Below are 111,162 nucleotides of genomic sequence, written 5' to 3' on the forward strand. Positions count from 1 at the left end.
TCCTTCGTCCTCTACGCCGTCTCCAAAGCCGTCCGATGCTGACCCCACCGTCCACACACGACCCAGGGAGGTGAATCCTCTTGTCTGCCAACGAATCCGACCAGCCCGCCCGGCGCTGGTGGCGGCGCGACGGCCCGGCCGGACAGACCCGGCGGGTCCGGCGGCTCCATGCCCAGCTCACCGAATCCCATGAGCTGCACGGGCTGAGCAGCGATCCGCAACTCAACGCGGTCAAGATCGAACGGCTACGGGTCTCCATCACCCGCTGCATGTGGTTCTTCCTCGCCCTCGGCCTGGGATTCACCACCACCGGCGTGCACGCCTTCCTGGCCGGAAACCTCACCCCGGCCGACCCGCTGTGGTGGGGCGCGTGGCTGGCCGAACCCGGGCTAGCCGGAATTCTGGTCACTGTGCTGCGCTGGGAAGCCGAAATGCTCTCCCGCGGCGTGAAGGTGGCCGCCAAGGCGGTCTCGCGGCTGAAACGGCTGCTGCTGGGCGCGACGCTGGTCATGAACGTCTGGTCAGCACTGTTTCCCGCCAACGGCAAGCTCAGCCACGGCATGCTGGTGCTGCACATCGTCATCCCGGCCGTGGTCTACCTGGTGGCCGAAGTCATGCCGGTCATCCAGCAGACCTGCGCCACCGCCCGTGCCCTCGCCGCACCGGCACCGGCGGCACCAGCAGTCACCCCGGCCACCGCTGTGTCACTGGCCCCGGCGTCCCCCGGGTGGAGACAGGCCAGAACGAGCCTGCGTCTGCCGGATCCGATGCTCGCCGCGCTGGCAGCCAAGGAAGCCGAGGTGGCCTCCGCCCAACGGGCACTGACCGCCGACGACATCCAGGACGCGCTGAGAGTGTCCCCCGAGTACGCCGTGCGCATCCTTAGCCTGATCACCCCGGCCGGAGTCCCGGCTACCGCCTGAACCCCATCCACCGCAGGGCGCGACACCAGCAGTCGCGCCCTCTTCGTCGTGTGGCCACTGGTGCCGCGTTCTGCCTTCACACCACTGAAGGGATCCGCCGTGCACCTGGCACCTGATCTTGACGAACGCATGGCCGCCCGCGTCCAGGCCACCGACTGGGAACAGTGGCGTACCAAAGTCATCTCCACCGGCGGCTGTGCCCACCCGATCCACCTGGCGGGCCGCTGGAACGTCACCCACAACACCACCGGCGCCACCCTCGCCGAACGCGCCGGGCACATCCTCATCCCCTGCGGCACCCGCCGCGCCGCCCTGTGTGCCTCCTGCGCCGACCGCTACGCCGCCGACGCCTTCCACCTCATCCGCGCCGGACTGGCCGGAGACGCGGGCAAGGACATCCCCGCTGCGGTCGCCGACCGGCCCCGGGTGTTCACCACCCTGACCGCCCCCTCCTTCGGCCCGGTCCACACCTCCCGCACCACCCGCTCGGGCAAGACGATTCCCTGTCCCTGCGGCGGGTTCCACCACCCCGATGACCCCCGCCTCGGCACCGCGGTGGACCGGGACGCCTATGACTATGAGGCGGCGGTGCTGTGGAACAACCACGCGGGCAAGCTGTGGCACCGCTTCACCATCGCCTTGCGCCGCAAGCTCGCCATGGCCGCGGGCATCCCGGTGTCCCGCTTCGGCGAGCACGCCCGCCTGTCCTACGCCAAAGTCGCCGAATACCAGCGGCGCGGCCTGGTCCACTTCCACGCCGTGATCCGCCTGGACGGCCCCGGCGGTCCCGTTGACCCGGCCCCGGCCTGGGCCAGCGCCGAACTGCTCACGGACGCCATCACCGCCGCGGTGACCTCGGCCCGGGTGGAGACCTGCCGCCCGTGCGGGCGCGTGCTGCCGCTGGTCTGGGGCGCACAGCTGGACACCCGCACGATCCGGGCGAGCCAGGCCGGCGGTTTTGAGGACGGCGACGGCGAGATCAGCGAAGCCCGGCTTGCCGGGTATATCGCCAAGTACGCCACCAAGTCCACCGGCAGCACCGACACCGTGGACCGGCCGATCCACAGCGAACGCGCCATCGAACACCTGTCCGGGATCTCCCCGCACCACCGGCGGATGATCGAAACCGCCTGGGAGCTGGGCGGCAGCCCGATCTATGACGGGCTCAACCTGCGCCGCTGGGCGCACATGCTCGGCTTCCGCGGCCACTTCCTGACTAAGTCCCGCCGCTACTCCACCACCTTCAAGGACATCCGCGGCACCCAACGCCGCTACCGCACAACCGAGGCACTCTCCCAGCTCGGCGTCACCGAGGACGAAGTCACGGTGGTCAACCACTGGAACTTCCTCGCCGTGGGGCACCAGACCGAGGCCGAACGCGAACTAGCCGCAGGCATCGCCGAGCGCATCAAAGCCAACCGACAAAAGGAAGGGGCGCGCCATGGATCACAGCCCGGTTGACCCTAGTGAATTGATGGATGTCCCTACCCTCTGCAAGCGGTTGGGAATCTCAAAAGACACGTTCTACAAGTGGCGTCAGATCCCGGGCGCAGCTCCAGAAGTTTGCAAGCTACCTAACGGCAAGCTCCGAATCATCGGGGCCGATTACCTGACCTGGCTCAACGGCCTTCGGAGTGATGTGGCATGAACGGAACCTACAAAGTCAACATCTGGGCCATTAAGGAGATCAAGGCCCAGCCTGGCCAGAAGAGACGCCCGAAGCCGTACGGGGTTCGCTGGATCACGGCGGGAGAGGAACACTCCGAGTGGTACAAGACAAAAAAGCTTGCGGACAATCGCCGATCAAAGCTTCTCGCGGCCGCCGAACGCGGCGAAGCGTTCGATACCGTGACCGGCCTACCTCAGTCTGAGCACCAGCAGCGAACAGCCCGGTCGCTACTGCAACTGACTCAGGAGTTCGTCGACTCAGAGTGGGACAACATTGCACCAAACACCCGTAAACGTAATGTCGATGCCTTGGCTATCCCGGTTGCCAATTTTGTCAGGTCCGCCAAGAATGCACCTGAACCGCGACTGCTCCGACGGACGCTGACGACGCTCCTTCTACCAAAGAACCAGCGAGAACGCCTCCGATCACCAGAAGAAGATGTGATCGCAAACTGGCTGGAGAAGAATTCCCGACCTGTCCGAGAACTGGCAGAGAAAGTGGAAGTCAGCAAGCTATTGCTTACCCTTGGGCGGAACTTGAACGGAAATCCCGCAACCGCTGGAACTAAGGCAACCCGACGCGCAATACTTTACCAACTGTTGAACTATGGGGTAGACGCCAAGGAACTTACAGTTAACCCAGTCAAGGGAAACAAGACCACTCTGGAGCAAGGGAGCAGGGAGGTTGACCCGCGGGTGGTTGTCAACCCTCGTCAGGCGGCGCAATTACTCTCAGCGGTGACCTACGTTGGCCAAGCGGGAAAGAATGACTACCTGTACGCCTTCTTCGCCGCTATGTACTACGGCGCATTTCGACCGTGTGAGGTGAATCGGATTCGGGACGATGACCTGACGTTACCATCACTGGTGTGGGATGAGGCGCGGGCCGAGTGGGTCGAACCCGGCCTGTGGGGCAAAGTCACTCTGGAAAAGTCGGCGTCCCGGGCGGTCGGCCGCTACACCGACTCGGGCGAACTCTGGGAGGAACGCAACTTGAAGAGGCGGGCCGAAGGTGAGGTGCGCGTGGTGCCGATCCCGCCACAGCTAGTACGGGTCCTTCGGGCACATCTGGCACGGTTTGGCACCACGCCGGACGGGCGACTGTTCCGGGGCAAGAAAAGCAGTGGGCCAGTCAACGCGTCCGTGTATACCAAGATCTGGAAACGAGCACGGAGCATCGCGCTACCTCCCGCACAGTACAAGTCGATGCTGGCGAAGGACCCCTACGATCTCCGCCATGCCGCCGTGTCGACACAGCTAGCCGCGGGGGTTCCGGTGGCCGACGTGGCCAACCGCGCGGGGCACTCGATCGAAGTCCTGATGCAGGTCTACTGGAAGATGCTGGACGGCCAGCAGTCGTCATCCAACGACAAGATCAGCGACTTCTACGGAGACTCCATGTGACCCGTTTAGGCAGGTAGACTGGAGGAAAGGCCCCCAGCGAGTGATCTTGCTGGGGGCCTTCGCTGTTCCGCGTATGTTCCGGAGACACCGGCAGAGAGCCGCAGTCAGTGGCAGTACCTGACAGCCCTGGACCGACCTACAGCGCTCTGTTTTCGCAGTTCAGAACGGGTTTGCGCCGTTTACCTGGGGCTTCACGAACTGGCCTCGCGGGCGCGCAGGTCCTTGCGCAGGATCTTTCCGCTGGCGGACTTGGGGATCGCGGTCAGGAACTCGACCACCCGGACCTTCTTGTGCGGGGCCACCTGCGCGGCCACGAAGGTCATCACCGCGGTCTCGTCCAGCTCCTCGGCGCCCGGCTGGCGCACCACGAACGCCTTGGGCACCTCCTCGCCCTCGGCGTCCCGCACGCCGATCACCGCGGCGTCGGCGATCCGCGGGTGGGTCAGCAGCAACGCCTCCAGCTCGGCAGGCGGCACCTGGTAGCCCTTGTACTTGATCAGCTCCTTCACTCTGTCCACAATGGACACCACGCCGTGCTCGTCGATCACCGCGACATCACCGGTGTGCAGGAAACCCTCATCGTCCACTGTGGACTTGGTGGCCTCCTCGTTGTTCAGGTAGCCCTTCATCACGTTGGGGCCCTGGCACCACAGTTCGCCGGGCTGACCGGGCAGCGACTCCTCCTCGGTGGCCGGGTCGACCAGCTTGCACACCATGTTCGGCAGGATCAGCCCGACCGTGCCCACGTTGATGTCCGGGCGGTCGCTCGGGATGGCGTGGCTGACCGGGCTCATCTCGGTCATGCCGTAGCCCTGCCGCACCGCCACCCCCAGCCGCTTGGCCACCGCGTTCGCCAGTTCGGCGTCCAGCGGCGCGGCGCCGGAGAAGAGCATCTTCATCGCGGACAGGTCGTACTCGTCGACCATGGGGTGCTTGGCCAGCGCGACCGCCACCGGCGGAGCGATGTAGACATAACTGGTCCGGTGCTCGGCGATGATCCGCAGGAACTCGGCCAGGTCGAACTTGGGCATGGTGACCACGGCCGCGCCCACCGCGAGCGCGTGGTTCATGGTCACCTGCATGCCGTAGATGTGGAAGAACGGCAGCACCGCCAGCACCCGGTCGTTCGAGTCGATGTGCACGACCTGCTTGAACTGCTCGATGTTGGCCACCAGGTTGCGGTGGGTCAGCATCACGCCCTTGGCCCGGCCGGTGGTGCCCGAGGAGTAGGGCAGCACGGCGAGGTCCTCCGCCGGGTCGAACTCGATCACCGGCGGCGCGGCCTCGGTGGCCAGCAGCCCGGCCAGCGCGGGATGGCCGTCCAGGCCGTCCAGGAAGATCACCTCGGCGATGCCCGCCGTCTTGGCCGCGGCCAGTGCCCGCTCGGCGAAGGCGGAGACGGTGAACAGCAGCTTCGCCCCGGCGTCGATGAGCTGATGGGCCAGCTCGTCGGCGGTGTAGAGCGCGTTCACCGTGGTGGCCACCGCGCCCGCGCGCAGCACCCCGTGGAATACCACCGCGTAGTAGGGCGTGTTCGGACTGAAGATGCCGACCACATCACCCTTGTTGATACCGCGGGCGGCGAGTCCGGCGGCGGCCTTGTCCACCAGCGCGGCCAGTTCGCCATAGCCCAGCGTTCGCCCGCTTGGCCCATCGATCAGCGCAGGTGCAGCAGCCTGTGCCGGGCTCAGCGCCCCGAACAGCAGCTCCGGCAGCGAGACGTCCGGAATCGCGACATCGGGGTACGGACTGCGAAATGCCATGGGTGTTCCCTCCAACGGCGGACGCCAATCGGGCGATCAATCGTGACTACGCTCACAGGCCCCAGTCAAGTTGCTGTCAACAGCGGCCGACCAGACATCATCCCGTTATCCCACCGAGCTAAGTACACTCGAATGGAGCAGTGGGCCAGGCTTGTGATTGCCACATCGAATCTGCCAAGTTGACATCACTCTTTCAGATCGGCTCCCACGCACTCCCCGATCTCGAGAGGGTGTCCATCGCGGTTCGTATCCCCCGTCGAACCGCGGCCCGCCCGGACCCAGGGCTCCCCCCGCCCGCAGTGGTCCGACGTAGCGGGAGCTTGTGGACGCGGGGCGGCTCGAGCTCGCGACTCCCCCTCTCTCCCGGGCCGCCCCGCGCGACACCCTTCAGCCCACCGGGTTCTCGGTGGCCACCGGCGCGGCCGGGGCGGCGGCATTCCGGCGGCGGCGCAGCAGCACGATCACCAGCGCGCCCGCGAGGCCCAGCACCACCAGGAACGGCAGCGAGGCGCCCAGCGCGATCAGCAGTCCGTTGACCGTGCCCAGGAAGGCCCGCCAGCCGGCGGCCAGCGCGTCCAGGAACCCGTCCCCGCTGGGTGCGGCGGCCTGGTCGGTGCGCACCAGGGACACCGACACGGTGGCCATGGCGACCTGCTTGGACATCGACTCCAGCCTGCGCTGCAAGGACTCCAGCTCGGCCTGCCGCTTGGTCAGCTCACCCTCGACCTGCACGATCTCGCTGACCGTGTTGGCCCGCTCCAGCAGCGCGCGCACCCGGTTCACGCTGGCCCGCTGCGATTCCAGCCTGCTCTTGGTGTCCACCAGCGCGTCGGTGACGTCCTGGGAGCGCTGCTCGCGCACGATGACCTTGCCGAGGTCGTCGAGCCGGTTGAGCACCTCGTCCAGCTTGTCCGCGGGCACCCGCACGGTCAGCGTGGCCCGCTGCTCGCGCGCGTTCTCCTCGCTGGCGAACCCGCCGGCCGCCTTGGCCTCTTCCTGGGCCTTGCGCACGGCCTCCTCGACCTTGGCCACGCTCAGCTCGATCCGCGCGGTCCTGATCAGCTGCCGGGCCTCCAGCGCGGCCGGTTCCGGGGCGCTGGCGCCCTTCTCGGTCGCCGCGCCCTTCTCCATCGGCGCCTTGGCGTCGCCGGGGCCGCCGCTGAAGCCCTGCTGGGCGGAGCCGCCTGCCGCGGGTTCGGCGACCCCGACCGCGGTGTTGGCCCGTTCACCCGCCCCCGAGCATCCGGCCACCAGCACCAGGCCCAGTGCGCCGAGGGCGAGCAATGATCGTCCTGCCATGTCGTCCGACCCCCATCGTCGTCTGCGATACAACGATCGGACGGAGTGCGGGGTGACGGCCGTTGCCCGGCCCCGGTCACGATCAGGACTCGGCGTGCACCGGACCCTCATGCGGGGAGGTCACCAGGTGCTTGAACGCCTGCAGGTTGGCCAGTGACTCGCCGCGGGAGACCCGCCAGTCCCACTCCCGCCGGATGGCCCCGGCGAAACCCAGTTCCAGCAACGTGTTGAAGTCCCCGTCGGCGGCTTCTAGGACCTGGCCGAGCACCCGGTCCAGCTCGTCCGCGGTGACCGCGTGCAGGCCGATCCGGCCGATCAGGTAGATGTCGCCTGCCGGGTCCACGGTGTAGTGCACGCCGTAGAGCCGGGCGTTGCGGCGCAACAGGAACCGGTACACCTGCTCGTGGCCCTCGTCCGGGCGGCGGCAGACGAACGCCTCCACCAGCAGCGACTGGCGGCCCAGGATCAGCCACAGGTTGGTCTGGAGTTTCTGCACCCCGGGCAGGCTGACGAACCACCGGCCCTGCTCCCGCTTGGTGTACTTGAGTTCCTGACCGTCCAAAGTGGACTCGATCAACTGGTCCAGGCTCATACCGCGATCTCCAGGGTGGTGCGCAGCGCGGCGGCCGCCTGGCCGTACACCGCGAGCAGCCGCTCGGCGGTGTGGTCCCAGGAGAACGCCGCGGCGTGCGCGGGGGCGGCGGCGGCGAACTCCCGCCACCGGGTGGGCTCCAGTGCCAGGTACCCCAGCGCGTCCGCCCAGGAACCCGCGCGGTGGTCCGGGACCAGCAGTCCGGAGACCCCGTCGGCCACCGCGACCGGCAGCCCGCCGACCGCGGCGGCGACCACCGGGGTGCCACAGGCCTGCGCCTCCAGCGCGACCAGGCCGAAGGACTCGGAGTGACTGGGCACCGCGACCACGTCGGCGGCCCGGTACACCGTGGCCAGCGCGGCGCCCGGCCGCGGCGGCAGGAAGCGGACCAGTTCGGCGATGCCCAGCCGGGCGGCCAGCTCGTGCAGCACGGTCGGCTGCTCCAGTCCGGTGCCGGAGGGCCCGCCGACGATCAGCACCACCAGCCGGGCCCGCAGCCCGGGATCGCGGTCGATCATTTCGGCGGCGGCGTGCAGCAGCACGTCCGGCGCCTTGAGCGGCTGGATCCGGCCGACGAAGGCGAGCACCACGGCATCGGGGGCCAGGCCCAGCTCGGCCCGCGCGGCGGCCCGGCCGTCGGGGGTGAAGCGCTCCAGGTCGACCCCTGGCGGCACCACGGCCACCTGGTCCGGCCTGGCCTGATACAGCCCGGTCAGCTCCTGTGCCTCGACCTCGGTGTTGACCACCAGCTTGTCCGCCTCGGCCACCACCTGCTCTTCGCCGATCACCCGGACCTGCGGTTCCGGGGTGTCCCCCGCGGCCAGCGCGAGGTTCTTGACCTTGGCCAGGGTGTGCGCGGTGTGCACCAGCGGCACCCCCCAGCGGTCCCTGGCCAGCCAGCCGACGTGCCCGGAGAGCCAGTAGTGCGAGTGCACCACGTCGTAGTAGCCGGGCGCGTGGCTGGCCTCGGTGCGCAGCACGCCCGCGCTGAACGCGCAGAGCTGGGCGGGCAGGTCGTTCTTGGCCAGCCCCTCGTACGGCCCGGCGGGCACGTGCCGCACGGTCACCCCTGGCGCGAGTTCGACCGTGGGCGGCAGCTCGGAGGAGGTGGCCCTGGTGAAGACCTCGACGGCGGTGCCGCGCTGGGCCAGCCGGACCGCGGTCTGGGCGATGTAGACGTTCATCCCACCGGCGTCGCCGGTGCCTGGCTGCTCAAGTGGGGAAGTGTGCAGGGACAGCACGGCGACTCTGCCCGCGCGACCGATGCCTCTACGTCTCACAACCCCATTTTGCCGTGCTCCACGTGGCAGCGCGTCAGGAAGTGGGCCAGCTCAACGTCGAAGTCGGCCGGACGCTCCAGGAACGGGGCGTGCCCGCAGCCCGGGTACCAGCTGGCCGCCGCGCCGGGCACGGTGTCCGCGGCGTAGCGACCGGCCACCGGCAGCACCACCTCATCGGAGTCCCCGTGCAGCACCAGGGTGGGCACGGTCACCGCGGTCAGCGCCTCGGCACTGCCGATGTCCCGCTTGAACACGGCCTTGCGCACCGCGGCCGGGGTGGCCAGCGCGGTGCCGAGCTGCCGGTCCTGCTCGTCCTGACTCATCGGCACGGCGGTGCCGCTCGCGATGAACTCGCGCAGCGCGGGCCGGGCCACCTCGTCATCCGGGGAGAGCATCTCGCGCAGCCCGGTGGTCATGACCGGGCCGGTGGCGCCGCCCGGCCGGTCCGGGCCGATCTCGGTGACCGCGCCGACCAGCACGATCCCGGCCAGCGCGGCGTCGCCGCACACCCGCAGGTAGTCCGCGATCACCAGCCCGCCGTAGGACCAGCCGAGCACCACCGCCGGTCCGCTGGCGTGTTCGAGCACCGCGGCCAGGTCCCCTGCCCAGGCCGCCGGGTCGTCGTAGCCGCCATCGGGCACCGCGGAGTCGCCGTGGCCGCGCAGGTCCGGCGCGAGCAGCCGGTACCGCTCGGTCAGGCCGGGGTCGGCCAGCAGCCGCCGCCACACCGCCGAACTCTGCGCCCAGCCATGCAGCAGCACCAGCGCCGGCGCGCCCACCGGCCCGGCGGTGCGCAGCGCGAGCCGCGTGCCGCCGTGGCCGGTGATCGTGGTGGTCACCTCAGCGCCGACTTCGACAGCCAGGTCGGCCAGTCGATCCGCCAGTCGTAGGTGTCCGACACCGCGCCCTTGGTGCCTGCCGAGCCGGAGATGATCACCGGGTCGCCGATCAGCGCGCTGTCGAAGTACCGCTTCGCGTCCGCCTCGCTCAGGTTGATGCAGCCGTGCGAGGTGTTGCGCTTGCCCAGGTTGCCCGCGTTGTCCTGGTTCTCGTGGATGAACTCACCGCTGTTGGCGATGCGCACCGCCCACTTCTTGGTGACGTCGTACTTGTACTTCTCGTTGACCATGCGCTCGGTGGCGTTGCGCTCGGAGACCATGTAGATCCCGTTCGCGGTGCGCAGGTCCGGCTTGCTCTCATCGCCGAGGCTGGCGGGCAGGTTCATCAGCTCCCGGCCGTCCCGCTTCACGATCATGCGCTTGGTGGCCACGCTGGCCTCGACGATCTGCGCCCGGCCGATGGTGAACTTGGTGCTCAGGCTGGCCCGGCCGAAGACGTTCTTGCCATAGGGCACCGCGAACAGGTCCGCGGTCACCTTGACCTGGGTGTTGGCCGGCCAGAACTCCTTGGGCCGGTAGTGCACTTCCTTGGGGTTGAGCCAGGCCCAGGCCCCCTCCACCGGCACCGAGGTCTCCACCTTGAGCGCCTTCTCCACCGCGGCCCGGTCCTGCGGGGCCTCGTCGAACTCGACCTTGACCGGCATCGCGATGCCCACGGTGGCGTTGTCCACCGGGTTGATCGTGGCCCGCATCAGCTTGCCCGCGGCCTGGGTGGCGAAGCCGCCCTTGATCTCGACCTTCTTGCCGTCGGTGCCGGTGGCCGAGCCGCCGAGGGTGTAGCTCTTGCCGAATTCGAGCGCCTTGTCCGGCGCCCAGGTCTTCTTGTCCGCGGCGATCTTGCCAGCGACCGCCTTGCCGTCCGCGGTCAGCGTCACCTCATCCAGCGAGCCCTCGGCGACCGAGACCTTGACCGGCGCGCGCGGGCTGAGGTCCTTGGCGCCGTCCCCCGGCTCCACGCTGACCTTGGCGACCGGTGGCGCGTCGGCCTTGCTGGTGCCGCCGCCATCCCCGCCCGCACCGCCGGTACAGGCGGAAAGCAGCAGCGCACCAGCGGTGAACAACCCCATCAAGCCGAGCAGGGACCGTCCCCGTCCCCGTCGTTGAGCAACCACAGTCGACCTCCACGCATCCGGCACCCCGTCAAGGGTGCCCTCATCTCCAGGACGCCCCATGCCCGTAAGGGGGTGCCCCAAAGCGATGTGTCACTTCTCACATTGGGGTTGCGGCTGAACCGGATGATCAGGATGGGCCGTTCTAGGCCAGCACCACGTCGAGTTCGTCGAGCACCCGGGTGATCGGGTTGGCGAAGCCGCTGCCGCCGCCCAGGGTGCCCGCGCAGTGCAGGCCCACCACCTGGTTGTCCGGGTCCACCAGCACCGCGCCGGAGTCGCCGCGGTCGCCGAAGATCCCCTCGGCCGCGGTGACCCTGATCTGGTCCCGCAGCCGCCGTCTGCCCAGGCTGTCGCCGTAGTCCAGGCAGAGCGTGACGTCGGTGGAGACCACCACGCCCTGGGTCAGCCCGGTGGTCCGGCCGCGTTTGCGCACCAGGCTGCCCAGCAGCGCGGGCGCGCAGCCGCCCGGCCTGCCCAGCTGGGCGATCTCCCGCCGCCACGGGCGGTCCGGGGTCAGCGCGATCAGCGCCGCGTCCACGCAACCGGACAGCGCCGAACTGGCCAGGCTGCCCACGATGTCGGCCGGGCAGCGGCCGCCGTCGACCCGGGACGGGTGGGTCATCGCATCGCCCACCGCCCAGGCGTCGTCCACGCAGGCGATGTGGAAGTTGGTCAGGCCGAACACCCGCCGCCGGTCCGCGCGGGCGGCCACCAGCAGGCCCAGGGTGCCCACGGTGACGTACTCGCCTGCCTCGGGGGCCTGCGGCGGGACCATCTGGATGGACCGGCACGGGCCGACGCTGATCCCGCCGACCAGCGCCGGGTAGGACTCGCCGGAGCGCTCCGGGGCGGCGTCGGCGCGCAGCAGCGCGGGGTGCAGCAGGACGTCCTCCTCGATGACGTCCACCGGCACCCCGTCGATCTCGGCAGGCAGCAACTGGCCGTGCGCCACCGTGCGCGCGGGCCTTTTCACCCGCACCGACACCACGATGGCCGGCCGGCCGGTGCGCAGGCCACCCGTGGTCTGCGCGCCGATGTCCACCGCGACGACTCCGGGCAGGTCGAGCAGGGTGTCCTCGTGTCGCCGCTTCACCGGCCGGATCGCCGCCCTGCGCCTGTTGTCCTCCGCGCTGGTCATGCGAACTCCTCGATCCGGTACTTCACCGTCCATGAAACACTCGGGGTGAGGAGCCCGTCACTTGGCGTCACTCGTTTGGCCGGTTGCCCAGCTCACACGAGTTTTGTTCCCGCAGGTCACGGAGACCTGCTTGCCAGGTCGACCTGTCAGAGCGCGCAGCCGACGAAGACCGGTTCCGGGTGCAGATCGACCTCGAACGCGCCGCGCACGCCGTCGCGCACCTCGCGGGCCAGCGTCAGCAGGTCCTCGGTGTCGGCCTTGCCGCGGTTGGTCAGCGCCAGGGTGTGCTTGTGCGAGAGCGAGACCCGGCCGTCGGCGGCCTCGTGCCCGCGCAGGAACCCGGCCCGCTCGATCAGCCAGGCCGCGGACAGCTTCACCCGGCCCGCGCCGCCCGGGTAGCGCGGCACCTTGATCTCCGGGCCGAGCCGGGCGTGGATCAGCGAGAGCACCCTGGGCAGGTCGGCCTCGGCCACGATCGGATTGGTGAAGAAGGAGCCGGCGCTCCAGGTGTCGTGGTCGTCAGGGTCCAGCACCATGCCCTTGCCGGTGCGCAGCGCGAGCACCGCGTCCCGCACCTGGGCGGCGGGCACCCTGGCGCCCAGTTCCACGCCCAGGGTGTTGGCCAGTTCGGCGTAGCGGACCGGGGCGGACTGGCCGCCGGTGCGCAGTGCGAAGGAGACCCGCAGCACCACCGCGTTGTCGGTGCCCTTGAGCACGCTGGTGCGGTAGCCCAGGCCCAGTTCGGCGGTGCTGACCTGGCGCACCTGGCCGCTGCGCCGGTCCAGCAGGTCCACCGAGAGCAGCAGGTCGGCCACCTCGACGCCGTAGGCGCCCACGTTCTGCACCGGGGTCGCGCCGACCAGGCCGGGGATGCCGGAGAGCGCCTCCAGGCCGCCGAGGTCGTTGGCCACCGCGTCGGCGACCACGTCGTCCCAGTTCTCGCCGGCCTCCACGGTCAGCCGGACCAGGCCGTCACCGAGCGGGTCGTGCCCTCGGCCGCGGGTGGCGACGCGCACCACGGTGCCCTCGAAGCCCGCGTCGCCGATGACCAGGTTGGACCCCCCGCCCAGCACGAGCAGGGGTTCACCCGCCTGGTCGGCGGTCCGGACGGCCTCGATGACCTCGGTGGATTTCGTCGCTTCCAGGAACACCGAGGCCGGGCCGCCAAGGCGCAGGGTGGTGTAGCCAGCCAACGGCACGGGTGTGGTCACGACGTTCAACGGTAGCGTGACACCCCGTGGCAACCAGCACCGAGACCTCGCACGGCTACTCCTTCCCCGCCGCACGGGTGGCCGCGACCATGGTCGACGAGACCTATCTGCGCGACCGGCTGGCCGCGGTGGGCGGCCCGAAGGGCGAGTTGATCTCGCTCGCCGCCACTGGCGCCGAGACCGTGCTCAAGCTGCGCCAGGGCATCCCGGCGGACAAGCTGCCCTCCTTCGTGCGCACCCTGATCCCCGGCGACCTGGTGATCGAGCGGGTGGAGACCTGGCGGCCCAGCGGCGAGGGCGCCACCGCCTCGGTGCACGCCACCGTGCCCGGCGCGCCGGCGACCATCGAGTGCTCGATCGCGATCAGCGCCGCGGGTCAGGGCTGCCGGGTGGCCGGGCGGTTGCAGGTGTCGGTCTCGCTGCCCTTCGTCGGCGGCAAGGTGGAGCGGGCGGTCATCGAGCAGGTGGCCAGGCTGCTGGACACCGAGCACGAGTTCACCCAGCGCTGGCTGTCCGAACGCTCGTGAACCAGGTCCGCAAACGGGCGCCGCGCTACGCCGCGGGCCGGGCGCGCACGCTCGGCCTGCCCACCAGGGGCACCACCAACCCGAACCGGCTGCGCAAGGTGGACCGGTGGATCGCGAGCACCCCGCTCACCGCGGACGCCCTGCGCGCCGCGGCGGATCCGCTGGTCATCGACCTGGGCTACGGGTCATCGCCGATCACCGCGGTGGAGCTGGCCGACCGGCTGGGCGGGCTGCGGCCGGATCTGCGGGTGCTCGGCCTGGAGATCGACCAGGAGCGGGTGGACGCGGCCAAACCGGCCGAGCGGCCGGGGCTGGAGTTCCGCCGCGGCGGGTTCGAGCTGGCCGGGCGGCGGCCGGCGCTGGTGCGCGCGTTCAACGTGCTGCGCCAGTACGAGGAGGCCGCGGCCGCGGAGGCGTGGGCCACCATGCAGTCCCGGCTGGCCCCCGGCGGGCTGCTGGTGGAGGGCACCTGCGATGAGATCGGCCGCCGCTGCTGCTGGGTCACCCTGGACGCCGACCGCCCGCTGACCTTCACCCTGGCCTGCCTGCCCTCGGACCTGGAGCAGCCCTCCGACCTGGCCGAACGGCTGCCCAAATCGCTGATCCACCACAACGTGCCCGGTGAGCGGGTGCACGCGCTGCTGGCCGAGCTGGACGCCTGCTGGGCCAGCGCGGCCCCGTTCGCGCCCTACGGCCCGAGAGCCCGCTGGGTGGAGGCGGTGCGGTTGCTCGCCGAACGGGACTGGCCGGTGCTCGATCGCCGGAACCGGTGGCGGCTGGGCGAGGTCACGCTCAATGCGGACGCGGTCTACGGCCCGCGTCCGTAGGCTCTGTGTGGTGGAGCACACCGACTTCCTCGAGCAGATCCGAGTTCATTCCGAGGCCATGCGGGCAGCCGCGCTCAAGGCAGGTCCGGCGGCGCAGGTCCCGACCTGTCCGGAGTGGACCGTGCACAAGCTGGTCGCGCACCAGGCCCGCGCGCAGGCCTGGGCGGCGGACAACCTGACCGCGGGGATCGTGGACGTGCGGCCGGAGTTCCCGCCCGCGCCACAGGACTGGGCCGAACTGCACGCCTGGTGGTTGGCCGAGCAGGAACGGCTGATCGGCCTGCTCGCCGACAAGGGCCGCACGGCGCCCGCCTGGGCCTTCGGCATGTCCCTGCCCGAGCCCGGCGCGATGTGGGCCAGGCGGATGGCGCACGAGGTGGCCATCCACCGGCTGGACGCCGAGCACGCGCTGCACGAGGTGGCCGGTGGCGTGGACCCGGCCAGGGAGCTGCGGTTCGAGCCCCGCTTCGCCGCGGACGGCATCGAGGAGGCGCTGGTCATGGCGCTGCTGTTCCGCAAGCACGAGGAGCGCACCGAGCAGGGCACCATCCTCTTCCACGCCGCCGACGCCGGTCTGGCCATGGTGCTCACCCTGATCCCCGGTCAGCGCGCCGAGGTGGGACCGGTGCAGGGCAGTGGCATCGACACCGACACGGTGGTCGCGGGCACCGCGGACGCGATCTACCGGCGGCTGTGGAACCGGCCGAACACCGCCGTGGTGACCGGGAACTCTGAGTTGCTCGACCAGCTGGGCACCCCCTGACCAGGTGAACGCGGCCGCGAAGGGCAGACTGACCAGCCATGTCCGCCCGTGAACGACGCTATGTGATCACCCTGGGCTGCCCGGACCGCACCGGCATCGTGGCCCGGATCTCCACCTTCCTCGCCGAGCAGGGCGGCTGGATCGTGGAAGCGGCCTACCACACCGACACCGACACCAACTGGTTCTTCACCCGCCAGGAAGTGCGTGCGGACTCGCTGCCCTTCGACGTGGCCGAGCTGCGGCACCGCTTCGCCGCGGTGGCCAGGGAACTGGGTGTGCAGAGCGACTGGCGGGTCACCGACACCGGCCAGAAGCGCCGGGTGGTGATCCTGGTGTCCAAGGCCGGGCACTGCCTCTACGACATCCTGGGCCGGGTGGCCTCCGGCGAGCTGAACGTGGACGTGCGCGCGGTGATCGGCAACCACGCCGACCTGGCCGGGATCACCCGGGCGCACGGCATCCCGTTCCACCACGTGCCGTTCCCGGTGGCGGGCAAGGATCCCGAGGGCAAGCAGGCGGCCTTCGCCCAGATCCGCCAGCTGGTGGACTCCCAGCGCCCGGACGCGGTGGTGCTGGCCCGGTTCATGCAGGTGCTGCCGCACGAGCTGTGCGCGGCCTGGTCCGGCAAGGCGCTCAACATCCACCACAGCTTCCTGCCCTCGTTCATGGGCGCCCGCCCGTACCACCAGGCCTATGCCCGCGGCGTGAAACTGGTCGGCGCGACGTGTCATTACGTCACCGCGGACCTGGACGCCGGGCCGATCATCGAGCAGGAGGTGGGCCGGGTGGACCACACCGACTCGGTGGCCGACATGGTGCGCAAGGGCACCGACATCGAGAAGGTGGTGCTGGCCAGGGGACTGCGCTGGCATGTGGAGGACCGGGTGCTGGTGCACGGCAACAGAACTGTGGTTTTCCACTAGCCGGAGCCGCGCGGGCCTACCCTGGTCCGGGTGCGGATCGAGATCGGTGAGCTGGAAGCGCTGCGGGAGCACCGGGCAGCCGGGCGGGACCTGCGGCACACGGTGCTGGTCGGGCTGGACCTGACCGGCGCGGCGGAGAACGAGTTGCTGCGCACCAGCCTGGACGGCGCCCTGCTGCTGGGCTGCCGGCTCGCCCCCGCGGCCCGCGACCGCGCCGAGGCCAGCGGCGCCCTGGTGTTCCCGGACATCCCGGAACTGCCCTACCGCGCCTACCGCTCCACGCTGTACACCGTCGCCGAGCTGTTCACCGGCCTGGACCCACGCCACCCGGAGACCTACCGGGACACCCCCGACGCCCGCGTCTACCGGCACAGCAGGTCGATCGGCGGCACTACCGGCCACCACCCGGATCCCCTGCACGCCCTGGCCGAACGCCTGCACGACCACGCCATCACCGAGGCCCTGGAAGACCTGCTGGCCGCCTGCGCGGTGGCCGGCCGGGCCAACCCGGTCGCGGTGATGGGCGGCCACGCCTTCCGCCGGGACAGCCCCGAGTACCGCCAGGCCGCCGAACTGGGCCGCGCCATCGGCCGCAGCCCCGCCAGGTTCACCGTGCTCACCGGCGGCGGCCCCGGCGCCATGGAAGCCATCCCACTGGGCGTACGACTGTCCACAATGGACGACGACCAACTCACCAAAGCCCTGTCAGAACTGGCCGCCGCCCCCGCCTTCCACGCCACCGACTCGTCCACAGTGGACGACGCCACCATCGGTCGCTGGGTGCACGCCGGCCTGTCCCTCGACCTGCCGGAACCGGAATCCCTGCCCCGCACCATCGGCATCCCGACCTGGTTCTACGGCCACGAACCGCCCAACCCCCTGTGCGAACTGCACGCCAAGTACTTCGCCAACTCCGTCCGCGAGGACGGCCTGCTCACCGTGGCCACCGGCGGCGTCCTGTACACCCCAGGCCGCGCGGGCACCGTCCAGGAGATCTTCCAGGACCTGACCCAGAACTACTACGAGAGCGTCGGCCCCGCCGCGCCGATGGTGTTCCTGGGCAAGCGATTCTGGACCGAGGAGATGCCGGTGGCCGACCTGCTGCACCGGTTGGCCAAGGGGCGGGCGGCGGAGCGGTGGATCCTGATCACGGACGATCCAGCGGAGGCGGTCGCGCTGCTGGAGGACTACGCGGGCAACTGACCGTTTCGGTCGCGTCACGATACGGCCAACCGGACTAACCAATCCGCACTCTTTCGCGACGGACGGGACACCCCCAGCCGAAGCGAGGGATCGCATGAAGCTTGCCGTCGCCTGCCTGTCCGTCCTGCTGCTGTCCGCCTGCGCGAGCGCCCCGCCGCCCGTTGCCGCCCCGCCGACGACCAGCACCACGACCGCCGCTCCAACCTCATCGCCCGCCCCCAGCCCTACCACCAGCCGCAAGAGGTCCCCGCGAGGCAACCTGATGAAGAGCGTGGGGGAACTGGCCGCTTGGGGCGAGAACGACGAGCTGGCCGCCGAGTTCACCCTGACCGCCATCGAGGTCGACCCGCCGTGCAAGGCGAAGTGGAGCAAGACTGACGGCAAGCACATGCTGCTGTTGAGCTTCACCGTGCGGACCACTGAGAAGCTGCCTACCGACGACTCCTGGTCAATCGTGCCCAACGACTTCGAGGTTGTCGGCCCGGACGGGCTGACCGAGTCAGAGTTGTTCCCCGAGGGGTACGGCAACTGCCCCAAGGACCAGCTGCCATTTCGGCCGTACTCGCCAGCCTCGAAGCTCGCCGGGACAGTCGTGCTGTTCAGCAAACACGCTCACGGCACACTCGTCTACCGCCCGTCGAGCAACACCGGATGGGAGTGGACCTACTGAGCCAACCCCGGCAGAACCTCCGCGTTGGGCAGCTTGGCCAGCAGCGCCCCCGGCACCAGCAGCTTGCTGTGCCGGACCCCGCTGCCGATCACCAGTTCCGGCGCCTCGGCGACCTCCGGCGACAGCAGGATCGGCCAGTCCGCGGGCAGCCCGATCGGCGTGATCCCGCCATAAGCCATGCCCGTGCGGCTGACCGCCTCCTCCATCGGCGCGAAACTCGCCTTGCGCGCGTCCAGCCGCTTGCGCACCACGCCGTTCACATCCGCCCGGGTGGTCGCCAGGACCAGGCAGGCCGCGTAGCGCACCGCGTCACCGCGGCGGCCGGCGACGAGCACGCAGTTGGCCGAGGCGGACAGCGGGGAGCCGTATTCGGCGCAGAAGGCCGCGGTGTCGGCCAGGTCGGGGTTGATCTCGGCGACGCCGCAGTGCTCGGCGTCCAGCGTGCGGAGCTGCCTGGTCACCGGGTCGGCGAGCAGGTCGAGGCGGTCCAGGGCGGGGTGCACGGTGAGGGTGCCTGCGATGGTCCAGCCGGTCATGGTCGCAGGCTAGTCCAGCCCGAACTCCCTGAGCGCGGCCAGGTTGAAGGCTGGCAGATCCTTCGGGGCGCGGCTGGTCACCAGGTGCCAGCCGTTGCCGTCGCAGACCTTCACCTCCTGGTCCACCCAGTCGCCGCCGGCGTTGCGGATGTCGGTGGCCAGGCTGGGGTAGGAGGTCAGGGTCTTGCCGCGGAGCAGGTCGGCCTCCACCAGCAGCCAGGGGGCGTGGCAGATCGCGGCGATCGGTTTGCCCGCGGCGGCCATGGCCTGGACGAACCGGACCGCGTGGTCGTCGGTGCGCAGGTCGTCGGAGTTGGCCACGCCGCCGGGCAGCACGGCGCCCGCGTAGTCGGCCGGGTCGGCGTCGCCGAGCGCCACGTCCACGGTGAACTCATCCGCCGGGGTCAGGTGGTGGTAGCCGCGGACCACACCCAGCCTGCCGGACAGCAGTCTCGGCACGCCGCCCGCCTTTTCCACCGCGGCCCAGGGTTCGGTCAGTTCGGCCTGTTCGATGCCCTCGCCCGCGACGAGGAACGCGATGCGCTTGTCCATGACCAGGGCCTACCCGGTGCGGCCGGGCTTACACCGCCCAGTCGGCGAGCAGCGCGCGCAGTTCACGGCGGTGGGTGACCAGGGGGATCAGCGAGGGCAACACTTCCAGCCGGGACAGCGGCAGCGCGGCGGCCACCGACTTGGCCACGTGCTCCGGGTGCAGTGGGTCGCCGGTGGCCGAGACCACCAGCACCCGGGCGGTCACCTCGGCCAGCGCGGACACGTCGGGGACCGGCACCTGGGCGGGCAGGCTGGTCAGCGCCTCGCGCAGGCGCAGCAACGCGGCCACCCGCTTGTCCACGTAGTCGGCGAAGTCCTGGCCTGGCGGCAGCTCGCCCGCGACCACGGCCTGCAGGCGGCTGCTGTCACCGGTGCTCAGCGCGTGCTCGGTGGCCGCGGACATCCGGGCCAGCGGATCAGCGCCCTGTGCCGTGCGCGGCTGGTCGAGCACGGCGGGGATCAGCAGGGCCAGGCGCTCGAACCGGGCAGGGTGATTCGCGGCGATGGCGAGCAGGGCGCTGGCGCCGAGGGAGGTGCCGATGGCGGCGGTCGCGCCGACCTCGTCGGCCACCGCGAGCACATCGGCGGCGATCGTCTGGTAGCGGAAGTAGCCGGGTGGCGCGGCCGGGGACTCGCCGTGGCTGGGCAGGGTCAGCACCACCCTGGTGCCTGCCAGGCCGACCGCGGGCAGCCGGGCCTCGCCGGGGGTGGCGCCAAGGCCGGGGATGAGCAGGGTGACCGGGCCGCCGGTGCCGTGCGCGCTCCAGCGCACGCCGTTGGCCTCGGCCAGGGACGGACTCACCAGCGCGGACCGCGCTGAGCGTCGGACACCCTGGGCCGGACGTCGACCAGGTAGACCAGCACCGCCACCATGCCCGCCATCCAGAACAGCGAGCCAGGACCGCCGAAGGCGAACAGCGCCAGCGCGGCGGTGCCGCCACCGGTGATGCCGAGCCAGGCCGGCTTGCTGAGCTTCTCCGCCGCGGTGAAGGCGTCCGCGCGTTGCAGCAGGGCGTGCACGAACGCGAACAGGCCGACCGGGATGGCGGCGAAATGGATGATCGTCATGATCCACATTGCTGGCGCGAGCACACCACCAGGGTACGGCGAAGCGCGGGCGGCGCGGAGCGGGTCGGCGACGAAAGCCACCGCCGACCAGTTCGGGGCAGGTCGGCGGTGGCAGGTTATGCGGTCGAGCCAGGTCAGCTCGTGGTCTTGCGCGAGCCGGTGGTGCTGGGCCCGGTGGTCTTGCGGGCGCCGGTGGCGGGCTTGGCGGCCGGCTTGCGGGTGGCGGTCTTGGTGGCGGCGGCCACGTTCGCGCCTGCCTCCTCGACCTTCACCGCGACGTCCTCGATCTTCTCGGCGGCCTTCTCCGCGGCGGCGGCGGTCTTCTCACCGGCCACGCGGGTCCGGCGGGTGACCTTGCCGAGCACGTCGTCGGCCAGCTCGCGAACCTCGGCCGCGGCCTCCTCGACCCGGTGCTGGGCGGTCTGCACCTGCGGGTTGCTGCGCAGCTTGTCCAGGGTGGCCTCGCCGCGCTCGGCCAGGTAGCCGTAGAGCTGCTGGGCGGCCTGGGTGTAGGCGTCCACGATCTTGCGGAACTCGGCCGGGTCCAGCTTGTTGCGCAGCTCGCCCAGCTCGGCGGGCAGGTCGTTCACCGCGGTGGTGGCCTTCTCGGCGCGCTCGCCGACGGTCTCGCGGGCCTTGGTCAGCGCGTCCACGACGGCCTTGGCGGCCAGGTCACCGGCGCCGAGGGCGGCCAGCAGCGGGGTGCGGGCCTGCTCGATGGCGGTGTTGAACACGATCGCGGCCTGCTCGGTGGCCTTGCGGACGTCTTCGGCGGTGGGCAGTGCGGGCATTACTGGATCACTCCTCGGTGGGTGAATCGGCTGGCGGGGTCGCGGCGGCGTTCTCCCGCCGGAATGACTCGTAGACGTCGAGCAGCACCTGCTTCTGCCGCTCGTTGAGGTCAAGGTCGGCGAGCACGGCGTCGATGACGGGCCCACCTGGGCGCTCCTCCAGGATTCCGGCCTGGACGTAGAGCGCTTCGGCGGAGATCCGCAGCCCCTTGGCGATCTGCTGCAGGATCTCGGCGCTCGGTTTGCGCAACCCGCGCTCGATCTGACTGAGGTACGGGTTGGACACACCGGCGAGCTTGGCCAGCTGGCGCAACGAGATCTGCGCGTTCGCCCGCTGGGTGCGGATGTAGTCACCGATATCACGGCCGAGATCAGCGACCACCTGGTTGACCGACTTGTTGTTGTCCTCGCCCATGGGGGTCACCTCCGCTCGCCTGTCTTCGACCGTACGCAAGAGTGCTAGCTGTTGCAAGCGGCCTGCTACCAGTTCCCCGGTGGCCTCGCACACACCCGATCGGGCCAGCGCCTACCGTGGTCGGATGCCGGTCCTGCTGCTCATCTCCGCCGGTGGCGCCCTCGGCGCCCTGGCCCGCCACACCATCGGACTTGCCCTGCCGGGCCCCTGGCCGACGGTCGGCGTGAACGTCCTGGGCTGCTTGCTGATCGGCCTGCTGATGAGCCTGACCGCCGCGGATTCCGCGCTGCGCCCGTTCCTGGGCACCGGGGTGCTCGGCGGCTTCACCACCTTCTCCGCCTACACCGTGGACGCCGTCCGCCTGGTGCAGGAGGGCCGCGCCGCCGAGGCCGCCGCCTACCTGGCGAGCACCCTGCTCGCCGCGCTGGCCGCGGTCTGGGCCGGGCACCTGCTCGGCGAGCGGATCTCCCGGTGACCGCGCTGCTGGTGGTGCTGGGCGCGGCCGTCGGCGCCCCGCTGCGCCACCTGGTCACCCAGTGGGCCACCCGGCGCTTCCCTGGCCTGCCCTGGGGCACCTTCGCGGTGAACATCGCGGGTTCGCTGCTGCTCGGCTGGCTGGCCGGCGCGATGGTGGCCGCACCGGCGATGGCATTGCTGGGCACCGGTTTCTGCGGCGCGCTGACCACCTACTCGACCTTCGCGCACGAAACCCGGCTGCTGCCAAGGAGCAAGGCGGCGCTCACCGTGGCGGGCAGCGTGGCTGCCGGAGTTCTGGCCGCCGCCACCGGCTTCCTGCTGGGTACCCTGGTCTGGTGATCTGCCCGAAGTGCCAGGACATCATGCAGACCGTGGACCGCACCGGTGTGCACATCGACGTGTGCCAGGACTGCAAGGGCATCTTCCTGGACCGCGGCGAGCTGGAACGCCTCGTGGACGCGGCGCTGATCTACCGCCAGGCCGCCGAGGCCCGCGAGCGCGAGGAGGCCGCCGCCGCGAGCACCGCCACCAGCGGCGCGAACCCGGTGCCGGTGGACCAGCCGGTCGCCGCCCAGCCCCCGCCGTACCAGCCGGAGCCGGGCTACCCGCCGCCGCCTGCCTACGGGCAGCCGCCGGGTTACGCCCCGCCGCCGGTGCCGCCGGGCTACGGCCAGCCCGCGCCGTACGGCCACGACCCGTACGCGCACGACCCGTACTACCGGCGGCGCAAGAAGAAGAAAGACATCCTCTCCGAGCTGTTCGACCTGTAGCTCAGACGAGTTCGTCGGCGATCTTGGCGATCAGCGCGACCGAGTCCTTCTGACTCATCGCGGCCATCGTCAGGTGGTCCATGGCCAGCTTGTACCGGCGCACCTCGGCCGCCTTCTTCATGCCCTGCCAGCCAGCCGAGTTCTCCAGGAACACCACCGGCGGGTCCACCGGGTCGGGGAACTCCAGCAGCGCCACGTTGTCCCCGATCAGCGGGTGCGCGCCCGCGGAGTTGGGCAGCACCTGCACGGTCACGTTGGCCCGGTAGGCCAGGTGCAGCAGGTGCCGGAGCTGCTGGCGCATCGCGTCGGCAGGCACCACCAGCCTGCGCAGCGCGGCCTCCTCCACCACCGCCCACAGGCTGAGCGGGTTGACCCCGGTCAGCCGCTCCTGCCTGGCCAGTCGCAGCGCCAGGCTGCTCTCCACGTCGGTGCGCTCCACCGGGGACCAGGCGTTGAGCAGCTCGTAGGCGTACTCCTTGGTCTGCAGCAGGCCGGGGATCAGGCCGCTGCTGAAGGTGCGCAGCGAGCTGGCCGCGGCCTCCAGGCCAAGGAAGGTGTCGAAGCCGGGCGGCACCGCGCCGGTGCCGTAGGACTGCCACCAGCCCTTCTGCTTGGAGTCCTTGGCCAGGCCCAGCAGGATCTCGACCCGGTCCTCGGCCGCGCCGTACAACTCGGCCATGGCCCGGACCTCCAGGGTCCGCACCGGGACCCGGCCGGTCTCGATCTTGGAGATCTTGCCCTGGGAGCAGTCCAGCGCCTCGGCGACCTGGACGTGGGTCAGCCCCGCGGCCTCGCGGAGCTGACGTAGTTCGGTGCCGAGTCGGCGGCGCCCCACGGTCGGGCTTTGCACCTGGGCCACGCGTCAGCTCCCCTGTTCGGCTCTACTGCTGGCCGCAGTGTCGCGCGATCGGGGACCAACCCTCAACAGGGCTCACCGTAGGTCACGAAAACGACCCGCATTCGGCGCATCGCCGCGCTGAATATTCTCATCTAGCGTCGAGGTGGCCGGGCGGTGCGCGCGCCCGCACCGCCCGGCCACCTGGAATATGTGCGGCTCAGAAGCCCCAGTCCACGCTCCCGAGCAGGCTGCCGCCGCTGGCCAGCACGCAGAACCGGGCCACCCGGCCGATCAGCGCGGCGGGCAGCAGCACCTTCAGCGGCAGCCGCCCGGCCCCGGCCACCACGACCAGGATCGTGTACGGCGGGATGCCCACCGAGGCGCTGAGCAGCACCACGAAGAAGCTCCACCACGGCCGGTGCGCGCAGGTGTCCTGGAAGTGCCGGAACCAGGTGGCGAAGCGCCCGTTGGAGGCGTTGATCCGCCGGGTGATCCAGGGCAGGTTGAGCACTCCGCGCGCGGCGTAGTAGTGCACCATCTTGCCCAGCACGTGCCCGGCGCCGGTGACCAGACCGGCGGCGAACCAGTGCAGATCCGGGCGGACCGCGGACAGTCCGACCAGGTACAGCTCGACGCTGAAGATCGGCAGGATGCCACTGCCGACGGCCACGCCGAACAGGGTGAGCAGCGGCCAGCTCACGTCCGGGTCACTCGAAGCGAAGGCCGCTGGGCCGGACCGCGGAACGCAGGGCCGGCAAGGTTGACAGGGTCACCAGGAAGATCAGCGCGGCGCCCGCGCCCAGAATCATGGCCACGTCTCCCCAGTTCACCACAATCTGGCGGACCCGGGAGCCGCTGCCGCTTATGACCCGCAACACCAGCGCGGCCAGTCCCACCCCGGCGGGCGCGGCCAGCGCCAGTCCGATCGCGGTCGGCACCGCGTTCTGCCAGAGCGTGGCCCAGCCCAGGGTGCGCCGCGGCACGCCGCTGGCGGCCAGCACCGAGTACTGCCTGCGCCGCTCCTGCAGCTGGTCCACCGCGGCCACCACCAGGCTCAGCACCGCGAGCAGCACCACCACCACGGTCCCGGCCAGCACGCCGCCGCGCACGCTCTGGAAGGTGACCGCGGTCGAGTTCCGGGACAGCGGCAGGTCCAGGGCCCGGATGGCCAGATCCACCTTGGCCACCGCGGTCAGCACCCGCTCAGCCAGCTGCGGATCGTCGGCGGGCCCGCGGACCCAGATGTAGCTCACCGGCATCGTGTCCAGCCGCGGGTCGGCCCCGGATGCCACCAGGGTCGAGGACAGGTTGCGGCCCAGCCAGCCGTTGCCGCTCTCGGCCCGTTCCACCGCGGGCACCCGCCAGTCGAAGGCGGCCCCGCTGCCGGTGGGGCGCAGCCGGACCACGGTGCCGGGCCGGAACTGCTCCCGCGAGTTGCTCGCCTGGTAGACCCCGCCGGGCCGGCAGTCGGTCACCCCGAAGAGCTGCCGGATGGTGGCGCAGTCGGTGACCTGGAGCGCGCGGTTGTCCTCGGTGTAGGCCGGGCGCAGCTCGCCGATCTGGGCCACTCCCGGCACCTTGCCGACCTCGGCGCGCACCCGGACCGGATCGGGCTTGCCCTCGGACCCGTAGAGCATGACCTCGCCCGGCGTGGTGCTCGGGTAGTAGCCGGACGGGAACTCGGTGCGGGCGATGGTGGTCACCAGCACCTGCAGCGCGATCGCGCCGATCAGCACGGTGACCACGCCCGCGGCCACCCTGGTGGTGGCGTACTCGAAGCGCAGCCGGCGCACCGCGAGCAGCGCGGCCACCCACGGCGGCCGCCAGCGCTCGGCCACCCGCTCCACCAGCCAGGGCAGCAGCGCGGCGGCCCCGGCCAGCACCAGCGCGATGCCGATGGCGAGCAGGGTGCCGCGCCAGTCCTCGGCTACCCGGCCCAACGTCCGCAGCGGGATGTTGGCGGCCAGCACCGCCACGCCCAGCCCGGCCAGGGCAAGCCGCCAGTTCAGCCTGCGCGAGGGCGGATCGGCCCGGCGGACCACACCGAGCGGGCCGATCTCCAGTCGCCGCAACGCGAACAGCGCCGCGGCCACCGCGGTGGCCGGCACCCCGAAGACCAGCAGCGTGGTGATCGGCGCGCTGGGCACCACATCGGCGGGGTGGAAGCCGATCTGGTCGATCTCCACCACCGCGGCCAGCGAGCGGGCCAGCAGGAACAGCGCCGCGCCAACGCCCAGGCCGAGCAGCGCGGCGGCCAGCGACTCCCCGGCCGCGATCCGCCGCGCCTGGCCCGGATCGGCGCCGACCAGCCGGATCGAGGCCAGCCGCTGCTCCCTGGCGCCCGCGCCGATCTGGGTGGCGACCAGCACGAAGACCCCGATCGGCACCAGCAGCGCGGCGGCGGCCGCGGTGAGCAGCAGCTGGAACAGCTCGTCCATCGGCTGGGTGTCCACGGTGTCGCCGATCCGCAGCACCGGGGATGCCTGCGCGCGCAGCTGCTCGGGCAGTCCGGTGTAGAAGTACAGCTCGCCGGGCCGGTCCAGCCCGGCGTCGCCGATCCGGCCGATCTCCTTGCTGGGCAGGCGGTCCCGCAGCAGCTCGTTGCCGGGTTCGGTGAGCAGCCGGGACAGCGCGGGCGAGGGCACGATCTCCCCCGGCCCTGGCAACCGGTCCAGCCCTGGTGGCAGCCTCGGCACCTCGCCGTCGGCGCCCAGCTCGACCCCGGCGATGTACTGGCCACGCCAGTACTGCCCGACGTCCCTGGACAGCAGGTGGGTCGGGTTCCCGGCGCCTGCCTTGCCCGGCTCGCCCTTGGCCAGTTCACGGGCGGCGATCCGGTCGGCCTTGCCCTGCTGGGCATTGCCCACCGAGGCGGCCAGCAGCAGCACCATCACGCCCAGCCCGATGCCGACCGCGGAGAGCATCAGCCGGGCCCAGGCCGCGCGACCGCCGGTGAGCGCGAGCCGGGCGCCGAGCAGCAGCTCACCCAGCCACTGCCCGATCCGGACCTCATCCGCAGCCGACCGCTGCCTCATGCCAGTGCTCATTCCGCTCATAGGCCCTCCGGCCGCATGGCTCGCAGCACCGACGGTAGCGTCAGCAGGCTGACCACGAGCGCCGCCAGCACCGCCGCGCCCGCGGACACCCCGACCGAGGTCCAGTCCAGCAGCAGCGGCCTGCGCACGGTGCGCAGCAGCAGCGCGCCCAGCCCGATCCCGGCCCCCGCCGAGACCACCGCGGCCAGCAGCACCGGCACTGCGTTCTGCCACAGCACCGAACCGGCCAGGGTGCGCCGCGGCACCCCGTTGGCCGAGAGCACCGCCAGCGGCCTGCGTCGTTCCCGCACCTGCTCGAAGCCGATCACCAGCAGGCTGGCCGCGGCCAGCAGCAGCGCGACCAGCACGCCGATGAGCACCCCGCGCCGCACGGTGGCATAGCTCTGCGCGCGTTCCCGGTTGTCGGCGTGGTCGTAGTACTGCGGGTGCACCGAGGCCCGCCAGCTGAACGGGCCCAGCACGTTGCGCACGTGCTCGGCGGCATCTGGCTGGGCCGGGTCGACCCGCAGGTAGGCGGAGAGGTAGAGCTGCCTGGTCAGCTCCGGCGACAGGCTGCCGGTCGGCAGCAGGATGCCGGGGCCGAGCGAGTAGTCGCCGCCCGGACGGGCCTTGGCCGGGATGAGCTTGGCTGGCACGGTCCAGTTGGGTTGCCAGGCCGGGCCCCTGCCTGCCCCTTCGACATCGATCATCAGCTGCTGGCCGGGGGCAGGCGGCGGGGTCGGGGTCGGGTCGGTGCTGCCGGGAGTCGGCGCCACCAGCCAGGCCTTGCCCGGACGGCAGTCGGTGATGTCGGTCTGCCTGCTCAGCTCCGCGCAATCGGCCAGCACGACCGAGTAGAAGTCGTTGTTGCCCGGCCCACGGGCCAGCGTGCTCGCGATGCCGGTGGCCGAGATCAGGCCGGGGGTGCGGCGCAGCTGCCCGAGCACCGCCTGCGGATCCACAGCGCCCGAACGCACGCTCACCATCAGCCTGGTCGCGTCCGCTGGCCGTTCGGCAGGCGGGAAGTCCCGCTCGGCGGTCATCAGCACGGTCTGCAGCGCGATGCCACCGGCCAGCACCACCGCGAGCCCGCCGATCACCCTGGCCGAGGTGCCGCTGTCCAGCTGCATCCGCCGCACCGCGAGCTGCCAGGCCGGGCGGCCGCCGCGGAAGAGGCCGACCGTCTTCTCGATCGCCCACGGCAGCAACAGCGGAATGCTCAGCAGCAGCAACATCACCCCGACCGCGATCAGCGCGATGTCCCGGCTGGAGCCGGTGCTCGCGTTGCCGTCCGGGCTGATCAGACCGCCGGCCTGCACGGCCAGCAGCCCACCGCCGAACACCAGCGGGACCAGCCGCCAGGCGAGCTTGCGGGTGATCGGTCTGGCCTGCCGCACCGAGCCGAGCGGGTCGACCAGGGTGTTGCGCAGCGCGGCCATGGACACCACCACCGCGAGCACCGGCACGCCGAGCGCGATCAGCGCGGCCAGCCAGAGCGAGGGCCGCACGTCCGCGGCGAAGATGCTGGTGCCCCACAGCTCGACCAGCTCCACCAGCTGCCTGCCGAGCAGGAACACCGCCCCACCGAGCAGCACCCCGAGCACCGCGCCGATCAGCGTCTCGCCCGCGGCCACCCGCCGGGTCTGCGCCGCGTCCGCGCCGACCAGCCGCAGCGCGGCCAGCCTGCGGTCGCGGGCGGCGGCGGCCAGCCGGGTGCTGGTGGCGATGAAGACCACCACCGGGATCAGCATGGTGCTGGCCCCGACCAGCACCAGCAGCAACAGCAGCGGTTCCAATGGCTCGGACTTGTGTGACTCGCCGAAGGCGTACACCGTCCGGACATCGGCCGCCCAGCTCAGGTCGGCCACCCCGGCGTAGAAGAACAGCTCGTGCGGCCCGACCAGGCCAGCCGCGGCGATCAGCTGCCGGGGTCCGTCGAAGCGGGGCCGCAGCAACTCGCCCTCGGCCGAGTCGAGCAGCTTGTCCAGCGCGGGCGAGACCAGGAACGCACCGGCCTTGGGCAGCACGCTGACCCCTGGCGGCAGCACGGTTGTGGCGCCCTTGGGCTGGACCAGCACACCCTGCACGCTCTGCCCGCGGAACTCGGTGCTGGTCCGCGCGGCCAGCAGCGGATCGAGCCCGGGCACCGGCTGCTGTGCCGAGGAGGGCACCACCCGGCCGTAGCGGCGGTCGTCGTGGTCGTTCTTGATGTTGAAGAAGGAGGCCGCGAGCAGCAGCACGGCCACCCCGATGCCGATGCCGACCGCGGTGAGGGTGAGCCTCGCCCAGGAGTTCCGGCTGCCCCCGACAGCCAGCCGGACCCCCAGCGCGAGGTCATCGACCCAGCGGCGAACAGCCGTCCGCGTGTCCCTTTCGCCCTTACCCATCACGTGCGACTCCCAAACCCGGGCCCGCGCATCAGCCGACCAGCTCGACGTCGCGGGTCCGCCCGTCGCGGACGACGACCTCGCGGTCGGAGTAGGCGGCCACCCTGGCCTCGTGCGTCACCAGCACCACCGCGGCGCCGGTGTCCTTGGCCGCGGTGACCAGCAGCCGCATCACCCGCTCGCCGTTGAGCGAGTCGAGTGCGCCGGTGGGCTCGTCGGCGAAGATCACCCGTGGGCCGGTGACCAGCGCGCGGGCCACCGCGACCCGCTGCCCCTGGCCGCCGGAGGTCTCGCCGGGCCGCTTGTCCCGCACATCGGCGACCTCCAGCCGCTCCAGCCACTCGGTGGCCCTGCGCTCGGCCTCCCGGCGCTTGACCCCGCCCAGCCGCAGCGGCAGCGCCACGTTCTCCACCGAGGTCAGCTCCGGCACCAGCTGGCCGAACTGGAAGACGAAGCCGAACTCGGTGCGCCGCAACGCACTGCGCTCGGACTCGCCCATCGCCGACATCTCCCGGTCGCGGTAGCTGACCCGGCCCGAGTCCGGCACCAGGATCCCGGCCAGGCAGTGCAACAGGGTGGACTTGCCCGAGCCGGAGGGCCCCATCACGGCCACCACCTCACCCGGGCTGACCTGCATGCCCGCGCCGGCCAGCGCCGGGGTGGGACCGAAGGTCTTGTGCAGGTCGAATCCGGCCAGCAGCGGCCCGTTCACGTTGGTCATGCCCCGACTTCCTTGGCTAGCTGGTCCAGACGGGCGGCGGTCAGCTCCAGCCACCGCAGATCGGCTTCCAGGTGGAACAGCGCGTGATCGCAGATGAGCTGGTCGGCGAGGTCGCCCGCGGTCTTGCGCTGGGTCAGCTCGCGCATCAGCCGCAGGTGCTCGGCGCGCTGGGTGTCCAGCAGGTCGGCGGCGCTGCGACCGGACAGCAGCGCGAGCACGACCTTGGTGTACAGCGTGTTCTGCAGGTACGGCTCCGGCTTCTCCGGCGTGGCCAGCCAGGCCCCGACATCGGTGATCCCGGCACCGGTGATGGCGTAGCGCTTGCGCTCCGGCCCCTCGCCCTGCTCGACGCCCTCGACCTGCACCAGTCCGTTGCGGAGCAGCCGGGACAGCGTCGAGTAGACCTGCCCGTAGTGCAGCGGACGGTCGTGCCCAAAGCGCTCGTCGTAGGCGCGTTTGAGGTCGTAGCCGTGCCGGGGACCGCCTTCCAGCAGCCCGAGCAGGGTGTGCCCGATTGACATGGCGCCGACTCTACACGGGAGGTATACACACGGTCTATACATGGCCTGAATAGGACATTCGGGTCAACGTGCAACCCGCCACCCGGCTGCCCGCGTATCAGCGGCAGAGAGGAGGTCGCGCGTGCGACGGAAGATCATCGGCCTGACCCTGGCGATCGGCCTGACCGGGGCGCTGATCGGCGTGCTGGGCACCACCGGGGTGTGGCAGAACGCGGCCGAGTGGGCCGGTCTGGACGCCGCGGCGAGCCCGACCACCAGCCGCACCAGCCCGCCAGCGCAGACCTCGGTGGAGGTGGTGGCGGTGCCGACCAACCCGGCCCGCCCGCCGAGCACCCCCGGTCCGCAGCCCGAGCCCCAGCTGGACAAGAACGGCAAGCCGGTCTGCGCGGTGGACCCGAGCTACTTCGACAAAAAGGTGGACGGGCTCAAGGACGCCGCCGAGGCGGCCTGGAAGCACGTCCGGCAGGTGGCCTGGGAGGCCGGTCTCACCCTGTGCGTGCACGACGGCAAGCGCAGCGCCGCGGCCCAGCAGGCCGAGTTCGACGCCGCGGTGGCCTTGCACGGCAGTGCGGCCAAGGCCCGCCAGTTCGTGCTGCCGCCCGGCAAATCCCTGCACGTGCAGGGGCTGGCGGTGGACGTGCAGCCCCGTCCCTCGGCAGCATGGCTGGAGCGGACCAAGGGCGAGTTCGGCTGGTGCCGCCGCTACGCCAACGAGCCCTGGCACTTCGAGTTCGACGCCAGGTACAAGACGCAGGGCTGCCCGGAGCTGTTGCCGCACCCGTGAGCTGCCGTCGGTGTGTTCGCCCCCCGACATGCCCGCGGCATGGCTGGACCGCCCGGACCCTGCGTCCGGGCGGTCCGCCGCGCTCAGTCCACGATCAGGCAGAACGGGTGCCCTGCCGGGTCGGCGTAGACCCGGAAGCCCTCCTTGGTCGTGCCCTGCACCTCGCCGAGGGCCACCGCCCCGCAGGCCAGCGTGCGCTCGTGCTCGGCGTCCAGGTCCGCCACCCGCAGGTCCAGGTGCAACATCTGCGGGCGCGGGCCCTCCGGCCAGGTCGGCGGCTGGTAGTCCTGGACGCGCTGGAAGCCGAGCTGGGCCACCCCGTCGTCGTCGTAGAGGGCCAGGAAGTCCTCCCGGCCCTTGATGGTCTGCCAGCCGAGCAGCCTGCCGTAGAACTCGGCCAGCTCACGCGGATTCGGGCAGTCGATCGCGGTCAGTTCGATACGGACGCCGGAAGCCATCTCCCTGTTCACCTCTCCTAGAACAGCAACTGGGACACAGTGTGGATACCCAGTCCGGCCAGCGCGCCCACCACGGTGCCGTTGATCCGGATGAACTGCAGGTCCCTGCCGACCTGGAGTTCCACCTTGCGCGCGGTCTGCTCGCCGTCCCAGCGGTCCACCGTGTCGGTGATCAGCGTGACGATCTCGGCCTGGTAGTTGGTGACCAGGTAGACCGCGGCGCCCTCCAGCCAGCCGTCCACCTTGGCCCGCAGCTCCGGCTCGGCGCCGAGCTTGCCGCCCAGCGTGCGCAGGCCGTCGCGGACCCGGACCCGGAACTCGCTGGAGGGGTCCTCGGCGGCGGCCAGGATCATCTTCTTCGCGGTGCCCCAGGCCGAGCCGACCAGGTTCTGCACGTCCGGGTGCTCCACCACCTGCTGTTTGACCGCCTCGGCCTTGGCCATGGTGTCCGGGTCGTGCTGCAGGTCGTCGGCGAACTCGGCCAGGAACTTGTCCACCGCCAGCCGCACCGGGTGCGCCTGCTCGGTCTTGACCGCCCAGGCGAAGGCCAGCAGCTCGTTGTAGACCTTGTCCGCGACCAGACCCTCGACGAACTTCGGCGACCAGGACGGGGCGCGGTCGGAGACCAGCGATTTGAGCGTGCCCTCGTTGGTCAGCACGTAGTCGTAGGCGCGATCGAAGAGCAGGTCGACCAGCTTGTGGTGGGCGCCGTCGGCGAAGGTCTGGCCGAGCAGCCTGCCCAGCGGCGGCCCCCACGGCCGGTCCACCAGCTTGCGCACCACGGCCTGTTCCAGCACCGCCTGCACGTCTTCGTCCCGCAGCACGGTGACCGCGCCGCGCACCGCGGTGGCCAGTTCCTCGGTGACCCGTTCGGCGTGCCCCGGGCCGACCAGCCACTGGCCGAGCCGCCCGGCGACGCCGACCCGGCTGAGCTTGTCCCTGACCACCTCGGTGGAGAGGAAGTTGGCGCCGACGAAGTCGCCGAGGCTGGCGCCCAGCTCCTTCTTGCGGGTCGGGATGATCGCGGTGTGCGGGATCGGCAGGCCCAGCGGCCGCCGGAACAGCGCGGTCACCGCGAACCAGTCCGCGAGCGCGCCGACCATGCCCGCCTCGGCCGCGGCCCGGACGAAGCCCACCCAGGCAGGCGCGCCCACCGACTCCTGCCAGCGCGCGAAGACGTAGATGACCACCGCCCCGAGCAGGAAAGAGGTGGCCACGGCCTTCATCTTGCGCAGCTCGGCGCGCTTGACGATCTCGGCGGGTGTCAGCGTTTCCACACCGCCGATTGTGGCCCAGCCCGGTGAAGTTGCAGGATCTCTGATGTGACCATTCCCGCTCTCGTCTCCCGGCTCCAGCCGTTCACCTCGACGATCTTCGCTGAGATGACGGCGTTGGCGCAGCGCACCGGCGCGGTCAACCTGGGTCAGGGCTTCCCGGACACCGACGGCCCCGCCTCGATGCTCGCCGCCGCCCAGCAGGCGATCGCGGACGGGATCAACCAGTACCCGCCCGGCCCCGGCCGCCCCGAACTGCGCGCGGCCATCGCCGAGCACCGCGCCGGCCAGTATGGCCAGCAGTTCGACCAGGACACCGAGATCCTGGTCACCGTCGGCGCCACCGAGGCCATCGCGGCCAGCCTGATCGCCCTGGTCGAGCCGGGCGACGAGGTCATCCTGATCGAGCCCTACTACGACTCCTACGCCGCCTCGGTGGCCATGGCCGGCGGCGTGCGCCGCGCGGTCGCGCTGCGCCCCGACCCGGCCACCGGCCGCTTCACCCTGGACGTCGAGGCCCTGCGCGCCGCCGCGGGCCCCAAAACCAAGGCGCTGCTGCTCAACACCCCGCACAACCCCACCGGCACCGTGCTCACCGACGCCGAACTGGCCGAGATCGCCGAACTGGCCCAGCTGCACGACTTCCTGGTGATCTCCGACGAGGTCTACGAGCACCTGCTCTACGACGGCAGGCAGCACCACCCCATCGGCACCTTCCCGGGCATGGCCGAGCGCACCCTGACCATCTCCAGCTGCGGCAAGACCTTCAACGCCACCGGCTGGAAGATCGGCTGGGTGTGCGGCCCGAAGGAGCTGATCGCCGCGGTCCGGGCGGCCAAGCAGTTCATCACCTTCGTCGGCGGCGCCCCGTTCCAGCCCGCGGTCGCGCACGCGCTGCGTAACGAACTGCCCTGGGTGGAATCCCTGCGCCAGGACCTGCAGCGCAAACGCGACCGACTGGCCGAGGGCCTGGCGGGCGCCGGTTTCAAGGTCCTGCCCAGCGAGGGCACCTACTTCATCTGCACCGACGTCCGCCCGCTCGGCTTCGAGGACGGCGCCACCCTCTGCCGCGAACTGCCCGAGCGCATCGGCGTGGCCGCGATCCCGGTCCAGGTCTTCTGCGACGACCCGGCCACCGCCCGCCACCTGGTCCGTTTCGCCTACTGCAAGCGGGACGAGGTCCTCGACGAGGCCCTGCTCCGCCTGGGCAAACTGACCGCCTGACCAACGCAGACGAACCCCCGGTGCCCGTGCACCCGCTGCACCGCGGCCAGCGCGGCCGCCGGGGGTTCCCGCCGCAACCGCTCGTGCAACGCCAGCATCATCGCCCCGGTCCCCGAGTCGGCGACCTCCAGCACACTCGCCACCACCACCCCGCGCCCCCGGCCCAGCGCCCGCCCGGCCCCACAGGCCGACAACACCACCGTCCCCGCGGCCCGTGCGAGCAACTCGGCCACCCGCACCCGCCCATCGGCCAGCTCCAGCCACCCGCCCTGCCGCCCGTGCGCCGCCACATGCACCAACCCGGCCCCCGCCACGGCCCGCACCGTCCGCGCCACGGTCGCCTGCGCTCCGGCCAGCAACCGCCCGCCGAACCGCCGGTGCAACGCCCGGACCTCGGCCACCGCTCCCGGCAACCCCGGCCCCGCCACCCACAACGGCGCACCCGCCCCGCCCTCTCCTGGCCGCCACCCGGGCGGCAGCACCGAGACCGCCCGCCCGGCCAGCGACGGCAGCCCGTTCCACGGCACCCCGGCCAGCTCCACCGGCGCGAGCACCCGAATCGGGCCGGTCCCGGATTCCGGCAGCAACAACCGCTCCAGCCGCTCGGCCGACCCACCAACCAACCGCAACACGGCCATCTCCCGCCGCACCTCCGCCACCTCACCCAGCCGATGAACCCGCCCCTGGCACCCGGCCCAGATCCGGTTCTCGTGCACGAAGTACTCCAGCACGCCGGGCCCGGCCAGCTCATCGCCCCGGCACCGCCGCGCCCAGCGCAACACCGTCGCCGCATCCCCGCTGGTCAACGCGGCCCCCAGCCCGACCTCGGCCAGCTCCTGATCCCACCCGGACCGCAACCCCCGCCGACACACGGCCAGCACCTCGCCGCCCCGGGCCAGCTCCGCCCGAGCCCGCCACCGAGCAGCGGCCCGAACCTGGCCGAACAGCCTGCGCCCCAACGCCTCCCGCCCACCACGAACCGCGGCCCGCCCAGCCACCAGCCGCAACTCATCCGCCTCGGCTGCCCACCCGGCCCGAGCACACACCCCCGCTACCCGACCAGCCGTGGCCCACAACAGCGCCGGCCCCACCGCCGCCGCGCCCGGCCGCCGCCCCTCTCCCTCGATCGCAGCCCACAGCCCCAGCACCCTCGCCAGCGCCGCCCAGCCCGGCCGCCGCTGCCGCCGGAACAACTCCACCGCCTCCCGCGCCGCACCCTCCGCCGCGCCAAACTCCTTGCCCCGCAACGAACACCGCGCCAGCGCCACCATCGCCTCGGCCAGCTTCCGCTCCTTCCCCGCCGCCCGGAGCAGCACGATCGCCCGCCGCAACACCGGCGCCGCCTCCTCCGGCCCCAGCGCCTCCGCCCGGTCCAGCAGCATCTCCGGATGCCGCAACGGATCCGCCCCCGCCCGCTCCGCCGCGTCGAACAACCGCAGCGCCGCAACGGAATCCCCGCTCCGCAAGGCCGCGAACCCCTGGTTGTGCACGCACACCGCGGCCCGCTCACGCATCCCGAGCCCCGCCAGAATCCCTTCCGCAGCAGCGAAATCAGCCTGACCGCGCGCTGCCTGTCCTCGGTAACAGGCATCCGCGCCGCGCACGATCAGCGCGTTGGCCAGCCAGCGCGGTTCATCCGCCAGCCCGGCCACCGCGGCGTTCAGCTCAGCCGCCGCCGGTTCCCGCAACGCGAAGTACGCCGCGCCACGCAGGCACCGGGCCTTCGCCAGTTCCACCCCGGCCAGCCCACGGGCCCGGTCCAGCTCGGCCAGTGCCGCCCGCGGCCGTCCCCGGTCCACCGCGAGCCAGGCCCTGACCAGCCGCACCGACCCCGCCAATCCACTCAGCCCAGCCCGTTCCGCCGCGGCCAGGGCCAGTCGGGCATGCCGGGCCGCCGGGGCTGGTTCGCCCAGTTCAACGTGGGCCAGGCAGGCCGCCAGTCGCGCCGCCACCCGCTCCGCGCCCCTGGCACTCGCCAGCGCGGCCACCGCCTCGCGCAGGACCGCTGCCGGTTCCGCGGCGGCTCGATCAACCAGGCTCACCACGTCATCCACTCCCCGACCAGCAGCGCGTCACCGTGCACCCGCAGGCTCACCGGCCCCCTCGGCAGCCCCTCGACGCTGAACCGGCCAGCCGGGTCGATCTCGGCGAACCAGGAACCAGCCGGGGTGCGCAGCTCGACCACGCCACCTGTTCCGGTGACCACGCCGGTCACCGCCTCGCCCAGTTCCACCCGGACCGTGACGCCGTAGGCGCGCAACATGATCAGGTCGTCGCCGCGCATGCCCGGCGCGGGATCGACCTCGTGCAGCCGGATCCCGCGCGGCGCGGTCACCGCGCCTGCCTCGGCAGCCGCGGCCAGCACCGGCGGCGGCAACGGATCCGTGCTCGCCACGACCTCGGTCAGCTCCGCGAACAGCTCCTCGTCGGTCATCCCGCCGCCCCCAGTTCGCCAACCAGCCGCCTGCGCAACGCGGCCAGGCACCTGCCCCTGGTGGGGCCGATGCTACCGACCGGCATGCCCAGCAACTCGCCGACCCGGACGTAGCTGAGGTCCGGCGCGTAGGCCGCGATCCACAGCAACTGCCTGCACCGCAACGGCATCCGGGCGAAGGCCCGCCACAGCCTGCCCGCCCGATCGCCCTGGATGACCAGGTCCGCTGGGTCCGGTGCGCGGAAGCGGTCCAGGTGCGCGACCCGGCCCAGGGTCTCCAGGTCCAGGCAGCGCTCGCGCCTGCGGGCGGCCAGTGCGCGCAGGGATTCCCGGCGGGCGGTGGTGACCAGCCAGGCCTGCACCCGGTGCGGGAGTTTCAGCTCGCCCCGGCGTTCGGCCAGCCTCAGCCAAGTGGTCTGGCTGACGTCAGCCGCCTCCTGGTCGGTGAGCCGGTGCGAGCGGGCCACCGCCCACACCAGCCGCGCGTAGCGGCCGACCAGCCGTTGCCATTCCTCGTCCATCTGCGCTCCCCTGCCTCGGCGACCCGTCGGCAGTTGGAAGCGGCTGGACCTGCGGCGGATCCGTCAGCCGCCCGAAGGCGTGACAACGCTCACCCGCCTGACCGACCCTCGCCGAGTGTGACCTCGCCCCCGTTCACCAGCCGAGGAAACCGCTTCCCCACCTGGAATTATCGACGCAGGGTGATCGTTTCGCGCACGTCCGGAGCAACACGACCCACCTCCGGGTGGAAACCCGCCAGTACGCTCGCGCATCCCGCCAATCGGGCCAACCATGGTTGACGCACATGTCTTTCGTTCAGTCGTCCGGTGATCGGTAGGTGGTGGTGACGGTGACCAGCGCCGGGGCGGTGCGCAGCTGGGGAGAGAGGCTGCGCCCCGCTGCCGTCCGGCTGGCCATTGCCGGCGGCCTGGCTGCGGCCGCCTGGCTGGCCGGAGCTGTCGCCGCCAATGCCGACGAGTCACCGGCCCGCGTAGACGTTCTGAGCCCGTCGACCGATTCGGAGTTCCAGGAGCCGGCCAGGACGGATGCCGTCGCGCGGGCCGGTGGCCTCGGCGCACGCATCACCGAACGGCTCAATGCCAAACTGGGCCGCCCGTCCGCCGCGCTGACCACACTGGCCGCCGAGGACGATGGCCTGGACGCCAAGGGCGGCAGCCTGGCCACCACCGGCTCCGCCGAGGTCCAGCCGCTGTCCGAGGACGAGGGCGAGACCCCGGCGCCGACCAGGACGATCCGCACGCCGAAGTCCACCGAGGGCACGGCCAGCGCGTTCCGCCAGCCAAAACCGGTCCCGCCGCCGGCGGCCGAACTGCCCGCGCCGCCACCGGTGACCGAACCCGAAGTGGCAGCGCCTCCGGCCGAACCGGCGCCCACCGTCGCCGCCCGCACCGTGACCACGGTGCGGCAGGCCATCGGCAAGATCGTGCCGCAGCCGAGCGCCGATCGGGCCGAACACCAGGACTTCCCGGATCTGCCCACCGGTCCGGATCATCGCCAGCCGACCCCGCACGCGCCGTCCTCGGCCTCGCTGGGCGGCACGGCCTCGGACAACGGTGGTGCCCGTGGCGCCACCGCGCTGATCACCGCTCCGCTGCCGCAACTGCCCAAGCCGAGCCTGGTGACCGTCGAGCGCCCGCGCACCGCGGGTTCGCCGCACAACACCCCGGGTCTGCCGCCCACCTCGCCCGACTGACCGAGGTCGGTCTTACGCCATCGGTGTGCGTGCACGGCCTGTGACGGCTTGCGCCATCCGAGCGGCATTCCCGGCGCGGCTTTTCCGCCGCACCTGCGTTGAGCAGGAACAACCTCCCGCGTGATCCAGTGATCGGCCATTCGTCGCCGCGGTTGCCGGACTTTCCGAGCAACGCCGACCGAGCCGGCCAGCGTCCTGTGAGCACGCCCCTGATCTCCCAACCGGCCGACCGCGCCCGGCCGTGTTGGGTGCGCAGCCCCGGTACCGCGTTGCCCCCGCGGTACCGGGGCTCCTTATTTGTCCAGGTCAGGTCACTGCGACCAGGTCAGCGCCGGTCCCGGTGAGGGTGGCAGCGGCCCGGGTCAGCCGGTGCACCGCCTCGGTCAGCACCGCCGGGTCCTGGGCGAAGGACAGCCGCAGCCACCGCTCCAGCCCGCCGTGCACGCCGAAGCGGGAGCCCGGCACCAGGTGCAGTCCGTGGTTGACCGCGGCGGCGGCCAGCCGGGTGCTGATCGGCCCGTCCAGCCCGCACCACAGGCTCAGCCCGCCGCCGGGACGACGGATCCGCCAGGCGGGCAGCTGCTCACTCAGCGCGGCGATCATGGTGTCCCTGGCCGCGGCGAACTGGGCGCGGCGGCGGGCCAGCAGTGGTTCCGGATCGGTGAGCAGCTCGGTCAGCACCAGCTGGTCCAGCACCGAGGAGCCGAGGTCGATCGAGGCCCGCACCCCGGCGAGTTGCTGGGCCAGTTCGACCGGCGCCCGCAGCCAGCCCAGGCGCAGCCCGCCCCAGAGCATTTTCGAGGCCGAACCCGCGGTGATCACCTGCTGCTCGGCGAAGGCGGCCAGCGGCGGCGGCCCGTCCAGCGGATCGCCGTCCAGGTCCAGCTCGGCCAGAGTCTCATCGACCAGCGCCAGCGTCCGGGTCCGGCGCAACGTGGCGGCCAGCTGCGCCCGGCCCTCGGCATCCAGCCGCAGACCGGTCGGGTTCTGGAAGTCCGGCATCAGGTAGGCCAGCCGGGGCGCGCCCTGGCGCAGGGTGGCCTCGATGCCGGGCAGGTCCCAGCCGTCCGGGGCCAGCGCGACCGGCACCGGCTGGGCGTGCGCGGCCCGGATGGCGTCCACCGCGTTGGGATAGGTCGGGTTCTCCACCAGCACCCGCTGTCCCGGCATGACCAGCAGCCGCAGGGTCAGCGCGAGCGCGTGCTGCGCGCCGCTGGTGATCATGACCTGGTCCGGGCCGGTGGGCAGGCCGCGCCGGGTGTAGCGCTCGGCGATGCGTTCGCGCAGCGGCAACAGGCCCATCGGCGCGTACCCGGGTCCGCTCAGGTACTCGGGCAGCCGCAGCCGGGCCGCGTCCACCGCGGCGGCCAGCTCGGCTGGCGCGGCCGGGGTGGCCTGGGCCAGGTTGATCGCCTCGGCCTCCGGCAGCGGGCTGAACCCCTCCCGCGCCACCGGCCTGCCGGGCAGGGTGATCCAGGAGCCCGCGCCCCGGCGGCTGGCGATCAGCTCCTGTTCACGCAGCCGGTCCAGCATCGCGGTGACCGTGGTGCGGCTGAGGTCGAGCGCCTGGGCCAGTTCGCGTTCCGCGGGCAGCCGGGTGCCCACCGGCAGTCGTCCCTCCAGCACCAGCAACCGCAGTGCGGCGGCCAGATCGGCGGACTGGGCGCGGTGCGGACCGTTGCGCCAGCAGCCGAGTAGATCGGCGAGGTGCGGCGCGGAGATCCGGCCACCGGCGGGCAATGCCTGGCTCATGTGGGCCAATTTTTCCACTTTGGCCCTCGAAGTAAAGGCCAATCCCCGCACAGGATGGCGGCATGGCGTCCCCGACAGTCCCCCTGCACCCGCTCCCGGTCCGCTTGCGGCCGCTCCGGCGGCTCACCCAGCTGCTGGCCGGGCTGCTGCTCTACGGCGCGAGCATGGCGCTGATGATCAGGTCCGGACTCGGCCTTGACCCGTGGGACGTGCTGCACGAGGGCCTGACCCGGCACATCCCGCTCAGTTTCGGCACCATCACCGCGATCACCGGGGTGATCGTGCTGCTGGGCTGGATCCCGCTGCGGCAGCGGCCGGGCATTGGCACGGTGGCCAACGTGGTGCTGATCGCGGTCGCGGTGGACGCCACCCTGTTCCTGCTGCCCGCGGCCGGTTCCTGGTGGCTGCGCGGGATCTTCCTGGTGGCCGCGATCGTGCTCAACGGCCTGGCCACCGCCGCCTACATCGGCGCCCGCCTCGGCCCCGGCCCACGCGATGGACTGATGACCGGCCTGTGCGCGCGGACCGGCTGGTCAATCCGCCTGGTGCGCACCGGGATCGAGATCGCAGTATTGGTGCTGGGCTTCTTCCTGGGCGGCACGATCGGCATCGGCACCCTGCTGTACGCGATCACCATTGGGCCACTTGCCCAGTTCTTTGTGCCGTTCGTGGCACTGCGTACTCCGGCTGAGTGGAAAACGGCCCAGTAGCAGGCTTTCCCGGGTTTTCGCATTACTGTCCCGATCGTGCCTGCGATCGAGATGGCGGAACGGGCAGGGGTCCACCTCACCGGCGGTTTCGCCGAGAGCGAGGACCGCATCGTGGTCCTGCCGAACGCGGTGGTCCTCCTGGACGGCGCGACCCGGCTGGAGCCGGGACGGCACACCGGCGGCTGGTACGCCGAGCGGCTCGGCGACCGGCTGCGCAGGCAACTCACCGCCCAGCCCGACATCGACCTGGTCGAACTGCTGGCCGCCTGCATCAGCCAGGTGGCCACCGACCACGACCTGGAACCCGGCAAGGCGCCCTCCAGCACGGTGGCCCTGCTGCGCTGGGACGAGGAGCGGGTGGACGCCCTGGTGCTGGCGGACAGCCCGGTGGTGGCCTTCACCGTGGGCGATGTGCACGTGCTCAACGACACCCGGCTGGCGAACCTGTCCGTGCCCCGGCGCACCGGCTACCGCGAACAGCTCCGCGACGGCGCGGGCTTCTCCGGCGCGCACCTGGACGCGCTGCGCGAATCGGCCACCGAGGTGGGCCAGTGGCGCAACCGCGAGGGCGGTTTCTGGGTGGCCGAGGCCGATCCGGTGGCGGCCAAGCAGGCGATGCGCGCGCACTGGATGCGGGATCAGGTGCAGGCGGTGGTGATGGCCAGCGACGGCGTGTCCTGCGGGGTGCAGGACTACGGCGTGTTCACCGACTGGACCGCGCTTTACGACCAGGCGGTGCAGGACGGCCTGCACACGGTGCTGGACGCGGTGCGCAAGGCCGAGGAGTCCGATCCGGACGGCCGCAAGTGGCCACGTCCGAAGCGCCACGACGACCAGAGCCTGGTCGTGGTGCATTTCGACGACGACTGGTTCCCCCGCTTCTGAGGTCCTACCCTCCGACCATGCCGCCGGAGCCGACCCCGGACCCGTTCGCCACCGCCCTGCGCGCGGCCATCGCCCGCCGCGGCCTTGGCCTGCACCGCATCCGCGAACACCTGCGCACCAGGGGCGTCACCATCTCCGCGGCCACCCTGAGCTACTGGCAGTCCGGCCGCAGCCGCCCAGAACGCCACGAGTCCCTGACCGCCCTGCACCACCTGGAAGAGGTCCTGGCCGTCCCGCCAGGAGCCCTGACCGCCCTGCTCGGCCCGCCACGCCCCCGCGGCCTGCACCGAGTCCCCGAACTCCCCGAGATCGGCGCCTTCTGGCCGGCCCCAACCGAGGTCGAACAAGCGGTCAGCGAAATAGACACCACCTGGGACGCCCGCCTGACCCGCTTGAGCCAGCACGACACCATCCACATCGGCCCCGACCGCGAGGAACTCTCCTTCGTCTCCCGCCAGGTCCTCAAAGCCAACGCCGACGGCCCAGACCGCTGGGTAGTCATCCTCCACCTGGACGAACACAATCATCCCCTCCCCGAAGTAAAACCCCTCCGCCACTGCACCCTGGGCAGACAAACCACCAACCCCGGCACCGGCCTACTCGCAGCCGAACTCCTCTTCCCCAAACCCTTACACCGCAACGAAACCATCATCACCGAACACGAACTGACCAACCACGCCCCGCACCCCACCGCCACCAACTACGAACGCAAATTCCGCCTCCCAGTACGCGAATACGTGCTGGAGATCCGCTTCCACCCCACCTGCCCCCCAGCCACCATCACCCGCCACACCACCACCAAAACCACCCACCACACCGAACAAGTCCACCTGGACGAACTCGCCTCAATCCACGGCGTGGCAACAGACTTCGGCCCAGGAACCTACGGCTTCCATTGGACCTGGCCATAAAAAAGTGGGGCGCCCCAACCGGAACGCCCCACCAACCTCACACAGTCACAGACCAACTCTTCAACGTGCCCACATCCCCGGGCCCGTTGTCCCCAACCCGCAACGTCCAGTTCCCCCCAGCCTGCTCACCGGTCCGCACCGTAAAGGTCCGGCTCCCGGGGAACGCATGGCACTCAAACCCCCCAGCCCGCTGCAACGAGTAGTACCGCCCAGAAGGCCCCACCAGATTGATGTTCAGATCCTCCTGGCAGCTGTGCACCGCATCCACCACCACAGTCACCGGTACAACCGCACTCCCCGAAGCAGTGGACCGCACCGGACTCACCGCCACCGCGAAGTCCCAAATCGCAAAAGCGTTGCCGTTACTGAAGGTCCGGGCCCCCGCATCCCCCTTCGCGGTACGAGCCGTAATCACCGCACTGGCCCCAGACCGGTTCCCCGCGGCATCCCGGGCCCGCACCACAAACGAGTACTCCGTATCAGCCGCCAACCCGGAAACAGTCGCCGAAGTCCCCTCAGCACTGGCCACAACCTCCTCCCCCCGGTACACGTCGTACCCAGTCACCCCAACGTTGTCAGTAGCCGCATCCCACCCCAACGCCACCGAAGCAGCAGTGACCCCGGTAGCCCGCAGGTTCCCCGGTACCGAAGGCGCCTCGGTGTCCCCACCCGGATCCCCGGTCACCAACGTCAGCCCCCACTTCTTCAACGCCTCCCCCACCGGCTGAAAGATCGACTGGTTGTCCGCCCCACCCGGCTCACAAGACGACTGCCCACCCGAGTGCAACCCCACAGCCTTGTCCCCAACCAGCCACCCCCCACCAGAGTCGCCTCCCTTAGAGCAGGCAGTGGTCGTGGCCAACCCCTCAACAACCACGTTCCCATAGTTAATAGTCTGATTAACCGCAGTAACCCGCCCACACTGCCACTTAGAAGTATTCCCCGAGTGACAAGTACTCTGCCCCACCACAGGCTCCACAAAACCCGAAACAGTAACGGCAGCACCACCCCAAGTATTCACCGAAGGCGACAGACCCCACCCAGCCTCCGTGACCGCAACAACCCCCATATCCCCTTCCCGCGCATTAACGCTACGGGACCCACCAACGTTCGACGTACCAACCCGATTCTGCTGCCCAGACTGACCATAAGCAGCCTGACCAACATCATTAGTGCAGTGCCCGGCAGTCAAAAAGTGCTTCCCCCCAGCAGAATCAGTGGCCCCGAAGCCAACAGAGCAGTTGCTTTCGCTCCCCGGCCACCACGGGTTCCCCGTCCGAACCTCCCCAGCCTGCTGAACTGGTGCCGAAGCATCGACCACTACCCGCACAGCCTCGCCAAACCCCCGAATCCGCGCCACCACATCAGCACTAGCCGTAGCCACAGTCCGAACCACCACCTGCGCACTAACCGGATCAATCCCCCAAGAGGTAACCCCAGTCGGCCCCGCAGCAACCGAACCAACTCGCCGAACAATCCCATCAAGCTCAGCCCGACTGCGAGAAACAACTTGAACCCGAGAGCCACTTTGCCGAACCTGCTCAGCAGCACCCTCTCCGTAAACAGACACAACTAGCTGACCGCCACCCGGATCAATCCACTTCCCAACAACATCACCAGGATCAGCAGAAGCACTAGCAGGAAATACCAACGAAAGTAATACCGCAGGGATAAACGCCTTCATCAGGTTCCTTCCAAAGCAGGGAACCCAAAGCTAGAACGCAACCACCAACGAACGTCAGGGTTAACAGTTAACCAACCCCAGTTAAGCGTTAACACCTGTGGACAACCTGTGGACAACCCCACAACACACCGCTACCCACGCAACCACGCTGGTTCAGAGCCGACCGCAACGTGGGGGTCCGGGGGGCTCGGCCCCCCGGGTCGGATGCCACCGAAAAAAGCGAAATCCCCCAGCTCGGGGGATGAGCAGGGGGATCCCATTTCGGTGGCCAGGGGCGGGGTCGAACCGCCGACCTACCGCTTTTCAGTTCTCGGGTCGGCCGTTCGGTATCGTCCATCCCGGACGTTTCGGCTGGTCAGCGCAACCGTAGCAACGATCGGAGACAGTTCGGACGGACCCGGACTGAGACCCGGACTGAGACCCTGGCCCTACTACCCCGGGCGAGGGTAGTAGGGCTGCTCTTCCTGCCTCCGCAGCCAGCAGCCAGTGAGTGAACAGGCCAGCCCCGACCACACCCCCTGTCCCAGCCCTCACGAGGCCACCGACACGCCCCCGTTCACTCGTTCACTCCGGTGGGCTCAGCCCAGCTCAACCCGCGTGAACGCGCCCCACGAACCCGGGAGTGAGTATTCACGCCTCGCATGCTGGCTCACGCGCCACTCACCCAGGGGACATGACATCCCGCCCCCCTGGTTCCAGCCGATCTCAGACCGGCTGGAACCAGGGGAAGCCCCCGCCCAGCCCGGCTGGTCAGGCTCCCGCCCTTCCCAGCCGAGTTAGCTCGCCCGGACCGTCGCCGTACCCCCGAAAACGCATGATCAACACACGTTCAGCGGTCGATCTAACCCAGTTAGTTTTCTAACTTTCCGCAGTTCAAGGCGGGTTAAGGTCGAGTTAGCCCCCGGGTTAGAAATCTAACCCGGCCCGACCGATCTAACCCGCGACTTAACCCGCGATTAACCCACCCGCCCCTCCCCCGTTCGGCGCTCTACGGTGCTCTCAGCGCCCTGTCCGCGCCACCCCCGGCCCGGCTACCCTGGGGACGTGACATCCGCCAGCACACCCAGGAAGGAGGCCCCGTGAGCGAGCAGCCCGTCAGCGTCTCCGCAGACGACCTGCACACCTACCAGCAAGCCGCCGCCCAGCAGGCAGCCCGCTGGGAAGACGCCGTGCGCCGCGCCGAAGGCGGTGAAACCGTCGCCGTCATCGCACACGGCGAACACGTCGCCGACGTCGTCCCCTCCGGCGAGCTGGACCGCCTCCGCGAAACGATCGACGTGCTCGCCGATGCCGACCTGGTCCGAGACCTGCGCGAAAGCATGGAGGACATGCGCGCCGGCCGAACAGTGTCCGCCGACGAGATCGCGGCGGACCTGCGCGCCCGTTCCGGTGACCGGTGACCGCGGCTACGCCCTACACGGTCACCTTCACCCCCGGCGCCCGCCGCAGCATGAACAGGCTGCCCATGGATGTCGCCACCGCGCTGTTCGAGCACATCACCGGACCAGTCGCGGGCAACCCGCGCCGTCTCGGCAAGCCCCTGGACGAACCATATGACCAGGTATGGAGCACCCGACGGGGCGAATACCGGGTGCTGTACGCGATCGACGACACCACCCGTGTGGTCACGGTCCTGACCGTGGCCCACCGCCGAGACGCCTACCGGCCTCGGTGACACCCCGACCTCGGTGTCACCGAGGTGTCACCGACATGTCACCGCTGTTTTCCCAGCTCAACCTACCTGCGGTGACACCGGTGACACCGGTGACAGGGCCTGGGAGGGGTGTCACCGCACCAACGCTGATTGCAGTACGGATACCGGCCCGGCCGCGTTGAGGGGACGTGACGCCCGCTACCGAACACGGTGACACCTTCGCCGGGTGTCACCGCCGTTTTCCCAGCTCAGCCCACCTGCGGTGACACAGTGACAGCGGTGACACCCCCGAGTTGAGAGTGTCACCGCTGCCCCAGGTCCAGCGCGTGGCGACCTAGTCGCCGTGCACAACGCGGTTGTAGCCGCGCTGCCCATCCAGGTCGAGCCAGTCTTCCGGCGCGGCGGCAGGCATGACGCCCAGGTTGCGCAGCAGCTTGCTTGCCGCTGTCATCCGATCCACGGCGGTACCGCTGTCACGGTCTGGCTGTAGTCCGCGCTCGGTCAGGAGTTCGATAACGTCTTCCACCAGTCGACGGGGATCGTAGGTCTGGTTACCCTGCGACATTAAACAGACTCCTTACTAACCCACCGGTTTCCGGTGATACGCTCGTATACTTCGATATAACGCGCCCGCGTTGCCTGCACAATATCATCAGGCATAGCCGGTCCGGGTGGCGTCTTGTCCCATCCGGTTGTCAGTGACCAGTCTCTCACAAACTGCTTGTCAAACGCATGCTGCGGGCGGCCAGGCTCCCATTCATCAGCAGGCCAGAAACGCGACGAGTCGGAGGTTAGAACTTCGTCACCCAATGTCAGGACACCGCCCGAATCAAAGCCGAATTCAAGCTTGGTGTCTGCAATGATGATTCCATTCTTGGCAGCATGCTCCGCACCCTTGCCATACAGCTCGATCGTTAGATCACGAAGTCGCTCCGCAGTCTCATGACCGATATCGTTCACTACATCCGCAAAGGTGATGAACTCATCGTGTCCCGTATCAGAGATCTTTGTTGTCGGCGTAAAAATGGGTTCAGGAAGACGACTACCTTCCACAAGCCCAGCAGGCAAGGGCACACCCGACACAGCTCCAGTCGCCCGGTACTCTCGCAGTCCGAGCCCCGCCAGGTAGCCGCGAGCAATACACTCCACCTGAATCATTCTCAACGGCTTGCAGCGGAGAGCGCGGCCAGAGAATTCGGCGGGAACATCTTCACTGGAGATCACATGATTGGGCACATCCGAACGAAGCTTGTCGAACCACCATGCCGACAACTGCGTAAGGAGAGCACCTTTATCGGGAACCGGAGTCGGCAGGGAAACGTCATAAACCGACACTCTATCCGAAGCGACCAACAGCATATCACCGTCGATCTCGTACAGGTCGCGAACCTTACCGCTGTGAATGTGCTTCATTCGGCTTCCTCGTTGGTGTACTCGTAAAATACCCAGTGGTCAGGAAGCGCTGTCGATTCGCCATACTCAAGAACAACGCCATCACTATCCACAAACCTATTCCGACTGACTAGCACGGCAGATTCCACCGGGACGCCCAACTCCTCAGCTTCCTCCTCACTGGCGAAGCCTGCGGCGTGCTGCACGTAGGTCACCACGGCCGTTCGGCCGCTCTGCTCTTCCACGTATCGCGCTGTTCCCTGAACGATTCGTTCGGTAGACAGCAGCAGTGGGCAGCTCGCAGCGAGCGCACCGTCGAACCACGACACCGATGTCGAAACCGGGGTGTGGTCAACGGTGTAGGTCGTTCGCTGCCTGCGGATGGCAGGTGCCCCTTCCTGGATACCCAGCGCGTCCGCCGCAAGCGCCGGCGCAGGACTGAGCACGGCTGTGCGGATCTTGGCGTAGTGGCCAGGTGGGTAGATCTTGCCGGTTCGATGTATCGCGATACTGCGATCACGGGCGGAGTGGTGAAGTGTTCCATTCGTCTGAACAACGGTGCCCACGCCGCTCACGGCGCGAGTCAGCCCTTCCGCTCGGAGGGTAGCCAACACCTTCGTGGCCGTGGCCATCGCGACACCCCACGTCCGGGAGATCTCCCGTGACGACGGCACCAGGTCCCCGTCTTGCAGCTTCCCGGCCTTGATCTGTTCGCGGATGTGTCGAGCGACCTGCAAGTACGGCGGCTCCGCACGTTCGATGGTCGGCACTGCTCGCTCCTCTACCAGACCGTGTACTAGCACACGCACCGTATCAGTAGATCGTTTCCGCAGTTCAGGGCGCTTCTCTTGCGTGCACTAGTGCACCACTTGCATGCGTACTAGTGCACTGCTACTGTCTCTCTTGTCGCACCGGAGTCACGGACTGCGGCAGACAACAGGAAGCCCCGGCGGTGCGGGAACACCGGCCGGGGCGCGCACCTCAACGGTTGGAGCCATCAGATGCAGGACCAGACTACCCGCTACCTGCGGGTCAACGCAGTCGCCGAACGGTATGACATCTCCAAGGCCACCATCTACCGCGCCATCAAAGCCGGAAAGATCGACGCCTTGCTCATCGGCAAGTCCCTGCGCATCCCCGAGTACGCCCTCCGCGCTTTCGAGGAAGCCGCCGCCGAAGACGCCTACACCGCGCTGAAGGCCATGGGGCACAACGCTTCCGCCGCCGACCTGGACACCGACGAGACGGCGGAGGTGGCCTGAAATGATCCCCCAGAACCACGCCTTCGGCACCATCGGCGGCCACGCCACCCACTGCCTGTCCGGCCTGCGTCAGCAGAACACCACCCGGGCCACCGTGCAGGTCAGCATGACCTACGCCCTCTCCTATGAAGACCTGGTCGCCGTGCTCTACGTCCTGCTCACCGGCGGCATGCAGCTCACCGACCTGGCCGAGGACGCCCTGGCGCACGAGCTGGTCATGGACACCCTCCTCAACGCCTCCCCCTCCGTGGAGCAGGCCCAGGTGGAGATCGGCGAGGGCGGGCTGAACGCGGAGCGGGCCGAGGCCCTGACCCACGCCAGGGACCGCGTCGCCCAGCTCTACGGCCTCCCCACCACCGCCCCGGCCCGACGCACCCGGGCACGCGCCAAGGCGGCAGTCTGATGACCGCCACCCTCACCGGCGCCGCAATCCAGGTCACCCGACGGCAGGCCGGACCACGCGATCCGCGGTTCACCTTCACCGACACCACCACCGGCACGGCACTGTTCGAGCTGGGCAGCTACGGCGAGTTCGCCGCCGCGCTGCTGCTCTCCGACGCCGATCTCACCGGCGACCTGGACGCCTCGGCAGTGGCCGCCCTGGTAGTCGCCACGGTCTGCCGTTTCGGCACCGCCACGGTCCGGCAGACCGACGAGAACCTCCTCGCCTACAACCGGTGCATCGTCACCGGGCAGTCCACCACCGGGTGCGTTCCGGTGCCGAAACGGCGCTACGACCGGTGCACCAGCCTGGCGTGGCGACTGGGCTGGGCCGTCGACGGACTCGGCCTCACCAGGCGCTGAGCGACTGCCGAAACGGCAGCCCTGCGGCCCGCCGGTTCCTGCCGGTCCGGCAGTCCCAGCCGCATTCCGCCCGGCTGGGCCTGCCGCACCCGGCACCCCGCACCAGCACCCCGCGCACACCACCAGTGGGAGCGTTCATGAACCACCCTGACACCACCACCCCGGCACCGGGCCTACCCCGCCTCCGCGCGGTTCCGCCCCCGGGTACAGCCGCTCTCGCCCCGGCCGCAACCACCGGCGAACAACCTGCCGCCGCACCTGGCGGCAACAGCAACGGCACCACCTCCGAACCCGGGTTCACGGCACCGGCAACCAGCAACCTGGTGCTGCCGCGCGGCACCGGCGGCTTCACCCTCGGCCCTGCCGGATCGGCTGCCGGTCCGCGCTCGGCCTGGACCGCCAGCGAGCTGATGGGGATGGAGTTCCCCGAACCGCGCTGGGCCGTGCCCGGGTTTCTCGCCGAAGGGGTGAGCCTGCTCGCCGGACCACCCAAGGTCGGCAAGTCCTGGCTGTCCCTGTCCCTGGGCCTGGCCATAGCTGCCGGAGGATTGGCCTTCGAACGCATCTCCGTCCAGGCCGGACCGGTCCTGTACCTGGCCCTGGAAGACACGCCCCGCCGGTTGCGCACCCGGATCGAGATCGTGCTCGGTGACGCGCCCGCGCCGGACGGGCTGACCCTGGCCACCGCGTGCCCGCCATTCCCTACCGGTGGCGTGGCAGCCATTGCGGCGTGGTTGGAGGAGCACCCGGCCGCCCGCATGGTCGTGATCGACGTCTTCGCCAAGATGCGCGGTGTCCCACCGGCGGGCATGTCGGCTTATGAAGCCGACTACGCCGCAGTCGGGCACGCCAAGCGGCTTGCCGACCGCTACGGGGTCGCGGTGGTCCTGGTCCACCACGTCCGCAAAGCCGCCGCTGAAGACTTCCTGGCCACCGTCTCAGGCACCAACGGCATCGCCGGTGCCGCCGATGCGGTGCTGGTCCTGGAACGCGGCCGAGGCCGAGCGGACGGGCTACTGCACATCACCGGCCGCGACGTCGAAGAAGCCGAACACGCACTCGCCTTCGCCCCCGAACGCGGCGCGTGGTCACTGCTGGACGGCCCGGCCAGCGACCACACCATGGGCGACACCCGCGCAGCCATCCTCAACCACCTGCGCGCCAACCCTGGACAACGGCCCTCGGAAATCGCTGCGGCCTTGGTACTCAAGGCGGACGCGGTCAAGCAGACCTGCCGCCGGATGGTCGAGAGCGGCGAACTGCGGAGCCTGCCGGGCGGCCGGTACTTCCCCGCCGGTGACACGAGTCCCGCAGAGGGTGTCACCGCTGTCACCGTGTCACCCGACCTGGCCTGAGCTGCACAAACTCCGGTGACACCGGCGGTGACACCCCGCCCGCCGGTGTCACCGACCTCAACGACCTGGAAAGGACCGATCCCGATGACCGCGATCACCAACCCCGTCGCCCTGCTGGACCAGGTGCAGGCCGCCAGCGCCGAGGCACACCGCGTGCTGCACGACGCCGCCCGCGAGAAGTCCATGACCCTGACCCGCTCCACCCCGTCGGCGTGGCTGGCCGAGCAGTTCACCACCCTGGTGTGCGCCATCGTCACCGGCACCGTGCGCAAGTGCCGGCACTTGGGCGCCGCTCCCCAAGTCGCCATGGCCGCAGTCTGGGCACCCGGCCACCTGGTCTGCCCGACCTGCTTCCCCCAGCTCGCCCCCAGCCCGGCCGAGGACAGCACCTGCGACCGCTGCCGCAAGCCCGCCACCACGCTGCACAGCACGATCACCGCCGCCGGACCGATCCTGCTCAGCTACGGACTCTGCCCCACCTGCCACACCCCCACCGCAAAGGAGTCCCGATGACCACGCCAGCAACCACCACGGCCCGGATCCTGCTCACCGTCGAACAAGCCGCCGCGCAGCTGTCTATCGGCCGCACCCGGATGTTCGCCCTCCTCAAGAACGGCGCGGTCGACTCCGTGCGGATCGGGCGCAGCCGCCGCGTCCCCCTGGACGCCCTCCGCACCTACACCAACCAGCTACGCGCCACCGGCCGCGCTCACGCGGCGTAACCAAGCGGACGGCCTCCGGCCGACTCAATTCCTAGCGGCCAGGGCCGCTAGACCTAGCACCTCCGCTAGCAGCCCGACCCAGCCACCGGCCAGGGACCCGCTCAGGGACCCATCAGGGAGGGAGGGAGTTCTCCCTCAGCGGGTCCCTGGCCAGCCTCCCTCACATCACCAGCGACAACACCAGCGAGGGACCCCAGGGACCCACCACCAGCGACCAGCCAAAACACCCCGAATACCGCCCGTGCGGACGCCCAGTGCGGGTCCCTCCCTGCCGGTCTAGCGCCTAGCGGCCACGGCACCGCAACCCCTGAAAACACCCCCAGCAGCCGGTTTCACCCCTCCGGCCGCGCGACCTCGCACACCCAAGTCCAGTCACTACGAGTAACGGAGATCGGGCATGCCACGCAAGAAACGTCCCGAAGGCACCCGCGCCCCCAACGGCGCGTCCAGCATCTACTTCAGCGAGTACGACCAGCTCTGGCACGGCCGCGTCACCATGGGCACGCTCGACAACGGCGAACCCGACCGGCGGCATGTCAAACGCAAAACCGAGACAGAAGTCAGTGACGCAGTTCAGGCGCTGGAAACGGCGCGAGCAACTGGGAAGGTACGGAAGCCTGGCCGAGCGCAGACCGTAGAGGCATGGCTTACGCACTGGTTCGAGAACATCGCCAAACCGTCCGTGCGATACAAGGCCGCCAATGCGTACCGGACTGCGGTCTATCACTGGCTGATTCCCCATCTCGGAGCGCACCGACTCGACAAGATCGAGCCTGAGCATTTCGAGAAGTTGTACGCGAAGATCCTGCAACAGGGGCGGAAACCCGCTACCGCTCACCAGGTGCACCGGACTGCGCGGACTGCATTCGGGGAGGCCAAGAACCGAGAGCACATCTTCCGCAATCCGGTCGAACTGGCGAAGGCACCGAAGGTTGAGGAAGAAGAGATCGAGCCGTACGACGTTGATGAGGTCAAGATTCTGATCGGGCGTGCGCTTCGCCGTCGAAACGGTGTGCGGTATGTGCTCGCGCTCGCATTGGGGCCTCGGCAGGGCGAAGCGATCGGCGCGAAGTGGTCGCGCCTGGACAGGAAGAACAAGCTGCTTCGGCTGCCCAAGCAGCTTCAACGACAGACCTGGCAACACGGTTGCGATGATCCGAAAGCGTGCGGCGCGAGGTACCACAAAGTGTTGCCCTGCAAGGAAACCTGCAAGCGGCACAGCCGGAAGCCGTGTCCACCGCCCTGCCCGGCGAACTGCGAAAGTCACGCCCGCTGGTGCCCGAAACGCCACGGCGGAGGTCTGGTCGAAGTCCCGGTGAAGTCCAAGGCCGGAAAGCGGGGGATTCCGTTGCCAGATCAGCTGTTCGCGTTGGTCTTGGACCACGAGAAGGAGCAGGCGAAGGAGCGCGAGCACGCAGGGTCGGAGTGGCAGGAAGGCGGTTGGATGTTCACCCAGCCCAACGGTCGGCCGATTGATCCGCGCCAGGATCTGGCCGAGTGGAAAGAGCTGCTGGCCGAGGCCGGTCTTCGGGATGCTCGGCTACATGACGCCCGGCACACTGCGGCTACGGTGCTACTGCTGCTCGGTGTTCCTCAGCCGGTCGTCATGGAGCTGCTGGGCTGGTCGAACAGCGCCATGGCGAGGCGGTACCAGCACGTGACCGCAGTCATCCAGCGCGGCGTGGCTGACCAGGTTGGCGGGCTGCTCTGGGGTACCGACTGAGACCCGAACTGAGACCCAAAAGCCCCCTGAGTGATCAGGGGGCTTTTGTTTTGCCTGGTCAGATATGGTGGCCAGGGGCGGGGTCGAACCGCCGACCTACCGCTTTTCAGGCGGTCGCTCGTACCAACTGAGCTACCTGGCCGAAAGGGGCTCGCTCCGTGGAGCGAACCCCTTTTGCGACCCAGACGGGACTCGAACCCGCGACCTTCGCCGTGACAGGGCGACGCGCTAACCAACTGCGCCACTGGGCCTTGCATCGTGCTGTACTGCGTACCCCCAACGGGATTCGAACCCGCGCTACCGCCTTGAAAGGGCGGCGTCCTAGGCCACTAGACGATGGGGGCCGGATGTTTCTGACTCCAGTGAATCAGAAGTTCTCCTGCACCCTCAACGGCTTTCCGTTGGGAGCATGGATAGCTTAGGGCACGGGGGGCCGAAGTTCCAAAACGGGGGTCCAGAAAGCTCGCCACCAGGGAAAACGCTCACCGAGCCAGCGCATCCGGCGATCAAGACGCCCCCGCCCGACCTGCCGAAGTCACCCATCCGAGCCCACTTACCCGGATGGAGCAGCGGCAGTCGAACCCCTGTGAGTTCCGCCACTGCCCCATCCGCCCGGTCATGGGGTCGGCAGTGCCCGCATCAGCTCGCGGAACTCGACCAGCTCCGCCTCGGACAGCGTGTCGGCCAGGGTCCGGCCCATCGCGTTGTCGGTCAGCTCCTCGGCCTGGCGCCAGCGGCGGGGCAGGTCGGGGTTGGCCTCGGTGCGCGCGATCAGCGCGTCGGCCTCCTCCTCCTGCCAGGCCAGCCTGGTCATGATCTGCTTGCCGCTCTCCGGGTTGACCGCCAGCGCCTCGGCGATGCCGATGCCGCAGGCACGCAGCGCACCGAAGTGCAGGCCGCCGCGGTACTCGCGCACCAGGTTGAGCGCGTGCGCCAGCCGGGCCGGGGTGTCCTCGGGGCGTGGGGCCTCCCGCCAGCCGGCGAACAACGGCAGGTTGCCGGCGTCCGCGCCGTCGCTGATCTGGAACAGCAGTTCGGCGGTGCGGGCGGCCTCCGGGACCTCGGCCAGCGCCTCGCGGCCCCACTCCCAGCAGGCCGCGGAGAACTCGGCCACCGCGGCCGTGGCCGGCAGCAGCTGGGTGACCTGCGGGATCACCGCGTGCATCAGCCACTTCGGGAAGATGCCGTACAGCTCGGCGACCACGGTGGAGGACGGATCGCCCAGCACCGCGGACCGGCCGCGGAAGTACAGACCGCCCCTGGGCAGTTCAAGGGCCTTGGTGTGCGCGTTCATCTGGGGCGAGGTCATGAACACTCCGCCCAGCTTCACCAGCGGTTTCCGGGTCGCCTCAGCGACCTCGACCGGACTGGTCACGTGTTGCCTCCTCAGCCGCCTCCCGCGGAGGCGGTTCGCCATTGGGTCAGCCACTCGTCAGTGGCGATACCAGGCAGCAGCACCCGCCACGCCTGGTCCATCCGGGCGACGTAGTCCGCGTACCCGGTCAGGGCCGCGGCGATCTCCCGGTTCCCAGCGAACACGGCGTTGAGCACCCGCGCCACCTCCACCGGATCGACACCCGGTCGCAGCAGTCCCTCGTCCCTGGCCCGTTCGGCCAGCACGGTCAGCAGGGACTCCCAGTTCAGGTACTGCGGGCGCAGTCCGGAAGCGTGCACTTCCGGGTCGGTGGAGAGGCGGACTCCCGCGCGCACGATGGGGTCGCCGGAGATCATCTCAACCGCCTGGGTGGTGGAGCCGATCAGCGTGCGCAGGGCGTCCAGGCCGCGTTCGTCCCAGCGGCGGGTCAGCTCCGGCCACAGCGCCTGTTCGGACTCCATGATGGCCGCGGCCAGGGCGATCTTGGACGGGAAGTGGAAGTAGAAGGCCCCCTTGGACACGCCGCAGCGTTCCAGGATGAGGCTGAGCGAGACGGCGGCGTAGCCGAGCCGGTCGAACTCCGACGCGGCGGCGACCATGATCGACTCTCGGGTGACCTGGGCTCTTGGCTGCGTGGGCATGGCGGCTCCGTGATCACTGGCGGCACCGCAAGTTACCTCTTCGACGGGATTCCGCACAGCGGTCCTACCACCGGGTGAAAGGCCATCACCCTGTGCTGTCCGCGACACCATGAAACTGATTCATTGCCGGACCAGCCGACCGCTCGGTATGTTTTGCCGCGGCAGCCCGAGGCGGGCGCCGGGGGGTGTGCGTCTCGGGGGTGCGGGGCGTGGCTTCCGCGGCCACGTCCCGCACCGGCCCAATCGTTTGTCGCGCCCAGGCGCTACCGCCGCACCGGCGGGATGCCGTCCTCCTCACTGGGCACGAGTCCCAGCATGTCAAGCAGCATGCGGCAGTCCTCGGCGTCTAAAGCGCCACGCGCCACGGCCATGCGCGCCCTGTGTACTTGTTCCGCGGAGATCCGGGATGGCTCTCCGTTCCGCGGCAGCGGCACCCCGCTGCCCTTGGCAACCGTGTCGTCCTGTTCCCACAGGTACTTCCGCACCTCGAGCGACCCGTGCATGGCGCCTCCCCGACGTTGGCTTCGCAGGCAGGCTAGCCACTGGTTTCCTCGCTCACAGCCCCCCGCCGAGTGATTCATCAAGAACCCTGTGTAATCAACGGTTGGCAATCTGTCCCTTGACAGGACAAGCGTTCTGTGAGCCAGGCCACCTCTCTGGCGTTTACCCCTACCCCCTAGGGGTATGCTCACAGCATGGCCGAGGAACACAGCCACCCGTACAGCAAACGCAAGGACGCCCACCTGCGCCGACTCCGTCGAGTCGAGGGGCAGGTCCGCGGACTGCAGCGGATGGTCGACGACGACACCTACTGCATCGACGTGCTGACCCAGGTCTCGGCCGCGACCAGGGCACTGCAGGCCTTCGCCCTCGAACTACTCGAGGAGCACATGGCCGGCTGTGTCGTGGAGGCCGCGCGCACCAGTGACGAGGCGGCCCAGGCCAAGGTCCGCGAGGCGGCCGAGGCGATCGCGCGCCTGGTCAAGTCCTGACCGAACGCCCTGCCGCCGGGATCCGTAGTCGTGAGCGGGTCCCGTTTCCCCTGAACCTGAACGAGGAGCACTCATGTCCGTCAGCGCCACCTACACCGTCACCGGCATGACCTGCCAGCACTGCGTCAGCTCGGTCACCGAGGAGCTGTCCGAGGTCGCCGGGGTCACCGGCGTCGCGGTGGATCTGCCCACCGGCGCGGTGACCGTGACCAGCGAGCGCGAGCTGACCGCGGCCGAGGTCCAGGCCGCGGTGACCGAGGCCGGTTACCAGCTCACCAGCTGAGCATCCGGTAGGCGAGGCGGAGGGGAGCGGTTGTGACGACCACGGAGGCGGGCCGGCGGATCGAGCTGGCCATCGGCGGGATGACCTGTGCGGCCTGTGCCGGGCGGGTCGAACGCAAGCTGAACAAGCTCGACGGCGTGACCGCCACGGTCAACTTCGCCACCGAGCGGGCCACCGTGTCCTACCCGGACGGCCTGGACGTCGGCGCGCTGGTGTCGGCGGTGGAGGCCGCCGGGTACACCGCGATCCCGCCGCAACCGGCCACACAGTCCACTGTGGACGGTGAAGCTACTGACGAGCGGGCCGAGGACCTCAAGGCGCGCTTCGTGATCGCCGCGCTGCTCGGCCTGCCGGTCATCCTGCTCTCGATGATCCCGGCGTTGCAGTTCCCGTTCTGGCAGTGGGTCGCGCTGGCGCTGTCCTCGCCGGTGGTGCTGGTGTGTGGCTGGCCGTTCCACCGCACCGCCGCGGTGAACCTGCGGCACGGCGCGACCACGATGGACACCCTGGTCTCGATGGGTGTCGCGGTGGCCTACCTGTGGTCGGTGTACGCGCTGATCTGGGGCGGGGCCGGGATGCCCGGCATGGTGCACGAGTTCAGCCTGCTGCCACGGGAGTCCAGCACCGCGGACATCTACCTGGAAGTAGCCGCGGGCGTGACCATGTTCCTGTTGCTGGGCCGCTGGCTGGAGGCCGGCTCCAAGCGGCGCAGCGGCGCGGCACTGCGGGCGCTGCTTGCCTTGGGCGCCAAGGATGTCGCGGTGCTGGCAGACGGCAGGGAGCGGCGGATCCCGGTGGACGCGCTGACCGTGGGCACGCTGTTCGTGGTGCGGCCGGGCGAGAAGGTGGCCACCGACGGCGTGGTCGAGGAGGGCACCTCGGCGCTGGACCGGTCGATGCTGACCGGGGAGTCGGTGCCGGAGGAGGTCGGGCCGGGCACGGCGGTGGCCGGGGGCACGGTGAACGCGGGCGGTCGGCTGGTGGTCCGGGCCAGCCGGGTCGGCGCGGACACCCAGCTCGCCCAGATGGCCCGGCTGGTCGAGCAGGCGCAGGCGGGCAAGGCGCAGGTGCAACGGCTGGCCGACCGGGTCTCCGCGGTGTTCGTGCCGGTGGTGCTGGTGATCGCGGCGGCCACACTGGCCTTCTGGTTGTTGTGGGGCGCCACCGCCTCCTTCGCGCTGACCGCGGCGGTGGCCGTGCTGGTGATCGCCTGCCCGTGCGCGCTCGGGCTGGCCACGCCGACCGCGCTGCTGGTCGGCACCGGGCGGGGCGCGCAGCTCGGCATCCTGGTCAAGGGGCCGGAGGTGCTGGAGTCCACCCGCCGGGTCGACACCATCGTGCTGGACAAGACCGGCACGGTGACCACCGGCGTGATGACGCTGGCGGGGGTGGTCCCGGCCGAGGGCGTGGACCGGATCGAGCTGTTGCGGCTGGCCGGGGCGGTGGAGGCGGCCTCCGAGCACCCGATCGCACGGGCCATCGCCGACGGTGCGGCCAAGGAGGTCGGCGAGCTGCCGACGGTGGCCGATTTTGGCAACAACGAAGGCCTCGGTGTGCAGGGAACGGTGTCCGGGCGGGCAGTGGTGGTCGGCCGGCCGCGGTTGCTGGCCGAGCGCGGGGTCGAGCTGACCGCGGAGCTGGCCGAGGCGGTGCGGGTGGCCGAGGGGTCCGGGCGCACGGTGGTCGCGGCCGCGGTGGACGGGGTGGCGGCCGGGCTGCTGATGGTCTCGGACACGGTGAAGCCGACCAGTGCCGAGGCGGTGCGCAGGTTGCGCCAGCTCGGGCTGCGGCCGGTGCTGCTGACCGGGGACAACGCCACGGTGGCCGCCGCGGTGGCCGCGGAGGTGGGCATCCCGGCGGCGGATGTGATCGCCGAGGTCATGCCTGCGGACAAGGTGGCCGCGGTGCGCGGGCTGCAGGGCGAGGGCCGGGTGGTGGCCATGGTCGGCGACGGGGTGAACGACGCGCCCGCGCTGGCAGCCGCCGACCTGGGGCTTTCCCTGGGCACCGGCACCGATGTGGCCATCGAGGCAGGCGATCTGACCCTGGTCCGCGGGGACCTGCGGGTGGCCGCGGACGCGATCCGGCTGTCCAGGCGCACCCTCGGCACCATCAAGGGCAATCTCTTCTGGGCCTTCGCCTACAACGTGGCAGGTTTGCCACTGGCCGCGGCCGGGGTACTCAACCCAATGCTGGCCGGCGCGGCGATGGCGTTCTCCAGTGTGTTCGTGGTCACAAACAGCTTGCGCTTGCACCGATTCCGGTCTTGGGCCGAGTGAGATCGGTTTTAATCCACACTGTGCACAAACTCGGTCACCCGATGTTCATAACGCCGTTTTGGTGAATAAGTACAGGACATAAACAAAAAACTTCCACGACATCCCTGGGCACCGACGAGTGAGCATGCAACAATCACTTTGCTGACACACCCCCGGTCAGCGCCTGTGGAGATCCCCTCCGGCCCCCGTGCTCCTCCCCCTGGCGCGGGGGCCTCTCCATGTCAATAGCCCGTTCGCGGTGTTACACACTGACGTGTAGGTCACAGGTCTCGTATCCTCGACACCGGTTCGTTACCGTGTCTGCCGTGCTTCTCAGTCGATCGAAGAACGGCCGTCATCGCCCGGCTCCGGCAGCCGAGACCGAACTGCTCGCTCCCGACGCGGAGCTCGACAACTACCTCGCCGCGCTGGCCCCCGAGGCCGACGTCGAGACCACGGCCACCGGCCGCCGCTTCGGCAATGCCGAGGTGCACCAGCTCCGCCTGAGCCTGATCGCCAACGAGCAGCTCCGCGAGCTGGCCGCGCAGCGCCAGACCTCCCCGATGGCCCTGGCCCAGGAGTGGGTCATGCAGCGCCTCGACTGGGAGTTCCGCCAGCAGGCGCACTGAACTCGCTCAGCAGCAGGGCGCGCTGAGCATCCCGAGCCTCAGCGCGCCGCGACCGCCCTGGTCACCGGCATCAACCGCACCACCTCATCGGCCGCCGCTGCTTCCCCGAGCAGGCCGGCCTGGTAGGCCAGCGCCACCGCGTGCGCCCGGTCCCGAGCGTCGAGCTTGCGCAGCATCCGCCGGACATGGGTCTTCACCGTCTCCTCGGAGACCTCCAGGCGGTGCGCGATGTTCTTCGCGGTCAGCCCGTCCGCGATCAGCCGCAGCACCTCGAACTCCCGCTTGGACAGCGCCGGTCCGGAGCCGCGTTGCGCGCCGATGACCCGGCCGGGGGTGAGCAGCGCGGTCAGCGCGGGGTCCACGTACAGCCCCAGCTCCACCGCCTGGCAGATCGCCTCCGGGAGCCGGGCCGGGTCCAGTTCGCGCGGCAGGAAGCCCTTGGCGCCCGCGCGCCGGGCGATCTCCACCTCACCCGCGGCCCGCTGGCCGGGGCGGAACAGGGTCATCACCACCAGGCTGGGCTGCATGCCGGTCAGCATCCGGCACAGGTGCGCGCCGGGGTCCAGTTCGCAGTCGATCAGCAGCACGTTCGGTTGGGCCGCGCGGCAGAGCTGCACCGCGCTGCCGGGGGAGCTGGCCGCGCCGACCCACTGCACCCGGGGATCGCGGCCGAGGACCGCGGCGACCCCGTGCTGGAAGAGCGGAACGGCATCGATCTGGGCGACCCGGTAAGCGCCGACTCGTGCGCGCACCCCGGCGGCTCGTGCACGCAGTGTCACTGGATCCACGGCGGTCCCCTTTCGACGTCTTGCCTTCTTGGAGTCGCCTCACACTCGATCGTGACGCCACCTATGAAGGTAGTCGTCTTCCACCGGGGATTCTGACGTTGGAACCTGCACTTCCCGCCGATCGTCGTCACTCGTTTGGAGGACAAAACCGACCCATCGGTCTACTTGTCCGCAGGCGAACGATCGGCGCAGTGTGGCTAGATCATTCGGCCTAGTTTGTGCCCTATTCCGCTGCGTGGTCAACTAATTACGCTGCGATTCAGGAGGTGGCCATGACTACGCGCCGTGCACTACTGACGGGCCTGGCGGGGGTGGCCGGGGCCGTGCTCACCGGCGCCGGTCCGGCCTGGGCCGGGAGCAGGCAACCGCCTGCCGAACTCGCCGCGCCGGGACGGCCGGAGCTGGCCGTGCGGCTGCGCACCAGGGCGGAGTGGGGCGCGGACGAGAAACTGCGCTTCGGCCCGCAGGGCGAGGTCTGGCCGGCCACCTTCAGCCCGGTGCAGTGCCTGACCGTGCACCACTCGGCGATCGGCGTCGGCGCGGACCGGGCCGCGGCGGTGCGCTCGATCTACCACGGCCACACCGTGGCCAAGGGCTGGGGCGATATCGGCTACCACCTGGTGATCGACCCCGAGGGCACGCTCTACCAGGGCAGGCACACCGGCGGGCCCGCGGTGTTCCGGCAGCCGCCGGTCAACGGCAGGGCGGAGACGGTGACCGCGGGGCACGTGCGCGGCCACAACCCGGGCAACATCGGGATCTGCCTGCTCGGCGATTTCACCGGCGGGCAGCCCGATCCGCGCGCGGTGGGCACCCTGACCAGGACGCTGGCCGCGCTGAGCCTGCTCTGCGGGCTGGACCCGCTGGCCCGGTTGAACTACCACAACGTGGAGGACGGGCAGCGTTACGACGGTCCGGTGCTGGCCAGGCACCGGGACTGGGTGGCCACCCAGTGCCCAGGCAACGCCTTCGCGGGCAGCGGCTTCGAGCCGGTGCGGCAGGAGGTGGCCAGGCTGGTGCGTGGCCAGCGCCGGGGCTAGCGCGGGGCCGGGCAGCGCTTGCCCACCCAGTCCTGGTCGTACTCGAAGTGCCACCACTCGCGGTCGATGGTGCGGCACAGGCCCCACTGGTTGCCGTTCTGTTCCAGCCACTTCGCGCCGGACTGCGGCTTCACGTCCACCGCGGTGCCCTTGACGTGCGCGGACTCCTCCGGCGGCAGCACCCACTTGCGGGCCTCCGCCTCCGAGCCGCGGTTCTTGATCTCCTGCCGGTACAGCCTGCGCTGCTCGGCCGCGGTGCGCTTGGCCGATTTGACCAGGATCTCCACCCCGTCCTGTTTGGCCGCGCAGCGGGCCTGCTGGAAGGCATCCCGCATCTTCGGCTGCAGCCGGTCCGGCTCCAGCTCGCTGGGCACCTCCAGGCGTTCGGCCCGCTGCGCCGGGAAGGTGCAGGACTCGCTGGCGGTGGACCCACCGGTGCGGTTGTTCGCGCTCGTGCCGCCGGTGAGGCCGCCGAAGAGCTGGCCGCCGGGGTTCTCCGGCGAGGGCAGGCCGTAGATGACGAAGCCGGTGACCAGCAGCAGGGTCAGGCTGAGCCCAGCCACTCCGCTCCAGGCCCGGAACCGGCGACGTGGCTTGGTTCCGGGCAGCTGGATCGGTGTGGTGGGCGCGTCCAGGTAAGGGGTCTGGTTGCGCATGCCACTACGGTCGGCCGCGGATGTCCACGGCTGGTCCGCGCCTTGTCATGGTTCTGCTACAGCCGGCGCACCAGGTCGGCGGGCGGGGTCGGCGACCTCGATAATCGGTGCCATGCCGAGGGTGCTGTTGATCGAGGACGACCATGCCGTGCGCGAGGGCCTGCAACTGGCCCTGCGGCGGCAGGGCTACACCGTGGACGCGGCGGCCACCGGCGAGCTGGGCCTGGACGCGTGGCGCGCGCAGGCCCCGGACATCGTGGTGCTGGACCTGATGCTGCCCGGCATCGACGGGTTCGAGGTGTGCCGCCGGATCAGGGCTGGCGGCGAGGTGCCGATCATCATGCTGACCGCGCGCAGCGATGACATGGACATCGTCGGCGGACTGGAGGCCGGGGCCGATGACTACGTGGTCAAGCCGGTGCAGCCGCGGGTGCTGGACGCGCGGATCCGGGCGGTGCTGCGGCGCGGGTCGAGCGAGCAGACCGCCAAGGAGCGGCACGGGTCGCTGGAGATCGATCGGCAGGCGCTGGTGGTGGCCAAGGACAACCGGCAGGTCGGGCTGACCCCGACCGAGCTGCGGCTGCTGCTGGAGCTGTCCGCCTCGCCTGGGCAGGTGTTCAGCCGCCAGCAGCTGCTGCAAGCTGTCTGGGAGCACGACTACCTGGGTGACTCGCGGCTGGTGGACGCGTGCGTGCAGCGGTTGCGGGCCAAGATCGAGGACCGGCCGGCCAGCCCGGTGTACGTGCAGACCGTGCGCGGCTTCGGCTACCGGTTCGGCCCGGTATGAGCAGGCTGCTCGACTCGCTGCCGGTGTGGGCCCGCGGGTTGCGTGCCCGGCTGGTCTTCGCCTTCCTGGCCATCGCCGCGCTCGGCGCGGCCGCCGCGGCCGGGGCCAGTTACGTCTCGGCCCGCACCACCGTGCTCAAGTACGCCCAGGACCAGATCATGGACAGCGCGCGGGCCGCGGTGAACCAGCTCGCCCCGGAGATCAGCTTCCCGCCGACCCAGACCACCCTGGACCAGATCTCCACCAGACTGCCCGGCGGCGCCGTGGTGGTGACCTACCAGAACCTGACCTCCCGCCCGCAGGGGTACCGGCTGGCGGACTTCCCCGGCGAGTTGCGGGCCGCGGTGCGGGAACGGGGCATCGTGATGTTCCAGCGCGGCCAGACCCCCGGCGGCAGCGGCACGGTGTTCTTCGTCGGCATGCCGGTGATGACCAAGAAGGCAGGCGAGGAGCCGAGCCCGACCGGCATGGAGATCTACCTGCTCCGGGACCTGTCCGGGCCCGCACAGCAGATCAGCGCGCTGGCCAACAGCGCGTGGCAGACCAGTCTGCTGGCGCTGCCGCTGGCCGCGCTGCTGGCGCTGCTGGCCGCGCGCGGGGTGCTGCGGCCGGTGCGCGAGCTGCGCGGGGCCACCCGGCGGCTGGCCGGTGGCGACCTGGGGGCGCGGCTGGAGGTCAAGGGCTCGGACGAGCTGGCCGATCTGGCGCACACCTTCAACGACACCGCGGCCGCGCTGGACCGCACGGTGACCGGGTTGCAGCGGATGGAGGCGGACGCGCGCCGGTTCGTCGCCGATGTCTCGCACGAGTTGCGCACCCCGCTGGCCGCGATGACCGCGGTGACCGATGTGCTGGACGAGGAGTCGGCGAACCTGCCAGGGGATGCCCAGATCGCGGCCCGGCTGGTCGGGCAGGAGACCCGCAAGCTGGCCCGGCTGGTGGAGGACCTGATCGAGATCTCCCGGTTCGACGCGGGCGCGGCCAGGCTGGTGCTGACCGAGGTGGACGTGGCCGAGGCGGTGCGCAACACGCTGCGCGCCCGCGGCTGGATCGACTCGGTGCGGACCGAGCTGCCCGAGGGCGTGCTGACCAAGCTGGACGCGCGCAGGCTGGACGTGATCGTGGCCAACCTGGTCGGCAACGCGCTGCGGCACGGTCAGCCGCCGGTGGTGGCCACGCTGACCGCGAGTCCACAGTGGATCGAGTTCAGCGTGACCGACCACGGGCCTGGACTGCCGGAAGCGGTGCTGCCGCAGGTGTTCGCCCGCTTCTACAAGGCCGACTCGGCGCGGTCCCGGTCCGAGGGCAGCGGGCTCGGGCTGGCCATTGCCTGGGAGAACGCGCAACTGCACTACGGCACGATCGAGGCGGCCAACGCGCCGCACGGCGGGGCCCGGTTCACCCTGCGGCTGCCCAGGCTGGCCAGGGGGATCGAGGCGCAGGCGTTCGAGGAGGGTGGTCCGTGGTGAAGCGGCTGACCGCGGTGCTGGCGGCGCTGGCGCTGCTGGCCGGGTGCGGTGTGCGGCCGACCCCGCCGGTGGCGGGCGGCGACGGTCCGCGCGGGCTCGCCGAGGGGCCGACGCTGTACTTCCTGCAGGGCAACCGGCCGACCCCGGTGGTACGCAAGATCGGCAAGCTGGGCGATTACAACACCGCGTTGCGCGAGCTGTTCAACGGGATCACCGAGGACGATCCGCGCGGCCTGTCCAGCGCGCTGCCGAGCAGCGGGGTCGGCGAGCTGAGCGCCACGGTGACCGAGCGCAATACGGTCGAGGTGGAGGTGCACGGCACGGACGGCTCGCTGCTGCCGCTGAACTCGTGGGCGGTCAACCAGATCGTGTGCACGGTCGCGGCCCGGCACCTGGCCACCGGCGGGATCTACGGGGTGGGCACGGTGCTGGTGAACCTGACCTCGGCACGCTGTCCGGTGTCGGTTTAGGCGATCTTGCCGCGCAGCGCGAGCACGTCGAGCTGGTCGCGGGAGGAGTTGAGCCTGCGGGTCCAGGAGGTGGCCAGCCCGGCGATCTCCTCCGGGGTGAGGTACTTGGCGGCTTCGAGCTGCCAGCCCGCGGTGGCGTAGGCCTTGGCCAGCACCTCGGTGGCCGATTCCGGGGTGGGCTCGGCGGTCTCGCCGACCTCGGGCACCGGCGGGCGCCAGGCGTGCAGGTTCAGCGTGACCAGGAAGTCCGCGCCGGGGCGGCAGCAGGCGGCCAGCTGCCGCAGCAGCGCGCCCTCGGTGTCCAGCACCCCGCGCAGCAGGCTGCCCCAGGGCATCAGCACGTGCAGCTCGTCGATGTCGCGCAGTTCGGGCGGCAGTGCCTCGGCGGCGTGCCAGAGGTAGATCAGGTTGGCCAGTCCGCCCTTGGCCGGTTTGGCGGCGGCCTTGCCCGCGGTCTTGCGGAAGTTGTCCGGCGCCGCGTCTAGGCCGATGACCAGCTGGTCCGGGTGTTTGCGGGCCAGGTGCAGCGGGTGTTTGCCGTCGCCGGTGCCGACGTCGAGCAGGACCGAGGTGTACTGGGCGCGGAGTTCGGTGAACTGCTCCGCGGTCAGGTCGACGACCTGCTTGCCGGTTACGCGACGCACTTCAGGAGCTTATGTCCTTCAGTTGCTGGACGGCGTCGTAGGCGGTGCGGCGGGTGAAGCCGGGCAGCTCGGCCAGGCTCTGCGCCACGCTGCGGGCAGGCACGCCCTGCGCGAGCAGGCCGGTGACCAGCTTGTGCAGCAGCGGGTCCAGGCCCCCGGTGGCGGCTGGGTCGAGGCAGAGCCAGAACTCGCCGCGGTCGGGCAGGGCCAGGGCGCCGATCTCGCCCCAGCGCGGGCGCTCGCTCTCCGCGTAGGGCTCGGTGGCCACGGCCAGGGTGCGGGCGCCGCGGTCGCGGGCGGCGGCGAGCACCTTGTCCGCGTGTTCGGCGGCCAGCCGGAGCACGACCTTGGCGTCCAGCGGTGCGGCGCGCAGGGCGTCGGCGGGTTTGCGGGCCGGTTCGGCCAGGAAGATCCCGGCTGGCGAGGGCGAGGCGGCCGCGGCGGCCAGGCCGGGGGGCAGGCCGATGACCTCGGTGCGGTCGCCGAGCAGGTGCCGGACGGTGCGGCCGGGCAGGTCCTCGGTGGCCACCACCAGGGTCCGGCCGCCTTCGCCGGTGGAGCGGCCGATGAGCGCGCGGGCGCCCGCGTCCTCGGCGATCACCGTGTCGGCGGCGGCGAGTTCGGTGCACAGGCGCGGGCTGGAACCGTTGGCGTGGAACAGGACCAGCGTGCCGGGATCGTCCACGGCGGACACTTCGACGGTGATCTCGGCAGCCGGGTCGGTGAGCCGGGCGGCCAGGTCGCGGGGCAGGTCGGCCGCGGACAGGTCGGCGTCGGTGGCCAGGGTGTTGGCCAGCCGGACGGAGCTGCGCCGGATGACGGCGGGGCCGCCGGGAACCCAGTTCGGGTTGCCGACGGCCCGCACCAGCACGCTGTGCTCGCCCACGCTGATCCGCAGCTGCACCGGACCGGCCAGCGGGCCGCCCTCGGTCACCGCGCGCACGCCGAGCACGCAGGTGGCTCGTGCGGTCAGCTCGGCGTCCGGGGTCAGTTCCCACGTTTTGCTGTGGGTGGCTCTGATCTCCGGGTGGCCGTGGGCTCTGATCGTCGTCATTTCCCGAAGACCTGCTTGCCAGGGTCGAGCATCATGACAGCCAGTGTGCCTGGTCAGGCGAAGGTGAACGCGCCCCGGTCCAGGGTGACGCCGCCCTCCTTGGTCTCGGTGCGGAAGGCGACCTCGTTCCCTTCGGCCCAGGCTTGCACGATCAGTTCCTGGCCGGGCAGCACCGGGGCGGTGAACCGGCCGTAGATCCGGCGCACCCGGTTGACCTCGCCGCCGCAGAAGTGGCCGATGAGCAGCCGGGCGGTGATGCCGTAGGTGCACAGGCCGTGCAGGATCGGGCGCGGGAACCCGCCCCGCCCGGCGAAGGCCGGGTCGGAGTGCAGCGGGTTGTGGTCCCGGCCGCCCAGCCGGTACAGCAGGGCCTGGCTGGGCGTGGTCTGGAAGGTGAGCACCGCGTCCGGCTCGCGCTCCGGCGGCGCCCAGTCCACCGACGGCCCGCGTTCGCCACCGAAGCCGCCCTGGCCGCGGACGAAGACCGAGGACATGGTGGACAGCAGCGGTTCGCCGTTGATCGTGCTGCCCTCGGTCTTCGCCACGACCAGGGCGCCCTTGCCCTTGTCGAAGACGTCGGTGACCGTGCGGCGCAGGCTCATCCGGCCCTCGGCCGGCAGTGGCCGGTGCAGCACCAGCTCCTGCTCGGCGTGCACCAGCAGGGCAGGGTCGAAGTCGCCGAAGTCCACCCCCGGCCCGCTGAACTGGGCCAGCACCACGCCGAAGGTGGGCAGCACCTGCTGGTCCACCTCGGCGGTGTTCTCGGTGGTGTAGGCCAGTTCGGCCAGCGGGTCCTCGGCGCCCGCGCCCACGCCGAGGGCGTAGAGCAGGGCCTCCTCCGGTGTCCAGCTGCGTTCCCACGGGCCTACCGTGCGGCCCACCGCGGACAGGTCGATCGGCACCTTGTGGCTCCCCTCAGCCGAGCGTGCCACGCACCGTGGCGTGGCCCTTCAACAGGTTCCGGGCGATGGTGCGGCGCTGGATCTCGTCGGTGCCCTCGTAGATGCGCAGCAGGCGCAGCTCGCGGTACCAGCGCTCCAGCGGCAGTTCCTTGGTGTAGCCCATGCCGCCGTGGATCTGCAGCATGCGGTCGACGATCTCGTTGGCCTTGACCCCGCCGTAGAGCTTGGCCATCGACTGGCCCTGCCGGGAGTCCAGGCCGGCGTCGACCTGCCAGGCGGAGGAGAGCACCAGCCAGCGCAGCGCCTCGATCTCCACCGCGGAGTCGGCCAGCATCCACTGGATCGCCTGCCGCTCGGCCAGCAGCTCGCCGAAGGTCTCCCTGGTGCGCGCGTAGTCCAGGCCGAACTCGACCAGCCGGACGCAGGCGCCCAGCGCGCGGGCCGGCAGCAGGTAGCGGCCACGGCCGATCCAGCTCATCGCCAGCGCGAAGCCCTGGCCGACCTCGCCGAGGATGTTGGCCTCTGGCACCCGGACGTTGTCGAAGACCAGCGCGGCCGGTCCCCACTGGCCCATGGTGTCGATCGGCTCGGACTTCCAGCCCATGTCCCGGTCGACCAGGAAGCAGGTGACGCCGCCGTTGGCGCCCTTGTCCTTGTCGGTGACCGCGAAGACCATCACGAAGTCGGCGTCGTTGCCCTTGGTGATGAAGGTCTTCTCGCCGTTGATCACCCACTCGTCGCCGTCCTTGACGGCACTGGTGCGGATCGCCTTGGCGTCGGATCCGGCGCCCGGCTCGGTGATGGCGAAGCAGGAGATGCGGTCACCGGCGATGGTGGGCAGCAGGTAGCGCTGCTTCTGCTCCTCGTTGCCCGCGTAGAGGATGTTGTCGGCCTCGCCGCCGAAGTAGAAGGGCACGAAGGTGTAGCCCAGCTCGCCCTCCACCAGCGCGGTCATCACCGCGCCCAGTCCCATGCCGCCGAAGGCCTCCGGGGTCTGGATGCCCCAGAACCCGGCTTCCTTGGCCTTGAGCTGGAGTTCGCGCACCTCGGCCTTTGTGATGCCGGGCTGACCGGCTCGCTCCCGGCGCAGCAGCTCCGGCTCCAGCGGGATGAGTTCCTTGCGGACGAAGTTGCGGACCCAGTCGCGGATGTCGCGTTCGGTGTCGTTGAGGGAGAAGTCCATTGCGCTGCTTGCCTTTCTAGCGACCACCGTCGACGTAGAGGATCTGACCGGTGATGAAGGAGGAGTCCTCGCTGACCAGGAAGGCCACCGTGTTCGCGATGTCCTCCGGCTTCCCGGTGCGGCGCACCGAGATCTGCTCGGCGGCGGCCTTCTTGAACAGCTCGAAGTCCACCCCGACCCTGGCCGCGGTGGCCGCGGTCATGTCGGTCTCGATGAAGCCGGGGGCGATGGCGTTGACGTTGACGCCGAACGGGCCCAGCTCGATGGCCAGGGTCTTGGTGAAGCCCTGCAGACCGGCCTTGGCCGCAGCGTAGTTGGCCTGGCCGCGGTTGCCCAGCGCGGAGGTGCTGGACAGGTTGACGATCTTGCCGAACTGCTGCTGCACCATGTGCTTCTGCGCGATCTGACTGCACAGGAAGGCGCCGCGCAGATGCACCGACATGACCGTGTCCCAGTCCTCGTCGGTCATCTTGAAGAGCAGGTTGTCCCTGGTCACCCCGGCGTTGTTGACCAGGATGTGCAGCCCGCCCAGCTCCGCGACGACCCGGTCGAAGGCGGCGGTGACCTGCTCGCGGCTGGTCACGTCGCAGCCGATGCCCACGGCCCGGCCACCGGCGTCGGTGATCGCCTTGACGGTCCCGGCGGTGGCTGCCTCGTCCAGGTCGATCACCGCGACCGCGGCCCCGCGTGCGGCCAGCGTGCGGGCGGTGGCCGCGCCGATCCCGCGTGCCGAGCCGGTCACCACCGCGACGCGTCCATCCAGAGTTCCCACGAGTTTCCCTTTCCTCACTTGACTTTTCCCTGCGCGACCCAGGCCCGTAGCTCGCGTTTGAGCACCTTGTGGCTGGGTCCGAGGGGAAGTTCGTCGACCACGACGACCCGTCGCGGGTACTTGTGCCCGCCCAGGCGCTCCCTGGCCCAGGCGATCACCTCGGCCGAATCGGCCTGGGCGCCGGGTTTGAGCACCAGCACGGCGCAGACTTCCTCGCCGCTGCGCTCATCCGGCAGGCCGATCACCGAGACCTGGGCGACCGCGGGGTGCCGGATCAGCATCTCCTCGACCTCGCGCGGGTACACGTTGAAGCCGCTGCGGATGATCAGGTCCTTCTTGCGGTCCACGATGGAGATGTATCCGTCGGCGTCCTTGCTGCCGATGTCGCCGGTGCGGAACCAGCCGTCCACCATGGCCGCCTCGGTGGCCTCCGGGTTGTCGAGGTACCCGGCGAAGACGTTGTGGCCGCGGATGATGATCTCTCCGGCTTCGCCTGCGGGCAGGAAGTCGTTGCGTTCGTCCACGGCCGGGTCCACCACCTCGACCTCCACTCCCCAGACCGGGTGGCCCACGGTGCCTGCGCGGGCGCCGAAGACCGGCTGGTTGCAGGTGGCGGTCGGCGAGGTCTCGGACAGGCCGTAGCCCTCCAGGATCTGGGTGCCGAAACGGGCCTCGAACTCCTCCAGCACGGCCACCGGCAGCGGCGCGCCGCCGGAGGTGCAGCCACGCAGCTGGGGCAGATCGGACTCGCCCTCGCTGACCTCCAGCAGCCGCAGGTACATGGTGGGCACGCCGAGGAAGAGCACGACCCGGTGCCGCCGCATGATCTCCAGCGCCTCCGCGCCGTCGAAGCGCGGTTGCAGCACCAGGGTGGCTCCGGCCCGGAAGCAGGAGTTCATCGCGCTGGACTGGCCGAAGATGTGGAACAGCGGCAGGCAGCCCAGCATCACCTCGCCCGGTTCGATCCGGTCCACGTCGAAGGCGGCCACGGTGGCGTTCATGACCAGGTTGAGGTGGGTGAGCACGGCGCCCTTGGGACGGCCGGTGGTGCCGGAGGTGTAGAAGACCACCGCCGGGTCTTCCGGCGCCCTGGTGACGAAGCGGTCCACCGGTTCGGTGGCCGCGGCCAGCTCGGACAGCGAGGGGTGCTCGGGGGTGGCCGGCCCGAGGGTGTGCAGTTCGACTCCGGCGGCCTGGGCCGCGGGTGCGCCCAGGGGCAGCTGGGAGACGTGGCAGAGCACCAGCTTGGCCTTGGCGTGCGAGATCAGGTAGGTGGCTTCCGCAGGCACCAGCAGCAGCGGGATCGGCACCACCACCGCGCCCGCGGCCAGCACGCCGAAGTAGGACTCGGCGAAGGCGATCACGTTGGGCGCGATGATCGCGACCCGGTCGCCCTCGCGGATGCCCAGCTCACGCAGGGCCGCGGCGTGCCGCCGGGCCCGCTCCCACAGCTGCGGGTAGCTGAGCTGCTGATCGCCCTGGATGAGGGCGATCCGCTCCCGGTGCAGCCGCGCCGACTCGGCGAGGACCATCGCCAGCGAGAGAGTCATCCGGCCTCCGTGACTTCATCGTCTTGGGTGCTGCCCCCGGAAAACTAACCGTGTTAGTTTTCATCGAGGCTAGGACTGCGGAGAGCCCACGGCAAGACGTCGGCACGAAGTCGGGCGAGACTCAGCCACGAGGAGTAACGGTGCCAAGACCGCCAGCCCCGCTGCTATCGGTCGACCGGATACGCACGGTCGCGCTGGAGATCATCGACCAGCACGGGCTGGAAGCGCTGACCATGCGCAGGCTGGCGCACCGGCTCGGGGTGCAGGCCGCCTCGCTGTACAACCACGTGCGGACCAAGGAACAACTGCTGCACGATGTGGCCAACGAGCTGGCCACCGAGGTGGACACCTCCGCCTTCGGCAGGCTGGACTGGCGCGAGGCGCTGACCATCTACCTGCGTTCCTACCGGGCCGCGCTGGCCAGTCACCCCAACATCGTGCCGCTGCTCTCGGCCGGGCCGGGCAATCGCGAGTCCGGCCTCAAGCTGGCCGACGCCGTGCACGGCGGCCTGGTGTCGGCGGGCTGGCCGCCCAAGTACGCCACCATGATCGGCGCGGCCACCAAGTACCTGGTCTTCGGCGCGGCGATGGGTTCCTTCTCGCACGGCTTCATCGACGACGAGCGGCTCTACGCCGAGCGCTACCCGAACCTGACCCAGGCGCACCTGCTGCGGTCCAGGGCCGAGATCGACACCGAGTCCTTCGAGCTGGCCTTACGCGTGATGCTGGACGGGCTGACGAACCTGTGGGAGCGCCTGGAGCGCCCCGAGCGCCAGCACCGCGACGACTCCGCCTGCGACCAGGGCCACCGAGACTGAACTCGCGTCCACCACCACCCCGCCGAGCAGCGCCCCGGCCGAGAGGGTGGCCTGGAACGAGGCGGTGAACAGCACGGTCGCCGCCTCCGGCGCGTGCGGCGCGGATCGCACCAGCCAGGTCTGCGCGCAGGCCGGCACCGCCCCGTAACCCAATCCCCACAGCACCAGCAGCGCGGGCGCCCAGTCCCCGGACACCGGCAGCAGCAGCGTGGCCAGCGCGATCAACCCCGCCGCCACCGCGAACGTCTCCCGCGTCCTGGCGCCCGCCCAGCGACCGGCGAGGAAGTTCCCTGCCACCCCGGCCAGCCCGTAGACCAGCAGGTACGGCGTGGGACTGGCGTCGGTGACCTCGCGCAGGAAGGTGGTCAGGTAGGTGTAGGTGCCGAAGTGCGCGAGCACCACCAGGAAGGTCACCGTCAGTCCGGCCCGCACACTCGGACGCCGCAGCAGGTCCGCCAGCAGCCGGAAGCCGGTCGCCCGCGCCGGCGGCAGCGGCGGCAGGAACACCAGCAGGGCCAGGAAAACCCCGGCGGTCAGCACCCCCATCACCACGAACACCGCCCGCCACCCGGCCAGCCCGCCGAGCCAGGTCCCGGCTGGCACCCCGAGCACCGAGCCGAGCGGCACCGCCGCGAAGATCACCGCGGTGGCCAGGCCGACCCGCGGCGCGGGCACCAGCCGAGGGGCCAGCCCCGCGCCGACGGACCAGAACCCGCCGATGACGACGCCGACGAGCACCCGGGAGATCAGCATCAGCCAGTAGCCAGGGGCCAGCGCGGCGAGGAAGTTCGCCAGTGCCAGCACCAGGATCAGCGCGCCGAGCAGCCGTCGGCGGTCCAGCCGGGCGGTAGCGGAGGTGACCAGCGGGGCGGCGACCGCGGCGAGGAATCCGGGCATGGTCATCATCAGGCCCGCGGTGCCGGGGGAGATGCCGAAGGTGGCGCCGATCGGGGTGAGCAGGCCGATGGGCAGGATCTCGGTGGTGACGATGACGAAGATGCCCAGCATCACCGAAACGACGGCGGGCCAACGGGTGTGAGCTGACATGACGACCAGCCCAGCAGCCGGGTACCGGGCCGGGCTGGCGGAATCACGACGGGGCGGTGCGGCGCCACCACCAGGTCGGATTCCGGCTCAGGCCTCGGCCAGCTCCTTGAGGTTGGCCAGGGTCTGATCCATGTTGCGCTGGTTGCGCTCCAGCCGGTCCTTGATGCCGACGATCCGGTTGAACAGCCACTTGATCACCGGGTGGCGCAGGTCGGTGAAGGATTCGGTGACCCGGCAGCCGGTGCCGGTGGGCTCGATGGTCCAGCCCCAGTCGGCGACCTGGATGGGGCCGGAGCCGACCCGGTAGCCGAAGGCGCGGCCGGGTTCGGCCTTGGTGACCTTGCAGACGGTGGACCACTTGGCCTTGCCCGCCTGGTTGTGGCCGCGGAAGCGGGCGCCCACCGCCGGGCCGGTGGCCGGCGGCAGCCAGGCCGCGGCCCGGCATTCCCTGGTGAACCGGTGCTGGTTCGGGATGTCGGTGACCAGCGCGTAGACGGCCTCCGGGGTGGCGGCGATCTCGATGGTGCTGCTGAGCTGATCGGTCATCTCGGGCTCCGCTCACAGGGGTGGGATGGCCGGGGCCGCACACGTCGCGGCGGCCCCGGCCAGCGGCCCTCAGTAAATCGGATAGGCCCGGCCGAGGGCCATGGAGATGGCCAGGGTGTCCTCGACCACCCGGTACTCCTGAATCAGCCCGGCCCGCACGGAAAGGCTCACGGCGAAATCCTGGGCGAACACCCTGCCCGTTCCGGTGGCCCGGTATCGACCGCCGCCGAACACCACCGCGTCATCGCCGTCGACCAGTACCTTTCGCACCGTCACCGCATGGAACTCAAGCCGGTGGAACAGCGCCAGGAAGAACGCCTCGATTTCCCGGCGACCTTGTGAGCGAACCGGCCACGGATCCCCGGGGATCTCCGAGGAGTGGCATTGGGCGTCCTGGTGGAATAGCTGCGCGATACCGGCGGCGTCCTGCGCGCCGAATCGGGTCAGTAGTCGCTGCACCATTTCCAGGGTGGACGGAGCCCGATTCGTCATGACACCGGTCCGGAGTGGCCGGAGCCGGTGTCGACCCGCCAGACCGCGGTCGCCGCCCTGGCGCCGTCCTGTTCCACCGCGGTCCAGTACAGCCCGCCCGCGGTGCGCAGCACGCTCACCTCGGCCGGGCGGTCCAGCTCGACGAACTTGCTGGTGCGCGCCTGACAGGAGGCCAGGTATCCGGGACCCACGACGGCCCGGACCGCCTGGCGCATGGCCGCGAAGACCACCATGCCCGGCACATGGTCCACCGGATGGTCGAACAGCGCCGGGTGCGTGGCATCCACCAGCAACCCCCAGCGATTGGACTTGTTCACGCTGGTCAACAACACATCCCTGACATCCTGACGTCCCACCAGTCCTGGTGCGACCGGGTGCGGCCGCTCCTCGGCCAGCTGCCTGGGCACTCGCGGCGGCCGCAGCCGGGCGTACACCGCGGGCGGCAGCGCGCCCAGCGAACCGCTGCCCTGACCGAACCGGTCGCCGTCCCGGTACAACTCGACCTCCACCGCCAGGGTCGAGGCGTGCCCGGGGCGCACCCTGGGGTCCCTGGTGCGCACCAGCAGCTGGATCTCCACCGGCCGGTCGCGCACCCGCAAAGCCGAAGAATCTACGGCGAAACTCATCCCCCGCATCACAAACCGGTGGTCAAGTGGTATGTCCCAGCCGGTGTGCGCCACCAGCAACCCGGCCTGCCGAATGGTCTCCAGCACCAGCAGCGGATCGACCCGGCCCTGTTCGGGCTGGTAGAAGGCGTGCGCCCGGGGCAGCTGGGCGCACATCCAGAAGTCGCCGGTGCGCCGTCTGGTCCACTTGGTGAGCAGCACCTCGGCCACTGACTCGCGGTGTACCAGCCTGCGCGGTACCGTCGTGTCGAATCCCTCCTCTCCACTCATTTCGAGTGCAACGAATAGTGAGTCTTTGCTCTTCGGCACCTGGTCGTTGCCCAAACGCAACATGTCGGCCAACATACCGGTACAGATTAGTTTCGACGGCAAGAACACCTGGATGGCGGAGCAGTCGATGTTCAAGCGTGAACAATCGAGCAACACCAAGCAAAGCCTGCTGCTGGCGGCAGCGAACACTTTCGACCGGAAGGGCTTTCTCGGTACCAATCTCACCGACGTGTGCGCAAGTGCGGGCGTCACAAAGGGGGCACTCTACTGCCACTTTCCCTCGAAGGAAGCACTGGCGGTAGCATTGATCGAGAGCCAGTTACGTCTCTGGCACGAAGTCCACCACCATTTGGCCCAGCAACCACTGAGCCCGATGCAGTCGCTCATCGATCTCTCGCACGAGTTCGGCAACCGGTTGCGCACCGATGTCCGGGCCAGGGTGGGGGTCCGGCTGCTGTTCGAGGCCGACCTGTTCGACCGCGAGGCAGGCGGCCAGTTCCACGGCTGGGTCGCCATGGTGCGCGAGTTGCTGCTGCTGGCCGACGCGGCCGGGCAGCTGCGGCCGGAGGTGCACCCCAGGGAGGCGGCGGAGTCCTTGGTGGCCGCCTTCACCGGTACCCAGTTGCTCTCCAGGGCGACCAGCGGGCATGACGACCTGGAGGCCAGGTTCACCGCGTTGTGGCGGCTCTGGCTGCCCGCGCTGGTGGTGCAGGCGGAGCTGACCACGCTGCGGGTCGGCCCACCCTCGGCCGAGCCCGATCTCTTTGTGCCAGTTCAACAAACCGCCGGTATCACCTGATCTGATCCGGCCACGGCGGCGGCGGGCGCGGCAGGGTGAGGACCATGCGCGAGAAGCGGTCCCGCCCGGCAGGCTCCGCCGTCGACTGGCAGGAGTGCCTGCGCCTGCGGCCCGCGCTGCTGCGGCTGGCCCGGCAGCGCTGCCCGGCAGGCGCCGAACCCGAGGACCTGGTGCACGAGGCGCTCACCCAGGCCGCCGAACTCGGCCGGGTGCCACCGGACCGGCTGGCCGCGTTCCTGGCCCTGGTGGTGCGCAGGCTGTGCGCGGAGGAACACCGGCGGCAGCACGAGGACGCGGAGCTGTTCGACCACCCTCGGCTGCGGCCGGGCACGCCGGAGGATCCGACCGAGCGGGTCAACGACCGGCTGGAGGGGCGCTGGTTCCGGCAGCGGCTGCGCGATTTCTCCACCCGCGACCGCAACCTGTTGCTGCTCTTCGCCGACGGCCTGCCGCACACCGAGATCGCCAGGGAGCTGCGCACCACCGTGGGCGCGACCCAGTCCGCACTGCACCGGATCCGCGAACGGTTGCGTTAGGTAACGATCCGAGGCCCGGTCCAACGACCGGGTGATTCTGCCTGCTAGATGTACGGACATGCGCGTCCACCACCTCAACTGCGCCAGCATGGCGCCGCTCGGCGGCAGGCTGATCAACGGCGACGCCCCGCCGCACCGGGCGGCCACGCTGGTCGCGCACTGCCTGCTGATCGAGACCGGGCAGGGCCTGGTGCTGGTGGACACCGGACTGGGCGTGGACGACGTGCGCACGCCGGGCAGACTGGGCGCGCTGTTCCGGCTTTCCTGCCGGCCGAAGCTGGCCGAGGCCGAGACCGCGGTGCGGCAGATCGCCCGGCTGGGTTATTCACCGGCCGACGTCCGGCACATCGTGCTGACCCACCTCGACCTGGACCACGCGGGCGGGCTGGCGGATTTCCCGCAGGCCAAGGTGCATGTGCATGCTGATGAATACGCCGCGGCAATGGCCAGGCGGTCCCTGGGGGAACGTTCGCGCTATGTGCCCGCGCAATGGGCACATCACCCGGACTGGGCCACATACAGCACGCGGGAGGGCGAGCGCTGGTTCGGCTTCGAGGCCGTGCGGCAACTCGACGGACTACCGCCGGAGATCTTGCTGATTCCACTGGCCGGACACACCCACGGCCATAGCGGAGTCGCGGTGGCCGCGCCAGGGGACCGCTGGCTCTTGCACGCGGGAGACGCCTACTTCTTCCACGGCGAGGTCAATGCGCAACCGTCTCGCGGCACACCAGGGCTGGACCTATTCCAAACCGTGGTGGCGGTCAACCGGACAAAACGTCTGGACAACCAGCGCCGCCTGCACGCGCTCGCGGCGGCCGAACCGCAACGGATTCAGGTCTTTTCCGCACATGATCCGCTGGAGTTCGAACGCTGCCGCGAAGGCGCTGCCTGACCCGTCCAGACAGGCTTCGCCTTCGCGGCAGCGCGAAGAACCGCGAGTCAGGAAGCGTGCGCTTCCTGGAACTTCACGACCAGCTCCTGCGGGATACGGCCGCGCTCGGACACCTGGTGGCCCTGGGTGCGAGCCCACTGCCGAATTTCCTGGTTGCGGTCGCGCTCGCCGGCGGCCTTGGCGCCGCCGCCGCGGGTGGCCCGCTGCTTGCGGCCGCCGGTACGCCGGGCTGCCCCGACATACGACGCGACCGCGTCGCGAAGAGCCGCCGCATTGTCCGCGGACAGGTCGATGACGTAGTCGACACCGTCAAGCCCGAAGGAGACGCTCTCCTCGGCCTTGGACCCGTCGAGGTCGTCCACCAGCTCGACCGTGACTTTCTCCGCCATTTGCACTCCCCGTTTGGATAGGTGGCTCGTGGCAGTAAATATCCGAACGGGCGTGAAGTCAAATTTCCGGGTGGAGCGGCAACCAAGATGTGACCGGGTCGTGTGATGGGGCAACCGGAATGATAAGGACTTCGGAGACCTGCTGGCCGGGGTCGACAGTGATTCGGAGACCTGCTAGCCAGGGTCGACTGTGATTCGGAGACCTGCTAGCCAGGGTCGACAGTGATTCAGCGGACGGCCGCGCCGTGGTAGAAGAAATCTCCGAAGCCGATGGTGAAGACCAGCAGGCCATAGAGCCCGTGCTCGACCCAGGCGGCGAACAGGGAGCGGGTGCGGCGGTATCGGTTGCTGAAGATCCAGCCGCCGATGACCGTGAGTACCACGCTCAACACGTTCCCGAAGATGATGTGCACGAAACCGAAGGCGGCCGCACTCGCGGCGACCATTCCCAGCCCGTTGCCGAAGACCGGGGCGTACCGGTGGAACAGGAACGCCCGGAAGATGAGTTCCTGCGGGTAGACTGACAGCAGCGGGTAGAACAGCATGACGAACAGCCACACCGTCGGGTTGTTCCTCGGCAGCTCGAACAGGCGTTCCGGGCTGAACAGCCACAGCGAGACCAGGCCGAGCACGGCGGTGGCGCCCCACAGCAGCAGCATCCGCGGCAGCACCGGCCACAGCGCCCTGGCCCGCCAGAAGTTCGCCCGGTCGAAGTCAGGCTGGCGGCGCAGGTAGACAACCGCGACCACGCCGAGCACGACGAGCAGTGGAATGGGTCCGCCGGGAATGCGGAAGACGGTGTAGATCGTCACCGCCCCGAAGAACAACAGGAGGAACTCGGCGGCGAGGTAGTTGCGGCGACTCCGGCCGACACCGGGTTCGACCGCGTCGGCGGTGGTCGTCATGTCCGCCGACCTTACCCAGCACAACTGAGGATCTCTTCAGTTTTCCCTCGGCCAGTGCCCGCCGCGGAGCAGACCGTCCTGTTTCGCCCGTGACCAGTAGTCACCGGCCCGCTCGGCCAACTGGGCGTAATGCGCGCAGACCGCGCCGAGCGCGCTGTCCACCACCTCGGCAGGCAACCGGCGCAGCCAGGCCGCCCACACCGGACGGCGAATGGGCGGGTCCACCGGCAGCACCACCACGTTGTCATCCGGCCAGGCCCCGGCCAGCGGGGTGGCCAGGCTGACCGCCTGCCCGGAGGAGACCAGGTTGCGCACCGTGTTCGAGGAATCGGCCACGTGTAGCACGTGTGGGCGAATTCCGGCGGAGGCGAACACGGCGCTGCACACCTGGGCGAGCACGGTGTCCGGCGGCGGTGCGACCCAGCGGTCCACGGCCAGTTCGGCCAGGTGCACCGAATCCGCCCCTGCGCACCGATGGGCCGCGGAAAGTGCCACGTAAATCGGTTCATGCAACAGAATTTCGGCTTGGGCACCCGGCGGTAACGAGGGTTGCGTCCCTGGCGGGCCATAGCCGAGCGCGAGATCGGCTTCCCCGCGCTCCAGTGCCTGCACGGCCAGGTCGGGGGTGGTGGTCAGGGTAGCCACCTGGACCTCGGGCAGGGCCTGGGTGAGCCGGGCGGTCAGCTCGGACACGCCGATCGGGTAGGTGGCCAGCCGGAGCTGCACCTGCCCCTGACCAGCGGCGACGACATCGGCCCTGAGCTGCTCGGCGAGTTCCTCGGCCCGCCGGGCGTGGCTGTAGAGGGCGTGCCCGGCCGGGGTGAGCGCGACCGCGCGGGTGCTGCGCCGCAGCAGGGTGGCGCCCAGGCTGCGCTCCAGCCGCTGCACCTGGCGGGACAGACCGGACTGTGGAACACCCAGACGTGCCGCGGCGCGGGTGAAGTTCAGCTCCTCGGCGAGCACCCGGAAAGCCTTAAGATGCCGGAACTCGATATCCATGCCCACCCTGCATCAATCTTGGTCACCCGTTGGTATTTCCGCTTGTCCGTCGGCCGCTGTTGCAATGCGCGCGGCGCATAACCGCAGTTCGTTCCGTGAGCGTGCCGCTTGGACACGGAGGTGTCCAGCCGGGCCACGTCGAGGAGGCAATGAACGTGAAGGTCAAGAAAATCCTGACAGCCGGGCTGGCTGTGCCGGTCGTGGCAGGTTCCCTGCTGCTGGCCGGTGGCCCGGCGGGTGCCGCGGGCACGGCATCCCAGCAGGCCCAGTCCGACTACACCGTGCTGGTCGCCGACGGCGCCAGCCGGGAAGCCGCGATCCGCGCGGTGCAGGCTGCCGGCGGCACCGTGACCAAGGAGAACGCCGCCATCGGCGCCCTGGTCGTGCGGGCCCCACAGCAGGGCTTCATCACCCAGGTCGCGGGCAACAAGGACGTGGGCGGCGCGACCAGGGCCCGGCCGGTCGGCCAGGCGCCCAAGCAGAAGCTGGAGAAGGCCAAGCGGGACGCGGTGGAGAAGGAGTCCGCGGGCAAGCAGGCTCCCGAGGAGAAGAAGGCCCCGGCCGCCGTCGGCATGGACCCGATGGACGAGGCGCTGTGGGGCCTGAAGATGCTCCGCTCCGACCTCGCCCGGTCCAAGCAGCCCGGCAGCAAGAAGGTCGCCGTCGGCATCCTGGACACCGGGGTCGACGGCAGCCACCCGGACATCGCGCCGAACTTCTCCAAGGAGCTGTCCCGCAACTTCACCACGGACCTCCCCTATGACGAGAACGGCGCCGTGGTCGACGGCGAGTGCGAGTACCGCGGCTGCGTGGACCCCAACGACCACGACGACAGCGGCCACGGCACGCACGTCGCGGGCACCATCGGCGCGGCGGTCAACGGCTTCGGCGTCTCCGGCGTCGCGCCCGGCGTGACCCTGGTGAACATCCGCGGCGGCCAGGACAGCGGCTTCTTCTTCCTGCAGCCGGTGGTGGACGCGCTGACCTACGGCGCGGACGCGGGCCTGGACGTGATCAACATGTCCTTCTACGTCGACCCGTGGGCGTTCAACTGCGTGGCCAACCCGGCCGACACCCCCGAGCAGCAGCTCGAACAGCGCACCACGATCAAGACGATCAACCGCGCGCTGAACTACGCGCACAACAAGGGCGTCACCCTGGTCGGCGCGCTCGGCAACAACCACGAGGACCTCGGCAAGCCGCGGACCGACAAGTCGAGCCCGAACTTCCCGGCCGGCAACACCCACGAGCGCCCGATCGACAACGCGAGCTGCTTCGACCTGCCGGTCGAGGGCGCGCACACCATCGGCGTGTCCAGCCTCGGCCCGTCCGGCAAGAAGTCGGACTTCTCCAACTACGGCCTGGAGCAGATCTCGGTGGCCGCCCCCGGCGGTTACACCCGCGACTACTTCGGCACCCCGTGGTTCAGCACCAACGAGAACCGCATCCTGTCCTCCTACCCGAAGAACGTCCTGCAGGCCGAGAAGCTGGTGGACGCGGACGGCAACATCACGCCGGCGGGCGTGACGGCCGGGGTGAAGAAGTACGTGCAGGGCGACAAGGTCGGCTACTACCACTACCTGCAGGGGACCTCGATGGCCTCCCCGCACGCGGCCGGTGTGGCGGCGCTGATCGTGAGCCAGTACGGCAAGAACGACAAGAAGCACCCCGGCACCCTGACCCTGGCGCCGGACAAGGTGGAGAAGGTGCTCTACGGCACCGCGCAGAAGCGCCCCTGCCCGACCCCGCGCACGGTGGACTACCTGAAGGAGGGCCGGAGCGCGGAGTTCACGGCCACCTGTGAGGGTGACACCAAGTTCAACGGGTTCTACGGGCACGGGATCGTGGACGCGTGGAACGCGGTGACCCGCGGCGCGGAGTTCGCCAAGTAGTCACTGGTTTTCTTCAGTCGCCCCGCGGATCTCTCTGGTCCGCGGGGCGATTGCCGTTCCAGATGATGTGCAGCCCGGCGCGGTGCCGCAGCGGGGCGAGGATGGCCGGATCGGCGCAGGTGATGTCCAGGCGACGCAGGGCTTTCATCGCCAGCAGTGAATCGGTGTCCAGATTCCCCGGCTCTCCGTGCAGCTCGATTTCGAGGTGTTCGAGCCGAGGGGCGGCGGTGAGCACGGACAGATCGCTGACGTCCTCGATGCCGATCAGCCGGAGCTGCTTCAGCTTGGGCAGTGGCGGGAGTAGGCCCAAGGTCGCCGGCCCGGTCACATTGAGGTAGCGCACGCCATTGGGCACGTCTCGCAGGTCGAAGAAGCGATCGACGGTCAGGCTCCGGAGACCGCGCAGATGCCGCACCGCCGGTTCGGCATCCACAACCGACAGTTCTAGTTCGGCGAGGACGCTGCGTGCGTACTCGTCCCGGTCGAACCAGTCCCATACCGCCAGCAATTCGTCCTGGACCGCCTGCCGGTTGTCCCCGGCGAATCTGGCCAGCAGCGGTATTGCCTCGGGCAGTCTGGTCTCCGCCATCGCTCGAACGGTGGCCACGGCTTCGTCCTCGGTTCGGGGTGTGGTGTTCGCGAGCAGGTCGAGGCCAAAAACTCCGGTGGTGGCGAACACCTTCGCCACGGTGCGCGAACTGGGTGGCACCAGACCGGCGGCCTGGCGCTGGATTTTGGTGCGCAGCTTGGCGCTGAGGTCCGGGGCGGTTTCCAGGCAGGCCAGGGCGAGCAGGTGCGATTCAGGATTGCGCTGGCCCTTGGTCAGGCCGGTGAGCAGTGCCTCGCGCTGACGGCTGGAGGCGTGGCCGACCGCCAATACGAAGACCTCGTGCCAGCTGTGCGCGTTCTTGAGCAGCACCTCGACGTCGTCGAAGTCCTGCACGGCCGCGCGGGCGGCGAGGTATTCCTGGAAGGTCCGGTGCACGAAGTCGACCCGGCCCGCCACCGGTTCGCGGAGCAGGCCGGAGCGGACGAGCAGGTGCCGGTAAATCTCCTCCGGCTCAGCCTGGACCTGGGCCATCGAACGCAGGCGGCGGCCAAGCTGCCCGATGGCGCGGGCGATTTCGACGTCACTGCGTTCGTTGCGGATCAGCCAATACGCGAGATCGCCCAGTAGCAGGGTTTTCTCGGTGCGGTTGAGGCCGGCCGGGGTGGGAATGCGGCGTTCGGCGTCGCGGCGTTCCAGCAGCATGTGCAGGGCGACCTCGTACAGCTCCATCCGGTTGTCCGGCAGCGCGGCCCGGCGGTCCTTGTGTAAGGCGCAGAGCAATGCGCACAGCAGTGGGTAGCCCGCCAAACGGCGGAGGTGGTTGCGGGTGTCCAGCTGGGTGCGCAGGTTCTGGTGGTAGGACTCGATTTCCGCCTTGGCCTCCTCGTCCGCGCACATCGACTGCATTGCGGCGTGCCAGCGCTGCACGAAAGTGCGGACATCGGCCGGGGTCATCGGCTGGAGGTCGAGGCTGAGGAAGCCGTCGGTGGCCAGCCAGTCCGGTTGAGCCGCGCCGGGGCGGGAGGTGATCACCCAGCGGGCTTCGGGGAAGGTCAGGGTCAGGTAGCGCAGCCAGTCGCGGGCCTCTTCGCGGCGGTGCGGGGCCAGCTCGTCCACGCCGTCGATCAGGACCACCGCGTGGCCGCCGCGGAGGTGTTGCTGCACCCAGCCCTTGGGCATCTCGTCGGCGATGTGCCTGCCGACCTCGTCCAGGAACCGTTCCGGGGTGGGCAGTTCGCGGTCGGCGTAGCGGCGCAGCGGAACGAAGAACGGGATGGTGTTGTTCCAGGCGGCCAGGGTTTCCGGGAAGTCGCGGCGGGCGCTGCGCACGGCGATCCAGTGCAGCAGGGTGGTTTTGCCGAGTCCTGCCTCGCCGCGGATGAAGAGCTTGGGGCTCCTGGCCAGTAGTTCCTCGACGCGGGCTGGTCTGCCGTCCTCGGTGTCGGCGGTGAGGCTGATGTAGGCGACGCTGAGCGGGTAGCGCCTGCTGGCGTCGTCCAGGGTGACGCCGAAGAGTTCGACGTAGTCGAGTTTGCGGGCCACCTGCTGGCGGTAGTCGTAGTCGAAACCGGCGCCGCGGTCGCGCTGGGGCAGGCGGGCCAGCACCTCGCGGATGCCGTTGATGATCTCGGTGTCCCGCTTGAGCAATTCGGTCAGGGCTGCGGTGCTGAAGGTGGGCAGGCCGCGGGCGATCTCGATGACATAACCGCAGGACTCGCGCAGCAGCAGCGCGTAGAGGGCCTTGGCGTCGGTGGCGAGCAGGGTGTCGTGGCCGGGGGCCTGGCGGCGCAGCGCGCGGTCCAGGTGCCGGGCGTCCAGGTCGGCGGCGAAAAGGTCCTTGTCCACCAGGGCGGCCTGGGCGAAGGTGTCCTGGACCGCGAGCACCGCGGCGGTCCGCTCGTGTTCGGGCAGGGTGGCGAACTCGGTGTCAATGATGGGTTCGAGCCGGTCCACCACGGCTTCGGCGAAGGTCTCCAGCATCCGGGCGAAGCGGCGCCTGTCCCGCTGGCTGCCGAACCGCTCGGAGACCAGGTCGACCGCGCTGGCGCCCACCTCGGCGGCGATTTTGTCGTCGGCCAGCCACAGTTTGGCTGCGGTGCGCACGGCGGCGGTGCCCAGCTTGAGCAGGGCGGCTTCGACCAACACCTGGCCCATTCAACACCTGAGCAGGCACGCTAGTCATCCGACAAGGTCCATTGTGGACTTTCGAATGGCGATCTGGCCAGTTGTTGGTTCTGGTTCAGGTTATGAACAAGAACCTGCCGGTGTTCCAGACCCGGTTCCTCCGAGTTGTCATGGCGCTGCTGGTGGCCTTCGGGGCACTGGCGGTTGCTCCGGTCGCGGCCGCCGCGCCCGCCGAGCCCGGTTCGACAGTGGTCGAGCAGCAGGGCAAGAAGAAGGCCAAGGTCAAGACCAAGGCGAAGAAGCAGAACAAGGTCAAGAAGGGCGAGGAGTTCGCCATCGAGGGCTCGATGGAGGACCTGACCGGCGAACGCTCCGCCGCCCTGTTCGGCTCGGTGATCCTGCAGTCCCAGACCAGCGCGGGCCTGTGGGTGAACCTGGGCAGCCCAAGCCCCTGCCGCCCCAACGGCACGTTCACGCTGTCCCTGCGGGTGCAGACCTCGTTGACGCTGCGAGTGTTCGCGCCGGAGACCGACGTCTACGTGGCGGCCTCGTCCTCGGTGTTCGCGGTCATCGCCGTCTAGTCCGGTTCGGGGAGGCCACGGTGGAGCCGGGATCGGGGCCCTGACACCGGCCCCACCGTGACCTCACACCGGAATCCGCCTGGCCAGGGGCAGCGCGTGAGCCTCGGCCAGGAGGCGTCCGGTGCTGGTGGGCGCGTCCGCGCGTGCTGGCGCGGATGGTCAGTGCCGGGGCCCACCACTAGGTTGTCGCCCGGGACCGCCGCGTCCCGCAAAAAAATCTTCCCGACTTTTCGCCGACTGCCCTGACTTGTGCTGTGACCAGCCGAAACTCCGGAACTTCGCACCGCCGCGAACGGTGAACTTGCCCTTGCCCACCAGCGGCCTGGCCTTGTCCTTGCCGTGTGCGGGCGGCGCAGACTTGTCCTTGTCGCCTGCGCGTGGCGGAGCCGTGGAGTCCGGCGGCCTGCCGGGTGTGGAGTGGGCGGGATCGGACTGGGTGGTGTTGGGCTGGGCCGGGCTGACCGGTGTGCTGCCTGCGATCGGGCCGGGGTCGGGTGAGATCGGCTTCGGCAGTTCGACCAGCGCCAGCGGGGGTGGTTCCGGGGTGGGGCCGGTGCCCGGCAGGCTGGGCAGCACGGCCAGCGAACCCAGGGCCAGCGGGACGGTGACCGCGGTCAGCGCGACCTTGACCCCGGCCGCCTTCCCGGCGCCCAGCCAGCGCCAGATACCGCCGAAGGCCAGGCAGGCAGGCAGCACCGCGGCGGCGGCCAGCCTGCGCAGCAGCCTGCGGGCGCGGGTCAGGTGGGATTCGACCGAGCGTGCGCTCAGGCCCATCTCGGTGGCGATCTGCTCGTGCGGCATACCGGCACCCGCGCGCTGGACCACCTCGCGGGTGGTGCTGGGCAGCTCGTCCAGTGCGGCGGCCATCCAGCGGGCCTGGTCCCGGTCCGCGATGGCCTCGGACGGGTCGCTGCCGGTGATCCGGGTCTGCGCGTCACTGCGGGCCAGCGCGGTCTGCTCACGTCTGCGGCGGCGCAGCTGATCGACGAAACGCCGGCGGGAGACCGTGGTCAGCCAGGCCTCCGGCCGTTCCACCGGCGTGCGGTGCGCTCCGGCCAGCAGATCGACCACCGCGTCCTGGACGCAGTCCTCGGCCTGTTCCTTGCTGGCGCCTGCGGCGCGGATGCGAACCACTGCCTGTTGGGTGGCGGCGGCAAGTCGCTCCTGGTCCATGCACTGCCCCCAGGTCGGCGCGTGTTCGGAGCACGATCGTGACACATGGTCGCGCGGACCAGCCAGCGTCGTTATATGGCCTTAGTGATGATTTCTTCCAGTACGCAGTTGCGGGCCTGGTGCGGAACTCCGCACCAGGCCCGCAACACGGGATAGCTCAGGCGACCAGCTTGGCCGAGATGATCACGTTGTCCTGGTAGCTGTGCGCCGCCTTGTCGAAGGCGCCGCCGCAGGTGATCAACCGCAGGATCGGGTCGGGGCTGTCGCCGTAGACCGCCTCGGTCGGGAACTCGTTCTTGGGCTTCTGTTCCTTGGTGGTCACGACGAACTTCACCTCCTTGCCGTCACTGCGCTTGACGAAGACCTCGTCACCGGTGGCCAGCTCGTGCAGCTTGTAGAAGATGCCGGGCTGCTTGTTGCCGTCGACGTGGCCGAGGATGATCGCCGGGCCCTTGTCGCCGGGCACCGGGCTCATCCGGTACCAGGCGGCCTGCATCGGCTTGTCCGCCTTGGGCACCTCGAGCGACCCGTCCGGGTTGATCGCGGTGCTGATCAGCGAGGACTGCGCGTTGAGCTTGGGAATGCGCACATCCGTCGGCTTGAGCTTGGCGCCTGCTTCGGCAGCGGCCGGGGTGCTGGTCTGCGGCGCGGAGGTCTGCGGGGTGGCGGGTTCGCCGCCGCCGCACGCGCTCACCAGCAACGCGGTGGCCAGCAGGACGGTGGCCGCGAGCCCGCGGCCACCGGTCAGCTTGGTCATCTGCATGCTCAGGCGGTGCCGCCGAAGCCGGTCTCCACGCCGCCGCGCGGGGTGAAGCCGATCTGCGAGTTCTTCTTGCCCTTGCCCGGCTTGCCGAGCACCGGGGTCTTGCCGCCGCCCGGGGTCTCCTCGCCGATCACGCGGAAGGAGAAGCTCAGGGTCTTGGCGCCGCACTTGGCGGTGATCTGGTACTCGCCCAGCTCGACCCCGGCCTTGAGCTTGGCCAGCGCGACGTAGACGCGCGGGTCGACCTCGCTCTGGATGGCCTCGTCGATGGTCAGCGCGACCGAGCTGATGTCGGTCGGCTTGGCGGCGGCGCAGCCGATCACGATCGCGGCCTGGGTCGGGTCGTTCGGGTTGCTGACCAGGCCGAAGATCTGGTCCTGCCACGGCTTGCCACCCGGGTCCGGCTTCTCGCTGGTCGAGGTGGTCGGCCGGGTCGAGGAGGTCGACGTGGTCGGCTTGGGGCTGGAGGTGCTGCTGGTCACCGGGCTGGTGCTGGACGGCGAGGTCGTCGGCACCGCGCTGGAGGTGGTGGTGGCCGCCGCCGAGGAAGTGGTGCCGGGCGGGGTGGTCGGAGTGCTGGTCTGCGCGAGCGCCATCGGCGCGGCGATGACAGCCAGCACGGCCGCGCCGGCGACGGCACGGGTCAACAGGCCCAAAGGCTTCTTCAAGGTATTCCCCACATTGTGTACGCGCCCCCAGGCGCGATCCCAGTCCCCCCGGGAAGTCCGGTTGGGATGGGGCGAGCTTGCCCGAAGAGGCAGCTCAACGTGTAACCGGAATGGGGTGAGAAAAAGCACCGGAAAGTGACGTAACGATCCACATCGGACAACCGATACACACTGTCGCAGACGTCGCCCGGCGTAAAATGGTCCGGCCGCGGTGTCCTCACTCACCGCGACCGGCGATGATCACTCTAGGCGCGGCTGCTGAGCGTGCGCTGAAGATACGCGTAGAACCCCGGCGAGGGGGTACCCGAGACCATGAGATCCGGTGTGGCGCAACAAGTTCCCACGGTGAGCGCGCGGGTCGGCCGCCGGGCGAGGCGGACTCGGCGCCGGATCGGGCGGGCTTGGGCCTTCGCTTATTTCCTGCTCGGCCTCCAGGTGTTCACCCTCGCCCTGGGCACCCACGGTGACGCGGCCCTGCAGTACCTGGCACTGCTCGCGTTCAGCCTGTTCCTCTACGTGCTGCGGCATGAGCCGAACGTGGCCAAGGTGGCCGGCGTGGTGGTGTTCTTCGCCGGGGCCCGGATGCTGGCCCTCGACGAGAGCCACGCGGGCTGGCTGGTCGGACTGGCCGCGCTGGCCGGACTCACCGTGGCGCTGGTGCCGACCTGGCCGCAGCCCACCCCGTGGGCGCGTTCGGCAGGCGCCCGCGGACCTGACGAAAGTCAGGGGTGACCGCTGCCGATCGCGCACTGTGGACGGTGGGGTGCGCTGCCTAACTTTGGGTGAGTGTCCCTGATACCCGACGTGAGCATCGACCTCTACCGCGCAGTCACCGGTTTCGCCGCCAGCACCCCGGAATGGGTGCGCACGGCAGTCGAATTCGGCACCGACGGCGGCCTCTTCGTTTTTGGCGCCTTCTTCCTGATCCTGTTCTGGCGGGCCCGCGACCGCGCGCCCGCGGCGCTGGCCACCGCGCTCGCGGTGCCGCTGGCGGTGGCGGGCAGTTACCTGCTCTCCGAGGTGCTCAAGCTGATCCTGCAGGAGGAACGGCCCTGTCGCGCGGTCGCCGGCGCCGCGGTGCTGACGCACTGCCCGCCGGTGGGCGACTGGTCCTTTCCCAGCAACCACGCCACCCTGGCCGCCGCCTCGGCCGCCGCGCTGGCCTACGTATGGCGGCGCACCGCGCTGTGGCTGCTGCCGCTGGCGGTGCTGATGGCCTACTCCCGGGTGTTCCTGGGCGTGCACTACCCGCACGACGTGCTCGCCGGGTTCCTGCTCGGCGTGCTGCTCGCGCCCGCACTGGCCTTCCTGGCCGTTCAGCTGCTGGAGCCGGTGCTGGCGCGGTGGGTTCAGTCCAGGCCGCGGACCAGTCCGGCCTCGTAGGCCAGGATCGCCGCCTGCACCCGGTTGCGGACGCCGAGCCTGCTCAGGATGGTGCTGACGTAGGCCTTCACGGTGCCCTCGACCAGGTGCAGGCGGCGGGCGATCTCCGCGTTGGACAGGCCGCCGCCGAGGAAGGCCAGCACCTCTCGCTCGCGTTCGGTGAGCCGGGCGGTCTGCTCCCTGGCCGCCGCGCCACGGGCCATCAGGCCGCCGCTGAGTTCGGTGAGCACCCGGTGCGCCACCTTGGGCGAGAGGTAGGCCGCGCCCTCGGCCACCGCGCGCACCCCGGCGATCAGCTCCCGCGGATCGCCTGCCTTGAGCAGGAAACCGCTGGCCCCGTCGCCGAGCGCGCGGGCGATGTAGGCGTCCTCGGAGAAGGTGGTGAGCATGACCACCGCGGTCGCCGGGACCAGGCGGCGGATCTCGGCGCAGGCGGCCAGTCCGTCCAGCTTGGGCATCCGGATGTCCAGCAGCACCACGTCCGGCCGCAGCTCGCGCACCCGCTCGACCGCCGCCTGCCCGTCCGCGGCCTCGCCGACCACCTCGATCTCCGGGTCCACGGCCAGGATGGCCCGGACCCCGGCCCGGATCACCGCCTCGTCGTCGGCCAGCACCACTCGGATCACCGCAGCCCCCGTGGGATCACGTACTTGAGGATCAACGTCTCGCCCGCGAAGCAGAGCTGGTGCACGTCGACCTGGTTGAACACGCCGGTCGAGGAACGGTAGTACGCGCAGCGCACCCCCGCCTCCGGCTGCACCCCGCGCTCCGAGGGCGGGTCGGCCATCTCGTAGCGCGGCAGCACCTCGGCCAGTTCCGCCCGGCTCTGGCCGGTGCGCAGCTCGGTGAACGGACCGGGTTTGAGCACCGAGTTGACCGTGATGAACAGGTAGACCGCGAGCACGCCCAGCACCAGCACGATGCCCGCGCCGACCGGGATGAACACCGCGGCGAGCAGGCCGTGCCAGACCCGGCGCTGGGCCGTGGCCAGCTGACTGGCCGATTCCGAACGTTCGGGCGGATCCGCTTGCGGGACAACGGATCTGCTCCGGTGTGGCAGCCGGGCGGCCACCCGGAACCCGCGCTGGTGCGGCCCGGCGTCCAGGCTGCCGCCGAGCAGCCGGACCCGTTCCCGCAGCCCGAGCAGGCCGCGCTGCCCGGAGGCCAGTCCGGTGCCGGGCTGCCGCGGCTGCTCGTTGACCACGGTCACCGCGGTCTCCCCGTCGCCGTGCTCGACCCGCACGGTGACCAGCGCGCCGGGGGCGTGTTTGGTGGCGTTGGTCAGCGCCTCCTGCACCACCCGGTAGAGCGCGCGGTCCACCATCGGCGGCAGGGTCGTCGCGCCGGTGCTCACCAGGTCGATGGCCATGCCGGAGGCGCGGGCGCGTTCGACCAGCTCGGCGACCTGCTCGCCGACCGGTTCCAGCGGCACCGGGTCGGTCTCATCGCGCAGGACGCCGATGATGTCCCGCAGGGATTCGGTGGCCGCGGTGGCGGTGGCGCGCAGTTCCCCGGCCGCGGTGCGCTGCCGCTCGCCCAGGTCGGGCGCGATCTCCAGGGCCCCGGCACGCAGGGCGATCAGGCTCAGTTCGTGGCCGAGCGAATCGTGCATGTCCTGGGCGATCCGGGCTCGCTCCCGCAGCCGGGCCCGGTCGGCCAGGATCCGCTGCTGGCTCTCCAGCTGCTCGGCCCGCCGCCAGCCCGCGGAGACCAGGTCCTGGTAGAGCCGCCAGCACCGGCCGACCAGCACCGGGAAGATCACCGCGAACAGCAGCACGTAGACGCCGGTGAACAGCTCGCCGACCGGCTGGGTGGCCAGGGTCAGCGCGAGCGCGCCTAGGGTGACCGCACCGGCCGGCCAGAGCAGCAGCGGTGGTCCGCGGTGCGGGCGGCGGCCGGCCAGGAAGCTGAGCGCGGTGAGCGGGAAGACGAAGTAGAGCAGCCAGGCGGTGCCCAGCAGGGCCAGGGCCAGGCCGAGGGCCGGGCTGATCCGGCTGACGAACACGGCCGTCCCGACCAGCAGCACGATGCCGGCCACGATCGGCCAGAACCACGGACTGGTCCGGGGAAGCTGCAGGCCACCGACGGTGATCAGGCTGAACGCCAGCCACAGCGACAGGTCGAGCAGCAGCGTCGACCGGGTCCAGCGAGAGCGCACGAGCGCGAGGCTACGCAGCCGGGTCCCTGGCCGGGTACTGCCGAAAGTCAACGGGGTGGCTGGCTTCGCACGCACTCGCTGTGCCAGCATCGACACACAGCGCGACCGCCAGCCTTGGGAGAGCCATGCCGGAACCAGTCCTCGCCGACGTCGCCGCCGCGCTGGCCACCGGCGGTTATGCCGGGCTGTACGAGCTGGTCAAGGTGCGCTTCGAGGTCGACCGGAAGGCCTCGCGGGCACTGGCCGCGGCCGGGGGCGCCGCCGAGGACTCGCCGCGGGTGCTCGAACTGACCGCCGCGCTGGCCAGGATCGTCGCGGTGGATCCGGAGTTCCGGGAGCGGCTGCGTGGGGAGTGGGACAAGGTGGACGTGTCCCAGCACGCCGAGACCGGCGGGGTGGTGAACCACATCTCCGGCAAGGTGACCGGGAACGTGGTGCAGGCCAGGGACATCCACGGCGACATCCGGTTCTGAGGCCGTAAGATCGCCGCTCGTGGCTGCGCAGCGGTGGGTGAAGGTGCCAATCGGGCCGCACAGTCCACAGTGGACCACAGTGCGGACTGGACGGACGGTGCTCGCGGTGGTGCACAACCTGACCGCCGCCACCCGCCTGCTGGACGTGCTGCCCCTGGTCGCCGACGATCCCCGGGTGCAGGTGGTGTTCACCTGTCCGGGCTCCTCGCCGTTTTCCGGGCGGACTGAGGAATGGCTGCATGAGCAGGGCATGGCGGTCATTCCGTGGAGCCAGGCGATCCAGGTCTCCTTCGACCTGGCGATAGCCGCCAGCTACGGCGGTGACCTGCGGGATCTGTTGGGCCCCTTGGTGGTTCTCCCTCACGGAATGGGCTACAATAAATACTCGCCCGGAAATCGGAAATCGGAAATCGGTTTTCGGTCTTTCGCCGCGCTGGCTGCTTTCCGATGATGAGCTGGTCCCGTCCCTGATCGTGCTCTCGCACGAGGAACAACTCGCCCGCCTGACCCAGGCGGTACCCGAGACCGCGGGCCACACCCTGGTCGCCGGTGACCCCTGCTTCGATCGCCTGCTCGCGGGCGCACCACTGCGCCCCAGCTACCGCGCCACCCTGGGCGCCACCGACACCCAGCGCCTGCTCCTGGTCACCTCAACCTGGGGCCCGGATTCCTTGTACGGCAAAGATCCCCTGCTGATCCGCCGCCTGCTCGAAGCCCTCCCCCTGGACGACTACTTGATCATGGTCGCCCTACACCCGGCAGTCTGGGACGCCCATTCCCCCTGGCAGCTCAAGCGCTGGCTGGCCGAGTGCACCCGAGCGGGCGCGATCGTGCTGCCACCGGAGGAAGGCTGGCGCGCCGCCACCATCGCCGCCGACCTGATCATCGGCGACCATTCGAGCCTTTCCTTCTACGCCGCGGCTCTCGGCCGCCCAGTCCTGCTGGCCACCGCCCCCGCCGACGCCGTCGACCCGGACTCCGCGGTCGGCAAGTTCCTCGCCATAGCCCCAAAACTCGACCCCGGCGCCGATCTCCGCAGCGCGATCGACCACACCATCAGCACGCACGACCCGGCAACTACCAGGTCCGTCACCAGCCTCGCCACCTCAGCCCCCGGCCAGTCAGCCTCGTTGCTGCGCAAGGCTTTCTACGACCTCCTGGCCCTCCCCGAGCCCACCACACCGGCCCACCTGGCCGCCCCACCCCTACCCCCAGCAGCCCCCGAACCCGTTGCCGCCCAACTGGTCCAGGTCGAGCTGGACCTCCCCAAGGCCACCATCACCCGCCACCCGGCCGAACTCCTCCGCCAGCACGCCACCATGCCCCCCGGCGCCCACCTGGCCACCAACACCACCGAGCCCTACCGCGCCTGGCTCGACCTGGCCGAGGTGGTCCTGCACACGCACACCCCGATCACGCCGGAATGGATCACCGCCACCCTGGCCGCCCTGCCCTCGTGCCAGGTCGCGGCCGGTCCGGTGGACGCGGACAGCTGGCTCGCGGGCACCCGGGACGGCCGGTTCTTCCGCTACCGGGCCGACGTGCTGGCGGGGCAGCTCGTGGCGTCGGTGTTGTGCGTGGCGGGTGATGTGCCGCCGGAGCTGACCATCGAGGTCGGCGGCCGTGCGCTGACCGTGCTCAGGAACTGAGCGGGCGCACCCGCTCAGCCTGTACGACCAGCCCTGCCCGGTCGTACACCGCGCACGCCTCGGCGTACCGCTGCCGGGCGGAGCCGGGATCCTGCTGGGCGGTCGCCAACTCGGCCAGTGCCTCCAGCACCCGGCCCTGTTCGAAGTCCTGCCCGTGCTCGGCGAACATCGACCGCGCCCGGTCCAGCGAGTCCGCCGCCTCGGCGAACTGCCCGGCGTCAGTGAGCCTGCGGCCACGCCACCAGGCGATCTTGGCCTGGTTGATCAGCTCGCCCTTGGCCAGCCCGCGGAACACCGGTTCGGCCTCGGCGAGCAGCGTGAGCGCGGTCTCGGCCTGTTCGACCTTGGCCAGGTGGAACTTGGCCAGCGCGGTCCGGCGCTGATCGTCGATCAGCGCAGCCAGTTCCAGGTTGCGCCGCAACGTCTCCAGCGCCTCGTCCGCACGGCCCTGGCCGAGCAGTGCCAGCCCGGTGCCCTCCACCGCGGTCGCCTCGGCCTCGGGATCGCCTGCCTGCCGCGCCGGGTCGATCCCGGCGTGGAAGGCCGCGTACGCCTGCTCGAACAGCTCGCGGTGCTGGTAGGCGAACCCGGTCTGCACGTGCAGCAGGCTTTCCACCGCGGCCAGACCGAGCCGCCGGGCCGCCCACAGCCCGATCTCGTTGACCGCCAACGGATCCTCGAAGTGCTTGCCCGGTTCGTACAGCGACCACAGCACCACCGCGAACTGGCAGACCGCCCGGTGCTCCGCGACGGTGTCGGCCAGTTCCACCAGCGCCCGCAGGTTGGCGGTCTCCGCCTGTAGCCACTCGCGCGGATCAGCCAGCGCCGGATGCGCCTGGTCCACCATCAGCTCTGGGAACAGCCGCCGCCGCCACGGCCGGTTGCCGGAGATCTCGCTGTCCGCGGCGACCGCGCCGCGCAGGTACCAGTCGAGCAGCCGCCGCAATGCCAGGTCGGCCTGGCCGTCCTCATCCAGCCGCCGGGCCAGTTGCGCCGCGTGCGCCCGGACCAGCCGGTGCACCCGCCGCTGGTTGAGCACCCGCTCCACCAGCCGCAACGCGCTCAGCTCGCGCAGCCCTTCGAGCACCTCGGGCTCGGTGCCGCCGGTCAGCGCGACCAGGGCGCCCACGCTGAGGTCGGCGGTGCCCGGGTGCAGGCCGATCGCCAGGTAGCAGCGCTGGGCGCGGTCGCCGAGCCGCCGGTAGGCCGCGTCGAAGACCACCGCCATGGGCTGCCCGTCCGCGGTCGGCATCCGGGTCACCCCGCTGTCATCGCCGAACTCGGCGACCAGATCGGCCAGGCTCAGGTCTTCGTCGGCGGCCAGCATCCCGCCGATCGTGGTCACCGCGATCGGCAGCCCGGCGCACTGCGCCAGCAACGCCTCGGCCGCGGCCGGCTCCTCGGTCATCCGTGAGCCTGCGTCCTGGGCGAGCAGCTTCCTGGCCATGTCCGGTTCCAGCGGGGCGATGTTGATCAGCTCGCCGCCGAGTCGTCTGAGGGTGCCGAAATTGCCGCTGCCGGTGACCACGACCACCGACCCGCCGCGTCCCGGCAGCAGCGATTCGACCTGGGTGGCCAGCGCGGCATCGTCGATGAGCAGCTGGAAGGCCCGGCCCTCGGTGACCGAGCGGAAAACCGCGCCGAGCCCGCCCGCGTCGGCGGGCAGCGCCCCGCGCTCGAAGCCCAGGGCCAGCAACGCCTCGGTCAGCGCCGCGCCGACGGTGCGCGGCTGCTCGCTGCCCGCGCCGAGGTTGAGGTAGAGCTGCCCGTCCGGGAAGTCCGCGGCGCAGTGGCGCAGGAAGTGCAGGGCGACCGTGGTCTTGCCACTGCCCGGAATGCCCAGCAAGACCTTGAGCTTGGGCGCGTCCAGCTCGGGCCGCTCGGACATCCCCGCCGCGAGCGAGCCGAGTACCCGCTTCTGGTTGACCAGGTTGGCCACCCCCTGCGGCAGCTGGCTGGGCCGCGGCAACGGCCGCGCCGCGGTGTTGACCTGCAGGTGGACACCGCCATGGGCAGCGCCCACCTGCACGAGGTTGTGCGCGGTTCCCTCGAAGTGGTTGCCCGGCCGCTCATCCCGCATGACTCAGCTCCCCCGCAAGTTCGACCTGGTCAGCCTACTCACAGGGTTACCGGTCCCGCACGGTTCGTGATCGTCAGCGGACGGTGTGCCTGATCTGCGGCACCAGATCGCCCTGCCGCCCCACGCCGACCGCCCACACCGCGTTCGACCCGGGCACCGTGCTCACCGCCCTGGTCACGATCCCCGGATCGGACCACCGCTGCCAGCCGTTCGCGGCAGGATTCCACCGCAGCAGCACCGAAACGGCCCCCTTGCCGCCCGCAGCCAGCAACTCGCCACTGGCCGTCCGGCCGATCGAGCGCAGCCGACCGTCCGGAATGGACGGAACCCGGGTGCTCGCCCAGGTAGAGCCGTTCCAGCGCAGGGCCAGTGGCTGTTCCACGCCGTTGATCGTGGTCGCGCCGACGGCCCAGGCCTCGGTGGGGCCGAGGCTGGTCACGGCGCTGAGCCAGCTGTGTCCGGTGACGGCGGGGGCTGGTTCGGTGCGCCACTGGCCGTTGGTCAGGCGCAGGATCAGTGGGCGCTGGGGCTGGGCCGGGGTGGCGAACTGGGCGCCGACGGTGAGGGCCTGGCCCGCGCCGAGGGAGACGACGCCGTTGAGTTCGCCCTTGCCCAGGGCGGGCAGCGGCTGGCGGCGCCAGGCCGTGCCGTCCCAGCGTTGTACCGCGGGGGTGGCGTTCTTGATCGAGCCGGGGACCGCCTTGCCCGCCAGCCAGACGGCGTTGTGCTCCGCCAGGGCAAGGGATTCCGGGGTCATCGTGCCGCCGGGGTCACTGGCCAGGGCGCGGCGGACCCAGCTGGAGCCGGTCCATTGGGCGGTACCGGCACCCGCGGCCCACATATCGGTCGCGGACCGGACCGCCAGCGTTTGCGGGAAGCTCTCCGCTGGCAGGATGGAGTGCTGGGTCCAGCTCCGGCCGTCCCAGCGCAGGGCCAGTGCGTCCGCCGCGGTGTTGCTGCGCAGGCGATAGCCCACCGCGTAGGCCTGGGTGTCGCCGAGCGCGGCCACCGCGGTGAGATCGCCCTTGGTCACCGGCGCGGGCACCGCCCGCCAGTCCTGGGCCACCGCGTTGGAGGTGGGCGCGGCCAGGATGCCCAGCGCGCACAACGCGGTCATGGTCGTCGCGGCCCAGCGCGACACGGTCCGCCCGCTCATCGCACACTCCGCTTCACCACGAAGTCGAACCGCCCGCCGTAGGCGCTGGAACCGTTGGCGTTCAACAGGATCGTACAGGAACGGTTGATCAGCGCGTCCTGCGCGTTGAGCGCGGCGAAGTCCCGCCCGTAGGCCACGGTGTTGTCCGGGAAGTACAACTGCGTCACCAGCACCGGTCCGCCCGGCGCCTGGACCTGGGTGTGGATGTGCGGGGCCCGGCGGCCCCAGCGGCCGTAGTAGTCCCGCGGGATGATCGTCTCCAGCCGGTAACCACCATCGGCCCCGGTGCGCTGGTGGCCGCGCAGGGAGAACCCGCTGACGTCGTAGTCACCGTGCTGGTCGCACTGCCAGAACTCCAGCAGCGCACCGGGAATCGGCTTGCAGGCGGGGTCGTAGACCACCCCGCGCAAGGACAGGAACACCCCGGTGACGGACGGGGTGCGCAGATCGGTCCGCTCCGGCGACTCGGGCCGGAACAACGGACCCTCCATCGCCGCCGGGGTCTCATGCCCGGAACAGGCGGGTGTCACCGGCAACGGCGAACCGTCGCCAGGCGGCCGAACCGGTTGTCCCATGGCCGCCACAGCGGGCTGACCGCTGGCGGTGACCCCGCCAGCCACCAGTGCCACCGCGGTCACCCCCAGCGCGCCGGATCGGATGAACTGTCGTCGGGAACTTGCCTGCGTTGGTGCGTCATCGCGCCACATGATTCAAAGTTAAACTAGATCAGCCGGTCCAGGTGTCCCCCAGAGGACGGATGGCCACCAGACTTTCGTGGTTAAGGTCTGGATATGTCGACGCGCCAGGACACCCGCCAGGTGCTCTTCGTCGTGCACACGGTGGCCTCCGCGAACCGCCTGCTGGACCTGGTGCCGATATTCGACTCCGACCTCCGCGTCGAACTGTTGTTCACCTGTCCGGACGCCTCGGCCATTCCCACCGGGGTGGACCACTGCTTCGCCCAGCTCGGCATCCTGCCGATTCCCTGGACCCAGGCGCTGGACCGCAAGTTCGACCTCGCGATCACCGCGAATCACCGGGGCGACCTGCGCAAACTCAGTGCGCCATTGATGATTGTCTCGCACGGAGTGGGCTATACTAAGAATTCAGCCCGGAAAACGGAAAACGGAAAACGGAAAACGGAAAACGGAAACACGGTCTACGGTCTGACCCGGGACTGGCTGTTGCACGACGGCGAAGTCATTCCGGACGCCCTCGTCCTTTCCCATCGCGAGCAGTGGCACCGCCTGGCCCGTGACGTGCCGGAAGCGCTCGGCACCGCGGTGCTCGCCGGCGACCCGTGCCTGGACCGCCTGCGCGCCAGCGCCTTCCTGCGCGAACGCTACCGGGAACGCCTCGGCGTGCGCCCGCACCAGCAGCTGGTGGTGATCTCCTCGACCTGGTTCAGCCGCTCGGTCTTCGGCTCGTGGCCGGACCTGTTCCGCCAGCTCATCGCCGAACTGCCGTTCGATGAGTACCGGGTGGCCGCGATCCTGCACCCGCACGTGTGGTTCGGCCACAGTCCGCACCAGTTGCGCCTGTGGCTGGCCGACTGCCTGCGCGCCGGTCTGCTGCTGGTGCCGCCGGTGGAGGGCTGGGGCGCGACGCTGGTGGCGGCGGACGTCATAGTCGGCGATCACGGCGCGGTGACCACCTACGGGGCCGCGCTGGACCACCCGGTGCTGCTGGCCGCGTTCCCGGAAGCCGATGTGGCGCCGGGGACCTGCGTGCACGAGCTGGGCAGGCGGGCGCCACTGCTCGACCGCGACCGCCCGCTGCGCCCGCAGCTCGACCAGGTCATCGCCGAGTTCCGGCCCGGTCAGCATCACGCCGTCGCCGACCTGGTCACGGACCTGCCGGGGGAGGCCGCCGCCCGGCATCGCGCGCTCGCCTACGAACTGCTGGGCCTGGCCGAACCAGAGGAGCCGGTGCTGACACCGCCGCTCGATCCGGACCGGCTGATCCCCGGCACCCACGGAAAACCCGGTGCTGCCTTGGCTTTCCGGGTCACCGGCGAGGTCAGGGCGGACGGCGTGGTCACCCTGCGGCGGCATCCGGCCGATGTGTTCCGGGCCCGGCCGCTGGCCGCGCCACGGCTGACCGACCAGCACCTGGTGGTGCACTCCGAGCACCCCGACCCGGCGCTGCGGCAGGCCGCGGAGATCGTCTTCTGCCACCCGGCGGAACTGGGTAGTGGCCCGGACATCCTGTTGGCAGCCAACCCGTTCTGCGCCCTGCTGGCCGAACTGACCGCCGACGGCTGCGTGTTGCACCACCGCGACGGCAGCCGGATCCGGCTGACGCCCGACGCCGCCGTCGACCCGCTGGCGCTCGCCTCCGCCGCGTTCCTGCACGAGAAGCCGCCGGAACGGTTCGTCGTGGAGATCGCGGCGCAGCGGGTGGCCGTCCGGGTCTCGCCAGGTTAGTCCGCGATACCGAGCCGCGCGTTGATCTGCCGGATCGGTTGCCGGTACTGCTCGTCGCCGGTGAGGCCGACCAGCAGGCGCAGCACGGTCAGCATGCTGCGCACCGAGCCGTCCGCGGTGAAGATCGTCAGCGCTTCGCGCAGCAGCTCGACCGCGCCGGGATCGGCCAGCCCGGCCAGCGCCTCGCCGTTGACCTGCAACACCTTCGCCCGGTTGTCCGATTCGCCCGCGGTGTCGAAGAAGCCCGCGATCTCGGGCTCGGCCAGCTCGCGCACCGCGTCCGCGAACCGCTTCGCCGCCACGAACAGCCGGGCGCGCTGCAGCCGGAGCAGGGCCAGCATCCGCGGGCGTTCCGCGGCGGGCGCCTCGAACGCGGCCGTCCAGGACTGCTCGTAGTACCCCAGCGCGCCCTCGGCATCGCCCAGCCTGGCCCGGATCTTGCCCAGCCACTCGTAGCTGCTCTGCACCTGGATCAGGCCGACCTCGCCGCCGAGTGCCCCGGCGATCTCCAGCGCTTCCTGGAACTCCGCGGCGGCCTGCGCGTACTCGCGCACGGCGAAGTGCGCGGACCCGAGCTGGGACAGCATCCGCATGATCGCCGCCGGGTTCGCCGCCCGGCGCGCGGCGGCCAGGCCTGCCCGGTGCGTGGCCAGCCAGTCCTCGTAGTGCCCGTGCACGTGCAGCAGGCCCCACAGCGCCTCGCAGAGCTGCCAGGTCAGGTCGTCGAGCAGGTACTCCTCGGCCTGGAAGACGGCCAACCGCAACATCTCGCGCTGCTGTTCGAGCTGGGCGAGCAGCCCGGCCCGCTGCACCCGGTCGGCCAGTTCCACCGAGAGGTAGGGCAGGTACAGCGGGTTGATCCGCGGCCGCCGGGACAGCCGCGCGTCTTTGTCCACAGTGGACCGCAGCGCACGGGTGAGGATCCGCTCGACGGTGCTCCGGCGCTCCGACTCGGGCAGCCCGGCCTTGACCTCGGCCCGCGCGTGCCACCACACCGGCCGATCAAGCCGGATGTGCTCGCCGTCCTCGGTGACCAGGTTGGCCCGCACCAGCTGGTCCAGCGCCCGCCGGGCCGATCGCTCGAGCAGTCCGGTCAGGTCCAGCGCGTCGGCGACCCCGGCCACCGGCGCCGGGTGCAGGCCGAGCAACCGGAAGAGCCGGGCCGCCTCTGGCTCCAGCCGCCCGCAGGTGAGCCGGAGGCCCTTGGCGACCAGCTCCTGGTCCTCGGGGTCCAGCGCGTCCAGCCCCAGCTCGACGAACTCGCTCAGGTTGGACTCGGTCCGCCGCGGTTCCCGGTGGAACAGCCCGGCCAGGATCTTGATCAACTGTGGATTGCCCTGGCAGCCGGCCAGCGCTGCGGCCACCAGCTGCGGATCGGCCTGGTCGAACCGGTCCCCGGTCAGCCTGCGGAGCAGTTCGGCGTCGTGCGGCTCGGTCATCCCGGCCACCTCCAGCGGGGTGAAGGCCTCCCGTTCGACCCAGCGCTGCTGCTCGTCCGCGATCACCACCAGCGCGGATCCGGGTGAGTGCACCAGGAACGGCTCGATCTCGGCCCGGCCGCGCACGTCGGTGAGCACGATCAGCAGCCGCCGCCCGGCCATCAGGGTGCGCAGCCGCGCGGCCTGCTCGGCGAGCCCGGCCGGGATCTCCGCCCTGGGCACCCCGAGCGCGGCCAGCGCCTCGCGCAGGGTGGCCGCCGGGCCGAGCCGGTCATCGCGTTCCGCGCTGGACAACGAGATGTAGAGCGTCCCGTCCGGGAACAGCTGCTCGTGGTCCAAGCCCGCCTTGGCCACGAGGCTGCGCCGACCACTGCCGATCCGGCCGGTGACCGCGATCCGGGCCAGCCGCAACTCGGTCCAGGCGGCCTGGAACTCCCGCTCCAGCTTGGTCAGCAGCTCGTGCTGGTTGGTGAACCGCGGATCAGGGGCCAGCAACTGCCGGGGGATGTCCACCCGCGCAACGTTGTTGATGGTCAGCGAGCCGATATCCCTGGCCAGGACCGCGTTGCCGGAGACCTCGCCGCTGATCGAGTTCTCGGTCCCGTCCCCCTGCTGCTTCGCCACGCCATCCGACCCTACACACGCTGGTCACCAGCAGTGCGCGTTCCGTCACACCGGGCGCAGAACCTGCCCGACCGGGCGACCCGTCCCGGCCTGCCGCAGGTAGGCGCCCGCGGCGTGCGGCTCGGCGCCGTTGTCCACCAGCGCGTGCGGCTCGACCACGTCCGCGGCGCCGGGGAAGAGCCGGTCCAGATCGGGCCGGGCGGCGATCAGGTCGTCCGGGTCCAGGATGTTCACCCAGCGCGCCAGCCCCGGTGGCACCTGGGCCGGTTGCGGGCGCAGGCGCTCGTAGATGACCGTGCGCAGGCCCAGTGGCGAGCCGAGGGTGATCAGCAGTGGCAGCGGCCGCCCGAGCTGGTGCAGGGCCTCGTAGGCGACCACCGTGCCGAGCGAGTGCGCGATGACCACCCTGGTGTCCGCGCCGATCAGCCCGGCCACCCGCGCGCGCACGGTGGTCCGGATCCGCTCATCGGTGAAGTACTGGGTGACCTGCCACAACGGCATCCGGACATACCGTTCGGCCAAGCTGAACCCGTGCCTGCTGAAGGTGCTGACCCTGGTGATCGCGTTGAGCAGCGGGCGAATCAGGGCCCGCGGTCCCTGCGCGCCCGCGCGCTCGCCGTCGGCCTGGCGCAGCGCGCGTTCGGCCTGGCGCCGGTCAGCCGGTTCCGGGCCGCGTTCGGCGGCCTGCCGGAGCAGGTCAAGCAGGAGCCGCTCGTACAGCGCCTCCTGTTCCGGGGTGCCGGTCGCGGTCTCGCTGCCCTGGCCGCCGGGGCGGCTGAACAGGTCGGCGTAGTAGGCCAGCCGGGCGGTCGTGGTCAGCGGCGGGTGGCCCGCGGCGGCCAGGCCCGCCGCCAGCGCGCTCACCATGGCCGTCTCCAACTCGACCTGGTCCTTGTTCTCCTGCCCGATCCCATGGACGAGCACGATCTCGGCCACCATCGCCCCCTTCCGCGCACACCTGCGGGTGCACGGTAACCGGGACGCTTGCCCCCGGCCCTGGCCGTAGGGGATCTTGACCTGGTGGGTGGGCGACTGGTGCTGGTGATCGGGTCTCAGACCGACGGCGGAGCGCGGCTGGACGTGCTGCCCGGGGCGGCGCACAACCTCGCCGAGGTGCTCATCCATCCCGATCTCGGCCGCTGCCAACCCGCGTTGCCCGCCGGGCCGACCGTGCTCGATCCGACCTACCGGGAGCTGGACGCGGCCCTGCACCAGGCCTTCCGGCAGGCCCACGAGCAGCGCGCCACGTTGATCATCGCCTTCATCGGGCACGGCGACTTCACCGACGACGACTACTACCTGATGGCCACCGACAGCACCGGCCCGGACTCACAGGACGCGCTGCTGGTCGGCCAGCGGGTCAAGGAGCTGCTGCGCCGCTACCCCGACCTGGACGGCCTGGTGCTGCTGATCGACGCCTGCCACGCGGCACTCGGTCTGGAGGCGGTGGCCAGGGACTGCCTGGCGCCGATCCGCCGCTCGCTCAGCCGGTTCGAGGTGCTCACCGCGGCCGATGAGGGCAAGGCGTACAACGCGTGCATGTCCCGGTCGCTGGCCGAACTGGCGCGAACCGGTCACCGGGGCTACGGCGAGCACCTGCGGGCCCAGGACATCCGGGAACGGCTGCTCAGCTCCTGCGGATACCAGCTTGCCCTGCACCTGTCTTTCAACGGCACCGACGAGGTGCTCGGCAGTGACCGCGGCCTGTGGCTGCTGGCCAACCGCGGCAGCCACTGGCAGGGCTCGCCGCTGGCAGGCACCGCGTTCGTGCCGGTGGCCGAGGGCCTGCGCACCCGCCTGGTCCGGCGGCCGGTGGAGGCGGAGGTGACCAGGGCGCTGGCTTCGGACGGGCGGTGCGTGCTGCTGCACGGTCCCGCGGAGAGCGGGAAGTCGACGCTGCTGGCCGGGCTGCTCCAGCCTGCCGCCGGGGTGCCCGTGCACGCCGGACTGCTGCTCAGCGGCGGCGAGCTGGTGGAGTCGATCGCCGGTGAGCTGCGCCGTCAGCTTGAGCTGACCCTGGACGGCTTCGCCGAGGCGGTGACCGGCTACTGGGACACCGTGCCGGATCAGGCAGGCGCCCGCGCGGACGCCTTCGAGCTGAACGTGCTCGGCCCGCTGCGGCGGCTGGCGCCCCGCGCCGAGGTGCGGATCGTGGTCGACGGCATCGACAAGTTCGCCGACGGCAACCGGGACCGGCTGTGGGGACTGCTCACCCGGCTGCTCGGCGAGCCGGAACTCGGCGCGGTGCGGGTGTTCACCGCCGCGCGGAACCCACCGGCCGGGTTGCCCGCGACCGTCGTCGTGGTGCCGCGGGCCACCGAGGCCGAGATCGACCAGGTGATCCGGTCGCACGAGGTGCCGGGGCACCGGGTGCCGCAGCTCGTGCGGCAGGCCGGGCGGAGCTGGACCGCGGCCAGGCTGTTCAGCGAGGCCGTGCTCGCCGCGGGGATCTCCGCCGACGGCGCCCGGCTGCCCCGCGAGCTGACCGAGGCATTCGACGAACTGCTGCGCCGGGCGAAGATCAGGACGCCCGGTGTGATCGGCGAGCAGGGCCGGGACGTGCTGGCCCTGCTGGCCGCGGCGGGCCCTGGTCCGGTGCTGCCGATCACCGTGCTGGCCGCCGCGCTGGGTCAGCGGATCGCCGCGGTGCGCACGGTGCTGGCCCGGCTGGACGCGATCATCGTGCGGGCGCACCCCGGCGAGGAGCACGAGCTGGTCGGACTCGCCCTGCCCGCACTGGCCGACTACCTCGCCGACGGCGCCGTGCTCGGCGTGGACCCGGCGCTCGGGCACGCCCGGCTCGCCGACGTCCTGGCCGGGGCACCTCGGCGCGGCACCCCGGCGGCGGACTACGCGCAGGCCGCCGAGGTCCGGCACCAGTGGCTGAGCGGGCGGCACGCCGAGGCGCTGGCGAGCCTGGACCAGCGCGAGGCGCGGATCCCGGCGGAACAGCGGGAGCGCTGGAGCGCGCTGGCCCAGCTGGTCAGCGAGCGCTTCGGCGCCGAGGACCCGCTCAGTCTGCGAGCCGAGGGCCGGGTGGCCACCTGGACGGCCAAGGCAGGCGATCCGGCCGCCGCGTTGCGCGCCTTCGGTTACCTGCTCGACCGGGTGCACACGCTGCTCGGCCCGGCGCACGAGGAAGCGCTGAACCTGCGGGAGAACATCGCCTTCTGGACGCATTCGGGCGGAGATTCGGCGCAGGCCAAGGAGAACTACGACCAGTTGCGCGCCGACTGCCTGCGCCTGCTCGGCCCCGACCACCCGCAGACCCTGATGACCAGGCACGACCGGGCGGTGGTGCTCTCCGCGACCGACGGCCCGGAGATCGCGCTGGCCGAGTTCCGGGCAGTGCTCCCAGCCCGCGAACGGGTGCTGGGTCCCAGCCACCTGGACACTCTCCGTACCCGGACCAACATCCTGTACCGGGAGTCCGACGTACCGCACCCCCCCCCCGTCGCCTCTCGGTGGTCGGCTCTGGTCGCCGATCTCACCAACACGGTCGGGGCGGACCACCCGGACACGCTCACTGTGCGTTGCTTCGCGGCCATGTTCCTGGCCAAGTCCGGCGAGGTCGGTCCGGCGCTGGACCTGCTGCGGCAGCTGCGACCGCCGACCGAGCAGGTGTTCGGCCGGTGGCATCCGCAGCTGCGCAAGGTGGACGAGCAGCTCGACTTCTGGCGCCGGTTCGATGAGGAATCCATTGGCGGATAACGCGGTGGCGGCGTGACGCGACCGTTGCGGATCGCGCTGCTGAGCTACCGCGGCGCCCCGCATTCCGGCGGTCAGGGCGTGTACGTGCGACACCTCAGCCGCGAACTGCACGCGCTCGGCCATCTCGTCGAGGTCTTCGCCGGTCCGCCCTACCCGGACCTCGACCCCGGCATCCCGCTCACTCGACTGTCCACTTTGGACATATTCGGCGAGCCGGATCCGTTCCGGTTACCGCCACTGCACCGGGTGCGGAGCCTGGCGGACTGGGTGGAGTACCTGGATTTCCGGTACCGCGGCAACTACCCGGAGCCGCTGTCGTTCTCGTTGCGGGCACTGCCGGAACTGTCCGCGCGCCGGACCGAGTTCGATCTGGTGCACGACAACCAGGGGCTGGGCTACGGCCTGCTCGGCCTGCGCTGGCTGGGGTTGCCGCTGGTGGCCACCGTGCACCACCCGGTGGCGATCGACCGGGACTTCAAACTCGCCGCCACCACCGGCGCGGACCGGCGGGGCGCCCAGCGCTGGCACCGTTTCCTCGGCATGCAGGGCCGGGTTGCCCGGCGGGCCACCTCGGTGCTGACCGTGTCGGCGGCCGCGCGGGCGGCGATCGTGCGCCGGATGCGAGTGCCAGCCGAGCGCGTTTCCGTGGTGCCGCTGGGTGTGGACCACTCGGTGTTCCGGCCGGAGACCGGGCCGAGGGTGCCGGGGCGGATCGTGGTCACGGCCAGCGCGGACGTGCCGATCAAGGGCCTGCGCACCCTGTTGGCCGCCGTGGCCCTGGTGCGACAACGGATTCCGGCCGAACTCATCGTGGTCGGACGCGCCAAGGCGGACAGTCCGGCGGCGGCCCTGTTGGCCCATCCCGATCTCGCCGGGGTGGTGCGGTTCCAGCCCGATCTGTCCACCGAGCGACTCGCCGGGTTGCTCCGGTCCGCCGAGGTGGTCTGCGTGCCCTCGCTGTTCGAGGGCTTCTCGCTGCCCGCGGCCGAGGCGATGGCCTGCGGCACCCCGCTGGTCACCACCACCGCCGGCGCGCTGCCGGAGGTGGTCGGCCGGGACGAGCAGGCCGCGCTGCTGGTGCCACCGGCGGATCCGGACGCGCTGGCGGCGGCGCTGTGCCGGGTGCTGCGCGATGCGGAGCTGCGGGCGCGGCTGGGCGCCGGTGGCGTGCGCCGGGCGGCCGAGTTGACCTGGCGGCGCACCGCGCTGGCCACCGTCGAGCACTACCAACGGGTTCTCCCTGATCCCGCCTGTCACCGGAGCGCACTTGCTGACCATTGACTTCGATCGGTTTCCCATCGACGCCGGGCACCGGGTGCTCGACTTCGGCTGCGGGCAGGGGCGGCACGCCTACGCGGCCTACCGGCGCGGCGGGCGGGTGCTGGCACTGGACCTGGACGGCGCGGTGCTCAAAGAGGTCAGGGACATGTTCGGCGCGATGGCCTACGTCGGCGAGGCCCCGCCGGGCGCGACCGCGCACGCGGTGCACGGTGACGGCGCCGCGTTGCCCTTCCCGGACAACGCCTTCGACCGGATCATGGCCGCCGAGGTGCTGGAGCACGTGCCCGACGACGACGCGGTAGTCGGCGAGCTGGCCAGGGTGCTCGCCCCGGGCGGGCTGCTCGCGGTGACCGTGCCGCGCTGGCTGCCGGAGCGGATCTGCTGGGCGCTGTCCAGGGAGTACCACGAGGTCGAGGGCGGGCATGTGCGTGTCTACCGGCGGCGGGTGCTGCGGAAGCTGTTGCGCGGACACGGGTTGACCCCGATCGGCAGCCATCACGCGCACGCGCTGCACATGCCGTACTGGTGGCTCAAGTGCGCGGTCGGGCCGAGCCGGGAGACCAGGCTGGTCCGGCGGTACCACGAGTTCCTGTGCTGGGACATCGAACGCGGCAACTGGGCCTCGCGCGCCGCGGACCGGCTGCTGAACCCGGTGATCGGCAAGAGCCTGGTCGTCTACGCGGTCAAACCGGCATGACCCCGGAGGACCGCGCCGGCACCGCGCGCTGGATCCAGGCCATCCAGCGCGCGGACGGCTCGATCCCCTGGGACGACAACGGTCATCTCGACCCGTGGAACCACGTCGAGGCGGCGATGGGCCTGGACGCGGCGGGCTGCCATCCGGCGGCCGCGGCGGCGTTGCGCTGGCTGGCCGGGCAGCAGCGGCCGGACGGTTCCTTCGCCAGCGCCTACCAGGACGGGCTGGTCACCGACCCGCACGGCGACAGCAACTACACCGCCTACCTCGCCGTCGGCGTGCGGCATCACCTGCGGCACACCGGAAATCTCGCGCTGGCCAAGGAACTGTGGCCGACCGTGCGCGCGGCGGTGGAATTCGTGCTGGAGCTGCAGGCCCCGGACGGGACCATCGGCTGGCACCGCAGGCCGGACGGCAGTGTGTGCGCGCTCGCGCTGCGCGCCGGGTGCGCGAGCATCCACCACGCGCTGCACTGCGCGATCGCCCTGGGCCGCCGGCTGGGCGAGCCCACCGCGGACTGGTCGGCGGCCGCGAACCGGCTGCGCGCCGCGGTGCTCGACGCCGCCCTGTTCCTGCCCAAACCGCATGCGATGGACTGGTACTACCCCGTGCTCGGCGGCGCGGTCACCGGTGCGGCGGCGCTGACCTGGCTGCAGGCCGATTGGCACCGGTTCGTGCAGCCCGGCCTCGGCGTGCGCTGCGTGCACGACCAGCCCTGGGTGACCGGCGGGGAGACCGCGGAACTGGCCCTGACCCTGGCGGTGCTGGGCGAGTCCGCGCGGGCAGGAGAACTGCTGGCCGACCTGACGCTGCTGCGCTGCCCGGACGGCGGCTACTGGACCGGCTACCAGTTCGCCAACCGGGTGCGCTGGCCGGTCGAGCGCACCACCTGGACCGCGGGTGCGGTGCTGATCGCCACCGCGGCGCAGGCAGGCGACCGTGCCACACTCGGCACGTTCGCCCCGGTCCCCGCCGAGAAGGAAACCTCGTGAGCAAGCAGCAGATCCCGGTCATCGTGGTCGCCGGATTCCTCGGCTCCGGCAAGACCACCCTGCTCAACCACCTGCTGCACAACAACAACGGCGCCCGGATCGGGGTGGTGGTCAACGACTTCGGGCAGGTCAACATCGACGCGATGCTGGTGGCCGGGCAGGCGGATTCGATGGTGTCGTTGTCCAACGGCTGCCTGTGCTGCGTGGCCGACACCTCCGAGCTGGACGAGTTGCTGGACCGGCTGGCCCGGCCGCAGGCGCGGATCGACGTGATCGTGATCGAGGCCAGCGGACTGGCCGAACCGCAGACGCTGGTGCGGATGGTGGTCACCAGCGAGAACCCGCGGCTGGCCTACGGCGGGCTGGTCGAGGTGGTGGACGCGGTGGAGTTCGAGGCCACCAGGGAACGGCATCCGGAGCTGGCCAAGCACCTGCGGCTGGCGGATCTGGTGGTGCTCAACAAGGTCGACCGGATCGACGACACCGAACGCCTGCTGCTGCTCAACGAGCTGGAGCACTTGGCGCCGGGCACGCCGATCCTGCCCACCAGCCACGGCCAGGTCGACACCGCGCTGCTCTTCGACCACGAACCGCGGCCCGAGGACCTGTCCCAGCCACGCCAGCTCACCCTGGACGAACTGCTCCGCGAGCACGACGAGGACCACCCGCACGAACACCTGCACACCGCCTACGACAGCGTGAGCTTCACCGAGTCCGCGCCGCTGCACCCAGGGCGGCTGATGGACTTCCTGCGGGACCGGCCGACCGGGGTCTACCGGATCAAGGGCTTCGTCCACTTCGGACTCCCGGAGCACGACCAGCGGTTCACCCTGCACACCGTCGGCAGTCACCTGCGGGTAAGCCGATCTCCGTGGCCGCGTGGGGAGAACCGGCTCAACCAGCTGGTGCTGATCGGCGCCGAGGTGGACGCCGAGGAGATCCGGCACAGGCTCGCCGACTGCGTGGACCCGGACCCGGCCAGCACCGAGGAGCGCAGCATGCTGCGCTTGCTGGCGGCGCTGGACGAGCCTCAGCCGGAGAACTGACCGAGCACCGCCTCGAACCGGTCCAGCCAGTCGTGGTCCGGGTGCCAGTTGTCCTCACCACGAGCCAGCAACAGCACCCGCACGGGCACGCCCGCCTCGGCGTAGGCGGCCAGCTTGTGGTGTCCATCCAGCACCGCGCCGACCAGGAACCGTTCCTGGAATTCGGCCTCCACCCAGGTGTCCTCGATCCAGCCGAGCACCACCACGCCGGGCCGCGCCCCGGCCGCGATGGCCGCGCGGTGCCGGGCGACGGTGTCCGGGTCGAGCCGGGGCTGGGTCGGCAGCAACACGCCGAAGGTCGGCATCGGTCCCGGAATGCGTTCCGGCAGCTGGAAATGCTCGACTCCCGGCCAGTCGTCCGCGGCCATGACCGCGCCCTCCCGCTCCGCCCAGCGGCGCACCCACCAGGACTTCCCGGGATCGGTCACCCGCTGCACCGGCAGGTCGACCAGGTAGGCCCGGTAATGCCCGGTCGGCAACTCCCGGATCAGCGGCGTGAGCGCGGCCAGCACGCCGTCCGCCAATGAGTCCACAGTGGACACCGCGGTGCGCAGCCGGTCCGCCGAGGCTGCGGTGACCCGCTCCGGCCAGCCGAGCAGCCGCAGCATGGTCTGGCAGGTATCGCAGTCCGAGCTGACCTGGTACAGCGGCTGCCCGCCGACCAGCAGCGACCGGTTCCAGCGCGGCCAGACCGAACCCGGCGCCGGCGGATCGTAGTCCAGCCGGATCCGGCGGCGGCCCTCGTGCAGCTCGAACCGCGCCCGTCGCGCGCCTGCCACCAGCTCCCGGACCTCCGGCTCGGCCCGCACCGCCGGATCGACCTCGGACCACTTGCGCCACAACGCTTTCCGGGATTCCGCGGACGGCCCGGTCCACAGCGGCAGCAGCGGATCCCGGCCAGTCAGCCGCACCAGCGCGTGCAGCAGGTCTCCTGGCGCGGTCGCCTTTGTGAGCTGCCGCACCAGGTACGGCACCGCGGCCGGATCCCCGAGCAGTTCCAGCGCGACCACGAACGCGGTGTGCTCCAGCCCGTCAACCTCCCCGAGCCGCCGCGCGATCGGCTCGGTCCAGCGCCGATCTCCCAACCGCCCCAGCGCGATCGCCGCCGCGGCCCGCCTGCCCGCGGTGTCCAGCCGCTGACCGAGGTAGTCGGCGAACCCGGGGTCCGCGGCCAGTCCCATCGCGTGCAGCACCGGCTCGGCATCGCCAAGATCCGCCACCAGCCGCCACAACAGCTCGCCCGGCACCCGCAGCCCACCGCGCACCGCCGTGCCGAGCAGGTCGTGCGCGTCGTCGCCGGTGTGTGTGCCGAGCAACCGCAGCAACGCGGGTCCGGCCGAGTCCCCGAGTTGCTCGAGCACCCAGGTCAACCGCCGCCGCTGCGCAGACTCAGCCTCGGCGTACCGAGCCTCCACCACCTGCGCCAGATCCGGCGGCTCCACCTCGATCAACGCACCCAGCTCGGCCCACGGATCCGCCGCCACGAGCGCCGCGTCCAGCGCCGCCCGAGTGGTCCCGGCCATCAACACCCCCAAGTCGCCGACCAGCTGCTCCTCCGCTACCTCGATCACGCTTCGGAGGTGCCGCTGACGCGATAACATTACTTTGGGGGGAACCAAGAATGCTCGCTGTCACATTGTCCGTACTCGGCTTGGCCCTGGTGGACAGCATCAACCCGTCCGTCCTCGGCGTCACGCTGTTCCTGCTGCTCAAGCGGCATACCGGCCGGTCGGCCACGGTCCAGGTGCTGACCTACCTGTCCGCGGTGGCCGCCACCTACTTCACCCTCGGCGTGCTGCTGATGTTCGGGCTGACCGCGCTGTCCGGGCAGCTCGGCGACCTGTTCCGCAGCCCGGCCGCCTACGCGGTCACCGGCGGGCTCGGCGTGGGCTTGTTCGCCTGGAGCTGGCTGGATTCCAGCCGGGACAAGAAGAACCCGGACCGCCACCGCACCCGCAAGCCCCGGCTGCCGATCACCGACCGTCTACCCGCGCTGTTCGGCCTCGGCCTGGCGGTCTCGGTGCTGGAGTTCTCCACCGCGCTGCCGTTCCTGGCCGCACTCGGCCTGATGACCAACAACGGTCTGCCGCTCACCGCCTGGCTGCCATTGCTCGCGATCTACGTGCTGATCATGGTGTTGCCGGAACTGGTCCTGCTGGCCGTGCACCGCCTGCTCAGCGACACCAAGCGGGCGAAACTGGAGCGGCTGCGGGACCGGCTGGCCGCCAACACCCGCAAGACCGTGCAGTGGATCGCCGCCATCGTCGGTTTCCTGTTGGCACGCAACGCCGTCTTCTACTTCGCCGTCTTCTTCGGCTGGTATGCGCCGAAGTCCTGACCGGACCAGACTGGGCCGATGCGCCCCGAGGAGACCGCCGCCATCGAGACCGCGCTGGGCAGCCGGGTGCTGGCGACCCGCACCCTGGCCGGCGGCTTCTCGCACGAGACCTGCCTGCTCACGCTGACCACCGGCCAGGTCGTCGCCCGGCTCGGCGGGCCGGACCCGGCGATCGAGGCCGCGGTGATGGCGGCGGCGCGTGCACACGTGCCGGTGCCGCAGGTGCTGCTGGTCCAGCCCGGCACCGCCACCACCCGGCCGGTCATGGTCATCGAGTACCGCCCCGGCGCCCTGCTCAGCCACGTGCTCGCGGACGATGCACTCACCCCGGCCGACCTGCGTGCGCTCGGCGCCGAGGTGGGCCGGGTCGCCGCGGCCATCAGCACGGTGGAGTTCGAGCGCCCCGGGTTCTTCGCCGACCCGCAACTCACCGTCCCCCCGGAACGCCCCTGGTCAGCGCAATTGCCGGAGCTGACCGCGAGCTGGCTGACCGACACCCCGGACACCCGCCTGGACGCCACCGCCCGCGCGGCCTGGCTGGAGTTGTGCACCGCACACGCCCCGGAGCTGACCGCGGTCGACGGCCAGGCCCGGCTGGTGCACTCCGACCTGAACCCGAAGAACATCCTGGTCAGCCGGACCGACACGGGCTGGCGGGTGGACGCGGTGCTGGACTGGGAGTTCAGCTACTCGGGCTGCCCCTACGGCGACGCGGCCAACATGGCCCGCTTCGGCGCCGAGTACCCAACCGGCTTCCTGCCCGCCTTCCGCACCGCCTTCGCCGCACACCAGCCCGCCCCGCTGCCCGCGAACTGGGCTTATCTCGGCCAGGTGCTGGACATGTTCGCACTCAGCGAGCTGGTCACCCGCCCGGCCCCACACCCGATCGCGGACCAGGCAGCAGCCCGCATCAGACACCTGATCGAACATACGTTCGAGTTGTCCACAGAGTTGTCCACAGCAGGGGATAACTCGTAAACGCCAGCCGGTGGCACACCCTGACGCCAAGTTGTGCCAACCCGGACTTGCGGTGATGCCATCGTGGTGCCATAGTTGTGCCATGGACCTGACGCCCTACGTCGAGAACC

General features: G+C 70.5%; 116 protein-coding genes and 3 tRNA genes (2 of these 119 cut by a window edge). 56 read left to right on the forward strand and 63 right to left on the reverse strand.

The annotated features are described in order from the left end of the window. From ACTOWY_RS09475 to ACTOWY_RS09490, 4 genes are all read left to right on the forward strand, one after another. Positions 1-42: the 3' end of a hypothetical protein gene (locus ACTOWY_RS09475; RefSeq protein WP_441309226.1), read on the forward strand. Its footprint begins 141 nt before the window's first position; the window shows 42 of its 183 coding nt (coding positions 142-183); its start codon lies off the left edge, out of view; it ends in the stop codon at positions 40-42. A 38-nt stretch (positions 43-80) separates the two neighbouring features. Beyond that, entirely contained in the window at positions 81-923 is an 843-nt protein-coding gene (locus ACTOWY_RS09480; RefSeq protein ID WP_441309227.1) for a hypothetical protein, read from the forward strand. Between the two features lie 99 nt (positions 924-1,022). Then, positions 1,023-2,384: a replication initiator gene (locus ACTOWY_RS09485; protein ID WP_441309228.1), complete on the forward strand. Its 1,362-nt coding sequence runs from the start codon at positions 1,023-1,025 to the stop codon at positions 2,382-2,384. A gap of 183 nt (positions 2,385-2,567) precedes the next feature. Continuing rightward, positions 2,568-3,995, forward strand: a complete 1,428-nt coding sequence (locus tag ACTOWY_RS09490) for a tyrosine-type recombinase/integrase (RefSeq protein WP_441309229.1) — start codon at positions 2,568-2,570, stop codon at positions 3,993-3,995. 191 nt (positions 3,996-4,186) lie between these two features. Here ACTOWY_RS09490 and ACTOWY_RS09495 read toward each other — a convergent pair whose 3' ends face one another. The 8 genes from ACTOWY_RS09495 to ACTOWY_RS09530 form a co-directional block, all read right to left on the reverse strand. Further along, on the reverse strand, positions 4,187-5,758 hold the full coding sequence (locus ACTOWY_RS09495; protein WP_441309230.1) for an AMP-binding protein: 1,572 nt from the start codon (positions 5,756-5,758) through the stop codon (positions 4,187-4,189). Positions 5,759-6,145: 387 nt separating this feature from the next. Next, positions 6,146-7,057 (reverse strand): DUF4349 domain-containing protein, encoded by a 912-nt coding sequence (locus tag ACTOWY_RS09500; RefSeq protein ID WP_441309231.1) that lies wholly within the window; start codon positions 7,055-7,057, stop codon positions 6,146-6,148. Positions 7,058-7,139: 82 nt separating this feature from the next. Then, positions 7,140-7,649 carry a YbjN domain-containing protein gene (locus ACTOWY_RS09505; RefSeq protein WP_441309232.1) on the reverse strand — a complete coding sequence of 170 codons (510 nt, stop codon included), beginning with the start codon at positions 7,647-7,649 and terminating at the stop codon, positions 7,140-7,142. Then, on the reverse strand, positions 7,646-8,929 hold the full coding sequence (mshA, locus tag ACTOWY_RS09510; protein ID WP_441309233.1) for a D-inositol-3-phosphate glycosyltransferase: 1,284 nt from the start codon (positions 8,927-8,929) through the stop codon (positions 7,646-7,648). The genes ACTOWY_RS09505 and mshA overlap by 4 nt, the downstream gene beginning before the upstream one ends. Beyond that, the gene (locus ACTOWY_RS09515) at positions 8,926-9,768 is read right to left on the reverse strand and encodes an alpha/beta fold hydrolase (RefSeq protein ID WP_441309234.1); all 843 of its coding nucleotides are present in this window, start codon (positions 9,766-9,768) and stop codon (positions 8,926-8,928) included. The genes mshA and ACTOWY_RS09515 overlap by 4 nt, the downstream gene beginning before the upstream one ends. After that, the gene (locus ACTOWY_RS09520; protein ID WP_441309235.1) at positions 9,765-10,895 is read right to left on the reverse strand and encodes a L,D-transpeptidase; all 1,131 of its coding nucleotides are present in this window, start codon (positions 10,893-10,895) and stop codon (positions 9,765-9,767) included. Before ACTOWY_RS09520 ends, ACTOWY_RS09515 begins: the two co-directional genes overlap by 4 nt. A gap of 187 nt (positions 10,896-11,082) precedes the next feature. Beyond that, on the reverse strand, positions 11,083-12,078 hold the full coding sequence (locus ACTOWY_RS09525; protein WP_441309236.1) for a hypothetical protein: 996 nt from the start codon (positions 12,076-12,078) through the stop codon (positions 11,083-11,085). Between the two features lie 146 nt (positions 12,079-12,224). Continuing rightward, on the reverse strand, positions 12,225-13,298 hold the full coding sequence (locus ACTOWY_RS09530) for a UDP-N-acetylmuramate dehydrogenase (RefSeq protein WP_441309237.1): 1,074 nt from the start codon (positions 13,296-13,298) through the stop codon (positions 12,225-12,227). A gap of 17 nt (positions 13,299-13,315) precedes the next feature. Between ACTOWY_RS09530 and ACTOWY_RS09535 the strand changes: the two genes are divergently transcribed. The 6 genes from ACTOWY_RS09535 to ACTOWY_RS09560 all read left to right on the forward strand — a co-directional run bounded on the left by ACTOWY_RS09535 (position 13,316) and on the right by ACTOWY_RS09560 (position 18,202). Beyond that, a complete protein-coding gene (locus tag ACTOWY_RS09535; RefSeq protein ID WP_441309238.1) occupies positions 13,316-13,816 on the forward strand; it encodes a DUF2505 domain-containing protein in 501 nt (166 codons plus the stop codon). Next, complete coding sequence (locus ACTOWY_RS09540; protein ID WP_441309239.1) at positions 13,813-14,643, forward strand: class I SAM-dependent methyltransferase; 831 nt, start codon at positions 13,813-13,815, stop codon at positions 14,641-14,643. The genes ACTOWY_RS09535 and ACTOWY_RS09540 overlap by 4 nt, the downstream gene beginning before the upstream one ends. A 10-nt stretch (positions 14,644-14,653) precedes the next feature. Beyond that, positions 14,654-15,406 carry a maleylpyruvate isomerase N-terminal domain-containing protein gene (locus tag ACTOWY_RS09545; RefSeq protein WP_441309240.1) on the forward strand — a complete coding sequence of 251 codons (753 nt, stop codon included), beginning with the start codon at positions 14,654-14,656 and terminating at the stop codon, positions 15,404-15,406. Between the two features lie 38 nt (positions 15,407-15,444). Continuing rightward, positions 15,445-16,329, forward strand: coding sequence for a formyltetrahydrofolate deformylase (gene purU / locus ACTOWY_RS09550; protein ID WP_441309241.1), 885 nt, complete (start codon positions 15,445-15,447; stop codon positions 16,327-16,329). Between the two features lie 30 nt (positions 16,330-16,359). Then, complete coding sequence (locus tag ACTOWY_RS09555; RefSeq protein ID WP_441309242.1) at positions 16,360-17,532, forward strand: LOG family protein; 1,173 nt, start codon at positions 16,360-16,362, stop codon at positions 17,530-17,532. 94 nt (positions 17,533-17,626) lie between these two features. After that, entirely contained in the window at positions 17,627-18,202 is a 576-nt protein-coding gene (locus ACTOWY_RS09560; RefSeq protein WP_441309243.1) for a hypothetical protein, read from the forward strand. On the opposite strand, the gene ACTOWY_RS09565 is transcribed toward ACTOWY_RS09560, so the two are convergent. The 6 genes from ACTOWY_RS09565 to ACTOWY_RS09590 all read right to left on the reverse strand — a co-directional run bounded on the left by ACTOWY_RS09565 (position 18,196) and on the right by ACTOWY_RS09590 (position 21,564). After that, positions 18,196-18,738 (reverse strand): YbaK/EbsC family protein, encoded by a 543-nt coding sequence (locus ACTOWY_RS09565; RefSeq protein ID WP_441309244.1) that lies wholly within the window; start codon positions 18,736-18,738, stop codon positions 18,196-18,198. The two genes, ACTOWY_RS09560 and ACTOWY_RS09565, sit on opposite strands and share 7 nt — an antisense overlap. 9 nt (positions 18,739-18,747) lie before the next feature. Next, entirely contained in the window at positions 18,748-19,290 is a 543-nt protein-coding gene (locus ACTOWY_RS09570; protein WP_441309245.1) for a type 1 glutamine amidotransferase domain-containing protein, read from the reverse strand. A gap of 28 nt (positions 19,291-19,318) precedes the next feature. After that, positions 19,319-20,092, reverse strand: coding sequence for an alpha/beta fold hydrolase (locus ACTOWY_RS09575; protein ID WP_441309246.1), 774 nt, complete (start codon positions 20,090-20,092; stop codon positions 19,319-19,321). Next, a complete protein-coding gene (locus tag ACTOWY_RS09580) occupies positions 20,089-20,367 on the reverse strand; it encodes a DUF2516 family protein (protein WP_441309532.1) in 279 nt (92 codons plus the stop codon). The genes ACTOWY_RS09575 and ACTOWY_RS09580 overlap by 4 nt, the downstream gene beginning before the upstream one ends. A 125-nt stretch (positions 20,368-20,492) precedes the next feature. Continuing rightward, complete coding sequence (locus tag ACTOWY_RS09585; protein WP_441309247.1) at positions 20,493-21,149, reverse strand: hypothetical protein; 657 nt, start codon at positions 21,147-21,149, stop codon at positions 20,493-20,495. Between the two features lie 7 nt (positions 21,150-21,156). Next, the gene (locus tag ACTOWY_RS09590; RefSeq protein ID WP_247755413.1) at positions 21,157-21,564 is read right to left on the reverse strand and encodes a helix-turn-helix domain-containing protein; all 408 of its coding nucleotides are present in this window, start codon (positions 21,562-21,564) and stop codon (positions 21,157-21,159) included. Between the two features lie 124 nt (positions 21,565-21,688). Here ACTOWY_RS09590 and ACTOWY_RS09595 point away from each other — a divergent pair, with 124 nt between their 5' ends. From ACTOWY_RS09595 to ACTOWY_RS09605, 3 genes are read left to right on the forward strand one after another with little or no spacing between them, the layout of a single operon-like run. Continuing rightward, on the forward strand, positions 21,689-22,039 hold the full coding sequence (locus ACTOWY_RS09595; RefSeq protein ID WP_441309248.1) for a fluoride efflux transporter FluC: 351 nt from the start codon (positions 21,689-21,691) through the stop codon (positions 22,037-22,039). Further along, entirely contained in the window at positions 22,036-22,380 is a 345-nt protein-coding gene (locus tag ACTOWY_RS09600; protein ID WP_441309249.1) for a fluoride efflux transporter FluC, read from the forward strand. Before ACTOWY_RS09595 ends, ACTOWY_RS09600 begins: the two co-directional genes overlap by 4 nt. Continuing rightward, positions 22,377-22,811 carry a zf-TFIIB domain-containing protein gene (locus tag ACTOWY_RS09605; RefSeq protein ID WP_441309250.1) on the forward strand — a complete coding sequence of 145 codons (435 nt, stop codon included), beginning with the start codon at positions 22,377-22,379 and terminating at the stop codon, positions 22,809-22,811. Before ACTOWY_RS09600 ends, ACTOWY_RS09605 begins: the two co-directional genes overlap by 4 nt. A 1-nt stretch (position 22,812) precedes the next feature. On the opposite strand, the gene ACTOWY_RS09610 is transcribed toward ACTOWY_RS09605, so the two are convergent. The 6 genes from ACTOWY_RS09610 to ACTOWY_RS09635 all read right to left on the reverse strand — a co-directional run bounded on the left by ACTOWY_RS09610 (position 22,813) and on the right by ACTOWY_RS09635 (position 30,313). Further along, positions 22,813-23,670 carry a helix-turn-helix domain-containing protein gene (locus tag ACTOWY_RS09610; RefSeq protein ID WP_312986332.1) on the reverse strand — a complete coding sequence of 286 codons (858 nt, stop codon included), beginning with the start codon at positions 23,668-23,670 and terminating at the stop codon, positions 22,813-22,815. A gap of 196 nt (positions 23,671-23,866) precedes the next feature. Then, positions 23,867-24,349: a hypothetical protein gene (locus tag ACTOWY_RS09615; RefSeq protein WP_441309251.1), complete on the reverse strand. Its 483-nt coding sequence runs from the start codon at positions 24,347-24,349 to the stop codon at positions 23,867-23,869. A gap of 7 nt (positions 24,350-24,356) precedes the next feature. Beyond that, the gene (locus ACTOWY_RS09620; protein WP_441309252.1) at positions 24,357-26,684 is read right to left on the reverse strand and encodes an FtsX-like permease family protein; all 2,328 of its coding nucleotides are present in this window, start codon (positions 26,682-26,684) and stop codon (positions 24,357-24,359) included. Positions 26,685-26,701: 17 nt separating this feature from the next. Then, positions 26,702-29,071, reverse strand: coding sequence for an FtsX-like permease family protein (locus ACTOWY_RS09625; protein WP_441309253.1), 2,370 nt, complete (start codon positions 29,069-29,071; stop codon positions 26,702-26,704). A 31-nt stretch (positions 29,072-29,102) separates the two neighbouring features. Beyond that, on the reverse strand, positions 29,103-29,792 hold the full coding sequence (locus ACTOWY_RS09630) for an ABC transporter ATP-binding protein (protein WP_441309254.1): 690 nt from the start codon (positions 29,790-29,792) through the stop codon (positions 29,103-29,105). Continuing rightward, on the reverse strand, positions 29,789-30,313 hold the full coding sequence (locus ACTOWY_RS09635) for a PadR family transcriptional regulator (protein ID WP_441309255.1): 525 nt from the start codon (positions 30,311-30,313) through the stop codon (positions 29,789-29,791). Before ACTOWY_RS09635 ends, ACTOWY_RS09630 begins: the two co-directional genes overlap by 4 nt. A gap of 121 nt (positions 30,314-30,434) precedes the next feature. Here ACTOWY_RS09635 and ACTOWY_RS09640 point away from each other — a divergent pair, with 121 nt between their 5' ends. Continuing rightward, positions 30,435-31,097, forward strand: coding sequence for a D-alanyl-D-alanine carboxypeptidase family protein (locus tag ACTOWY_RS09640; protein ID WP_441309256.1), 663 nt, complete (start codon positions 30,435-30,437; stop codon positions 31,095-31,097). A gap of 83 nt (positions 31,098-31,180) precedes the next feature. On the opposite strand, the gene ACTOWY_RS09645 is transcribed toward ACTOWY_RS09640, so the two are convergent. Next, positions 31,181-31,555, reverse strand: coding sequence for a VOC family protein (locus tag ACTOWY_RS09645; RefSeq protein WP_441309257.1), 375 nt, complete (start codon positions 31,553-31,555; stop codon positions 31,181-31,183). Positions 31,556-31,572: 17 nt separating this feature from the next. Further along, entirely contained in the window at positions 31,573-32,832 is a 1,260-nt protein-coding gene (locus ACTOWY_RS09650; protein WP_441309258.1) for a DUF445 domain-containing protein, read from the reverse strand. 45 nt (positions 32,833-32,877) lie between these two features. On the opposite strand from ACTOWY_RS09650, the gene ACTOWY_RS09655 reads away from it, so the two are divergent. Continuing rightward, the gene (locus ACTOWY_RS09655) at positions 32,878-34,053 is read left to right on the forward strand and encodes a pyridoxal phosphate-dependent aminotransferase (RefSeq protein WP_441309259.1); all 1,176 of its coding nucleotides are present in this window, start codon (positions 32,878-32,880) and stop codon (positions 34,051-34,053) included. Here the strand turns inward: ACTOWY_RS09655 and ACTOWY_RS09660 are convergent. Genes ACTOWY_RS09660 through ACTOWY_RS09670 form a run of 3 tightly spaced genes read right to left on the reverse strand, consistent with a single transcriptional unit; the run spans position 33,990 to position 37,008 of the window. Next, a complete protein-coding gene (locus tag ACTOWY_RS09660; protein ID WP_441309260.1) occupies positions 33,990-36,095 on the reverse strand; it encodes a hypothetical protein in 2,106 nt (701 codons plus the stop codon). The genes ACTOWY_RS09655 and ACTOWY_RS09660 overlap by 64 nt on opposite strands. After that, a complete protein-coding gene (locus ACTOWY_RS09665; protein WP_441309261.1) occupies positions 36,092-36,487 on the reverse strand; it encodes a hypothetical protein in 396 nt (131 codons plus the stop codon). Before ACTOWY_RS09665 ends, ACTOWY_RS09660 begins: the two co-directional genes overlap by 4 nt. Further along, positions 36,484-37,008 (reverse strand): RNA polymerase sigma factor, encoded by a 525-nt coding sequence (locus tag ACTOWY_RS09670; RefSeq protein WP_441309262.1) that lies wholly within the window; start codon positions 37,006-37,008, stop codon positions 36,484-36,486. The genes ACTOWY_RS09665 and ACTOWY_RS09670 overlap by 4 nt, the downstream gene beginning before the upstream one ends. Positions 37,009-37,337: 329 nt before the next feature. Here ACTOWY_RS09670 and ACTOWY_RS09675 point away from each other — a divergent pair, with 329 nt between their 5' ends. Next, positions 37,338-38,201 (forward strand): hypothetical protein, encoded by an 864-nt coding sequence (locus ACTOWY_RS09675; RefSeq protein ID WP_441309263.1) that lies wholly within the window; start codon positions 37,338-37,340, stop codon positions 38,199-38,201. 306 nt (positions 38,202-38,507) lie between these two features. Here ACTOWY_RS09675 and yczR read toward each other — a convergent pair whose 3' ends face one another. Next, positions 38,508-39,953, reverse strand: a complete 1,446-nt coding sequence (yczR, locus tag ACTOWY_RS09680) for a MocR-like transcription factor YczR (RefSeq protein WP_441309264.1) — start codon at positions 39,951-39,953, stop codon at positions 38,508-38,510. 62 nt (positions 39,954-40,015) lie between these two features. Here yczR and yczE point away from each other — a divergent pair, with 62 nt between their 5' ends. Genes yczE through ACTOWY_RS09695 form a run of 3 tightly spaced genes read left to right on the forward strand, consistent with a single transcriptional unit; the run spans position 40,016 to position 42,459 of the window. Beyond that, positions 40,016-40,663, forward strand: coding sequence for a membrane protein YczE (gene yczE, locus ACTOWY_RS09685; protein ID WP_441309265.1), 648 nt, complete (start codon positions 40,016-40,018; stop codon positions 40,661-40,663). Positions 40,664-40,699: 36 nt separating this feature from the next. Then, positions 40,700-41,548 (forward strand): hypothetical protein, encoded by an 849-nt coding sequence (locus ACTOWY_RS09690; RefSeq protein ID WP_441309266.1) that lies wholly within the window; start codon positions 40,700-40,702, stop codon positions 41,546-41,548. Between the two features lie 17 nt (positions 41,549-41,565). Then, positions 41,566-42,459, forward strand: coding sequence for an XRE family transcriptional regulator (locus tag ACTOWY_RS09695; RefSeq protein ID WP_441309267.1), 894 nt, complete (start codon positions 41,566-41,568; stop codon positions 42,457-42,459). A gap of 37 nt (positions 42,460-42,496) precedes the next feature. Here the strand turns inward: ACTOWY_RS09695 and ACTOWY_RS09700 are convergent, their stop codons facing one another. Next, positions 42,497-44,143 carry a proprotein convertase P-domain-containing protein gene (locus ACTOWY_RS09700; RefSeq protein ID WP_441309268.1) on the reverse strand — a complete coding sequence of 549 codons (1,647 nt, stop codon included), beginning with the start codon at positions 44,141-44,143 and terminating at the stop codon, positions 42,497-42,499. A gap of 1,079 nt (positions 44,144-45,222) precedes the next feature. Between ACTOWY_RS09700 and ACTOWY_RS09705 the strand changes: the two genes are divergently transcribed. Continuing rightward, complete coding sequence (locus ACTOWY_RS09705) at positions 45,223-45,543, forward strand: hypothetical protein (protein ID WP_441309269.1); 321 nt, start codon at positions 45,223-45,225, stop codon at positions 45,541-45,543. Beyond that, positions 45,540-45,818 carry a type II toxin-antitoxin system RelE family toxin gene (locus ACTOWY_RS09710; protein WP_441309270.1) on the forward strand — a complete coding sequence of 93 codons (279 nt, stop codon included), beginning with the start codon at positions 45,540-45,542 and terminating at the stop codon, positions 45,816-45,818. Before ACTOWY_RS09705 ends, ACTOWY_RS09710 begins: the two co-directional genes overlap by 4 nt. Before the next feature lie 313 nt (positions 45,819-46,131). Here the strand turns inward: ACTOWY_RS09710 and ACTOWY_RS09715 are convergent, their stop codons facing one another. From ACTOWY_RS09715 to ACTOWY_RS09725, 3 genes are read right to left on the reverse strand one after another with little or no spacing between them, the layout of a single operon-like run. Beyond that, positions 46,132-46,362, reverse strand: coding sequence for a hypothetical protein (locus tag ACTOWY_RS09715; protein WP_441309271.1), 231 nt, complete (start codon positions 46,360-46,362; stop codon positions 46,132-46,134). Continuing rightward, the gene (locus tag ACTOWY_RS09720; RefSeq protein WP_441309272.1) at positions 46,362-47,210 is read right to left on the reverse strand and encodes a phosphoribosylaminoimidazolesuccinocarboxamide synthase; all 849 of its coding nucleotides are present in this window, start codon (positions 47,208-47,210) and stop codon (positions 46,362-46,364) included. The genes ACTOWY_RS09715 and ACTOWY_RS09720 overlap by 1 nt, the downstream gene beginning before the upstream one ends. Beyond that, complete coding sequence (locus ACTOWY_RS09725; RefSeq protein ID WP_441309273.1) at positions 47,207-47,959, reverse strand: GntR family transcriptional regulator; 753 nt, start codon at positions 47,957-47,959, stop codon at positions 47,207-47,209. The genes ACTOWY_RS09720 and ACTOWY_RS09725 overlap by 4 nt, the downstream gene beginning before the upstream one ends. A gap of 231 nt (positions 47,960-48,190) precedes the next feature. Here ACTOWY_RS09725 and ACTOWY_RS09730 point away from each other — a divergent pair, with 231 nt between their 5' ends. The 7 genes from ACTOWY_RS09730 to ACTOWY_RS09760 all read left to right on the forward strand — a co-directional run bounded on the left by ACTOWY_RS09730 (position 48,191) and on the right by ACTOWY_RS09760 (position 53,055). Beyond that, positions 48,191-48,451, forward strand: coding sequence for a helix-turn-helix transcriptional regulator (locus tag ACTOWY_RS09730; protein ID WP_441309274.1), 261 nt, complete (start codon positions 48,191-48,193; stop codon positions 48,449-48,451). A gap of 1 nt (position 48,452) precedes the next feature. Then, on the forward strand, positions 48,453-48,854 hold the full coding sequence (locus tag ACTOWY_RS09735; protein WP_441309275.1) for a hypothetical protein: 402 nt from the start codon (positions 48,453-48,455) through the stop codon (positions 48,852-48,854). Continuing rightward, the gene (locus ACTOWY_RS09740) at positions 48,854-49,255 is read left to right on the forward strand and encodes a hypothetical protein (RefSeq protein ID WP_441309276.1); all 402 of its coding nucleotides are present in this window, start codon (positions 48,854-48,856) and stop codon (positions 49,253-49,255) included. The genes ACTOWY_RS09735 and ACTOWY_RS09740 overlap by 1 nt, the downstream gene beginning before the upstream one ends. Positions 49,256-49,392: 137 nt before the next feature. After that, complete coding sequence (locus ACTOWY_RS09745; RefSeq protein WP_441309277.1) at positions 49,393-50,610, forward strand: AAA family ATPase; 1,218 nt, start codon at positions 49,393-49,395, stop codon at positions 50,608-50,610. A gap of 84 nt (positions 50,611-50,694) precedes the next feature. Further along, positions 50,695-51,123, forward strand: a complete 429-nt coding sequence (locus ACTOWY_RS09750; protein WP_441309278.1) for a hypothetical protein — start codon at positions 50,695-50,697, stop codon at positions 51,121-51,123. Beyond that, complete coding sequence (locus ACTOWY_RS09755) at positions 51,120-51,332, forward strand: excisionase family DNA-binding protein (protein WP_441309279.1); 213 nt, start codon at positions 51,120-51,122, stop codon at positions 51,330-51,332. The genes ACTOWY_RS09750 and ACTOWY_RS09755 overlap by 4 nt, the downstream gene beginning before the upstream one ends. A gap of 397 nt (positions 51,333-51,729) precedes the next feature. Continuing rightward, the gene (locus ACTOWY_RS09760) at positions 51,730-53,055 is read left to right on the forward strand and encodes a tyrosine-type recombinase/integrase (protein ID WP_441309280.1); all 1,326 of its coding nucleotides are present in this window, start codon (positions 51,730-51,732) and stop codon (positions 53,053-53,055) included. Between the two features lie 65 nt (positions 53,056-53,120). Here ACTOWY_RS09760 and ACTOWY_RS09765 read toward each other — a convergent pair. The 6 genes from ACTOWY_RS09765 to ACTOWY_RS09790 all read right to left on the reverse strand — a co-directional run bounded on the left by ACTOWY_RS09765 (position 53,121) and on the right by ACTOWY_RS09790 (position 55,574). Next, positions 53,121-53,197 (reverse strand) — tRNA-Phe (locus ACTOWY_RS09765). Between the two features lie 35 nt (positions 53,198-53,232). After that, positions 53,233-53,306: transfer RNA gene (locus tag ACTOWY_RS09770), tRNA-Asp, on the reverse strand. A gap of 20 nt (positions 53,307-53,326) precedes the next feature. Next, positions 53,327-53,399: transfer RNA gene (locus ACTOWY_RS09775), tRNA-Glu, on the reverse strand. Positions 53,400-53,671: 272 nt separating this feature from the next. Further along, a complete protein-coding gene (locus ACTOWY_RS09780) occupies positions 53,672-54,430 on the reverse strand; it encodes an SCO6745 family protein (RefSeq protein WP_441309281.1) in 759 nt (252 codons plus the stop codon). An 11-nt stretch (positions 54,431-54,441) separates the two neighbouring features. Beyond that, a complete protein-coding gene (locus ACTOWY_RS09785; protein ID WP_441309282.1) occupies positions 54,442-55,071 on the reverse strand; it encodes a ScbR family autoregulator-binding transcription factor in 630 nt (209 codons plus the stop codon). 263 nt (positions 55,072-55,334) lie between these two features. Further along, positions 55,335-55,574 (reverse strand): hypothetical protein, encoded by a 240-nt coding sequence (locus ACTOWY_RS09790; RefSeq protein ID WP_246492451.1) that lies wholly within the window; start codon positions 55,572-55,574, stop codon positions 55,335-55,337. 192 nt (positions 55,575-55,766) lie between these two features. Here ACTOWY_RS09790 and ACTOWY_RS09795 point away from each other — a divergent pair, with 192 nt between their 5' ends. The 4 genes from ACTOWY_RS09795 (at position 55,767) to ACTOWY_RS09810 (ending at position 59,233) form a co-directional block, all read left to right on the forward strand. After that, positions 55,767-56,063: a metal-sensitive transcriptional regulator gene (locus ACTOWY_RS09795; protein ID WP_185000665.1), complete on the forward strand. Its 297-nt coding sequence runs from the start codon at positions 55,767-55,769 to the stop codon at positions 56,061-56,063. Between the two features lie 73 nt (positions 56,064-56,136). Beyond that, complete coding sequence (locus tag ACTOWY_RS09800) at positions 56,137-56,346, forward strand: heavy-metal-associated domain-containing protein (RefSeq protein ID WP_441309283.1); 210 nt, start codon at positions 56,137-56,139, stop codon at positions 56,344-56,346. Between the two features lie 80 nt (positions 56,347-56,426). Then, complete coding sequence (locus ACTOWY_RS09805; RefSeq protein ID WP_441309533.1) at positions 56,427-58,625, forward strand: heavy metal translocating P-type ATPase; 2,199 nt, start codon at positions 56,427-56,429, stop codon at positions 58,623-58,625. Positions 58,626-58,930: 305 nt separating this feature from the next. After that, positions 58,931-59,233: a hypothetical protein gene (locus ACTOWY_RS09810; RefSeq protein ID WP_247755390.1), complete on the forward strand. Its 303-nt coding sequence runs from the start codon at positions 58,931-58,933 to the stop codon at positions 59,231-59,233. Between the two features lie 38 nt (positions 59,234-59,271). On the opposite strand, the gene ACTOWY_RS09815 is transcribed toward ACTOWY_RS09810, so the two are convergent. Then, complete coding sequence (locus tag ACTOWY_RS09815) at positions 59,272-60,021, reverse strand: LuxR C-terminal-related transcriptional regulator (RefSeq protein ID WP_247755389.1); 750 nt, start codon at positions 60,019-60,021, stop codon at positions 59,272-59,274. 272 nt (positions 60,022-60,293) lie between these two features. Here ACTOWY_RS09815 and ACTOWY_RS09820 point away from each other — a divergent pair, with 272 nt between their 5' ends. Continuing rightward, positions 60,294-61,061, forward strand: coding sequence for a peptidoglycan recognition protein family protein (locus tag ACTOWY_RS09820; RefSeq protein ID WP_441309284.1), 768 nt, complete (start codon positions 60,294-60,296; stop codon positions 61,059-61,061). Here the strand turns inward: ACTOWY_RS09820 and ACTOWY_RS09825 are convergent. Continuing rightward, a complete protein-coding gene (locus ACTOWY_RS09825; RefSeq protein WP_441309285.1) occupies positions 61,058-61,717 on the reverse strand; it encodes a M15 family metallopeptidase in 660 nt (219 codons plus the stop codon). The two genes, ACTOWY_RS09820 and ACTOWY_RS09825, sit on opposite strands and share 4 nt — an antisense overlap. A gap of 112 nt (positions 61,718-61,829) precedes the next feature. Between ACTOWY_RS09825 and ACTOWY_RS09830 the strand changes: the two genes are divergently transcribed. The 3 genes from ACTOWY_RS09830 to ACTOWY_RS09840 are packed head-to-tail and all read left to right on the forward strand — an operon-like array spanning position 61,830 to position 64,443. Continuing rightward, positions 61,830-62,504 (forward strand): response regulator transcription factor, encoded by a 675-nt coding sequence (locus ACTOWY_RS09830; protein ID WP_185000670.1) that lies wholly within the window; start codon positions 61,830-61,832, stop codon positions 62,502-62,504. Next, entirely contained in the window at positions 62,501-63,973 is a 1,473-nt protein-coding gene (locus ACTOWY_RS09835) for an ATP-binding protein (RefSeq protein WP_441309286.1), read from the forward strand. Before ACTOWY_RS09830 ends, ACTOWY_RS09835 begins: the two co-directional genes overlap by 4 nt. Further along, positions 63,967-64,443 (forward strand): hypothetical protein, encoded by a 477-nt coding sequence (locus tag ACTOWY_RS09840; RefSeq protein ID WP_441309287.1) that lies wholly within the window; start codon positions 63,967-63,969, stop codon positions 64,441-64,443. The genes ACTOWY_RS09835 and ACTOWY_RS09840 overlap by 7 nt, the downstream gene beginning before the upstream one ends. Here the strand turns inward: ACTOWY_RS09840 and kamB are convergent. From kamB to ACTOWY_RS09870, 6 genes are read right to left on the reverse strand one after another with little or no spacing between them, the layout of a single operon-like run. Next, positions 64,440-65,087, reverse strand: coding sequence for a 16S rRNA (adenine(1408)-N(1))-methyltransferase KamB (gene kamB / locus ACTOWY_RS09845; protein ID WP_441309288.1), 648 nt, complete (start codon positions 65,085-65,087; stop codon positions 64,440-64,442). The two genes, ACTOWY_RS09840 and kamB, sit on opposite strands and share 4 nt — an antisense overlap. A gap of 1 nt (position 65,088) precedes the next feature. Continuing rightward, entirely contained in the window at positions 65,089-66,141 is a 1,053-nt protein-coding gene (locus ACTOWY_RS09850) for a DUF371 domain-containing protein (RefSeq protein ID WP_441309289.1), read from the reverse strand. 53 nt (positions 66,142-66,194) lie between these two features. Further along, positions 66,195-67,043: a MaoC/PaaZ C-terminal domain-containing protein gene (locus ACTOWY_RS09855; protein WP_441309290.1), complete on the reverse strand. Its 849-nt coding sequence runs from the start codon at positions 67,041-67,043 to the stop codon at positions 66,195-66,197. A 13-nt stretch (positions 67,044-67,056) separates the two neighbouring features. Next, a complete protein-coding gene (locus ACTOWY_RS09860; RefSeq protein WP_247755380.1) occupies positions 67,057-68,226 on the reverse strand; it encodes an acyl-CoA dehydrogenase family protein in 1,170 nt (389 codons plus the stop codon). A 16-nt stretch (positions 68,227-68,242) separates the two neighbouring features. After that, on the reverse strand, positions 68,243-68,989 hold the full coding sequence (fabG, locus tag ACTOWY_RS09865; protein ID WP_441309534.1) for a 3-oxoacyl-ACP reductase FabG: 747 nt from the start codon (positions 68,987-68,989) through the stop codon (positions 68,243-68,245). A 23-nt stretch (positions 68,990-69,012) separates the two neighbouring features. Next, a complete protein-coding gene (locus ACTOWY_RS09870; protein ID WP_441309291.1) occupies positions 69,013-70,548 on the reverse strand; it encodes a long-chain-fatty-acid--CoA ligase in 1,536 nt (511 codons plus the stop codon). A gap of 140 nt (positions 70,549-70,688) precedes the next feature. On the opposite strand from ACTOWY_RS09870, the gene ACTOWY_RS09875 reads away from it, so the two are divergent. Next, a complete protein-coding gene (locus ACTOWY_RS09875) occupies positions 70,689-71,366 on the forward strand; it encodes a TetR/AcrR family transcriptional regulator (protein ID WP_441309292.1) in 678 nt (225 codons plus the stop codon). On the opposite strand, the gene ACTOWY_RS09880 is transcribed toward ACTOWY_RS09875, so the two are convergent. The 4 genes from ACTOWY_RS09880 to ACTOWY_RS09895 form a co-directional block, all read right to left on the reverse strand. Beyond that, positions 71,262-72,413, reverse strand: coding sequence for an MFS transporter (locus tag ACTOWY_RS09880; protein ID WP_441309293.1), 1,152 nt, complete (start codon positions 72,411-72,413; stop codon positions 71,262-71,264). The two genes, ACTOWY_RS09875 and ACTOWY_RS09880, sit on opposite strands and share 105 nt — an antisense overlap. Before the next feature lie 87 nt (positions 72,414-72,500). Further along, on the reverse strand, positions 72,501-72,959 hold the full coding sequence (locus ACTOWY_RS09885; protein WP_441309294.1) for an SRPBCC family protein: 459 nt from the start codon (positions 72,957-72,959) through the stop codon (positions 72,501-72,503). A gap of 69 nt (positions 72,960-73,028) precedes the next feature. Further along, a complete protein-coding gene (locus tag ACTOWY_RS09890; RefSeq protein WP_247755374.1) occupies positions 73,029-73,418 on the reverse strand; it encodes a nuclear transport factor 2 family protein in 390 nt (129 codons plus the stop codon). Between the two features lie 29 nt (positions 73,419-73,447). Then, entirely contained in the window at positions 73,448-74,347 is a 900-nt protein-coding gene (locus ACTOWY_RS09895) for a ScbA/BarX family gamma-butyrolactone biosynthesis protein (RefSeq protein WP_441309295.1), read from the reverse strand. Between the two features lie 25 nt (positions 74,348-74,372). Between ACTOWY_RS09895 and ACTOWY_RS09900 the strand changes: the two genes are divergently transcribed. The 3 genes from ACTOWY_RS09900 to ACTOWY_RS09910 are packed head-to-tail and all read left to right on the forward strand — an operon-like array spanning position 74,373 to position 76,577. After that, entirely contained in the window at positions 74,373-75,146 is a 774-nt protein-coding gene (locus ACTOWY_RS09900; RefSeq protein ID WP_441309296.1) for a ScbR family autoregulator-binding transcription factor, read from the forward strand. Positions 75,147-75,190: 44 nt separating this feature from the next. Continuing rightward, positions 75,191-75,682: a sigma-70 family RNA polymerase sigma factor gene (locus ACTOWY_RS09905; protein WP_441309297.1), complete on the forward strand. Its 492-nt coding sequence runs from the start codon at positions 75,191-75,193 to the stop codon at positions 75,680-75,682. 58 nt (positions 75,683-75,740) lie between these two features. Then, complete coding sequence (locus tag ACTOWY_RS09910; RefSeq protein ID WP_441309298.1) at positions 75,741-76,577, forward strand: MBL fold metallo-hydrolase; 837 nt, start codon at positions 75,741-75,743, stop codon at positions 76,575-76,577. Between the two features lie 47 nt (positions 76,578-76,624). On the opposite strand, the gene ACTOWY_RS09915 is transcribed toward ACTOWY_RS09910, so the two are convergent. From ACTOWY_RS09915 to ACTOWY_RS09925, 3 genes are all read right to left on the reverse strand, one after another. Beyond that, positions 76,625-76,966, reverse strand: coding sequence for a histone-like nucleoid-structuring protein Lsr2 (locus tag ACTOWY_RS09915; RefSeq protein ID WP_185000687.1), 342 nt, complete (start codon positions 76,964-76,966; stop codon positions 76,625-76,627). A 227-nt stretch (positions 76,967-77,193) separates the two neighbouring features. After that, positions 77,194-77,871: a CPBP family intramembrane glutamic endopeptidase gene (locus ACTOWY_RS09920; protein ID WP_247755369.1), complete on the reverse strand. Its 678-nt coding sequence runs from the start codon at positions 77,869-77,871 to the stop codon at positions 77,194-77,196. Positions 77,872-77,907: 36 nt separating this feature from the next. Next, a complete protein-coding gene (locus tag ACTOWY_RS09925) occupies positions 77,908-78,870 on the reverse strand; it encodes a LysR family transcriptional regulator (protein ID WP_441309299.1) in 963 nt (320 codons plus the stop codon). A gap of 149 nt (positions 78,871-79,019) precedes the next feature. Here ACTOWY_RS09925 and ACTOWY_RS09930 point away from each other — a divergent pair, with 149 nt between their 5' ends. After that, the gene (locus tag ACTOWY_RS09930) at positions 79,020-80,762 is read left to right on the forward strand and encodes a S8 family serine peptidase (RefSeq protein WP_441309300.1); all 1,743 of its coding nucleotides are present in this window, start codon (positions 79,020-79,022) and stop codon (positions 80,760-80,762) included. Between the two features lie 13 nt (positions 80,763-80,775). Here the strand turns inward: ACTOWY_RS09930 and ACTOWY_RS09935 are convergent, their stop codons facing one another. Then, positions 80,776-83,466 carry an NACHT domain-containing protein gene (locus tag ACTOWY_RS09935; RefSeq protein WP_441309301.1) on the reverse strand — a complete coding sequence of 897 codons (2,691 nt, stop codon included), beginning with the start codon at positions 83,464-83,466 and terminating at the stop codon, positions 80,776-80,778. A gap of 92 nt (positions 83,467-83,558) precedes the next feature. On the opposite strand from ACTOWY_RS09935, the gene ACTOWY_RS09940 reads away from it, so the two are divergent. Then, complete coding sequence (locus ACTOWY_RS09940) at positions 83,559-84,017, forward strand: hypothetical protein (RefSeq protein WP_441309302.1); 459 nt, start codon at positions 83,559-83,561, stop codon at positions 84,015-84,017. 159 nt (positions 84,018-84,176) lie between these two features. Here ACTOWY_RS09940 and ACTOWY_RS09945 read toward each other — a convergent pair whose 3' ends face one another. The 3 genes from ACTOWY_RS09945 to ACTOWY_RS09955 all read right to left on the reverse strand — a co-directional run bounded on the left by ACTOWY_RS09945 (position 84,177) and on the right by ACTOWY_RS09955 (position 86,621). After that, a complete protein-coding gene (locus ACTOWY_RS09945) occupies positions 84,177-85,190 on the reverse strand; it encodes an RNA polymerase sigma factor (RefSeq protein WP_441309303.1) in 1,014 nt (337 codons plus the stop codon). A 157-nt stretch (positions 85,191-85,347) separates the two neighbouring features. After that, the gene (locus ACTOWY_RS09950; protein ID WP_441309304.1) at positions 85,348-85,953 is read right to left on the reverse strand and encodes a class F sortase; all 606 of its coding nucleotides are present in this window, start codon (positions 85,951-85,953) and stop codon (positions 85,348-85,350) included. A gap of 2 nt (positions 85,954-85,955) precedes the next feature. Further along, a complete protein-coding gene (locus ACTOWY_RS09955; RefSeq protein WP_441309305.1) occupies positions 85,956-86,621 on the reverse strand; it encodes a hypothetical protein in 666 nt (221 codons plus the stop codon). A 345-nt stretch (positions 86,622-86,966) separates the two neighbouring features. Between ACTOWY_RS09955 and ACTOWY_RS09960 the strand changes: the two genes are divergently transcribed. Both ACTOWY_RS09960 and ACTOWY_RS09965 read left to right on the forward strand, forming a co-directional pair. Beyond that, the gene (locus tag ACTOWY_RS09960) at positions 86,967-87,353 is read left to right on the forward strand and encodes a hypothetical protein (RefSeq protein ID WP_441309306.1); all 387 of its coding nucleotides are present in this window, start codon (positions 86,967-86,969) and stop codon (positions 87,351-87,353) included. Positions 87,354-87,407: 54 nt separating this feature from the next. Then, positions 87,408-88,004 carry a phosphatase PAP2 family protein gene (locus ACTOWY_RS09965; protein ID WP_441309307.1) on the forward strand — a complete coding sequence of 199 codons (597 nt, stop codon included), beginning with the start codon at positions 87,408-87,410 and terminating at the stop codon, positions 88,002-88,004. Here ACTOWY_RS09965 and ACTOWY_RS09970 read toward each other — a convergent pair. Beyond that, a complete protein-coding gene (locus ACTOWY_RS09970; RefSeq protein WP_441309308.1) occupies positions 87,971-88,630 on the reverse strand; it encodes a response regulator in 660 nt (219 codons plus the stop codon). The two genes, ACTOWY_RS09965 and ACTOWY_RS09970, sit on opposite strands and share 34 nt — an antisense overlap. Beyond that, a complete protein-coding gene (locus ACTOWY_RS09975; RefSeq protein WP_441309309.1) occupies positions 88,627-90,162 on the reverse strand; it encodes a sensor histidine kinase in 1,536 nt (511 codons plus the stop codon). Before ACTOWY_RS09975 ends, ACTOWY_RS09970 begins: the two co-directional genes overlap by 4 nt. A gap of 125 nt (positions 90,163-90,287) precedes the next feature. On the opposite strand from ACTOWY_RS09975, the gene ACTOWY_RS09980 reads away from it, so the two are divergent. The 3 genes from ACTOWY_RS09980 (at position 90,288) to ACTOWY_RS09990 (ending at position 92,284) form a co-directional block, all read left to right on the forward strand. Further along, positions 90,288-90,635: a hypothetical protein gene (locus tag ACTOWY_RS09980; protein WP_441309310.1), complete on the forward strand. Its 348-nt coding sequence runs from the start codon at positions 90,288-90,290 to the stop codon at positions 90,633-90,635. Positions 90,636-90,732: 97 nt separating this feature from the next. Further along, positions 90,733-91,086 carry a hypothetical protein gene (locus tag ACTOWY_RS09985; RefSeq protein WP_441309311.1) on the forward strand — a complete coding sequence of 118 codons (354 nt, stop codon included), beginning with the start codon at positions 90,733-90,735 and terminating at the stop codon, positions 91,084-91,086. A gap of 22 nt (positions 91,087-91,108) precedes the next feature. Further along, on the forward strand, positions 91,109-92,284 hold the full coding sequence (locus ACTOWY_RS09990; protein ID WP_441309312.1) for a hypothetical protein: 1,176 nt from the start codon (positions 91,109-91,111) through the stop codon (positions 92,282-92,284). On the opposite strand, the gene ACTOWY_RS09995 is transcribed toward ACTOWY_RS09990, so the two are convergent. From ACTOWY_RS09995 to ACTOWY_RS10005, 3 genes are all read right to left on the reverse strand, one after another. Continuing rightward, the gene (locus ACTOWY_RS09995; protein ID WP_441309313.1) at positions 92,274-94,364 is read right to left on the reverse strand and encodes a hypothetical protein; all 2,091 of its coding nucleotides are present in this window, start codon (positions 94,362-94,364) and stop codon (positions 92,274-92,276) included. The two genes, ACTOWY_RS09990 and ACTOWY_RS09995, sit on opposite strands and share 11 nt — an antisense overlap. Positions 94,365-94,437: 73 nt before the next feature. Further along, the gene (locus tag ACTOWY_RS10000) at positions 94,438-95,520 is read right to left on the reverse strand and encodes a hypothetical protein (RefSeq protein ID WP_441309314.1); all 1,083 of its coding nucleotides are present in this window, start codon (positions 95,518-95,520) and stop codon (positions 94,438-94,440) included. Next, entirely contained in the window at positions 95,517-96,149 is a 633-nt protein-coding gene (locus tag ACTOWY_RS10005; RefSeq protein WP_441309315.1) for a dioxygenase family protein, read from the reverse strand. The genes ACTOWY_RS10000 and ACTOWY_RS10005 overlap by 4 nt, the downstream gene beginning before the upstream one ends. Before the next feature lie 162 nt (positions 96,150-96,311). Here ACTOWY_RS10005 and ACTOWY_RS10010 point away from each other — a divergent pair, with 162 nt between their 5' ends. Further along, the gene (locus ACTOWY_RS10010; protein WP_441309316.1) at positions 96,312-97,946 is read left to right on the forward strand and encodes a hypothetical protein; all 1,635 of its coding nucleotides are present in this window, start codon (positions 96,312-96,314) and stop codon (positions 97,944-97,946) included. Here ACTOWY_RS10010 and ACTOWY_RS10015 read toward each other — a convergent pair. Further along, entirely contained in the window at positions 97,943-100,009 is a 2,067-nt protein-coding gene (locus ACTOWY_RS10015; protein WP_441309317.1) for a hypothetical protein, read from the reverse strand. The two genes, ACTOWY_RS10010 and ACTOWY_RS10015, sit on opposite strands and share 4 nt — an antisense overlap. Positions 100,010-100,054: 45 nt before the next feature. Then, a complete protein-coding gene (locus tag ACTOWY_RS10020; RefSeq protein WP_441309318.1) occupies positions 100,055-100,948 on the reverse strand; it encodes a hypothetical protein in 894 nt (297 codons plus the stop codon). Between the two features lie 81 nt (positions 100,949-101,029). Between ACTOWY_RS10020 and ACTOWY_RS10025 the strand changes: the two genes are divergently transcribed. The 5 genes from ACTOWY_RS10025 to ACTOWY_RS10045 are packed head-to-tail and all read left to right on the forward strand — an operon-like array spanning position 101,030 to position 107,736. Then, complete coding sequence (locus tag ACTOWY_RS10025; RefSeq protein WP_441309319.1) at positions 101,030-103,720, forward strand: tetratricopeptide repeat protein; 2,691 nt, start codon at positions 101,030-101,032, stop codon at positions 103,718-103,720. Between the two features lie 12 nt (positions 103,721-103,732). After that, on the forward strand, positions 103,733-105,001 hold the full coding sequence (locus ACTOWY_RS10030) for a glycosyltransferase family 4 protein (RefSeq protein ID WP_441309320.1): 1,269 nt from the start codon (positions 103,733-103,735) through the stop codon (positions 104,999-105,001). Continuing rightward, the gene (locus tag ACTOWY_RS10035) at positions 104,988-105,698 is read left to right on the forward strand and encodes a class I SAM-dependent methyltransferase (RefSeq protein WP_441309321.1); all 711 of its coding nucleotides are present in this window, start codon (positions 104,988-104,990) and stop codon (positions 105,696-105,698) included. The genes ACTOWY_RS10030 and ACTOWY_RS10035 overlap by 14 nt, the downstream gene beginning before the upstream one ends. Then, a complete protein-coding gene (locus ACTOWY_RS10040; RefSeq protein ID WP_441309322.1) occupies positions 105,695-106,690 on the forward strand; it encodes a prenyltransferase in 996 nt (331 codons plus the stop codon). The genes ACTOWY_RS10035 and ACTOWY_RS10040 overlap by 4 nt, the downstream gene beginning before the upstream one ends. Then, a complete protein-coding gene (locus ACTOWY_RS10045; RefSeq protein ID WP_441309323.1) occupies positions 106,687-107,736 on the forward strand; it encodes a CobW family GTP-binding protein in 1,050 nt (349 codons plus the stop codon). The genes ACTOWY_RS10040 and ACTOWY_RS10045 overlap by 4 nt, the downstream gene beginning before the upstream one ends. Here the strand turns inward: ACTOWY_RS10045 and ACTOWY_RS10050 are convergent. Further along, positions 107,721-109,307: a hypothetical protein gene (locus tag ACTOWY_RS10050; RefSeq protein WP_441309324.1), complete on the reverse strand. Its 1,587-nt coding sequence runs from the start codon at positions 109,305-109,307 to the stop codon at positions 107,721-107,723. The two genes, ACTOWY_RS10045 and ACTOWY_RS10050, sit on opposite strands and share 16 nt — an antisense overlap. A 50-nt stretch (positions 109,308-109,357) precedes the next feature. Between ACTOWY_RS10050 and ACTOWY_RS10055 the strand changes: the two genes are divergently transcribed. The 3 genes from ACTOWY_RS10055 to ACTOWY_RS10065 all read left to right on the forward strand — a co-directional run. Continuing rightward, a complete protein-coding gene (locus ACTOWY_RS10055) occupies positions 109,358-110,074 on the forward strand; it encodes a GAP family protein (RefSeq protein ID WP_441309325.1) in 717 nt (238 codons plus the stop codon). An 18-nt stretch (positions 110,075-110,092) separates the two neighbouring features. Next, on the forward strand, positions 110,093-111,052 hold the full coding sequence (locus ACTOWY_RS10060; RefSeq protein WP_441309326.1) for a phosphotransferase: 960 nt from the start codon (positions 110,093-110,095) through the stop codon (positions 111,050-111,052). A gap of 82 nt (positions 111,053-111,134) precedes the next feature. Continuing rightward, on the forward strand, positions 111,135-111,162 hold the start of the coding sequence (locus ACTOWY_RS10065; protein WP_441309327.1) for a hypothetical protein. The gene runs 485 nt beyond the window's last position; only the first 28 of its 513 coding nucleotides appear in the window; the start codon lies at positions 111,135-111,137; its stop codon lies off the right edge, out of view.

This window comes from Crossiella sp. CA198, assembly GCF_052078295.1.
In the GTDB taxonomy this organism is placed as follows: domain Bacteria; phylum Actinomycetota; class Actinomycetes; order Mycobacteriales; family Pseudonocardiaceae; genus Crossiella.

Coding starts and splice junctions, on each gene's coding strand:
- ACTOWY_RS09490 (WP_441309229.1), top strand. CDS start 2,568: ATGAACGGAACCTACAAAGTCAACATCTGGGCCATTAAGGAGATCAAG.
- ACTOWY_RS09495 (WP_441309230.1), bottom strand. CDS start 5,758: ATGGCATTTCGCAGTCCGTACCCCGATGTCGCGATTCCGGACGTCTCG.
- ACTOWY_RS09500 (WP_441309231.1), bottom strand. CDS start 7,057: ATGGCAGGACGATCATTGCTCGCCCTCGGCGCACTGGGCCTGGTGCTG.
- ACTOWY_RS09505 (WP_441309232.1), bottom strand. CDS start 7,649: ATGAGCCTGGACCAGTTGATCGAGTCCACTTTGGACGGTCAGGAACTC.
- ACTOWY_RS09520 (WP_441309235.1), bottom strand. CDS start 10,895: ATGGGGTTGTTCACCGCTGGTGCGCTGCTGCTTTCCGCCTGTACCGGC.
- ACTOWY_RS09525 (WP_441309236.1), bottom strand. CDS start 12,078: ATGACCAGCGCGGAGGACAACAGGCGCAGGGCGGCGATCCGGCCGGTG.
- purU (WP_441309241.1), top strand. CDS start 15,445: ATGTCCGCCCGTGAACGACGCTATGTGATCACCCTGGGCTGCCCGGAC.
- ACTOWY_RS09560 (WP_441309243.1), top strand. CDS start 17,627: ATGAAGCTTGCCGTCGCCTGCCTGTCCGTCCTGCTGCTGTCCGCCTGC.
- ACTOWY_RS09565 (WP_441309244.1), bottom strand. CDS start 18,738: ATGACCGGCTGGACCATCGCAGGCACCCTCACCGTGCACCCCGCCCTG.
- ACTOWY_RS09570 (WP_441309245.1), bottom strand. CDS start 19,290: ATGGACAAGCGCATCGCGTTCCTCGTCGCGGGCGAGGGCATCGAACAG.
- ACTOWY_RS09580 (WP_441309532.1), bottom strand. CDS start 20,367: ATGTGGATCATGACGATCATCCATTTCGCCGCCATCCCGGTCGGCCTG.
- ACTOWY_RS09585 (WP_441309247.1), bottom strand. CDS start 21,149: ATGCCCGCACTGCCCACCGCCGAAGACGTCCGCAAGGCCACCGAGCAG.
- ACTOWY_RS09590 (WP_247755413.1), bottom strand. CDS start 21,564: ATGGGCGAGGACAACAACAAGTCGGTCAACCAGGTGGTCGCTGATCTC.
- ACTOWY_RS09595 (WP_441309248.1), top strand. CDS start 21,689: ATGCCGGTCCTGCTGCTCATCTCCGCCGGTGGCGCCCTCGGCGCCCTG.
- ACTOWY_RS09620 (WP_441309252.1), bottom strand. CDS start 26,684: ATGAGGCAGCGGTCGGCTGCGGATGAGGTCCGGATCGGGCAGTGGCTG.
- ACTOWY_RS09625 (WP_441309253.1), bottom strand. CDS start 29,071: ATGGGTAAGGGCGAAAGGGACACGCGGACGGCTGTTCGCCGCTGGGTC.
- ACTOWY_RS09630 (WP_441309254.1), bottom strand. CDS start 29,792: ATGACCAACGTGAACGGGCCGCTGCTGGCCGGATTCGACCTGCACAAG.
- ACTOWY_RS09635 (WP_441309255.1), bottom strand. CDS start 30,313: ATGTCAATCGGGCACACCCTGCTCGGGCTGCTGGAAGGCGGTCCCCGG.
- ACTOWY_RS09645 (WP_441309257.1), bottom strand. CDS start 31,555: ATGGCTTCCGGCGTCCGTATCGAACTGACCGCGATCGACTGCCCGAAT.
- ACTOWY_RS09665 (WP_441309261.1), bottom strand. CDS start 36,487: ATGACCGACGAGGAGCTGTTCGCGGAGCTGACCGAGGTCGTGGCGAGC.
- ACTOWY_RS09670 (WP_441309262.1), bottom strand. CDS start 37,008: ATGGACGAGGAATGGCAACGGCTGGTCGGCCGCTACGCGCGGCTGGTG.
- yczR (WP_441309264.1), bottom strand. CDS start 39,953: ATGAGCCAGGCATTGCCCGCCGGTGGCCGGATCTCCGCGCCGCACCTC.
- yczE (WP_441309265.1), top strand. CDS start 40,016: ATGGCGTCCCCGACAGTCCCCCTGCACCCGCTCCCGGTCCGCTTGCGG.
- ACTOWY_RS09695 (WP_441309267.1), top strand. CDS start 41,566: ATGCCGCCGGAGCCGACCCCGGACCCGTTCGCCACCGCCCTGCGCGCG.
- ACTOWY_RS09700 (WP_441309268.1), bottom strand. CDS start 44,143: ATGAAGGCGTTTATCCCTGCGGTATTACTTTCGTTGGTATTTCCTGCT.
- ACTOWY_RS09715 (WP_441309271.1), bottom strand. CDS start 46,362: ATGTCGCAGGGTAACCAGACCTACGATCCCCGTCGACTGGTGGAAGAC.
- ACTOWY_RS09720 (WP_441309272.1), bottom strand. CDS start 47,210: ATGAAGCACATTCACAGCGGTAAGGTTCGCGACCTGTACGAGATCGAC.
- ACTOWY_RS09730 (WP_441309274.1), top strand. CDS start 48,191: ATGCAGGACCAGACTACCCGCTACCTGCGGGTCAACGCAGTCGCCGAA.
- ACTOWY_RS09735 (WP_441309275.1), top strand. CDS start 48,453: ATGATCCCCCAGAACCACGCCTTCGGCACCATCGGCGGCCACGCCACC.
- ACTOWY_RS09740 (WP_441309276.1), top strand. CDS start 48,854: ATGACCGCCACCCTCACCGGCGCCGCAATCCAGGTCACCCGACGGCAG.
- ACTOWY_RS09745 (WP_441309277.1), top strand. CDS start 49,393: ATGAACCACCCTGACACCACCACCCCGGCACCGGGCCTACCCCGCCTC.
- ACTOWY_RS09750 (WP_441309278.1), top strand. CDS start 50,695: ATGACCGCGATCACCAACCCCGTCGCCCTGCTGGACCAGGTGCAGGCC.
- ACTOWY_RS09755 (WP_441309279.1), top strand. CDS start 51,120: ATGACCACGCCAGCAACCACCACGGCCCGGATCCTGCTCACCGTCGAA.
- ACTOWY_RS09760 (WP_441309280.1), top strand. CDS start 51,730: ATGCCACGCAAGAAACGTCCCGAAGGCACCCGCGCCCCCAACGGCGCG.
- ACTOWY_RS09785 (WP_441309282.1), bottom strand. CDS start 55,071: ATGCCCACGCAGCCAAGAGCCCAGGTCACCCGAGAGTCGATCATGGTC.
- ACTOWY_RS09790 (WP_246492451.1), bottom strand. CDS start 55,574: ATGCACGGGTCGCTCGAGGTGCGGAAGTACCTGTGGGAACAGGACGAC.
- ACTOWY_RS09795 (WP_185000665.1), top strand. CDS start 55,767: ATGGCCGAGGAACACAGCCACCCGTACAGCAAACGCAAGGACGCCCAC.
- ACTOWY_RS09800 (WP_441309283.1), top strand. CDS start 56,137: ATGTCCGTCAGCGCCACCTACACCGTCACCGGCATGACCTGCCAGCAC.
- ACTOWY_RS09805 (WP_441309533.1), top strand. CDS start 56,427: ATGACCTGTGCGGCCTGTGCCGGGCGGGTCGAACGCAAGCTGAACAAG.
- ACTOWY_RS09820 (WP_441309284.1), top strand. CDS start 60,294: ATGACTACGCGCCGTGCACTACTGACGGGCCTGGCGGGGGTGGCCGGG.
- ACTOWY_RS09825 (WP_441309285.1), bottom strand. CDS start 61,717: ATGCGCAACCAGACCCCTTACCTGGACGCGCCCACCACACCGATCCAG.
- ACTOWY_RS09830 (WP_185000670.1), top strand. CDS start 61,830: ATGCCGAGGGTGCTGTTGATCGAGGACGACCATGCCGTGCGCGAGGGC.
- ACTOWY_RS09835 (WP_441309286.1), top strand. CDS start 62,501: ATGAGCAGGCTGCTCGACTCGCTGCCGGTGTGGGCCCGCGGGTTGCGT.
- ACTOWY_RS09850 (WP_441309289.1), bottom strand. CDS start 66,141: ATGACGACGATCAGAGCCCACGGCCACCCGGAGATCAGAGCCACCCAC.
- ACTOWY_RS09860 (WP_247755380.1), bottom strand. CDS start 68,226: ATGGACTTCTCCCTCAACGACACCGAACGCGACATCCGCGACTGGGTC.
- ACTOWY_RS09870 (WP_441309291.1), bottom strand. CDS start 70,548: ATGACTCTCTCGCTGGCGATGGTCCTCGCCGAGTCGGCGCGGCTGCAC.
- ACTOWY_RS09880 (WP_441309293.1), bottom strand. CDS start 72,413: ATGTCAGCTCACACCCGTTGGCCCGCCGTCGTTTCGGTGATGCTGGGC.
- ACTOWY_RS09885 (WP_441309294.1), bottom strand. CDS start 72,959: ATGACCGATCAGCTCAGCAGCACCATCGAGATCGCCGCCACCCCGGAG.
- ACTOWY_RS09895 (WP_441309295.1), bottom strand. CDS start 74,347: ATGAGTGGAGAGGAGGGATTCGACACGACGGTACCGCGCAGGCTGGTA.
- ACTOWY_RS09905 (WP_441309297.1), top strand. CDS start 75,191: ATGCGCGAGAAGCGGTCCCGCCCGGCAGGCTCCGCCGTCGACTGGCAG.
- ACTOWY_RS09910 (WP_441309298.1), top strand. CDS start 75,741: ATGCGCGTCCACCACCTCAACTGCGCCAGCATGGCGCCGCTCGGCGGC.
- ACTOWY_RS09915 (WP_185000687.1), bottom strand. CDS start 76,966: ATGGCGGAGAAAGTCACGGTCGAGCTGGTGGACGACCTCGACGGGTCC.
- ACTOWY_RS09920 (WP_247755369.1), bottom strand. CDS start 77,871: ATGACGACCACCGCCGACGCGGTCGAACCCGGTGTCGGCCGGAGTCGC.
- ACTOWY_RS09925 (WP_441309299.1), bottom strand. CDS start 78,870: ATGGATATCGAGTTCCGGCATCTTAAGGCTTTCCGGGTGCTCGCCGAG.
- ACTOWY_RS09930 (WP_441309300.1), top strand. CDS start 79,020: ATGAACGTGAAGGTCAAGAAAATCCTGACAGCCGGGCTGGCTGTGCCG.
- ACTOWY_RS09935 (WP_441309301.1), bottom strand. CDS start 83,466: ATGGGCCAGGTGTTGGTCGAAGCCGCCCTGCTCAAGCTGGGCACCGCC.
- ACTOWY_RS09940 (WP_441309302.1), top strand. CDS start 83,559: ATGAACAAGAACCTGCCGGTGTTCCAGACCCGGTTCCTCCGAGTTGTC.
- ACTOWY_RS09945 (WP_441309303.1), bottom strand. CDS start 85,190: ATGGACCAGGAGCGACTTGCCGCCGCCACCCAACAGGCAGTGGTTCGC.
- ACTOWY_RS09950 (WP_441309304.1), bottom strand. CDS start 85,953: ATGCAGATGACCAAGCTGACCGGTGGCCGCGGGCTCGCGGCCACCGTC.
- ACTOWY_RS09980 (WP_441309310.1), top strand. CDS start 90,288: ATGCCGGAACCAGTCCTCGCCGACGTCGCCGCCGCGCTGGCCACCGGC.
- ACTOWY_RS09995 (WP_441309313.1), bottom strand. CDS start 94,364: ATGCGGGATGAGCGGCCGGGCAACCACTTCGAGGGAACCGCGCACAAC.
- ACTOWY_RS10000 (WP_441309314.1), bottom strand. CDS start 95,520: ATGAGCGGGCGGACCGTGTCGCGCTGGGCCGCGACGACCATGACCGCG.
- ACTOWY_RS10010 (WP_441309316.1), top strand. CDS start 96,312: ATGTCGACGCGCCAGGACACCCGCCAGGTGCTCTTCGTCGTGCACACG.
- ACTOWY_RS10020 (WP_441309318.1), bottom strand. CDS start 100,948: ATGGTGGCCGAGATCGTGCTCGTCCATGGGATCGGGCAGGAGAACAAG.
- ACTOWY_RS10040 (WP_441309322.1), top strand. CDS start 105,695: ATGACCCCGGAGGACCGCGCCGGCACCGCGCGCTGGATCCAGGCCATC.
- ACTOWY_RS10055 (WP_441309325.1), top strand. CDS start 109,358: ATGCTCGCTGTCACATTGTCCGTACTCGGCTTGGCCCTGGTGGACAGC.
- ACTOWY_RS10060 (WP_441309326.1), top strand. CDS start 110,093: ATGCGCCCCGAGGAGACCGCCGCCATCGAGACCGCGCTGGGCAGCCGG.